The sequence below is a fragment of the Thiocystis minor genome, assembly GCF_016653465.1.
Lineage (GTDB): Bacteria > Pseudomonadota > Gammaproteobacteria > Chromatiales > Chromatiaceae > Chromatium > Chromatium minus.
In genome coordinates, this window is sequence record NZ_NHSQ01000110.1 from 1 (window position 1) to 82,456 (window position 82,456).

Consider the following 82,456-nt stretch of genomic DNA (forward strand, 5'->3'; position numbering starts at 1 on the left):
CCCGGCTTGAAGACGATCTGGCTGGGCATGCAGCGCATCATGGATTTCGCGGCTGGAATCAAATATGCCAAATATGCCAAATATGCCAGGGAGATGCCGGACACGTAAAGTTGTGTGTAATGGGATGGTCTCAATGCCGCGCCACATCTGTCCGCTCGACCAGGCGTCGACGACCTTGCCATCCTTGATATCGCAATCGATGCGCAAATGACCCTCGATGCGGGTGACTGGATCCACACAAATACGTTTGCTCGACATCTTACCCGCGCTCCTGTCATCTATTGAAACCACGCCCCGCGACCGCTTGCCTGCAAGAGGTTCGTCTGGGGAGCAGTTAAAACAAAACCATCATTCATAAAACTGAAATCGCGTCTGGCGAAACGACGGTTGACTCGGACAGGGCCGAGCCAACCCGACCACCGCGCCCGTCATGCCGGATGCGGTCGATGCATCGCCAGAATCGGTGTCTTCTTGACGAAGAAGAGATAGGCCATGACCTCGATCGCCACGATGCCCAGGGTGATCAGCATCTCGCCCACGCCGGGGAAATAATGCCAACCCGCCCCAGGGTTATAGGCGATCATGAAGGCGTCGAAGCGATAGAGCGCCCCGGCCAGCACCACGGCGAGCGCGCTCCAGAACAGGACCGTGGGACGCTCGCGCAGCTTCCGGTTGAGCAGCGTGACGATGGCAAAGAGAAAGAGCGCCATTTCGGCCGCGAACAGGAAGGGCTCCGGCCCCGGCCGAGTCAGTGCCACGAGATTTCCCGTCATCGCGAGATCGCCGATCCGTAGAACCAGATAGAGGATCAACAGCCAGGGAATGACGGCGCCAATTCGGGACAGCATGTCGGTTTCGAGTTCGCGCTTGAGATTGACCGAGGCATAGAGCGACTCGAAGACCACCATGCCATAGCCCATGGCGATGGCCGTGATTAGGAACAACAGCGGAATGATGTTGGTCAGCCAGAGCGGATGAACTTTATAGCCCGCGATGATCAAGAGCGAGCCGAGAGACGACTGGTGCATCGTCGGCAGCAGAATGCCCAATCCAATGAAAAAGAAGAGGACATGGCGCAGTTGACGTAGCAGCCGATTGGCTTTCATTGCCTCCAGGATCGCTGGTGAGAATTCGATCCAGAGCACGAGCGTATAGAGCGTCACGCAGAGGGCGACTTCGAGCATCACGGAATTAAGGTTCGCGTATTGCGGCAGAAAAACGTTGTAGAGCTGCCAGTAGCGACCGACATCAATGACGATCGAGATGCCCGCGAGCGTATAGCCAAAGACGCTGGTCAGTAGCGCGACGCGGATGATCGGATGGAACTGACCGCGATTGAACACATAAACCAGCAGGGCCATCGCGTAACCGCCGCAGGCAATGGCCGTTCCCGTCACCACGTCATAGGTGATCCACATACCCCAGGGATAGCCATCGCTGAGGTGGGAGACATCGCCGATGCCAAAGATGAACCGGCGGATGATGAAGTAACCGGCAATCAGCGCCAGAAAGCCCATGAAATAGAACTGTCTGGTCAAGAGCCGGCCGCCGACGGGCCGATAAACCTCAGTCATGGCCGCGCCCCTCCCCATCTTGCGGGCGATCCTGGTCCCCGGACGTTTCTTCCCGATCCTCATGGGTATGGCGATAGGCGGCATAGACCAGTCCGCCCAAGAGGACGGTTGGCGCCATCATGCCGTGATAGAGCGTGTGCTGGATGGTCTCCGAGAGTTGGGCGCGCGATTCGTCGCCCAGCGCCGGGAGGCCCAGTTTCTCGAAGGGCACCGCTGCCATTAGCAGGGATTGAGTCCCGCCGGTTTCGGTTTCGCCATAAATTTTCGGGTAATAGGTGGCGACCTCGGCGGTCCGGGTCTCGCCGCCGTCCAGTCGGCGGACCGGATATTCCTGCCGTTCGCTCGGCTGGAAGGTCAGGCGGCGATGGCCTTCGTTCAACAGGTCGGACACGCGCCCGAAGAGACTGGCGCCGGTCGGACAGGCATCGCAGCAGGCCGGAATATCCCCTTCGGCCAGGCGCTCGGAACACATCTCGCATTTGACGATCTTCGGAAATGCCTTGTCATATTCGAACTTCGGAATGTTGAACGGACAGGCAAGCTGACAGTAACGGCAGCCGATACAAGCTTCGGGGTTGTAGGTCACCGCGCCGGTGACCGGATCCTTGGTCAGTGCGCTGACCGGACAGGCCGAGACGCAATTGGGATCGACGCAATGCATGCAGTTGCGCTTGACGAAGCTGTAGCCATCCAGTTCGCGATCCTTCACCTCGGCCGTGCCGTTGGCGTAGATCTTGATCTTATTCAGGTTTTGGCTGTTGAGATCGTTACCGGAATCCCAGAGACCGCTGACGCCATGCGCCTGTTCGAGCGGGGTGTCATGGGACATCGGCATCGCGTTGGCCGCCTTGCACTCGACTTCGCACACCTTGCAACCGATGCAGAGCGTCGCGTCATAGAGAATCCCGACGGCATCGGGCGACAGTTCCTTGGGCGGTCGCGCCTGGGCCGTTGGAGCGGTCAATGCCGTCGCGGCACCAGCGAACACGACCTTGAAAAAATCACGACGATCGATGTTCATTGGTTTACCTCCTCTTCCGTCTTCGAAGCGGCCGAGGTTGCGGTCTCGGCCTCAAGCTGTTTGAGCTGTTTGTGCGCGCCCACGGCGTACACCACGGCCCCGCCGCCAATGGCGCCAGCGACCGCCGCCGCGCCGACAGTGACGCCACCCGCGTGCTCGGTGAAGATCTCCGGGAACAGCGAGGACGGGGTGACCGACTCGACATCCGACTGTTCGTGCAATGCCTTGTGGAAACCGACGCCCTGCTCGGCGCAGCCGAAACAGGGGTGGCCGATCCCGACCGGCCAGGTATTGGCGCCGACATCGCCGAACTCGATGGCGGGACAATTAGCATAGGTCTCTGGCCCCTTGCACCCGAGCTTGTAGAGACACCAGCCCTGACGATGGCCCTCGTCGCCGAACTGTTCGGCAAACCGGGCGGCGTCGAAATGCGGCCGGCGTTCGCAGTTGTCGTGGATCAGGCGCCCATAGGCGAAGGTCGGGCGACCCTTGGCGTCGACCTCGGGCAGTTTCTTAAGGGTCAGGTAATAGAGCACCGTCGACAGCAGGTTGTAGGGCGAGGCGGGACAGCCGGGCAGATTGATGACGGGCAGCGCGGTGCCGTCGGCCTTGACGATGCCTTCGCGCGTCAGGGCTTCCTGCAGGCCGACCGCCTCGGTGGGATTCGGCGCCGCGCTCTGGACCCCGCCCCAGGAGGCGCAGGAACCAATCGCGACCGCCGCCGCGGCGTGCGGCGCGATTTCGTGCAACAACTGCTGCGGCGTCTTGCGCCCAATCTTGCAGTAGATGCCGCCGTCACGCATGGGCACCGAACCCTCGACGACCAGGATGAACTGGCCCTTGTTCTTTTCCAGCGACTCGTGTAGCGCCTGTTCGGCCTGATGGCCGGCGGCAGCCATCAGGGTTTCCGAATAATCCAGCGAAATCAGATCGAGGATCAACGTCTCGACGGCGGGATGCGTGGCGCGCAGCAGGGATTCGGTACAGCCCGTGCACTCCTGAAAATGTAGCCAAATCACTGTGGGACGCGCCTGGCTCTGCTCCAGGGCCGCCAGCACTTGACCGGACATGCCGAATGGCAGCCCCATGGCCGCGGTGATCCCAAGGGTGAATTTGAGGAATCCGCGCCGACTGATCCCCCGGATATCCAGTTGATCCGCCAGATAAGGGCCCATCGCCGTTTCATTCGGAAAAGTGTCAACGTCTTTCATGGATACCGCCTTGCCGCCAGGAGCGCCGTCTGGATTCCGAGGGTCAATCCACTGCGGATCGACACCGTGCCTATTCTCAAAGTTCGTAATAATATTCTTATGTACTAGAATAGTTATAAGCCCAATTTCTTAAATTGTCTAATCGGAGACGATTCAATGTGTGAGCTTGGTCAATGGAGTGGCTTGACGGGCGGGGATGGACGAAAACCGAATGAAATACTGCGGATAAAGACCGAATAAAACGCTGATCTATTTAACCAGATTTATTGATCGACCCTGATTGACATCGATTGACATTGATTTCTTGATGGTCCATCAATGATGATTGTCACTGCATCCCTTGGGTCTCCGTGCTGAATTGAGCGGCGAACCGAGAGCAACGAGCCTGACACGTTTGATTGACGGGGCCTTGCGATGCGGTTGGTCCGGCTGCCAGACTGACCGGGACGCCAACCGACCGGGCTTTCCGCGGTCGTGAACCCGATGTACAACTTGCGGTGACTAACCTGCGATGACGAACCTGTCCGCGAATCCAACCAACCCGCGCGATCCCCACCGCCACCCCAGAGCGGGATCGTTTCCGACCATCATGGCTTTGAGCGGAACGCTGTTACTGACGCTCATGACTATGGCGCCTCCCGCCACGCCCGCGGCGCCGGCGACAGACAACAAATCCTGTCTGCGTTGTCACGCCATGGCGACACTGGCCTATCGCGATCCCGGCACGGGCGAGATTGTCGATCTGGCGATCGAGCCGCATGCGCTGTCGCATTCGGTTCACGGAGAACTCGACTGCATCGATTGCCATGAGGGTGAGTTTGACCGCTATCCGCACCCGTCGGACGCCGCGAACGAGACACTCTCCTGTCTCGGCTGTCATGAGAAAGACGATACGGAGGACAATATCGCGCGGTACCAGTCGATCGATGCCGAATATGCCGAGAGCGTCCACGCCACCTCGGATGCACCCGAGGTCGAGGGGTTCAGTTGCCATTCCTGTCACGATCCGCATGGCTTCCGCGCCTCGCAGGTCGGCGAGAAGATCGCCGCCATCGTCCGCGACGGCAACCAGGTCTGTTTGTCCTGCCACGAAAAGCTACGCGACCCCTTCAGCCCCCATCACGCCTGGCTGCCTAACCGGGAAAAACATTGGGACGCGGTGCGTTGCCTCGACTGTCACACCCCGCTATCTGACACTGAACAGAAGGTCTCCCACCGGATTCTGCCACCGGAAGAGAGCAACCGGGATTGCGTCAACTGTCACTCCAAGGAACCCAGTCTGTTGAACAGACTCTATCAATATCGGTCGGAAGAAGATCTGGCGACCAAGGGCTGGCTCAACAAGGCGGTCTTCAACGACGCCTATGTGGTCGGCATGAGCCGGAACGCCACGCTCGACCTCCTTGGCCTGATCGTCATCGGTCTAACGCTGCTGGTGCTTGCCGCGCATGGCTACGGGCGTTACAAAGCCTACCAACGGACCAAAGGGGATCCGAAATGAACGCGCTTTATCTCTACTCAGGTTGGGTGCGCGCCTGGCATTGGCTCAATGCGCTGCTGTTTCTGGTGCTGATCCTGTCCGGAGCCAGCATGCATTTTGCCGGAACCGGATGGCTGCTGAATTTCGAGATCGCACGCCCGATCCATAATGTCGCCGGCATTCTTGTGACCATCGGCTGGATCGGCTTTGTCATCGGCAACCTGGTCACCGACAACGGCCGCCATTATCGGGTGCACTTGCGCGGCTTTTTCCAGCGATTGTTCTCGCAGATGCGCTACTACGGCTACGGGATCTTTCAAAACGAACCGCATCCCTTTCATCCGAGCGCCGAGATGAAGCTCAACACGCTGCAACAACTCAGCTATCTGGGCGTCATGTATCTGCTGATGCCCGTGCTGATCCTGAGCGGCTGGGCCTTCCTGTTTTCGATCTATCTCCCGGAGACGCTGTTCGGTCTCGGGAGCGTCTGGGTCGTGGCCATGACGCATCTGACGGTCGCCTATTTCCTGGCGCTGTTCGTTCTGGTGCATCTCTATATCATCACCACGGGCGATACCCTGTCCTCGAACCTGCGCGCGATGATCACGGGCTGGCACCGGGAGACGCACCCAGAGTCACAGGGATAAGGCGATTTCCGGAAATGAGTCTCCCAACTCCGAATGGCTGCAAGTCTTGTAGGGGCGATTTAAATTGCCCCTACACCCCGCGTATCCGCGCACCCAACGCGGCGAATAAATTCGCCCCTTGTACTTCCTTTTTTGGATAACCCCAAGGGTTACGACTGACTATGAATCCCATCGCTCTGAAACCGCTCTCCCCGACCGCTAAACGTCGGCTCATCGTCACCGCGCTCGTCCTGATCGGACTGACGCTCGCCTACAAGGTGCTCTATCCGCTCGCCTTCGAGTCCTATGTCGGCAAGACCAACGCCCCGCTGACCTATGCCAGCAGCACGCAATTGACCAAGACGGAATTCGAGGCGCTGGCCCAGGAACTCAGCACGGACGCGCGCCAGCGCAAGGCGGCGGCCATCGTCGACACCGATCAGGAGCCGTTCGCGCGTCAGGTCAAGATCGAGATGCTGATGAACACGGAGTCCTTCATCCGCGACACCGAGCCATCGCATATCAAGTATTTTCGCGAAGCCGGCATCCATCATTACGAAGGCCCGCAAACCTGTCTGCATTGTCATGCCACGATCCAGGTCACGCACGGCGACGGAACCGTCAAAACGGTCGACACGCTCGGCGACATCGTCAATTCGGTGCATTTCAAGTTTCAAAGCGAATCGGGCGGTTTTTCCACCTATGGCTATGACGGGCGCCAGGTCAACAGCGGCGCGCACAAGATACCGGTCGGCAAGATCAACCGCGCCTGCGGCATTCCGGGGAGTTTCACCTGGACGGGCTGGGCCGCGCTGGTCGAGAGCCGCCCGGAGCATGGCGAAGGCGAAGTGACGATGCGCAGCGAGGGCTGCGGTCAATGTCATATCGGCGGCAACTATCAGCCCGCGACCGAAAAGATGATGCCGATCGGCGATGTCCCTTCCGAAGCCAAGGACGGCATCGACTGCCTGATCTGCCATTCCACCGCTTACGACATGAATCAGCGTCATGTGATCCAGGACGCGAAGGGGCTGCGCTGGAATCAGGATCGCAGTCTGCGCGCCGCGCTGACCGTCGGGCCGATCAACTCCGAGACCTGTCTGCGTTGCCATCAGCACAACATGGGCGGCGACGCCTACCGGCACAATGCCGCCGCGCAGGCGCTGGGGCATGTCAATCAGCGCATCCTCCATCGAGGCGCGAAACGCGGCAATCCGTTCAGCCCGCACGATGACACCCATGCAGCATCGGGTATCCAGTGTACCGACTGCCACGTCCCCGAAGGCCACAAGATCCCCCGCGGACGCAAGGGCGTGGATCTGGTCGCCAACGACATCCCAACCAAGGACGTCACCTGCGAGAGCTGCCACACCCAGGCGCCGCACAACCAGTCCGAGCACAAGGCGCTGCTCAACGGCCATATCGCGCGGCTGGCCTGCGAAACCTGCCACATCAAGGAACTGGAAGCCGAGAACGTCGTGCTGCGCGATTGGGTGCATCCGACCTGGGATCCCGAGGAAGGCCTGTTCGAGCCGACCGACATCTATCGGTCGGGCAAACCCGGCAAGGGTTTCACCTTCCTCTGGTTCAACGGCAACGGGACGTTTCTGGCCAACGCGCTCGGCAACAATCCGAACGGCTCGGAGGTTTACAATCCGCTGATGCAGCAGGTGGCGCGACTCGACGACCCCGAGATCATCGAAGCAGTGAGAGCGAAGGCCATCGAACTTAAACAGCAGTACCCGGACATCGATGTCGATGCCTATGTCCGGATGGCGACCGATCCACTCTCCCAGTTGTCCCCGGACATGCTCGCCAAGCGCGAGGCCATGATCCAGAAGAACCTGCGCGCCGCGATGAACCAGGGCGAAAGCCGGATCTATCCGTTCAAACTCTTCAACGCCATGATGTTCGAGGACATGACGAACCAAGGGCCGTTTGGGGCCATGATCCTGCCGTTCGACTACGCCAGCTATTACGAAACCGGCGACACGCCAGCATCCGTCAAGAAAGCCATTTCCGATCCTATCGTACAGCGCATGTATCAGGAGCCGTTCAAGCTCTACATGATGGACGAGTTCATGTCCTATTTCGGCATCACCGAGGGCTGGAAAACGGTCTATCCGCTGGTCGACGGGCGGCTGGAGAATGTCGAACCGCACTGGATGCGACAGATGGGCACGCTGATGGTCAACCACGGCATCCAGGGCAAGGGCCGCGATTGCATCGAGTGTCACTCGCCGGATGGCATCATGGACTTCAGACAACTCGGGTATACGCCGGAGCGCGTGGCCGAACTGCAGGATCTCGACATCATCGAAAAACTTGAGGAACGGCCTGCCAGCGCGGAGGCTCGGGAAAAAACCGTCCAGCAATGATGTCCCGAATCGCTGAAACCGACGGCCAAGTCGCCCGCAACCGGGATCCTACGGGGCGCGTAGGAGCCCGGTTGCGGGCGACGCCGATCAGGGGGAGGTTGTTGATGAACGGCTCCTAAGGCGCGTGGCGCCGATCGTCATCGAGTCGCCGCAAGGCCACGGCGACTCGATGACGATCACTCTGGACGCGGTTTCGGCAGAACGATCATCCGTTCCACGTCCGCGAGACGAATCTCCCGCCCATCGATGGTTTGGAAACGCCGCCCCTCCACACTCCCCCTTCGCACCTCGAAAGCTGTGATCTGACCGGTATTGGCGTTGACGACCTGGACCAGAACCACCTCGCGCGCATGGCGCCATCCCGTATACAGATGCAAAGCGCTGCCAAGGACCATCAAGGCCAGAACCGCCGACACGGCGAGCTGCATCAACCCGGGCGGCAACAGCGGCGGCCTTGGCGGCTCCAGACCTCGGGCAACCCGGTCGGACCGGATACGCGCGCGGATGACGCCATAGGCACCGAGGATCACGGCGGCGGTCAAGAGTAGTTTCCAGATCATGGCATGTACGATAACACGGCAAATCGACAGAAGCAGGCGACTTGGCGATGCGCATCCCGATCAGTTGCAACTGACCGACGCACGGCCTTAACATCAGACTTGTTGCCAAGGTCAGCCGCGAACGCAATCATCCGAACATGTATCGCCTAATGCCTGCCGCGCTCCTGTTGATGGCCTTGGCGCTTGCCGGTTGCCAGGAACCAAGCCGCCCCACCATGAGCATGGATCGCGCCGTGAGCAGCAGCGATCTGGATCAGCTCAAGCGGCATCTGTATTGGAAATCGAATGTCAATCTCGCGGACATCAACGGCGATTTTCCGCTCCATGTCGCGGCGCGAAATGGCCGCGTGACGATCGCCCGCGAACTCGTCACCCATGGCGCGGATCCCGGCGTGTTGAACCGCCATGGCAAAACGCCGCTTGAGGTCGCGCTGGCGAACGGCAAGACCCAAGTCGCGCAGATGCTGATTGAGCACGGTGCGCCCTTGAATCCGCAAGACATGCTCCCGCGGCTGACGCGCGAAGGGATCGCGGATCGGGATGTCTTTGAATTTCTGTTGCGGCGCGGCGCGGATATCGATTTACCCGATGCACGAGGCGAGACGCCGCTGCATACCGCCATCTCTGAGGGTCACCTTGGAACTGTTTCGCGATTGATCGGATACGGTGCCAATGTCAACCAGGCGGATGCCAAAGGCCGTTTACCCTTGGAAATCGCCCAGTCGCAGGGCAAGGGACCGAACTCAACCAATATCGTCGACATCTTGATCCGTAACGGCGCCCGCGCCACCACCCGCACCGGAATCACTCCCGGCCCAAACCAGTCACTCAAGACCCAGGGGCAGCAAGAATGAGCGAGAAGCTCGAAGACCTGACCGTCAGCTATTCGGAGGACGGCATCGAGACCACCAAGGAACTGGGGAAGGTGATTCTCTCCAAGGGTAGCTGGACCACCATCATCTTCCGCTATCAGGATTGGGATCGGGCCAAGGAGGATTACGGTCCCGAGAAATACACCATTCGACGTTATCAAAAACGCAATGGCGAGTATCGACAGCAATCGAAGTTTAATATTTCCAGCCGCGCGCAGGCTAAATCACTGATCGACGCACTGCAAGGCTGGCTGGTGGAAGAGTGAACCTGAATAGAGCGGTCAGCAGCCAGCTTTTGGAAATTACCCAATTAGCCATTGGGCAAGACCTACCGAGGTTCACCCATTGGATGAACGTCTCAATCAGCGAAAACTTCGACAAATCAACGGCTGGAGGCTGGTTGCTGGCGGCTGACTGCTCTTTCTAGTGCAACTGTGCGAAAGTCTCAAGACCGTCTCAGGTCGTTGTCGTTGTCGTTGTCGTTGTCGTTGTCGATTATTCGCCATGTCGAGGCCACGACATCGACATCGACATCGGACGCCAAGTCGCTGATTCTCAAAAGCTGGCGACTGGCGGTTGGAAGCTGACCGCTCTTTTTAGGGTTATGCATCCTGGCTGGGTGTCCCTTGATAGACAACCCGATCCCGACCCTGCGCCTTGGCGGCATAGAGCCGCTCATCGGCTTGCATGATGAGTGTGTCGATGCCCCCGTCCGGCGCGAGATCGCAGCTATTGGCGACACCCGCGCTGAAGGTGACGCTCAATGGCGTTCCATGGAAGTCGAACACCTGATGCTTCAGGCTCTCCCGCAGTCTGGCGAGCATGGTTTCGATCTTGCGCTGGTGGCTGTCGGTGACCACGACGATGAATTCCTCGCCGCCATAGCGTCCCACCAGATCATAAGGGCGGACGCTCTTGCCAAGCAGGGCCGCGAATTCCCTGAGCACCAGATCCCCGGCCGGATGGCCATGGGTATCGTTGATCTTTTTGAAATAATCCAGATCGATGAGGGCAATGGCGAAGCAATGCGCTTCGCGGGTGAATTCAGTCATGAGCGCACCGAGCCGCTCAAGCATGTAGCGTCGATTGTAGAGACCGGTCAGTTCGTCATGGATGGACACCCGGTACAGTTCGGCCTCGGCGCGTTTGCGGGCGGTGATGTCAATGATGAGCCCCTCGATCATCCAGACATGGCGCTTGCCATGATCATGGACAAAGACGCCCTGTTCGAAGACCCACTTTTCCTGCTGATCAGCGGTGATGATCCGGTACTCCAGCGCGGCGGGTCGGTCGGCGTCCCTGGCCTCCTGCCAGATCGTCCAGACCCGCTCGCGGTCCTGCGGGGCGATCAGATCATTATAGGCAATGACGCGATTGTGCAGCAGATCCTCACTGCGGTAGCCGGTTAGTTGCAGACAGCCCGCGGAGATGAATTCCATTGTCCAGTCATGGTCATAGCGGCAGCGATAGGCGACCCCCGGCAGGTTGGCGATCAGCACGGACTTACTGCGCTCGCTCTCGCTCAAGGCGTCATTGATTTTCCTGAGCCGCAGATTCCAGTAGAAGGAGACGCCGATCAGCGCGGCCAGCGTCCCGGCGATCCGCAGAATGAATCCGTAATCCATCGGTTTGACGATGGTGATATTGACGTGCCGGTTGACGATCTCCTCGCGCTCGCGCGCACTGATGGTGGCGATTCCCTGATTGAGGATGTCGCGCAGCAGGGGTTCGCTTTTCAGCACGCCCATACGCAGTCGATTCACATATTGCTCGGGCGCCTGTCCGGCGATTTTGAGGTTGAACAGACCTTCCTTGCGAATGGTGTAGGCGGCGACGGTCAGCGAGCGCAGCGTGAGATCCGCCGCACGGTTCGAGACAGCCTGGAAGGCGTCGTTTTCGGTCGGCACCAGGAGGATGGTCAGATTGGGGAAGTCGCGACGGATGCGTTCCTCTATCGAAGTGCCGCTTGGCAGAACGATGATGGCATCGCTCAACTGAGTGGCGTCCGCGATGAAGGGATGTTCTTCGCGGGTAATGAAGACGCTGGGATCGATGAGCAGCGACTCGGTGAAGGTCAGCCATTCCTCGCGCGCGGGGGTTCGATTCAAAAAAGGGAGAATCAGAACGTTTCCAGCCTTGGACAGTTCGACCGCCGCATCCCAGTCCCGCGCAATGATCGGGGTGGTATCGATCCCCAGCCGTCGGGCGACGAGATCGACCAGATCGATGGCGATGCCGGCGATGTTGCCGCTTTCGTCCAGGTGCTCGAACGGCGCCCAGTCCGGATCCGGAGCCAGTGTGATGGGGCCGAGTCCCCGCAGATAGGCCGTTTCTTCCGCAGTGAGTGCGACCGACGGCCCCATTGCTTGAGCGATCGGCGCGACGAGGAGCAGTAACAGCAGCAGGTGCGCGTGGCTCAAGGCGACCACCATCCAAGGCGCGCGTAGCAACGATGCCGTCAGAGGAATCAATGGACGCAAGCGTCACATCCTGGTCGATACCCTGGTGTCGCGGATCTCATCGCATCCGGACACCAACGACCGTTCACGAGAAGAGCCTTAACGCATCTGCTCCTGCATCAGCGTGAGAATCCGCCGACCGCTTTCGGATTGATCTGGCTTCCCGGTCGAGTCAAGCACAGTGACTCGCGATTCGGTGTCGTTGCCGACTACCTGAATCCGATACTGCTTGACGGGATCGATTTCGTTCTTGCGCCAGAACGCGAGACGCGAGCCAAAGCCTGGTTTCTTTCCGTCCGCCTGCTCCGCAGCGTCCTTGCCCGCATAACGCACATAGAAGAGACCGCCACTCTGGTCGCGGTCCTCGACCGCAAAGCCCGCTCGATCCAGGGTGGATCCGGTCAGACGCCATGCCCGACGGAACTCTTCCGGAATCAGCAGGACTTGAGCACCGCCTTCGGTCACCAGCCGCGACCTTGGTCCCTGGACTGGAGCGCCGGAAGGATCCGCGGTCACGGTCGCGCTTTCTTTTGCCGCGCCCATGAAGACCATCAGACGACGAAGCATCTCGGCTTCCTTAGCCGAATCGGTGCCGCTCGGCTCCCAGATGGTCCGGCTTCCATCGCCAATGGCGTTGGTCACCAGTTTTTCTTCCATCCCCCGGTGGGTCAGATGAATATCCGTGGTTCCCGCGCTCGCCCCCTCTTCGATGCGCAAACTGTATTGATCGCGGGTTGAAGTCGCGTAGACGCCTTCAATCAACTTTCCCGCCATTCGCGTCAAAAAGTCCTGCCGGATTTCCGCACGATTATCGAGCCAGTCGGTTCGCATCACACCCACGGCGGGATTCTGTTCCGCCAGCAGAATGCCCTGCTCGCGCCAGAAGTCGATCACTTTGGGCCAAACCTGCTGAGGGGGCGCTTGGACCGCTAGCCAGCGCTCATTGCCGGTGCGCTTGAGTTCGATGTTCGATACCGCGGGCAGGACTTCGCCATTCGAGGCGACCTGCTGACGTTGCGCGCGACTTCCGGTGTACTCCGAGAACGTCGCGGCTCCGCCACCGGAAGGGATATCCAATGCGTCGTCGAAGTGACTGCTCGTGAGATCCGGCGGAATCTCAAGATTCAGGCCCGCATCGCGCTGCTTCTTGTAGACAAGCCGCTGATCCGGGATCGCCTCGTCGAGACCGAGCGAGCTACAGCCAATCAGTTGGGAAAGTACGATCGACAGGGTAATCGCACCGACAAGCTTAAAACCTGATCTCAATGTCTGGAACTCTCGGTCAGTGTGGTCATCCTGTGACGACGCGGTGTGAAGACGCTGGACTGTGGATGCCTCAAACGAGGCCGGCCAGTTCCATGGCATGGCGGACACGCGCATGATATTCCTCGGAAAGCCAGGTGAGTGGCAGACGAATCCCCCGCGCGCAAAGCCCCATTTCGGCGGCCGCCCATTTGACGGGGATTGGATTGGACTGCACGAACAACTCATGATGCAACGCATCGAGCGGCTGGTTGAGTGCATGCGCCCCTTCGCGATCGCCGCTCAAGGCGGCCTCGCACATGGATTGCATCTGGCGGGGCGCCAGGTTGGAGGTAACCGAGATGACGCCATCTCCGCCCAGCAGCATAAATTCGCAGCCGCTCGCGTCATCGCCGCTGTAAAGCAAAAAATCGTCCCCGCAATCCTGACGCAACCGGGCGATCCGCGCGAGATCCCCGGTGGCTTCCTTCACGCCGATGATGTTCTCGATCGGCGCCAGCCGGGCAACCGTCTCGGGGAGCATGTCGCAGGCGGTGCGCCCCGGCACGTTGTAGAGAATCTGCGGAAGATCCACCGCCTCGGCCACGGCCTTGTAATGCAGGTAAAGACCTTCCTGGGTCGGCTTGTTGTAATACGGCGTGACCAGCAGAGCGGCGGCTGCGCCAACATCCCGAGCGCAGCGGGTCAGGGTGATGGCCTCGCGGGTCGAATTCGCGCCGGTGCCCGCGATCACTGGAATTCGGCCGGCCGCGAAGTCCACCGTGCGACGGATCACCTCGCAATGTTCGTCTTCGTCCAGGGTTGCCGACTCGCCGGTCGTGCCGACCGCGACGATGGCCGTGGTTCCGCCAGCGACATGGAAATCGACCAGACGTTTCAGACTGGCATCATCGATCCCGCCATCCGAATGCATGGGCGTTATAAGCGCAACGATGCTGCCGCGAAACATGCTTCAACTCCACTCGACCAGACCATGAGATGCAGGCTGGCATGGTAGCTTGCGCGACCCTGTCGAGACAACCGCCGAACGCCATCGGTCGTCAGACAAAGGCGGCCTGGCAGAGCGACAGCAGCGCCGCGGGGAACAGACCGAGCGCGAGCAAGGACAGGCCGTTGAGCGTCATGGCCGCCCGCACGCCACCCGTCGTGACCAGTACGGGGGCGTTTGGCGCCGGACGGTCGAAATAGATGAACTTGACCACGCGCAGATAGTAGAAGGCGCCGATGATGGAAAAGGCCACGGCCACCAGGGCCAGCCAGACCAGATCGAGGCGGATCACGGACTCCAGCACCAGCAGTTTGGCCATGAAGCCGACTGTCGGCGGAACCCCGGCCATGGAAAACATGACGATCGCCATCATGGCCGCGTACCAGGGATCCCGATCATTGAGCCCCTTGAGGTCGTCCAGATTCTCGGCATCGAAACCCTCGCGGCTCAGAATGAGCAAAATCCCGAAGGCGCCGGCGGCCATGACCGCGTAGACGATGGCGTAGAACATGGCGGACGCATAGCCTTGGGCGGAGCCGGCGAGCAGACCGAGAAAGATGAAGCCAACATGCGAGATGGTCGAATAGGCCAGCATGCGCTTGATGTTCGTTTGCGCGATGGCGACTAGATTGCCCAGTCCCATCGAGAGGACGGCCAGGATGATCAGCATCCCCTGCCAATCGGCCAACAGACCCTGCAGGCCATCCGCCAGCATACGGATCGCCAGCGCGAAGGCGGCAATCTTCGGGGCGCTGCCAAGAATCAGCACGGCGGGCGTCGGCGCGCCCTCGTAGATATCCGGCACCCACATGTGGAACGGCACGGCGCCGAATTTGAAGCCGATGCCGATCACCAGAAAGGCGATCCCAAACACCAGTACCTTGTTCGACATGCCCTGCTCGGCGACGGCTTGTGCCACCGGGCCGAATTCGATGGATCCGGTCGCGCCATAGATCATCGAGATGCCGTAGAGCAGCATGCCGGAGCCCAAAGCGCCCAGCACGAAATACTTCATGGCGGCCTCGGCGCCCGTCTTCGAGTCGCGGTCGAAGGCGACCAGCGCGTAGAGACAGAGTGCCTGAAGTTCGAGCCCGAGATAGATGGTCAGGAAACTGTTGGCTGACACCATGATCAGCATCCCGAGGACCGCCAGCAGACCGAGGACATAGAATTCCCCGACCAGCATGCCGCGATCCTTGAGCCAGGGGCGCGCATAGATAAAAGCAAAGAGACTGACCAGCAGGATCGCCCCCTTGAGCAGGTCGCTCATGGCGTCCCGGACCAGATTCCCGTCGAAAAAGATCTCGCGTTCGCCGCCGCCGACGGCGCCGGTGAGCGCGATCGCGACCACCAAACCGAGCAAGCTCAGGGTGTGATTGAAACCCTTGTCCTTTTCCTTCAGATAGAGATCGACCACGAGCACCACGCAGGCGGTGATCAGGAGGGCGATCTCCGGCAGGATGGGCAGCAGATTGGCGGCGTCAAATGGCATGTGGTTATTCCAATTCTAATGTGTCATCAGTCGGTGCCGGGGTTAGTGCGTCGCCGCCACGGGTCTGCCGTTCAGTTCGGCGATCGGCTCGGGCCGCGCCAGGACGCAATCGGCGCTCTCGGCGGCAGGCAGCTTGCAGACGCTGACCTGAGTGACCAGATTCTCGACCGTCGCATGCATGACGTTCATCAGCGGCGCGGGCCACAGACCCAGCGCCAGCACGGCGGCGGCAAGCGCGCCCAGGTTGAAGGTCTCGCGGGCGTTCAGATCCTGCAGGACCGCCACTTTCTCGTTCTTGACCTCGCCGAAGACCACCCGCTTGACCATCCAGAGGGTAAAGGCCGCCGCCAGGATCAGCGTGGTCGCGGCCAGCACCGCCCACCAGAAGTCGGCGCGGAAGGTGGCCAGGATGACCATGAACTCGCCGACAAACCCGGAGGTGCCCGGCAGACCGGCGTTGGACATGGCGAAAAAGACCATGAAGGCGCCGAACCAGGGCATGGTGTTGACCACGCCGCCGTAGTCCGCGATCTCGCGCGAATGGACCCGGTCATAGAGCACGCCCACGCAGAGGAAGAGCGCGCCGGAGATGAAGCCGTGCGAGATCATCTGCACCATGCCGCCCTCGATCCCCATCACCGAGCCAGAGGACAGCGCCGGGTTCTGGATGATGCTGAAGACGATGAAGAAACCGAGCGTCACGAAGCCCATGTGCGCAATCGACGAATAGGCGATCAGCTTCTTCATGTCCTGCTGTACCAGGGCGACAAAGCCGATGTAGAGGATGGCGATCAGCGACAGCGCAATGATCAACCAGGCCAGCGAGGCGCTGGCGTCCGGCGTGATCGGCATGGAGAAGCGCAGGAAACCGTAGCCGCCGATCTTCAGCATGATCGCCGCCAGGATCACCGAGCCGCCGGTCGGCGCCTCGACATGAGCGTCCGGCAGCCAAGTATGGACCGGGAACATCGGCACCTTGACCGCGAAGGCGAGCAGGAAGGCGATGAAAATCAGAATCTGCGCGGTCATGCCGAGTTGCAGTCCCTGGAAGTCCAGGATGCTGAAACTGCCGGACTGGAAATACATGTAGATCAGCGCGACCAGCATGAAGACCGAGCCGAAGAAGGTATAGAGGAAGAACTTGATGGTCGCGTAGACCCGATTCGGTCCGCCCCAGACCCCGATGATGAGGAACATCGGGATCAGCATCGCCTCCCAGAAGACATAGAAGAGGATGGCGTCCAGCGCCGCGAAGACACCGACCATGATGCCGTTCATGATCAGGAAGGCCGCCATGTACTGCGACGGCTTGTAGGTGATGACCTCCCAGCCCGCGACGATCACAAAGATGGTGATGAAGGTCGTGAGGATGATCAGGGGCATGGAGATGCCGTCGACGCCCAGGAAATACTCGATGTTGAAGGTCGGAATCCAGGCCGAGCGTTCGACGAACTGCATCTGGGCCGTGCTCGAATCGAAACCGATCCAGAGTCCGAGGCTGACCAGAAAGGTCAGCACGGCGAAGGTCAGCGCGATCCATTTGGAGAGATTCGCGGATTTGTCGCCGCTCGCCAGTACCGCCACGCCGCCGATGATCGGCAGCCAGATGACCAGTGTCAGCAGGGGGAACTCATTCATTCAGGGTGTCTCCCTTGCGCGTCAGAGCGTCACGAAAAGCGTCAGAAGGCCAACCAGCCCGACGATCATCGCAATGGCGTAATGGTAGAGGAAGCCGGTTTGCAGATGGCGCGCCGACTGGGCCATCCGGGCGACCCACTGGGCCGAACCGTTGACGATCGCCCCGTCGATCACCGCGCGATCCCCCGTCATCCAGAGCGCCCGGCCCAGGTTGCGACTCCCTCCGGCGAAGACCCGCTGATTGAAGTCGTCGAAGCCGTATTTGTCCTGCAGGATTCGGGTGACAGGTCCGCCCAACGCCTGCAACTGCTCGTCGATCCGTGGTTTGAACGCAAAGACACCCCACCAGATGACGGCCGCCAGCCCCAGCCCGGTCATGGCCAGGAAGAAGGGCAGCGCGGTGAGACCATGCTGGACGAAGGCCGCCTGACCGTGCCAGTGCTCGCGCAGATGGTGAAGCGTATCGTGCTCGTGAGCGACCACGATGGGGCTCCAGTCGCCAGAGGTGAACCAATCGGCGACCAGCAGCGGCTCGACGGTGTACCAGCCGATAAAGACCGACGGGATCGCGAGCAGCACCAGCGGGACCGTCACCACCCAGGGCGTTTCATGCACATGATGCTTGGTGTGTTCGTCCATGCGCTCCTTGCCATGAAAGACCAGGAAGTACATACGGAAGCTGTAGAGCGCGGTGATCAGCACGCCGACGGTGAGCAGGACCGAGGCATAGCCGGCGCCGAAGAGTTGCGAGGCGCCCACGGCCTCGATGATCGCATCCTTGGAAAAAAAGCCCGAAAAGCCGGGAAAGCCGATCAACGCCAACGAACCCAGCAGCGCCGTCACCCAGGTGATCGGCATGTATTTGCTTAAGCCCCCCATGTGACGGATATCCTGCTTGTGGTGCAGCGCGATGATCACCGAACCCGCTGCCAGGAACAGCAGCGCCTTGAAAAAGGCATGAGTCATCAGGTGGAAGATACCCGCCGCGTAGGCAGAGGCGCCGAGCGCCGTGACCATGTAACCGAGCTGGGACAGGGTCGAATAGGCGACTACCCGCTTGATGTCGTTCTGGACCAGTCCGATCAGGCCCATGAAGAAGGCCGTGGTCGCGCCGATGATCAGCACGAAGCTCAGCGCTGCCTCGGAGAGTTCGTAGAGCGGCGACATGCGCGCCACCATGAAAACGCCGGCGGTGACCATGGTTGCGGCATGGATCAGGGCCGAGATCGGGGTCGGGCCTTCCATCGAGTCCGGCAGCCAGACATGCAGCGGAACCTGGGCCGACTTGCCCATGGCGCCGATGAACAGCAGCACGCAGATCAAGGTCATGAGCGACACGCCGCCGAAGAGCGCGACCTGCGTGTCGGCAAATTCCGGTGCCCGCGCGAAAACTTCCGCGTAATCCATCGAATTGAAATACATCCCGACCGCGGCGATGCCGAGAATGAACCCAAAGTCACCCACCCGATTGACCAGAAACGCCTTCAGGTTGGCGAAGATGGCGCTTTCGCGGGTCGACCAGAAGCCGATCAGCAGATAGGAGACCAGACCCACCGCTTCCCAGCCGAAGAACAACTGCATGAAGTTGTTCGACATCACCAGCATCAGCATCGAGAAGGTGAAGAGCGAGATATAGCTGAAGAAACGCTGATAGCTGTTCTTGCCGGTCAGTGCGCCATGGGGCCAGTTGTGCTCGTCATCGGCCATGTAGCCGATGGTGTAGATGTGTACCATCAGCGAGACGAAGCTCACCGTGGCCATCATCAGAACCGTGAGCTTGTCGACCAAGAAGCCCACCTCGAAGCGGATACCGTCCGAGACCATCCAGGTATAGACGGTGTCGTTGAACACCGGCTGATCGTTCCAGATGAAGCGCGACAGCACCCAGAGCGAGAGTCCGGTGGAGATGCCCACGCCGGCGATCGTCACCGAATGCGAGGCGCGCCGCCCGATCTTACCGCCGAGGAAACCGGCAACGATGGCGCCCAGGAGTGGCGCGAGCACAATGGTCAGGTAGACGTTTTCCATCTCTTCATCACCCCTTCAGCGAATCCAGATCCTCGACATTGATGGTCTGTCGATTGCGGAATAAAACGACCAGAATCGCCAAGCCGATGGCGGCCTCGGCCGCGGCAACGGTCAGGATGAAGAAGACGAAGACCTGTCCGGTCATGTCGCCGAGAAAATGCGCGAAGGCGACGAAGTTCATGTTGACCGCCAGCAGCATCAGCTCGATGCACATCAGGAGCAGGATGACGTTCTTACGATTCAGAAAAATCCCGGCGACGGCGATGGAGAAGAGAAAGCCGCCGAGGATCAGATAGTCGGAGAGTGCGATCATTCGGTCTCTTCCTTATCCTGAGAGTGGCCGCCCGCCAAGGCTGGCATCGGAACCCGGTCTTCCGTGGCCATCTTGACGATTCGAATCCGGTCCGGTCCCTTCCTGACGCTGACCTGGCGGGACGGGTCGATATATTTGGTGTCGGGCCGATGACGGAGCGTGAGCCGGATGGCGGCGACAATGGCGACCAGTAGAATCACCGAGGCGATCTCGACCGGATAGAGATACACCGTGTAGAGCAGCAGTCCGAGTTCGCGGGTATTGCTGACATCCGCGCTCAGTGGCGCGGGCGCTGGGAAGGCCTCCAGGCCGAAATTCGCCGGCCCCACGACCAGAAACATCTCGATGGCCATCACCACGGTCACCAGGGCGCCCAGCGGCAGATAGCGGATGAACCCCGCCCGCAGGGTCGCGATGTCCACATCGAGCATCATGACGACGAACAGGAACAGCACCATGACCGCGCCGACATAGACCAGGATCAGCACGATGCCCAGGAATTCGGCCTCCAGCAGTACCCAGAGCGCCGCGCTTGTGACAAAGGCCAATACCAGAAAGAGCACCGCATGGACCGGGTTGCGCCGGGTGATCACCATCCCCGCGGCCCATAGGGTGATGAGCGCGAAGACATAAAAGAGAAATTTTTCAAAGCCCATAATTAAACCGCGTCCAGAGCAATATGCTAAGTGATGAGTGAGAACAAACTCACCTGAACCAATGAACGTCACCGCTGACGCGGTTTAAGATTTTGAATGCTTTCCTATTCATCTTTAAACCGCGTCCAGCGGCAACGTCTGGAGTCGTTGCGGAGGTGGAATTCGCTGCATGCATTGCGTTTCGCTCCTGGACGCGGTTTAGCGGTAGGGCGCATCGGCCGCGCGGGCCGCGGCAATCTCGGCCTCGTATTGATCGCCGATGGCGAGCAGTTTGTCCTTGGTCATGATGTGCTCGCCGCGATTCTCGAAGTGATATTCATAGATGCTGGTCTCGACGATGGAGTCGACCGGGCAGGACTCCTCGCAGAATCCGCAGTAAATGCACTTGAAGAGATCGATCTCATAGCGCGTGGTGCGACGCGAACCATCCTCGCGCGGCTCGCACTCGATGGTAATGGCCAGCGCCGGACAGACCGCCTCGCACAGCTTGCAAGCAATGCAGCGTTCTTCGCCGTTCGGATAGCGACGCAGCGCGTGCAGCCCGCGGAAGCGCGGCGAGAGCGGCGCCTTCTCCTCCGGATACTGAACGGTGAATTTGCGCTTGAACAGATAGCCGCCGGTCAGGGAAAGCCCCTTGAACAGCTCGATCATGAACAGGCTCTGGAGATAGTCGCGCGCGGCTTTCAGCATCGGTTGTCTCCGGTTCAAGCGGACCACCAGGGCGGCAGTCGGTAAATCACCGCCAGCGCCACGACTAGGATCCAGACGATCGTGATCGGAATGAACACCTTCCAGCCCAAGCGCATGATCTGATCATAACGGTACCGAGGAAAGGTCGCCCGGAACCACAGAAAGAGGAACATGAAGAAGAAGGTCTTCAGCAGCAGCCAGTGAAAGCCGTCATCCAGCAGAAAGACGCCATCCACCCAGGACTGCGGCAACGGCGACAGCCAGCCGCCCGTAAACAGCAGGGCCGCCAGGGCCGAGACCAGGATCATGTTGGCGTATTCGGCCAGGAAGAAGACCGCAAAGGCCATGCCCGAATATTCCACGTGGAAACCGGCGACGATTTCCGACTCGCCTTCCGCCACGTCGAATGGTGCGCGATTGGTTTCGGCGACTCCGGAGATCAGATAGACCCCAAACAGCGGCAGCAGCGGCAGCCAGAACCAAGTGAGGATATTGCCCGACTGGGCGTTGACGATGTCGCCCAGATTCAGGCTCCCGGCCGCGACCAGTACCCCGACCAGCGCGAACCCCATGGCGATCTCGTAGGCCACGATCTGGGCGGCGGAACGCATGGCGCCGAGCAGCGCGTATTTGGAGTTGGAGGACCAGCCGGCGATGATGATGCCGTACACGCCGAGCGAGGTGAGCGCCAGGATATAGAGCAAACCGGCGTTGATATCCGCCAGCACCAGCCCTTCGTCGAAGGGGAACACCGCCCAAGCGGCCAGCGCCGGAGCGATGGCGATCATGGGCGCCATCAGAAACAGGACTTTATCGGCCTTGGTCGGGATGATGATCTCTTTCATCATCAGCTTGACGGCATCCGCGATCGGTTGCAGCCAGCCACGCCAGCCGACGCGGTTCGGTCCGATACGGACCTGGATGTAGCCGATGACCTTGCGCTCGGCATAGGTGTAATAGGCCACCAGCCCCAGCAGGGGCAGGACGATGGCAGTGATCTTGAGCAGGATCTGGATCACCAGCGGGAGTGCGTTCCAAAGTTCGATCATCGTTGCCTCGTCGCTGCTCGCTAGTGGTCGCCAGTGGTCGGCGGTTCGGTCATGCGCACAAGGCTGACCGCGCCGATCTGATCGCCCAGCCCCGCGCTCCCCTCGACACCGGCGGGAATGCAGGCGCAACCCGGCGGCACCCGCTCGTCGATGAACACGCGCGCCAGCACCTCACGCTCGCTCACGTCGACATCGCTTGGCGCGGGCTGTTTCACCAAGACCAGATCCATGGCGGAGAGCCCCTCGCAGGCGGCCTGATCGGGGTGTAGATAGACACCAAAGGCCGATCCCGGCAGTCGAGTCTGTTGAAGGGCGGGTGCGCGCCGGACCAGCGAGTCGGTAGCATAGATGGGCACGCCGCCGATGCGCGTCAGATCCGCTTGGGCAGGTTGACCGGCCACCTCGAAGTTGCCGCGTGGGGCATTGTCGAACTGGCTGTCGCCACAGAGCGCGGCGAGTTCATCGTGGACCTGAGCGCCGTCACGGTAATCGAAGCCTTTCAGGTCCAGCAGATTGCCGAGCACCCGCAGCACCTTCCAGCCCGGACGCGCCTCGCCCGGCGGCGGCACGACACCCTGAAAGCGCTGCCAGGTTCCGCTGGCATTCACATAGGTTCCCGAGGTTTCGGCGAAGGCACCAATGGGCAGCAGCATATCGGCCGCCGTCTCCAGCGACGGCGAGCGGAAGGCCGAGCAGGCGACCACGAAATCGGCCCTGGCGCAGGCATCCATGGCGCCGGCCGGGTTGCCGAGGTCGAGATCCGGCTCCAAGCCCCAAAGGACCAAGGTCTTGAGCGGAGCGGCCAACATTCCGGCAACGGACAAGCCTGGCTGATCGGTTGGTTTAGCACCCGGCAGGCGATCCGGATGCACTCCAGCTAGATAGGCGCCAACGCTGTTGGCGGAGGCTGGCAGATAGCCCAATCGGCAATGCGCGGCATCGGCGATCGCATGGGCCAGCGCCTTGAGTAGCGAGTAATCCGGATGTGCTGCAGCGAGTGCGCCGAGCAGAATCAGACCTACCCCTTGTTGACCCGCCTGACTCAGGCAGGTCGCGGCGACGGTCTGTTCGTCGGTCGGTTCGCTCGCCGAGATGACATCTCTCAGCACTCCCGAGCCGGACACCCCCAACGCGTTGGCAATTGCGGCCAGATCCGCGATCATCGCCGATGGCGTGCCGACGAACTGACGCGCCGGATGGTTCAGATCCAACCGAACCGGATTGACGCAAACTACTTCAGCGTCAGCCAGAACCGCCTTGCGGACGCGGTGCGCCAGCAGCGGCTGTTCCTGACGAAGATCGCTGCCGATCAGCAGAATGCCCTGCTGAACCTCCAGTTCCGCGATCGGCACGCCCAACCAGGGCAAGAGCGGATCGGCGGCGTCGCCGCTAAAATCCTGCTGACGCAGCCGGTGATCGAGATTCGGGCAACCCAGATCGCGCGCGATACGCTGGGCCAGATAGAATTCTTCCAGGGTCGCATTGGGGGCCATGAGCCAGCCCATGTCGGCGGCCCCGGCGGATTTGAGCCGCTCGGCGACCAGGGTCAGCGCATCCGACCAATCGACCTCGCGCCAGACCCCATCCTGTTTGAGCATGGGGGCCGTCAGCCGGTCGTCGCCATTGAGTCCGGCATAGCTGTAACGGTCACGATCCGAGATCCAGGTCTCGTTGACCGCCTCGTTCTCGTTCGGGTGCACGCGCATGACCCGCTGGCCGCGCACATGCAGACGCAGATTCGAGCCGACGCCATCGTGCGGCGCGATACTGTTGGCGCCGGTCAACTCCCAGGCGCGGGCGGTGAATCGATAGGGCTTCGAGGTCAGCGCGCCCACCGGGCACAGATCGATGACATTACCCGAGAGTTCGTGACTGACGGCGTGGGCAATGAAGGTGCCGATCCGCATGTCCTCGCCCCGACCGGTCGCGCCCAGTTCGCGGACACCGGCAATCTCGGCGCAAAAGCGCACGCAGCGCGTGCATTGAATGCAGCGCGTCATGTCGGTCGCGATCAGCGGCCCCAGATCCTCGTCCTTGACCACCCGCTTGCACTCGGTGAACCGGGAGACATCGTCGCCATAACCCATGGCGACATCCTGCAACTCGCACTCCCCGCCCTGATCGCAGATCGGGCAATCCAACGGGTGATTGATCAGCAGGAACTCCATCGTGCCCTGTTGGGCCTCGATCGCCTTGGGCGAGCGCGTCCAGACCTTCATGCCATTGCCGACTGGCGTCGCGCAGGCGGGCACCGGCTTGGGGAAAGGTCGACCGCCCTGCTCCGCCTCGACCAGACACATCCGGCAATTCGCGGCGATGGACAGCTTTTTGTGATAACAGAACCGGGGAATGGAGACGCCCACGCGGTCGGCGACCGCGATGATCATCTCGCCCGGCGCCGCTTCGCAGGCGCGACCGTCGATCTCGATGGTGATCTTATCCGTCATGAGAGTGTCTTTCCTAAGCCGCCAGCGCGCGGCCATGCTCGATCAGATAGGCAAACTCGTGCCGATAGTGCTTGAGAAAGCTCTGCACCGGCATCGCCGCCGCATCGCCCAGGGCACAGATGGTGCGTCCGCCGATCCGGCCCGCGACGCTTTCGAGCAGATCCAGATCCTCGGGGCGGCCCTTGCCGTCCAGAATCCGGCCCAGCACCCGCGCGAGCCAACCGGTTCCCTCACGGCAGGGCGTGCACTGACCGCAGGATTCATGCATATAGAAGTGCGCCAGGTTGTGCAGCAGCTTGACCATGCAGGTGCCCTCGGCGATCACGATGACCGCGCCCGAGCCCAGCATGGAACCCGCCTTGGCGATGCAGTCGTAATCCATGTCGACGCCCATCATCATCTCGCCCGGCACCACCGGCACCGAGGATCCGCCCGGAATCACCGCCTTCAGCGTCCGGCCATCCAGGACACCGCCCGCCAGTTCCAGCAGATCCTTGAACGGGGTTCCCAGGGGAATCTCGAAATTGCCGGGGCTGTTGACATGACCGCTGACCGAAAACAGCTTGGGACCGCCGTTATTGGGACGCCCCTGCTCCAGGAACCACTGGCCGCCCTTCTCCAGGATGACTGGGACCGAGGCGAGCGTTTCGGTATTGTTGATGGTCGTGGGCCGGCCATAGAGTCCGTATTGCGCCGGGAACGGCGGTTTGAAGCGCGGCTGACCCTTCTTGCCCTCGATGGATTCGAGCAGTGCCGTCTCCTCGCCGCAGATATAGGCGCCGGCGCCCATGTGCGTGTAAAGATCGAAATCGACCCCGGAACCTTGGATGTCCTTACCGAGCAGACCCGCCGCGTAAGCCTCTTGGATAGCGGCCTCGAAGCGTTCGATGGGCTCGTAAAATTCGCCGCGAATGTAGTTATAGCCGACGGTCGCGCCAATGCAGTAGCCCGCGATCGCCATGCCCTCGATCAACTGATGCGGGTTGTAGCGCAGGATGTCGCGATCCTTGCAGGTGCCCGGCTCGCCCTCGTCGGAGTTGCAGACGATGTATTTCTGACCGGGCGCGGTGCGCGGCATGAAACTCCACTTGAGCCCGGTCGGGAAACCCGCGCCGCCGCGCCCGCGCAGATTGGATTTCTTGACTTCATCGATCAGTTGATTCGGATCGATCTTGTCGCGCAGGATCTTTTCCCACTGCGCATAGCCGCCAAGGCTCCGATAGGCGTCCAGGGTGTGACGGACATCCGCATCGAGATGCAGGTTGCGAAAGCAGACCGTATTCTGATTCTGGACCATGATCTCACTCCAACCCGTCGATCAACTTGTCCAGCGACTCGGGGGACAGATTTTCGTGGTAGGTCTTGTCCACCAGCACCGCCGGCGCATCGCGGCAGGCGCCCAGACACTCGACCTCCTTGAAGGTGAAGCGGCCGTCCGCCGTGGTCTCGCCAGGATGCACGCCATACTTGGATTCGACGTGATGGATCAAGTCCTCGGAGCCACGCAGCAGACAGGAAATGCTGTTGCAGACACAGACCTTGTGTTTCCCCTGAGGCTCCAGATCGTACATGCCGTAAAAGGTCGCGACCTCATAGACCGAAACCTCAGGCATGTCGAGATAGACCGCCACCTCGTCCATCAACTCGCGCGTCAGCCAGCCGCCATTGGCATCCTGCACGAGGCTCAACGCGGGCATGACCGCCGATTGTTGCCATTCGGACGGATATTTCGCGATCAGGGCGTCGATGGCCGCGCGAATCTCCGCGGTGAAGAGCGTCGACTTGTCGCGATCATGGATGACGGCGAGGGGTACATTACGAAAACTCATCAGCGGTCGATCTCCCCGAACACGATATCCAACGTGCCAATGATTGCCACGACATCGGCCAGCATGTGTCCCCTGGACATCTCGTCCAGCGCGGCCAGGTGTGGGAAGCCGGGCGCGCGCACCTTCAGCCGATAGGGCTTGTTGGCGCCATCGGACACGATATAACAACCGAACTCGCCCTTGGGCGCCTCGACGGCGGCGTAGACCTCGCCGGGCGGCGTGCAATATCCTTCGGTAAAAAGTTTGAAGTGATGGATCAGGCTTTCCATGTCGTCCTTCACGGCCGCGCGTTTAGGCGGCATGACCTTGTGGTCATCGATCGCGACCGGTCCCGAATTGTCGCGCAGCCACTGCACGCACTGTTTAATGATCCGGTTGGACTGACGCATCTCTTCCATACGCACCAGATAACGATCGTAGCAATCGCCATTGACGCCGACCGGGATATCGAAATCGACCTCGCCATAGGCGGCATAGGGCTGTTTTTTGCGCAGATCCCATTCGACCCCGGAGCCGCGCAGCATGGGGCCGGTAAAGCCCAACTGGAGCGCGCGCTCGGGAGACACCACGCCAATTCCGACGGTCCGCTGTTTCCAGATTCGGTTGTCGGTCAGCAGGGTTTCGTATTCGTCGACATGCGCGGGAAAACGGTCGGCGAAGTCATCGATGAAATCGAGCAACGAGCCTTGCCGGGCGTCGTTACGCTGGGCAATCGTCTTCGCGCTATGCCATTTGGAGCTGCCCTGATACTGGGGCATGCGATCCGGCAGATCGCGATAGACGCCGCCCGGACGATAATAGGTCGCATGCAGTCGCGCGCCCGAGACCGCCTCGTAGCAGTCGAGCAGATCCTCGCGCTCGCGGAAGCAGTAAAGGAAGATACTCATGGCGCCGATATCGAGCCCATGCGCGCCGAGCCACATGAGGTGATTCAGGATGCGCGTGATCTCGTCGAACAGGGTGCGGATGTATTGCGCGCGCACCGGCGCCTCGACCCCGAGCAATTTTTCGATAGCGCGCACATAGCCGTGTTCATTGCACATCATGGACACGTAGTCCAGCCGATCCATGTACCCGATACTCTGGTTATAGGGCTTGGACTCGGCCAGCTTCTCGGTGCCCCGATGCAGCAGTCCGATATGCGGATCGGCGCGCTCGATGACCTCGCCATCCATCTCCAGCACCAGACGCAGCACGCCATGGGCGGACGGATGCTGAGGGCCGAAATTCAGGGTGTAATTGCGGATTTCAGGCATTGGCCGACTCCTTTCCATCCTCGGCCTTGACGTAGCGGCTATCCTCGCGAATCACCTTGGGTACCAGCACGCGAGGCGGAATGGACACCGGTTGATAGACGACACGGCGCTGCTCGGGGTCATAGCGCATCTCGACCTGGCCGCTCAGCGGAAAATCCTTGCGGAAGGGATAACCGATAAAGCCATAGTCGGTCAGAATGCGCCGCAGATCCGGATGACCACGGAAGAGAATCCCGTAGAGGTCGAATGCCTCGCGCTCGAACCAATTGGCCGTGGCCCACACGGCAATCACCGAGTCCACCATGGGCTGATCGCCACCGGCATAGACGCGCAGACGCAGACGACGATTGTGCGCCAGCGAGAGGAAATGGTAGACCACGGCAAAGCGCTTCGGATCGTCGACCGCCAGGTCAAGATCCCGGTCCACGCCCCGCCCGAAGCCGGTATTCGACGCCTCCTCGGTCTCCCACTCGGACTGACCGAAGGCCGCGTAATCCACGCCGCACAGGTCGATCAATTGTTCGAAGCGAAAATCCGCGTGATCGCGCAGAATCCAAGCGACCTCAAGCAGGCGATCCACCGGAACGATCAGGGTCAACTCGCCAAACTCGTCGAGCAGATCGCAGCCGAATTCCGCGAAACGTTCACGAACGGCAGTGGCAAGCGTATCAAGCCTGGCATTGCGGGTCAGGGAATATGTAGCCATGTGATCTGAAATACTCAGCGAGCGATGGTATTCGTGCGGCGAATTTTATTCTGAAGTTGCAGAATGCCGTAGAGCAGCGCCTCCGCCGTCGGCGGACAGCCCGGCACATAGACATCGACCGGCACGATCCGGTCACAGCCGCGCACGACCGCATAGGAATAGTGGTAATAGCCGCCACCGTTGGCGCAGGAACCCATCGAGATCACCCAACGGGGTTCAGCCATCTGGTCGTAGACTTTGCGCAGCGCCGGAGCCATTTTATTGACCAGTGTCCCGGCGACGATCATCACGTCCGACTGACGCGGACTCGGGCGAAACACGATGCCAAAGCGGTCCAGGTCATAACGCGCGGCGCCAGCGTGCATCATCTCGACGGCGCAACAGGCCAGACCGAAGGTCATGGGCCAGAGCGAACCGGTGCGCGCCCAGTTGATCAGCTTGTCGGCGGTCGTGGTGACGACGCCTTCTTCAAGGATGCCTTCTATTCCCATTCCAGCGCCCCCTTCTTCCATTCGTAGAGAAAGCCAACGACCAGGATGCCGAGGAAGACCGTCATCACCCAGAAGGCAAGGATTCCGAGATCGCCGATCACGACGGCCCAGGGAAAGAGAAAGGCGATTTCCAGATCGAACACGATGAACAGGATCGCCACCAGATAGAAACGCACGTCGAACTTGAGACGGGCGGTCTCAAATGCTTCAAAGCCACATTCGTAAGGGGCGTCTTTGTCTTTGTCCGGTCGGCGTGGACCAAGCAGGTAACCGAGTACGAGCGGACCGACGCCTACCAGGATCCCGACGAGGATGAAGAGCAGGATCGGAAGATAGTTATCAAGCACTGTCCCCTCACTGTTATTTTTTTCATGCGTCTAGGCGATGAGGGAGTCTAGTGCAGCCGTTGCTTATATGTCAACCCAAAGATCAATCCAAAATATTAAGTTTTTCAAGCCTTTGGGCTGCTTTATTACCAAAAAAAACGGCATACCGCGTAGGCGGCATGCCGTGTTTTTTGCGATTGGTGCCGACGGCCAGACTCGAACTGGCACGGCTTACGCCACTACCCCCTCAAGATAGCGTGTCTACCAATTTCACCACGTCGGCGGGATAAATCATTTACTCGTCTCTTCATTCGGAGCCGGAATCACGTCCGTTGTCGGCGTTGAATCAGCCCCGTCATTTACTCTCTCTAATGGCGCATCGCCCCGAACCTCGGGAGCTGCCTCAACCGCGCCGGGCAACGCGGGTACATCGGTCGCGGTATCGCCCTTGATCGATCCCGGCTCATCGGGAATCGCCGGGATGTCAGAGACCGGAGCCGGCTTCGGCTCGGTCGCCTTGGGAGACTCATCGATGATCACGGTATCGCCAAGGTCGTCCATCAAGCCGGCGGGTTCGTTCCCCTGAGTGGCATAATACGCCAGCGCCATACTCGTCAGGAAGAACAGGGTTGCTACGATAGCAGTGATTCGCGTCAAAAACGAGCCCGAGCCCTGAGATCCGAAAACCGTCTGAGAAGCGCCGCTCCCGAAGGCAGCGCCGGCATCCGCCCCTTTGCCATGCTGAATCAGCACCAGGCCGATCAGCCCGAGCGACAAAAAGACTTGGGCAACTGTCAAAATGGTTTGCATGCGCTACTCTTCAGTTGGAAACACAGCGGACGAGTCTCAGCCCGCCACCAGATCGCCAGCCTGACAGATCGCCAGAAAATCGCCGGCGACCAGGGATGCTCCGCCAATCAGGCCCCCATCGATATCCGCCTGCGACAGAAGATCGCGGGCATTCGCGGCTTTCATGCTGCCGCCATAGAGAATCCGAATCTTCTCGGCAATCGTTTGACTGCGCTCCGCGATCCGCTGACGAATGAAGGCGTGAACGTCCTGAGCCTGCTCGGGCGTCGCCGTCATCCCCGTGCCGATCGCCCAGACCGGCTCATAGGCAATCTCGGCCTGATTGAACGCATCGATTCCAATCTGGCTGATGACACCTTCGAGTTGACCGGCAATCACGTCTTCCGTCAGTCCCTGTTCACGCTGTTGCAGCGTTTCGCCTACGCAGAGAATGGGAATCATACCCTGACTCGCGCAGGCAGTCAGCTTTTCCGCGATGATCGCATCCGTTTCGCCATAATACTCGCGACGCTCGGAATGACCGCAGATGACATAGCAACAGCCGAATTCAGCCAGCATGGCGGCGGAGACTTCGCCCGTGTAGGCACCGACATCTTTGGTGCAGACATTCTGTGCGCCGAGCTTCACCGAAGTACCCGCAAGTAACCGCTCGCCGAGAGACAGCAATGGAAACGGCGGGCAAACCACGATTTCCGTTATGGAGATCGTCGACGCACCAGCGAGCACACCGGACAACAGCGCTTCGGCGCTCGCCCTGGTGCCGTTCATTTTCCAGTTTCCCGCGATCAATGGCTGACGCATAACGGAACTCCATAAAGTGAGCCAGCGATCATAGCCATTTTTTTGCAGAATTCAAGTGCAAGTTTGGCGGCGGGCCAAGAATCGACTCAACATTCAGCCAAGGGAACCATTTATACCCCCGGCCTCTTTCCTTTAAACTGACGACATGACAAAAGATAAAAAAAGCAAGACCCCCGGCACCGCGACCATCGCCCTCAACAAGAAGGCGGGCCACGATTTTTTCATCGAGCAGCGCATCGAGACCGGCATGGTCCTTGAGGGTTGGGAGGTCAAGAGCCTGCGCGCGGGTCGGATCCAACTCAAGGAGAGCTACGTCAAAATCCTGCATGGCGAAGCATTCCTCATCGGCTCCCACATCTCGGCGCTGGCCGCCGCCTCCACCCATGTCAATCCGGACCCCACGCGCAGTCGCAAGCTGCTGCTCAAGCGCCCCGAACTGAACCGACTGATCGGCTTGATCGAACGCGCCGGATACACCCTGGTGCCAACCGCGATGTACTGGAAACGCGGTCGGGCCAAGCTCGAAATCGGCCTCGCCAAGGGCAAGAAACAGCACGACAAGCGCTCGACCGAAAAGGATCGCGACTGGCAGCGCGACAAGGAACGCCTGTTCAAGACCGGCTAAGCTTGCCGGGGAACCAAAGCGCGTCTATAGTGACCAATCGATCACCTGGGGGCGACATGGCTTCGACGTGGGTCGCAAAACCTAAGGTGCATGCCGAGGCGCGGTTACCTCGTAAATCCATCCGCAAACTTATAGTTGCCAACGACGACAACTACGCTCTCGCTGCTTAACCCAGCGAGCCTCTGACCGTTTCTCGCCTGTGGGCGACGGGTTCCAGGGGTAAAATTACACAGGATCGTGGAGACGGGCGTCCGGACCTGATCCACTAAAACTAACGGAATCGCCGACTCATCGCCCTGCCCCTCGGGCGTGGGAAGGTTAAAAACAATAGAACGGGCTAAGCATGTAGAACCAAGGGCAGAGGGCTTGCGGACGCGGGTTCGATTCCCGCCGCCTCCACCAATTAAGCATTTAAGACCATCCTGCAAGATCCACAGACCCGCCTAAGTGCGGGTTTTTTATTGCCTTGTTTGTCCGTACAAGGGTAGCATCATCCCCGAGCATCCACTAATAGGCAGGGGTAACTTTCGGGGGTAACCCAGATACCCCCATCAGAAATTACCCCATGCCGCTGACAGATACCGCCATCCGCAACGCCAAGCCCGGCGACAAGCCTTTCAAGCTGTTTGATGAGCGCGGGCTATTCCTGCTGGTGACACCGAGCGGGGGTAAGTGGTGGAGAGTGAAATATCGGTTTGGGGGTAAGGTCCGGAATCTCCTTTTTTCCATTGCCCGACATACACCGGATGCACACCGTGCTCCTGGCCAATTTCGTTGACGATTTTCCCCGCAGATAGCTTCCGACCCGACCTTGGCCGTGAACGCCGCCGCATCGGTCTTACGCTTTCTTCACCCATGATGACCAACACTTTCGTGCCGACTTGACAGATTAAATGACTGTCCTATTTTTGGGATCTACTACAGCGGGTCGAGAAGCACGCTCAAAACAGGCAGGAGGCTGAACGCCGATGATCGATCGCGTTAATCGGCATCCCGGAAATTCTTTGATAAATTTGATGCAGGCACCGACCAAGAGTGCCGCTGCTTACTGAAATTTTCTGGTGATTTGGCAGATAAACCGGCCGAAAATTTTTTCACTCGGTATTATTGGAGAATCGTCGATGATTTGGCGTAACAGCATAAAACCATCCCATCTCAATGTTCGATATAAGCCGACGGCTTTAATCGTCACACTTTCCATTCTCTTTATATTTTATTCAGGCGACAGCCCCTATGCATCGGATCGTCCAAACATTATCCTTGTGCTCGCGGATGATGTAGGCTGGGGAGATGTTGCCTCTTTTAATCCGAATAGCTTGGTTCCTCTCCCATCCATCGAACGTCTTGCTTCCGAGGGTGTTCGTTTCACCGATGCTCATACTTCGGCATCTAAATGTGCCCCGTCGCGCTATAGCATCATCACGGGAAACTATCAGTGGCGAGGGAAAAAGAGTTGGGGTCAATGGAATTATAAAGGAGGATCCCAGATTCTTTCCGGGCAAAAAACATTGGGAGATATTCTCTCTCAAGCCGGCTACGTCACCGCGATTTTTGGAAAGTATCACCTTGGCGGGGACTTTTACCTGAAAGGGAGCAATGGACTCGCTTCCGCAGGCGTGGCGGATGAACAAGTCGACTTTTCTCGTCCAATGGTCTCGGGCGCTTCAAAACACGGATTCGATTACTCCTTTCTGGCGCTTCGAGGCATTCAGCAAAGTCCTTACGCATTCTTTGAGAATGATCGTCTTGCAGGGTCGGCTCAAGATCTGATCAATTGGACGGTCGGTGATTATGGCGACACCGCCATTCCACTAGACGGCATTGGATCCATGGACTGGAATACACGCGATGTCGGACCGACGTTGCTGTCGAAAGCGTTGAATTTTATTGACGATCATGCCTCAGGCAAGAACGCGGATTCGCCGTTTTTCATCTATTTCAACACCGAGGCAGTGCACGATCCATGGAAGCCACCAGCCAGACTTCACGATCGCAAAATACTCGGGGCAACGGGTCTGGGCAACCGGGCCGATATGTTAGTAGAAGCCGATGTCGTCGTTGAGCAGCTATTGGAATCTCTGACCAACCATGGTCTCGCCGACAATACCATTGTCATCTTCACGAGCGATAACGGAGGTATCAAGCAAACTTCAGAGGTGATGGCGGGGCACGATACCAGCGGAGGTTTACGAAGCTATAAAGGGCGCATTTATGAAGGAGGCCATCGCGTACCACTGATCATCAAATGGGGTGCGCAGGTTTTCCAGGACTCGTCTATTCGTAAAGGGGCCAGAATCGAGAGTTTAGTGGGCATACAGGATCTTTTCGCGACATTTGCGGAATTGGTCGGCGTTGATCCTCCCGCGAATCAGGGTCGAGACAGCGTTAGCATTCTACCCTTGTTACTTGGCTCAACCGATCAGTCTCCCCGTGATCATATGATTCAGCAAAGCGATACCACCGAGAGCGGAAGTAAAGCGGTACATTTCGCGTATCGCTCCGGAAGCTGGAAGCTCGTGCTCAATGCGCAACACAACCCCATTGAGCTTTACAATCTGTCGACGGACATCAAAGAGAAATTCGATTTAATCGACTCGAGTCAGTATTCTGATTTGGTGGATACGTTGACAGAGGATTTCCGCGCTGCATTGATCGCCGAGCGCACGACCCCTCCGGCCGGTGGAAGCAATCCCAATAGCCCTCCCTTGATCCTTCAAGCCGTCGCCGATTCTTATACCCTAAATTCAGCCAAGACGGCAGACTCGAACTATGGCCAAGTACCCCAGATGAAAGTTCACCGGAAAGGAGAAAAAACCAGCTTCATCCGATTCGATCTGGCGAGTCTCTCCGGTTCGGTGAACTCGGCCACGTTGAAGTTGAGTGTCAAGGCGGTCGGGGCGGCGGGAGTCATCCGTGTCTATCGGGTGCGCGACGCCTGGTCAGAGCGGGAGATTACGGCCAACCACTTGCCTGCCATTGAGGACATACCGTCCGCAACCTTTTCGGTCGCGGCGTCCGACCTCAATGGAATCGTGAACGTCAACATTACCGAACTTGCTCGCGCATGGAAAACCGGCACCGCCGCTAACTGGGGCGTGGCGCTCAAGCATCAAGGCTCGACCACCGTCGACTTTCGCACCCGAGAGACCGCCAATGGGCCAAGCCTGACGGTCACCGGGCTTCAGTAGACGTCAATGCGCTTGTATGACCGAGGCAAAAACGCATGGGCAATCACCCAATCTGTCTGATGGTTTGACGACGCTGAGCAGTGCCCAGGAAATGACTCCGCCTCGTACAAACCAACAAGGCTCCAGGATCGCCGACAGGATTTCAGCGCTCCCAACCAACGCCAGGATGCAGGCGTTCCAAGCCTGCAAACTCCAATGCAGCCCACTTCGTTAGAATTGGCTCTGAAGCATGCTCTCACTTGAACAAGCCTGGCGCGGCATCCTGACGATCCTGCTGATAACGCCACTCCAGACAACCCTGGCGGCGGACATCCCGAGCGCCGCCGATGCCTGCGTCGGCGGCATGGCGGAAACCGCCCCGTCCACGGAATTCGTCGCCATCGAGGACGGCAGCGTGATTCGCCATGCGCGCACCACGCTCGAATGGCAGCGCTGCGTGCGGGGTCAGACCTGGAATGGCACGACCAACCTCTGCGATGGCCAACCCACGGCCTATACCTGGGAGAAGGCGAGCAAACTGGCGACGGCCCTGGAGGGCGGCTGGCGTCTTCCGACCGGTGAGGAACTGCTCAGCATCGTCGAAAAATGCCATGTCTCGCCCGCGATCAATCCGCAGGTCTTTCCGAATACCCCGGCGTCCCTTTTCTGGTCCTCCTCCTCCGACACGGGTGGCTTGAACCGTGCTTGGAGCGTGAGCTTCTTCACCGGCAGCCCCTACCGCCCGGGCAAGATCCAAAGCAGTCGAATCCGCCTGGTGCGCGGCACGATGCAGGAAACGCCCCCGGCCGCACCCTGATTCACCAAGGGCGGTATTCCAGCCCGGGAATGTCCTGACGGTCGAAGACCGCCGGCAACCCCAACAGCAGCTCCCGCATTTGATCGAGATCCACGTATCGTCCATAGGACGCCTTGGCCGCGTCGAGCGGCAACTCGACCCAATAACGATTGGCTTCGAGTTCGCACAGGATCTGCATGATGTTCTCCTCGGCGTCGATGATTCCGAGATAATCATCCTCGCATTGCAGACGGGGCAGCAGTTGCTCGCAGATCGCACGGGCACTCATCTCCACGGCGCTAGCCGACGAGACGGACTCTCCGGACCGATCAAAAAGATAAAAGACTCGATAGTGCATGATCGACAGTCATCGCTCCCTGTCATCTCGAAGAGGCGGATTTGCCTCATGATAAACATCGGTCGTCGCCATAGTGCAAAGCGACCGCGTGCTATGATCCCGTTCGCCCCGTGTTGGCGAATTGCTCCCAATATACCCCTGATCCCGTGCCCGATCATCGTCGCATTCGGCGCATCCCACGGCCTGGATCAAGGGTCTTTCTCCAGATCACTCGAATCGAGCCCATCGACCCGTGTCAGTCCAGTCGCCGCCCGCTGAAGCCGAATCCACCGCCAGGCTCTTTCGCTCGCTCGTCTTCAAGCCGGCGGAGGGGGTGTTTCTCTTCCATCCCCGCGCCATGGAAAGACTGATTGCGGAACACCTGGAATCGCAGGATCACGAGGGGCCGATTCCGGATCTCGGCTATTACCTGATGCCCTCCCCCGCCTTCCTGACCGGTCTGGAATCGGAAAACCCGGAGGCGCTGGCCGTCATCGAGGGTCTAACGCTGCCCGATCATGTCATCCTGCTGCCGATGCCCGTGGAACAACGTCGAGACGCCGACGGCTTTACCCGTCTGCTGCGCGATTACTGGGCGCGACGCTTCGAGGGCGAGATCGCGCGCGCCTGGCAGTCGGCCCGCGACGCGCGGCAGGATCGCGACGCCTTCGGCCCGGAGGCGCTGCGGGATCTGATCGGCGCGCCCGCCTGCGCCGAGATCCGCGATCTTCTAACCCGCGATGGGGTGATTCCGTCCGGACTTGAGGATGCGCTCGTCTGCCGAGGGTTTGTCGCCTTCGTCACCCGCCTGCGCTATTTTTGTCCCGGTGCGCGCGGTTTCTTCTTCCCGTCCGTCCACGATTGGGCGGAGTTGGATCGCTGGATGGCGGCGAGCGGGCTCGACCTGCCGGCGGCGCGGCCCGGTCACCCGCTCTCCGCGTTGCTGGAACGAACCTGTCCCGATCCGCGCTGCGGTCATCCCTCCCAGGTACCGCTCCTACCGAGCGACCTGCCCTATGCGCGCTCGGATCCCGATTTCGTGCCCAATCGACCCGCTGTCGAAGGATTGCCCGCGGCAAGCGTCGCGGAGGATCTCGAATCCCCGCGAGAGATCGACCTGAACCTGCCCGATCCGGATTTGCCCAAACGGCCTCCGGGCGTGCCGCCACCGCTTGAAGCACGCTGTCTGGCCGCGCTGCGCCAAGGTCTGCAACTGCCGCGACATGACTGGCGGATTCATCTTCGCGACGCGCTCCTGGGGTTTCTCGCCCCCCTGCTGGATCTGCTGCTGGCCTTTCCGACCCTGTTTCGACGACGCGGCTCGCCCACTCTGATCGCCAGTGGTATCCGGCTGGAGCTGTACCTGATCCTGTTCCGCCATGCCGTGCGCACCGCCCAGCGCGCCGAACTCAGCGACCGCTATGGCGCCGCCATCGACCAACTGGCCGCGGCGCAGTTACGTTTTCAAGCCATGGGCGAGCCCTGCGCCCCGGAGGCCGAGCAGGTCAGACGGACCTTGACCCAGCGTCGACTCGGCGCCGAAGAGGCGCTCTCCGATCAGTTGGCGGCCAAATGGAAGCTCGCGCCGGACAGCGCGCATGAATTGCGCGTGCTCACGCGGCGGCTGGGCGCCGATCTGCTCGATTCGCCCCGCGCCTGGCCCGCGCGCAGCCTGCTGCTGACGCTGGAGCGGGTGCTGCTGGAAAGCCGCACGACCTATTACCAATTTCGTCCCTTCCACTGGCTGTTGAGCGCCGGAAGGCTCCGGTTTCGCCAGATTCTCCCGTTCCAGGCGAATCTCAAGGCGCTGCGCGCGCTCGACACTGGACTCAACCGGCTGGAACAACTCGGCTGGCCGACGGCAGACGCCGAACGCTTCAACCAGCCGCTGCACGCGCTCTCCAAGCGGCTCACCGTCCACCTGGAGAAGCCTCTCAAACCGCTGTTGAAGCGTGCGCTCCAGGACGCCGGCTTCAACCCCGGCAACCACCGCGAGGAGGTCGCCGCGCACAAACTGCTGCGCGAACTCCTGGATGTCATCGAACACCGGCGGCATCTGAAATTCACCGACGTGCGCGACATCCTCGCCCGCAATGTCCTGCGACTCCCGGATTTCACCCCCGAGGAACTGCTGCGCGGCGACCGGCTCGCGCGCTTCGATCGTCTGGCCGCCCGCGCGCTGCCCGGCGTCTACCAACCGGGCGAATTTTATCTCAAGGGATTGCAGCAACTGGGCGCGCCGCTGTTCGGAACTCCGGTAGGCCGGCTGCTCCTACGCCATCTGATCCTGCCCTTCGGTCTCGCCTTTCTGGGACTCAAAACCCTGCATGTGCTGATTGGCCTGATCTCTCACCATCCATCCGACCTCGACTTAACGACACTCTGGCTGATCGGCGGCATTGGTCTGCTGATCAACGCCATCGCTTACACGCGAGTAATGCGACACGGCGCGCTGGCCCTGCTGCGCGGACTCTGGTGGGGGCTGCGCCTGCTGTTTTACGACGGTCTGCGGCGCTTCCTGCGCTGGCAGCCGATCGTCGCGCTACTCGAAACCAGTCTGATTCGGGGACTGGACCGCAACCTGCTGCGACCCTTTGTGATCGGAGCCCTGCTGGTGCTGCCCTTCCTCGGCATCGCCAGCCTGCTCGAAGGCTCACTGGTGGAACCGGGCATCTCGCTGTTCGCACTCGCCCTGGCCTTGGGTACTTTGGTACGCAACACCCCCGCCGGGCGTCACCTGCTGGACGATGCCATCAGCACCGTCGGCCGCTTCCTGCGACTGGCGAATCAGACCCTGATTCTGGGGCTGGTGCGCGAACTCATGCAGTTCTTCAAGGACATCACTCGGCGTTTCCAGCAGGGCCTGCACTGGATCGAGGAACTGCTCAGCCATCGGCTGGGCGAATCGCGGCTGAAACTCGCGCTTAAGGCCGTGCTGATTCCCGTCTGGCGCTTTCTGGAAGCCTTGATTCAATTCTATGTCACGGTCCTGGTCGAACCCCAGGTCAACCCCATCAAGCACTTTCCGCTGGTCACCATCGGTCACAAGGTGATGCTCCCCTTCTTTCCGGTCATCACCAGCTTTCTGTTTACCGTGACTGAAACCCTACTGCCCAAGTGGATCGCCTATCCCTTCGTCACGCTCACCGTCCTCCTCCTGCCCGGTCTGGTCGGATTCCTGGTCTGGGAACTCAAGGAAAACTGGAAGCTCTACGCCGCCAATCATCCCGCCCTGGGGCCGGTCGGCGGCGCCCGACCGGGGCTGCAGGCGATGCGCCGCGCCGATCTTCCGGACGCCCCCATCGAACCCGCCATCATCGGCGGACATGGCGAGACCATGCGCGGACTCCTGCGCCGAGGCTTTCACAGCGGCACGCTGCCAAAAGCCTTCGACCGGCTCCGGCGCGTGCTGCGCCAGCAATTGCGCGACGGCAGCGAAACCCCGCAACGCCTGCGCGAGGCGCGGCGCCATCTGGCCGAGATCGAACAGGCCATCTGCGTCTTCTGCGACCGCGAGCTGGGTTACGCGCTCCGGCGACGCTGCAAGCATCCGCATTGCGCGCTGGCGCGGATCGAGACCCTGCGCCCGCGTCTGGCCACCGCCTCGTTCGAGCTCACCCTGGATCTGTATACACAGACACCGGAAACCCCCGACCCGATCGAACTGCGTCTGTGCTTCTGTCTGCTGGAACCCGACCTCTACCTGAAGGTCGTGATTGGCGGCCCCCGCGCCAACCTCGACGACGCCTGCTGGCGACTCGTCCAGGAAGACATCCGGATCTTCGGCGGACGCGCCGGCGCCAGGATCCTGCTGGACCTGAACGAGTCCAGCGTCCGGGATTAAGGGACAGGCAATGGAATGGAGAAACCGCGCCAGATTCTGGACTTAATCCCCGCGCATGGCCGCGCCATCGAGTCCACCTTGAAATCAGACTACGGCGAATTGGAGGCGGCTTAAAACTCCTCCCATTGATCGTCGTCGCCAACTTGAGAACCGACCTTGAGGATCGGATTGATTGCGCGGACTGGCTTGCCCTGGATCGACGGCGTCATGCCATCGCGTGTCAACGAGGCACGACCCGACGATCCGACCGCGATCAACGACTTGGCGCGTGCGCTCTGATTGGGGTAGAGATCCGTCGGAACCTTCTCTTTTCCCAATGCCTTGGAGACGGCGTAGCGTGCGCAGGCGGTTTTGTCGCCTCGGCAGTATCGTTGCTTCATCATAGCAACGGTCGCCACGTTTCCCTTCATTTTGCCGTTGAAAAAGGGACAGGCCGCCAGACTCTCGCAATCCCCTCCCGTCGCCTCTCCCCGACCCGACGGCGCGTCCGAAGACGGCAGCGGCACAGCAAGAGAGCGAGGTTCCCCGTCCTCCCTGCCGCGCCGATGCAGAGGTCGAGCCGATTCTGTCTCCAGTCGGAACATCGCTACCGCCTGTGACAGCGCGCGCGTTTGATCCTCCAAGCTCTCGGCGGCGGCGGCGGCTTCTTCCACGAGCGCCGCGTTCTGCTGGGTCACTTCGTCCATCTGGGCGACCGCCTGGGTGACCTGCTCGATGCCGGTGCTCTGCTCGCGCGAGGCGTGGGTGATCTCGTCGACCAGGGTGACGACCTGCCGGAAACCGCTGACGATCTCGTCCATGGTGTCGCCGGCCTGGCCAGCGAGTTGCGCGCCGTTTTCGACCTTGGCGACCGAGTCGGTGATCAGCCCCTTGATCTCCTTGGCCGCCTGGGCGCTGCGTCCGGCCAGATTGCGGACCTCGGCGGCGACCACGGCAAAACCACGCCCCTGCTCGCCGGCGCGCGCCGCCTCGACGGCGGCGTTGAGCGCGAGGATGTTGGTCTGAAAGGCGATGCCGTCGATCACGCTGATGATGTCGGCGATCTTCTTACTGGAGTCCTGGATCGCCCCCATGGTGCCCACGACCTGGTGCACCATCTCGCCGCCGCGCGTGGTGACCGCGTTGGCGGTCTGCGCCAGTTGGTTGGCCTGAGTGGCGTTCTGGGCGTTCTGCCGGACCGTGGCGTTGAGCTGCTCCATGGAACTGGCGGTCTCTTCCAGGCTGGCCGCTTGTTCCTCGGTGCGCCTTGAAAGATCGGCGTTGCCGGCGGCAATCTCGCTGGCGGCGCTGCCGATCGCCTCAGAGGCGTCCAGGATGCTCCCGATGACCTCATGCAGGCGCGCGACCGTCGCATTGGTGTCGTCCTTAAGCCGTCCAAAGACGCCCGCATAGTCACTCTCGATCCGCTCGGTCAGATCCCCACGCGAGATCGCATTCAACACGCGCCCGACATCCGCCAATCCGCTGGAGACAATCTCCAGCAGCGCATTCATCTTCTCGGCAACGTCGAGGAAGAAACCTTGTTTGTCATGGAGGCCGAGCCGTCGCGCAAAATCGCCGGCAACCGCGGCATCGACGACGGTATTGAGTTCTTTCTGCGCGGCGAGTTCCTCGGTGCGATCCGCCCACTCGCCAACGGTCCCAAGCCGCTGGCCATCGTTATCGATGACTGGATTGGTGATGATGTCATAGTCGCGATCACCGATGACTAAACGTGTTCTCGTGGTGTCCTTAATCGCGGCAAGACGTTGCAGCGCCGCTTGAGGATCACTGTAAAAAGCCCCGATATTACTGCCGATAAAACCATCCACGGAAAAACCAGGGATCTGACGCGCGATCCCCGCCTCATTCTTTTTCAAGGTCGCCAGCAGCGAGCGATTGGCAAAGACCACCTTGCCATCGGCTCCGGCAATCCGGATATTGTTATCCACGCAATCGAGCGCGATCCGCACCCGCAGATTCTCCGCGGCTGTCGCGCGATCAATTTCGAGACGCGTCTTGAGCGCCTGTTGCATGGTTTTCATTGCCGCCAGCACGCTGCCCTTCGCGCTGACCGACTCCTTGATCTCCAGATCAAGTTGATCGTTCGCGATCTGGTGTGCGATGTGCGCCGCATAGGACGGCTCTCCGCCAAGCTGACGCAGCAGGTCACGCAGAACGAGGAAGGAAAGCAGAGAAGAGGCCAAGAGCCCAAAGACCACAAAGATCAGAAATTGAAAGCGGGCTTCCTCGGCAATCGCCCCGATGCTTTCCGTCTCGTCCGTAATGCGCTGCGAGAAGCGGGCTTCAATCACTCCCACCAGTTTTTCCATGCCCTCCGATGCTGGGCGATCAATGCCCTTGATCAGCTTGTCGACCAACTTACCGGCATTGGGATCCTGCGCGTCGAATTGCTTCAATGCCTCGCCGTATTTCACACTCAAGTCGAGATGATTTTGCTTGAGCAACTCCGTGTCATCGGTGCTCAAGCCAAGTTTGCGCATGAGTCGAATCGCGGTGTCCAAAGACGTCTGAACGACTTGGTTTTCTTGATTGAACTGGGAAAGGTATTTTTCGAAGCTCTTCTGATCATTCCCCCTGATCAGAATATTCTTCCATTCCTGGACCTGTATCTTGAAATGCGCGTGGGCATTTTCGATTGCGATCATCAATTCGTTTTCAGCCTTGACGGACTGAAATCCGGTCAGACTCACCGCCGACATCCGCTGAATATTGTTCATTCCAACCAAAGCCAGCAGCATCAAGAGCATGACTGTCAGCAAAAAGAACAGAACTAATTTCGTTCGCATTGTCAATCAATACTCCATGGTTTTCAGGACGTGCTCTTGACACAAGGCATCAATCGACAGGCGTTCTCGGCTTGTCGAGCAAGAATTCGCCTTAGAACGCCTCCCACTGATCCTCGTCGTCGGCCATGGCGGCGACAGGCTGGCGTGGCGCGTGGCGCGTGTTGACCGAGGTCGCCAGAAACGCGCCCCGGGAAGCCTCATGCTTGGCGGGTTTGGCCGCGCGCGCGGCCGGCGGCGGCGCGTATTGTCCGGCTAACTTGAACATCGCCACCGCCTGCGAAAGCCCACGCGTCTGATCCTCCAGACTCTCGGCGGCAGCGGCGGCCTCTTCCACCAGCGCGGCGTTCTGCTGGGTCACTTCGTCCATCTGGGTGACCGCCTGGGTCACCTGCTCGATGCCGGTACTCTGCTCGTGCGATGCCTGGGTGATCTCGTCGACCAGGGTGACGACCTGCCGGAAGCCGGTGACGATCTCGTGCATGGTGGCGCCGGACTGCGTGGCGAGTTGCGCCCCACCCTCGACTTGAGCGACCGAGTCGGTGATCAGACCCTTGATCTCCTTGGCGGCCTGGGCGCTGCGCTGCGCGAGGTTGCGCACCTCGGCGGCCACCACCGCGAAGCCCCGGCCCTGCTCGCCGGCGCGCGCCGCTTCGACCGCGGCGTTGAGCGCGAGGATGTTGGTCTGGAAGGCGATGCCGTCGATCACGCTGATGATGTCGGCGATCTTCTTGCTGGACTCCTGGATCGCGCCCATGGTGCCGACGACCTGATGCACCATCTCGCCGCCACGCGTGGCGACCGCATTGGCGTTCTGCACCAGTTGGTTGGCCTGATTGGCGTTTAGGGCATTCTGCCGGACCGTGGCGTTGAGCTGCTCCATGGAACTGGCGGTCTCTTCCAGACTGGCGGCCTGTTCCTCGGTGCGTCCGGACAGGTCGGCATTGCCGGCGGCAATCTCGCTGGCGGCGCTGCCGATCGCCTCGGAGGCGTCCAGGATGCGACCGATGACTTCTCGCAAGTGCTCCACTGTGGTGTTGGTGTCGTCCTTGAGTTGCCCGAAGGTGCCGGCGTAGTCGGCATCGATCATCTGGGTGAGGTCACCCTGAGCAATAGCATTGAGCACATGCGCCACCTCCGCCAGTCCGCCCGCGACAATGTCCATCAGGCGGTTCAGACCCTCGGCCAGCGGCAAAAAGAAGCCGTCCTTGCCCGCGAGCGCGATCCGCCGGGATAAGTCCCCCGCGCCCGCTGCCTCGACGAGGCCAGCGATCTCGCGCTCGGCCGTCACCTCGGCGGTTCGATCCTGCCACTGGGTGACACGCCCGTGGTAGGCGCCGGAGTCCTCCAGCACCGGGCTCGCCGTGACACGCAGATGCCGTCCGCCCAGGATCGTATCGAGCGTGCGTGAGCCGGATAGTTCGACGCGATAGGCGGCGCGCGTTTCCTCGTCCTCGAAGTAGTCGGACAGGCGGCCGCCGAGCAATTGGTTGGCGTCGAAGCCAGGACGTTTGCGTGCAATTTCAGGCGCCATGCCGTGCCAGAGCGCCTGGCCCGTCTGATTGAGATAAACCAGTGCGTTGCGTTCGTCCGAAACCGTCACCGGGATGGTGACATTGTCCAGGGCATGACGGATACGCAGATTAGTGCGCGCCGCCTCCCGCTCGTTCTCGATGCTGTCTCGCAGCATGGCCCGCATCTGGTTGAGCCTGCGCGCGATTGCACCGAACTCATCATTGGTGTCGCAACGCACCTCCGAGGCCAGATCGCCGGCGGCGATGCGCTGCGCACCGTCCGAGATCGCCGTCGCGGCGCGCGAGACCGCGCCGCGAAGCGCAATGAACAGATACGCGACGACGATCAGGGCGGCGCCAACCAAACCGCAGACCGTCCACAGTCGGCGCTCCATGCCCTTGACGCGGTGGGCGATCGTCTCGTCGAGTTCCTCCATGCCGATGCCCCAAAGCCGGTGACCCGCCTCGACCAGGCGGGTTCCGCTTGCGAAAACGGTCTCGCCATCCAGTCCCGCGATCGTCCCGTTCACAAAATGGCGATCCAACATCTCGGAAAAAACCTTGGCGTGATGCTCCACCTCGTTGCGCTGATCCTGCAAGCGCGCGGCCGCGGCGGGATTCGCTTCGGTAATCTTGGCAAGCCCCGCGGCAAGCGCCTTGGCATGCCACCGCAGTAACGTCATGCGTCCCGCCAGTTGGATCCGTTCGTCGACGGAAACGGTCTGACGAACCGCGATCCCGGCGGCAAGACCACGGAGAATGGCGCTTATTTCCACCATGTTGGGGAGTTGGACAACCGCGGCATCCATCAGGTAGAAGGAATCGATGTCCGGATCGAGGGTGAGATTGGACTGATCGGCAACGCGCGACACATAGGCCAACATCGCTTCGAGCAATTCGCTGTGCGTCCGAAACGAATCCGCGGTCATCGCCGTTGCATGCGTTCCTTTGATCGTGTTCCAGCGTTCTTTCAGCGCATTCCAATCCGACGCGACGCCGAGTTCCAATCCTTGCGTCGCCATCAACGGCGCCGCCATCTCAAACGCGGCATCGGCCTTCGCCTGCGCGTCCGCCAGCGCCCCGCGCACCGAGTCGTCGCCACTGCCAAGACGGGCCATCAGTCCCCGGTGGCGCTGCACCTGAAGCATGACCTCGGGTACTGGACGCAGCAGCGCGACACCGTCGCGCTCAAGCGACGAGAAGCGAATCGTGTCGCGTTGAGCCTGGATGAACAGAACGGACAAGAGCGCGATCACGGCCAGGAAGGCTGCGCCCATCAGGGCAATTTTCCCGGACAGTCGCAAACGGGCCAGCAGATGTTCGGCGGGGCTGGTCAGGAACGATCCCACGGTCATGGCGGATAAACTCCATTTTGAACATCGTGTCATAGGGAAATCGCGTCTCTGTAAGGCGCGGCGCGAAAGACAAAATACCATACAAAAATTGGCAGTATGGGATCGGCGTTGCGCTCAAGACTTGCGGTTCGCTGTCATTCGTTCATGGCTCGCTCCTTCGGCTCCGCTCTTCATGCTGAGCGAGTGCTCCTGAACGAAGTCGAAGGGAGTCGGAGCAAGGGCAGGCCCTTCGACGGGCTCAGGGCTCACCATGAACGACTTAACTTAATGGCAGAGGATGCCAAAACCGGCGATGCCTCGCCTCAAAACTCCTCCCACTGATCGTCATTGCCCATGTCGACGGGGAGCGGCTTGACCGACGTTGTCGACGCGCGCCCCGGCCGGGCCATGGGGCGTCTGCTGGCGGTCGCCGGTACAGGTCGCACCAGCGCAACGCCTACCTGCCCACGGGATTCGGCATGGGCCGCGCCCTGCCCGGCTAACTTGAACATCGCCACCGCCTGGGACAGCGCGCGGGTCTGATCCTCCAGACTCTCGGCGGCAGCGGCGGCCTCTTCCACCAGCGCGGCGTTCTGCTGCGTGACCTCGTCCATCTGGGCGACTGCCTGGGTCACCTGTTCGATGCCGGTGCTCTGCTCGCGCGAGGCGTGGGTGATCTCGTCGACCAGGGTGACAACCTGCCGGAAACCGCTGACGATCTCGTCCATGGTGCCGCCGGCCTGGCCAGCGAGTTGCGCGCCGTTTTCGACCTTGGCGACCGAGTCGGTGATCAGCCCCTTGATCTCCTTGGCCGCTTGGGCGCTGCGTCCGGCCAGATTGCGGACCTCGGCGGCGACCACGGCAAAACCACGCCCCTGCTCGCCGGCGCGCGCCGCCTCGACTGCGGCGTTGAGCGCGAGGATGTTGGTCTGAAAGGCGATGCCGTCGATCACGCTGATGATGTCGGCGATCTTCTTGCTGGACTCCTGGATCGCGCCCATGGTGCCCACGACCTGGTGCACCATCTCGCCGCCGCGCGTGGCGACCGCGTTGGCGGTCTGCGCCAGTTGGTTGGCCTGATTGGCATTCTGGGCGTTCTGCCGAACCGTGGCGTTGAGCTGTTCCATGGAACTAGCGGTTTCTTCCAGACTGGCCGCTTGCTCCTCGGTGCGCCCCGAGAGGTCGGAATTGCCGGCGGCAATCTCGCTGGCGGCGCTGCCGATCGCCTCGGAGGCGTCCAGGATGCGACCGATGACTTCGCGCAAGTGATCCACCGTGGTGTTGGTGTCGTCCTTGAGTTGCCCGAAGGTGCCGGCGTAGTCGGCCGCGATGGTCTGGGTGAGGTCGCCCTGGGCGATGGCGTTGAGCACGCGCGCGACATCCGCCAGCCCGCCCGCGACAATCGCCATCAGGCGGTTGAGGCCCTCGGCGAGCGGCAGGAAGAAGCCGTCTTTACCCGCGAGCGCAATCCGCTGCGTGAAGTCGCCGTTGGCGGCGGCAGCGACAATGGCGGCGATTTCGTGCTCCACGGCCACTTCGGTTGTGCGATCGAGCCATTGGGTAACCCGGCCCTGATAGATTCCCTCGCGGTCGAGCACCGGGCTGGCGGTGACACGCAGTTGCCGACCGCCCACCGAGGTATCGATGACACAGGAACGGGATAATTCGCTGCGATAGGTCGCCTGTACTTCCGCGTCCTCGAAATAGTCGGCAAGATTGCTCCCGAAGAGTCGCGCGACCTCGAAGCCAGGCCGGCGGTGCGCGATCTGAGGCGCCATACCTTCCCACAGCGAACGCCCTGCCTGGTTGAGATAGACCAGTGCATTGCGATCGTTCGAGACCGAGACCGGAATGGTCACATGGTCGAGCCCGGAGCGGATGCGCAGATTCTCCTGCGCTATCCGCCGGGTTTCCTGGATGTCATAGTCCAGCCGGGCTTGAACCGACTTGACGGCCAGCAGCATCCCGCCCAGTTCGTCCTGATGAATGGCCTCGATGTGAGAGGAGTAATCGCCGTTGGAAATGGTTTCCAGATGGCCCAGGGTCATCTTCAATGGGCGCGTGATCTTGCGCACCAGCCAGAAACCGAGCATCACGCTGACCACGAGGGCCATCAGCGAGAACCCGATCGCCGCACGCTCGGCCTGGGCGGCTGATGCCATGAAGGTGTCCCGCTCGTTGCGAGCTTCCTGCCGGACCTGCTTGAGGCCATCCATGATCGGAACGCGATAACGGCGCCAGATGATGTTGTCCTCGGTGTTATAGAGCTGCTTGGCGCCCGCTAGATCCCCGGCATCCAGACGCGCGAGAACCCGCCTCTGGGATTCGACATGACGCTGACGTTCCTCGGTGATCGTCTCCAGCGGTTTGAGGGCCGCGGCGTCGCCGGCCGAGACGCGCCGCGCCGCCTCCAGCGCCTTGGCGAAGACGCCCCCCGATTTGTCGACGTTGTCGCGCGCCTGTTTATCCGTGGGTTCGATCAGGAGATAGCGCATGGCAGCGGCCATCTGCAGGCCGTAGCCATACATGTCGTTATAGGCCTCCTCCAGCACCTGGGTCTTCTCCGAGATCCGCCGCACCTGATCGGTCGCCTGACGCAAACCAAACAGCGAAACCCCAGCCGCCAAGATGAAAAGCAACGAAATCAGGACGAGACCGCTCGGCAACGCCCGAGTAATACGGATATCGTTAAAACGACTCACGACCCTGGACAACCAGGGATGCGCCGGCTTGCCTGCCCGCAGGCGCTCGTAGATGATCTCCGCCGCCGCGATCTGCTCGCGCGTGGGCTTGCGCCGTACCGAGATATAGCCGGTCATGGAGCCGTTTTCGCGCAACGGCGAGATATTGGCCTCGACCCAGTAGAAATCGCCATTCTTGCAGCGATTCTTGACCAGCCCGGTCCAGGGACGTCCGGCCTGGACGGTCTTCCAGAGATCCGCAAACGCCGCTGCCGGCATGTCGGGATGGCGGATCAGGTTGTGCGGCGCGCCGAGCAACTCCTCCTCGCTGAAACCGCTGATCTCCAGAAAGTCGCGATTGAAATGAGTGATCCGACCCTTCAGGTCGGTGCTGGAGACGATCAGTTGATCATCCCGCATCAGGTGTTCGGTATCGGTGACGGGCAGATTGGTGCGCATGGTCTCTGAGCCTTCTCGGTAGGGTCGTCCTGAACGGAGCGAGAGTGTTGCCTGCATCGCGAGCGCACTATGATATATCCATGCTACTTTCCATGGTTCAGGGATTGATCTTGAGCAGAGTGATCTTCGTCACAGGGGGCAAGGGGCAAGAAAGTTTATTCCTGGCCCCTACAACCGCCCTGGCAGAGCCAGCAGAAACCGCCCCGCATTGGCGAGTTGGCGGCGCAGCAGCATCCAGTTTTCCTTGCGGCGGCGCTCGTCCTGACAGCGCAACAGCCGCGCACGCTGCGCGCGTTCCATCTGGTCGAGCAGCGCGGCCCAGAGCGTATCCTCGACGTTGTAGACCCGTCCCTCGGCCAAACAGACCGGGATCACGCTGGCGATCGGCACTTCAAGATCGGTCGCGAGCGCGGTCACCGCGGCCTGGATGCTCATCGCCTTCAGGTTGCGCGTATCGGTGAGGTCATAGGGCGGCTGCCATTCGCGCAGGGGGCGCAGACGGTCGATGTGGGTGACCGCCACCAGCAGCGGCGGCGGGCGGCGTCCGACCCGCGCGGATTGCGCCGTGCGTAGCGCGTCCAGGGTCTGGCGCTCGGACTGCCGGTCGGGACGGTGCGCGGCACTGACCCAGAGGATCAGGTCGGCCGCGTTCGCCGCCTCGTGCAGACTCTTGTACGCGAGCCGTTCCACGCCGGGCGCGTCGAGGATCAGGGCGATCTCCAGCCCTTCGCGTTCTAGACGGTAGGGCGTCAGCGCCCGCGTGGTCTCGGGCGCCAGATCGGTGGCCGCGCGCAGTTGTCCGAAGAGTGCGTTGACGAGGCTCGACTTGCCGGCATTGGCGCGGCCCAGCACCAGAATCCGCAGCGGCTCGCCTGCTGGACCCTGAGCATCCTTGATCTCGGTCTCGGCGGCGACGGCCAAATCTTTGACCGAGCTTTCGGTCGCCCGACTCACGGGATCCTCGTCGGTCAACAACAGGCGTCCGCTGTAGAGGTCGATGGCGTAGCGTCCGACCTTGCGCACAGCTTCCTGCAACAGCCAGCGCGCGAGGTCTTTTTGCGCCATCGCATACCCGCGCCCGCGCAGATGAGTCCATGCCTCGTTCAGCACGGCGTTGGCCGGATTGATGACCCAGCGTCCGGCGCGATAGAGTCCGAGTAGCCGATCCGCGAAGGGCTTCCAGCGATAGGCGCGGACGAGCGACCCGACCGTGAGACGATGACTGTAGGGGATATTTTCGGTGATCGTGTCGCGCAGGTCGCGACTGGCCCGCTCGACGATCAGCAGCGCATGGGGCAGGGTCAGTTCCAGCAGCGGGCGGTCCACGTCGGGATGGTAATGGCCAGCGACCTTCTCCAGGGTCCGCTGGGCGAGCATTCCTAACTGCTGACCGTCACCTAGCGGCCAGTCGTCCGGTTCGAGGCTCCCGGCGAATGCCTCGACCAGCGCCCAGGCCGCGTCTGCGTCCGGGGGCCAGTCCGGGTTGGGCTGGGTTTGCCCGACCGCTACACCAACCTGCCCGCGTCGTCTCAGCCAAAACTGTACGCCATAGCCCGTCGCGCTGAAGACCACCAGCGCGGTGAGCCAGACCAGCAGCACGCCTTCCTGACGGAGCCAGAGCATCCCGAGCGGCAACAGCGCCACGAAGGGCACCGTCCAGAGCAACAGGGCCGCCAGCCACCAGCGATCGATCCGTTCGAAGAGTGCGTTCATGTTCGTCCCGCGCGGATTCTGTCCCGTAAAATTTCCGAACCTCTCGACAGTTGCTCGGCGAAGACCCGGCGCAATGCCCGCGCCTCGGTCGCCAGACCCCGATTCCGATGATCGAAATAGAAACCGGCTGCCTTGCCCAGCGCATAGGTCGTTGCCCCGCTGGCGCTCGCCCCCCAGACCGCGCCGACTGTCTGTCCGACGCCGGGCACGAGTTTGACCAGCGCCCGCCCCGCGACCCGCGCGCCATAAGCGACCCCGATGCCGGTCCCCAACAGACCCAGGAATTCAGCGATTGCCCGGCGATCCCACACCTGTTCATAGATGGCCGCCAGACTGTGCAGCAGTTTGGCCTGGATCGCCGGCACGCCGATCAGATCGACCACCGGCAAGGCGCCGATTCCGGCCGCCGTCAGCGCATAGCCGACGATGTGCGGATGCGCCGCCCGCGCATAGACATCGCGAACCGCGGCGTCGCCGAGCAGGAGCGTCCGCAGACGCAGCGTCGAGACCGTCTCGATCGCCTGCCACAGCGCCTCCAGACCATAGTCCGGAGGTTCGTAGCCATCCTCCGGCAAGGTCAAATCCACCGGCACCCAGGACACCGGCGCCGCACCCGGCAGCTTGCCCGCCAGATCCCGCTGAATCCGCAGGGCGCGGGCGAGATCGAGCGGAACCGACGCCGGCCAGGGCTCGCGCGCGAACGGATAGGGCCACGGATGGTCCACCCCGCCATTGGAGTCGAGGGGATAGGCCTCATGCAACCCGGTCTGGGCGACGATCAGCGGCCATTCGGGATGCCGCCGGCGCACCGCGCGCAGCACCTCGAAGACCGCCTCCTGATGGCTGTCGGTCGCCTTCATCACACTGAGCAGCAGATGCGCCCGGGACTCGCCGAAACGCAGATCCTCCGCCGGATCGTAGTCCACCTCGCCCAGCCCGCGAGTGTCGAGAAAGCGCACCACTGGCGCCTCGGTCGGGAAGTCATAGAGACGCAGGGTTGGGGTACAGGGCTGAAAACCGTTGCCGATCTCGGCCTGAGCGCTGCCCGTGAGCGCGCGAACGATCGATGTCTTGCCGGATTGGGTCTTGCCGATCAGCCAGATCACCGGCAGGGGATGGCGCAGACGGGCCTCGTCCAGCGCAAGCCGGAGCCTTGCGTCGTCCACGCGCGGATCCGCCAGCGCCTGACGCAGATCGCGCCAGCGATTCGGCCAGTTTTTCCCGTGGGAAGCGGACATGAAGCGGACCTCGAAGGAGTGCGGCATCCCGCCGATTGTATCGGGAGATGGACCATCGGCCAGCAATTGAGAATGAACAAACAAAACCCAGGGCGCGCGCGTCCATGGGGCTATGCGATAATCAACCCTTATTTTTATCGAGCCAAACTAAAAGAGAGGCCGCCGTCATGTCCAGGTTGCGCGTGTTGCGATCCCTGCCCCAAGCCCTTGCTGGAGACTGGCCCGGTGGCATGGTCCGGATACTCCTGACGGCAATGCTCCTGGGTCCACTGGTTCTGAGCGGCGGCGCCTGCGCTGCGCCCGAACGCAGCGAACCCGAGATCGTCTCGCGGACCTACTCTTCACCCGAGTCACGCAATCGAACCAGCATCGACGATCGCGATCCCTCGGAAATCCTGTCCATGGCGCGCGAACTGTACCGCCAAGACAGCCTATCCCATCGGAATCCCCCCGGACTTCATCTTCAGTCCGCCAGCGCGCTGGTGGTCGACGAGCGCGGCAATCGCATCTACGCCAAAAATGCGCAGCAGATCAAACCCATCGCCTCGGTCACGAAATTGATGACGGCCATGGTGGTGCTGGACGCCGGCGTCCCGCTGAGTACCCGGATCGGCATCATCGAGGACGACCGTGACCGTTTGCGCAACAGCAGTTCCCGACTCATGATCGGCAAGGCCAACCTGACGCGCGGCGAACTCCTGATGGTGGCCCTGATGTCCTCGGACAATCGCGCCGCCCACGCCCTGGGACGCACCACCTTCCGTGGCGGCACGCCGGCCTTCGTCAAGGCCATGAACCGCAAGGCAAAATCGCTCGGGATGTACGACACCTATTTTGCCGACTCCAGCGGACTCAACGGACAGAATCGTTCCTCTGCGGAGGATCTGGTCAAGATGGTCCGGGCGGCCGCCACCTATCCCTTTATTCGCAAGACCACCTCCACCGGCGAAATGACGCTCCATCCCTTCGCCGATGGCCGAGCGCTGCTGTACCGCAATACCAATTCGCTGGTCCGCAACCCCGACTGGAACGTGGAAATCAGTAAGACGGGCTTCATCAACGAGGCTGGCCGCTGTCTCGTCATGCAGACCCGCATCGCCGACCGGCGGCTCTATATCGTACTGCTGAACGGCTCGGGAAAACTCACCCCATTGGGCGATTCCAATCGGGTACGGGACTGGCTCCTGAACGGGCAAAAGACCGCCGCGAGGTAATTCGAAGTGTACGACGGCGAACGCTTCAACAGCATTTCGCATCTTGTCGGCGCCGTTCTAGCGCTGATCGGCGCGACCGTCCTGGTGACCCTCGCGAGCGCGGAAGGGAGCGCGCCGCGGATCGTCAGCTTCAGCATCTATGGGGTCACGCTGTTCCTGCTCTATCTCTTTTCGACCCTCTACCACAGCCTGCGCGGGCGCGCGAAACGGATCTTCCGCACGCTCGATCACCATGCCATCTATCTGCTGATCGCCGGCACCTATACCCCCTTCACCCTGCTGGCCCTGCAAGGCGCCACGGGCTGGTGGATGTTCGGCGCCGTCTGGGGCCTGGCGCTGATCGGCATCGTCCTGGATTCGCTGCCCCGCAAGGGTCCGCGGATCCTTGCGATTTTCATCTATGTCGGCATGGGCTGGCTGGTGCTCTTCGCCCTGGATCCGCTGATCGCCGCACTCCCCCCCGGCGGATTCTGGTGGCTGCTGGCGGGCGGACTCTTCTACACCGTCGGCATCGTCTTTTATGTCCTGGACGACCGCTACCCCTGGTGTCATGGCATCTGGCACCTATTCGTGTTAGCCGGCAGTATCAGTCATTACGTCACGATTCTCTTTTTTCTCTGATGTCGCCGAAGATGACAGAGCCAACCGATGCCGCAAGCCCCATCCTCGCGGCCATCGCCGATCTGCAGATGCGTCTGACCTATCAGGACGACGACATCAAGCAACTCAATCTCATCGTCACACGTCAGCAGGGAGAACTTTCGCGGCTCCAACAAGAGATGAATCAACTGCGCGCGCGCATCGCCGCCCTGCCAGACATGCACTCGGAGACCGCGCGGGCGGAACCGCCACCGCCTCATTATTAAACCGCGTCGACTCCGACGCTTGTTGGCTCGGGCGAGGCATGCCGAACGCAGTTTAACGGACTCTGTGGCATGCGGCGGAAGGATTGAGTATCTTGGATGTCACTGAATCGACCGCAGGCATTCCACCTCCTCATGGATACATTCACCGCCTTACAGAATCAACTCGCCGATGCCGACAGCCAGTTTCTGGACTGCAATGGGTTCCGGGTTCATTACAAACGCGCCGGAACCGGTCCGACACTGATCCTGCTGCTACATGGCAGTTTCCTGAGTCTGCGCTCCTGGAGACGAGTCATGGAACCGCTAGCCGAGCAGGCGACGGTGGTCGCGTTCGACCGCCCGGTTTTCGGCCTGACCTCACGCCCGCTCCCGCAAGACGGCGGCGGCGCACGTTATAGCGCGGAAGCGCAAAGCGATCTGGTCGCCGCGCTGATCGGACAACTGGGATTCGAGCGCGCGATCCTGATCGGTAACTCCACCGGCGGCACGATTGCGCTCCTGACTGCGCTGCGTCATCCCGCGAAGATCCAGGGTCTGGTGCTGGTCGGCGCCATGATCTACAGCGGCTATGCGACCAGCGAGGTGCCTGGCCCTATGCTGGCCGTCATGAAGGCAGCGCGGCCGATGTTTTCGCGTCTGATGAAATTCATGATCGGCAAGCTCTATGACAAGGCACTGCGCAAATTCTGGTTCCGACAGGAGCGTTTTTCGGACGAGGAACTGGCCGCCTATAAAGCCGAGTTCATGATTGGACACTGGGACCAGGCCTTCTTCGAGTTGTTTCTGGCCACACGGCATCTCGGACTGGAGGCACGCCTGCCATTCTTGGCTGTCCCTTCCCTCGTGGTGACCGGCGAACATGATCGGGCGGTTAAGCCCGAAGAAAGCCGGCGCTTGGCAGCAGAATTGCCCGAGGCTACGCTTGAGATGATTCCCCAATGCGGCCATCTTCCACAAGAAGAGTCCCCAGAAGCATTCGTTGCCATCGTGACGGAGTTTCTAAAGCGGTTTACTGTCAACTAAACCGCCTCCAGGACGACAAGCAATCTGCGGCTCCTGAGAAAACTCGCTCTCTCATCACAGCGAGTTCCGATGTGCAAGATTCCAAATAAAATGATAAGCGATGTCATCCGCCGTCTCCCCACGATAGGAGTTCACCGGAATACGGCGAAGATAAAAAGGGTCGGAGTTAATTGAATTCACGCCCCCATGGCAGGAGAGACAGCAGCGAAATCCAGCCTCTTTTACAATTGCTCGATTGTCACTGCTCAGGTTGTTCCTGCCCCCATAAGGATAGGCGAAGAGGTCGATGTCTATCCCGAGTTCGGTTTGTAATCGCTGACGAGCCTGGGTAACTTCATCAAGAGCGGATGCCGATGAAATTTGTCCGAGGTCTGCGTGCGTGACAGTATGACAGCCAATCTCAAAGCCCCGTGTGCGCAGTGATCGAACCTGATTCCAATCCATCCAACCTGGAGTTTTAGGCAAGGCCTCATCCCACCAAGCGACATCATTGGTTCCGATAAATCCAGAAGCGACAAAAAAGGTTGCCGGAAGCCCGAAACGCTCAAGGATGGGGGCCGCATTTTCGAAGTTATCGCGATAACCATCGTCAAATGTAATCGAGAGCGTCCCACCCGATGACTTGCGGCCAAGCTCATCAAGTTGCTGGGACAGAGGAACAACTCGAAACGCATGCGCAAAAAATTTGCAATAATCAGCGAACGCTTCGATTCCACAGGTTAGTTGATCGGGATATTCGAGATTATCCACGCGGTGAAATGCAGCAATCCAAACGTGATTCGAGGTTACGATTCGCTTTATGGGTACGCCTAGTAATACCCTACCAATCATCCGCTTAATCTGATGAGTGGCTCGATTGTTTTTTTTACTCTTCTTGTCGCCTGAGTTTGTATTCATTTTAGTTTGATTCACCCTGACGCAATGCCTGTTTCTCATGCAAATGATGTAATGTCTATTTAGACTGCTATCATTATATAAAAATTAGCCTATTCTATCTGTTAGATGTTGCGACCTTAAATACAAGAAGGATTTTAAAATGTACGAATCTTTTTTTGACCTTCGCGAAAAACCTTTCTCGCTTCTGCCAGATCCTAGTTTTTTGTTTATGAGCGATCAGCATCAGCAGGCGCTGACACTGCTTGAGTACGGACTATTAAACCAAGCCGGCTTCATCATTCTCACTGGTGAAATCGGTTCGGGCAAAACCACGCTGATGCGCTACTTGTTGACGAAGCTCGACGCCAGCTACACCGTAGGGCTGATTTCAAACACCCATCAATCGCTTGGCGACCTAATGGATTGGGTTTGTATGGCACTCGATATTCATATGAGTAATGCAACAAAGCTCGAAAAATATCAGGCGCTAGTCGACTTTATTATCGACAAGTATGCAAAAGGCAAACGCGTACTTCTGATCGTTGATGAAGCTCAGAATCTCGGTATCGAGACGCTTGAAGAACTGCGTTTACTATCGAATATCAATTCTGACAAAGATCTTGTCCTGCAATTGATGCTGCTAGGTCAACCACAATTACGCGATCTTCTTCGTCATCCCGATCTCGAACAGTTCGCTCAGAGAGTTGCTTCTTCATACCACCTCGGACGAATTGGTTCAAAGGAAACAGAAAGCTATATCCGACACCGCATCTTAATCGCAGGCGGAACACACGAGATATTTAGTCACGATGCCTGCGAAGCCATTCATCACTACAGCAAAGGCATACCAAGGGTTATCAATCTTATTTGCGATACAGCCCTTGTTTACGCATATGGATCCGGCGAGGAATTTATTACAAGTCAATCAATTGATGAACTTATTCGGATTCATATGCCGAACCTCATCATCAAGATCGACAACAAACGAAGCGATCATAAAAAGCCCGAAATAGACAAGCCTACGATCGGCAGCGCGGCAGCAACGTCGATAGATGCGAACTCTAACGCGGTCGCGATTACACCATCGGTTGCCAGTCATGCTTCCAGTGATAGAAACCCTGCACACGATCAGAATACACAGATGGAAACGCCCGAGCGTTCAACCTCTGATCATGCGTCAAAAGAAAGCGAAAAGGAATCGAACCCACCATTAATCCTGGGGATAGCACCGCCCGCCCCTCTCATTCCTACCCGGAAAAGCCTTAGTACCTCTACGCAGGATCCAATACCAATTGGAATACCGCCTCAAGAAAAAGCGGTGGCATCACTATCCGGCATTCATGGCGGCATCGTATCTTTGAATCGAAAACAGAGCGCCATAAATGCGAAATTTCCGCAGCAGCGAGACCACGAATCACAATCGGCATCTTACAAGAAATTTCTGGAAACTGATCGGCGTACTCAGCAACCAACCAATTCATCGTCTAACCGACTGCTACCGATCATGAGTGTAATTTTAACGGTGACTTCCCTCGGATTCGCAGCAATCTGGTTCGGCGATTCGCCGATTAACGAAAATATTAGAATAAGAATTTCCACTTTGTTAAAGCCGTACATTGAAAGCACAACAGAGACTACGAATATTACTCAAAATATTAAAAATCCAACAATCGAAGCAGACTCTACTGCACGCAACGATATCGACCGCAAGCAAACGTATTTGGAATCTCCTTCCATGATAATGACCAAACAACAATATACGCTTGGGACGCTATCAACTTCGGAATTGAAGACTCAACAAGACTTATCGACGCATTCCGCAACCGAGAATCAGGGAAAAATATCTCCCGATCTCTTGACTAAAAATGAGCTCAATGAAACCTTGCCGATAGACAATCTGGAAAACCAATTGCGTCAGTTAGCTGAATCGGTTCAGAGACATGCTCCGGAACATCTATCCGCCAACTTAGGCAGTCTTGTCCAATTCCAAGACGGAAGCACCCAGCTAGAACCAGCAGCTAAAAAAACGCTTTCCCAGATCGCAAACATCCTAAAGAATTTTCATAAAATACAGGTAAAAATCATTGCTCACACAGACAGTTCTGGAAGCATTGCGCTGAATCAGTCAATATCTGGCAAGCGTGCAAAAGCCGTTGCTGATTACTTTTCGGAACTCGGAATCCCAATCGAACAGTTGGAATACGAGGGTCGGGGAAAAAGTGAAATGAAAGTTGAACCTAATCAAGAAAGCAGCATAGGAACATGGGTAAATCGGCGTATAGAAATCGAACTCATAGATAAAAGCAAGATCAGGTAACTTCGTCATGGATTTAAGATGCATGAAAAGATACGAATAACCTAAAACGCTTCATCTTGTATCAGTATCACTACAGCACACGGGCGTAGATCTGCCAGCGGCAACGCGCCTGAGTAGATCAGCTATTGCTGTTACCATTTGATCCTCACGAAACTGACTGACGACGAGCTTTCGTCCATTTTTACCCATCTCCTGTAAAAAAGACTGATCAAACGCGAGAGCGTTAATTTTGCTGGCTAGATTTTCAATATCTCCTAACCGAAATAAGCTTCCTGTTTTTCCCTCGATGACCGCCTCAGACATTCCTCCTATATTAGATGCTAATACAGGAGTCTCCATGGCAAGTGCCTCCAGCATAGCCATGGAAAAAGTCTCTACAGCAGTAGAAGGCAATATCAATAAATCGGTGCCGGCCAATACAGGTCGCACATCGGTTATTTCACCCATAAAACGAAATTGATCTCCGATGCCATAGGCATGTACTTGATCTTGGATTTTGTCTCTAGTTTGTCCATCGCCGGCAAAAACAATAAAGATATTCGTATTCCCGATTAATGCATAGGCATCGACAAGAAGGTGCTGACCCTTTTCGGGGCGAAAACCGGCTATACAAGTGAGGACAGTTGCATAAGAGGGAATCCCATACCTTTGTCTGAATAATCGTCCGTCATCAGTGAATGCATTAGGTTCGAAACAATCAGTGTCGACACCATTGTAAATTACATCAGAGATACTCTCTAAAAAATGATATCTTTCACGCCAATATTCCATTTGCTGCTTACAAACGAATACTATTGAGTCACACCGACGAAGTATCCATTGATAAACAATCCTATTTTGCAACTCCTCTTTTAAACCACGACTGATAGTTGTATGTATTGCAACAATTACTGGGGGCTTACGTACTGAAAGCTTGCTCGCCAGCCACCCCCAAAAAGCAGAAAATGGTGAACTGCAATGTAGAACATCAATGTTTTCGACATTGATAACACGCGATATCATTAAGACGAGATTCCAATCAAACCACCTCCGAGTACGCAAGACATGATGAAATCTCACATAATCCCGATTTAGCCGGTCTATCAGATCTAATTCCTTTTCAAAAACCAAGAGATGCTTCTCGAATTGGTTTACATCGAGTCGGTTAACAAGATTAACGACCTGAGTTTCTGCACCGGCACGACGTAGAGATGGCACGATAAAAAGAACTTTAATCGGCATCTGCGAGGTCATTTTAATATCTAATGGAATTAATTTTGATTAAACTTAATGAGTGATTAATTCAGGGATATGATCGTTAGTCTCGCTAGGCACCAAAAAATTCTTACTCGCCAACGCAACAAGCGCGCCCCAAATCATAAAGATGAAATGTTGATACTCAGTCGACTCCGACCTAAGAAACTCGACCTTAATTTGATCGATTAGAAATACAGTCATCACGATAATCGCAAGTCTAGCGAAACCGTCCTCAACTAGACTACCCCTAGGGGTTCTACTCATCCCCTCGTGGAAACTCCAGGCGATACGCATTAAAAAAGCCAAGTATGCGATTAATCCAATAAAGCCTAGCGTATAGGCGAGGAAAAGATAAAGATTGTGAGGCCACATGACAGGCTTAGGTGCACCTGGTTGTAAGTAGGTTTTATCCGAGAGTTTTAATTGTGGTCCATGACCAACAATAGGCTTTTTCTGTATATTTTCTAAAGTTTGTGGCCATGCTTTACTTCGCGAATCTGGAACGCCTTCCTCAATTTTCGTTTGCGCCAAGCGATCAAACAACTTATTAAAATCGGTATAATTAATGATTACAATAGATGAAAGAGCAAACGCAACCCCGGCTCCACCAAGACTTAAAAGCACACCACGACCGCCCATCTCTTTCCGAAACAAGAAAAGAAACAATATACTACCGCAAACTAAAGTAAATATACCCCCTCTATTACCAGTCGCGATCATCATTGAAAAATTTCCCATGATCATAAAAAATAACATCAGCCTAAGAAGCGGACTGAATTTCAGCGTCCATAGCGCATACCCCGTTATAAATACCGCGATTACCATATATTCGGCAGTTAACCCAACAGTTCCAAACGGGCCACTGAGACGTCCATCTTCCCGCGCAGGGCGCAAACCTATCTCACCACTAACCAATGGAGAGTTTTCATCAAGCCCCACAACGAGTTGCGCAACGCTATAAAGCAATACCAAGCCATTCGTAATCAGGAACAGGTATAGAAAATGTCGAACATCCATGTTTTTCCGAAAATAATTATACACAATATAAAAAATCAAAAAATCCGATCCTATTAAAAAAAGATAAAACAAATGATCTTTTAATGTTATCGACGATACCTGACTAAGTGAAAGCGCATACGCAAAAAATATAAATCCGACATATCCTATGAATGGAAATTCTCGAAACTGATTACGCAAAACCCAGACAAACGCTACCAAATAAATCAAATAAATTGTAAGCGAACCATACCTTGAACCAATAATCTGGAATGGTATGATTAATATCAATGTAACGACTACAAACTTGGCAGGCAAAAAATAAATAAATATAAAAGACAATACAGCAATGACCGCTGCTGCATTCATTTGAATCCACTGCGCAGAAGACAGATCCATGCTTTTATTTTTTGAGATTCGGAAATCAGCGTAGCGATAGAGAATTAGTAGTCATAACAAATTCCCCCTTCATTCGACTTCGTAAGCACGGTTCCGAGTATCGGTTTATCCTTGAGCATCTCGTATGTTCTACGTATATCTTCTGCTGTCGTTCGACCTTCCTCAATAACGAGGAGCACTGTGTCCCAGTATTGCGAAAAAGCAACAACATCATCAACCGGAAGTACTGGCGGCATATCAAGAACCAGAATCCCCTCGGCATACCTTCGCCTGAGATCGCTCATCAAATTCAGCATCTTTGGAAGTAATAGCGCTTCGGAAGAATGCGAAAAAGCTTCTCGACCTGGAAGAACCAATAAGCCTTCAATATTAGGACTGAAGATAATATCTGTTATTGGCACATCACCGACCAGATAATCGCTAATACCCGGAATAGGGTCATCAGTGAAACACGTCCGAATCGATGGATGTCGCAGATCCAAATCCACTAATAACACAGACTGGTGCGCTTGTCTGGCGAGATTGATTGCCAAATTGATTGCCGTTACAGTCTTTCCGTTGCCTGAATTAGGACTCGTCACCAGCAAGGTTGACCAGCCGCTAGTCTTCATTTTTTGCAAAACCTGAGTGCGCAACATTTTAAAGGCACCTTCCACATTGCCATTCCCCCCACCCTCAAGGAATATGCGGTGGGCTTCAAGCCGAGCGCTTTCGACTGCAATATTCTTATGCTTCAATAATGATGAATTGATAGAACCGGTATTCGGCTCTATCATGGTCGCAGGTTGGCTCTTCGAGCTATATGGTTCAAGCGAAAAACGGGCTTCGCGCGCTTTTTCCAGTGCTTTCTTTATACGATCCATGAATACAAACCCTAGTTATGAAATGGATAATATTTTTTATCAGGCTACCACAGGGGAAATAGAAATATATGCATAAATAGCAATCCTAGAATCGCGGTGCCAGCCAGAACAATAATGAATTGCTTGCGTTTCTGACCATGATGCTCACGATCCGCGGCCGTCTCAATAAAAGGAATGACTGCAAGAGGCGCAGTACCAGTAAGAGTTTCTAATCGACGGCTTCCGTAAATTCCTTTATCAAATGCTTCACGTAGTGTCATATTTCCGATCCCTGCCCCAAAAGCCAAAACCATGCCAAGAAAGATCATTGCAGGCCGATTTGGCTTGAAAGGTTCACTCGAAACAACAGGTGCTTCAATCAGCGTAAATCGCTCCCCCTTACTTTCTGTTTCCAATGCTTCAGCGAGTTTTGCCTCGCTTAATTTTGTTTTAATATCTCGATATCTAGCCAAGGCAGACTCATAATCGCGCGTTATTGAAAGATATTCTCGTTCAATCGATGGCGATGCAGCTATTCTTCTTTCATACAAGGCAATTTGTTCGAGCAACTCAGCACGTGTTTTTTTTCGTGAGTTAAGCTCTGCCTCGTTCGCCGTGAGTCTCGTTCGAATCTGTATATAAATTGGATTGTCTGCATCTTTGATCAAAGCTGATCCTAATGAGCCGGCATCGTCACGTGAGCCATTTGAACGCAGCACATCCTGCCGCAGCGCGCGAATTTCACGGTCTAATTTTTTTAAATCTGGATGTTCCGCGGAATACCGCGAGGAAAGTGCAAGATATTTTGACTCTAGCGCAGCTAGCTGTTCACTTGCTGTCAAGATACGTTCGCCGCTTGCCGAGACTTGTCTGCTGTATGGATCCGTTCGAGCCAATTCTCCTTGCAGAAGAATAGAACTCTCCGTCAATGAAACGATCGATTGCTCTACTTCACGAAGTCTTTCTTTGGTTCGCTGCAAAGACTCCTGGTTGAAATCCATCATCTCAGGGAGACTATCTCCAGAATTCGCTTTAAATGCAGCCAACTTCTCTTCAAGATTTCCAATCTCATCGGCCAGTCTTGTAGCTTCCTGCTGAACGAAAAGTTTTGCGTCTTGAGTAACCTTCTGACGGATCTTCTGATTTTCCTCAAGGTAAAGGGCAATAAGATCGGAAGCAACAGACTGTGCAATCTGAGGGGACTCGGCATCAAACGAAATAGTAAAAGCGATCGTTGCTTCTGCTGCACGACCAGTTCGAGAATCGACGACTTTCGAACTAATAAGCTCCATGTTGACTGCGTTTTTCATGAGCGTTAATGCCGCAGAGTCCCCCTGTTCCCGGCGTACTTGCTCATAAAGTTTATGCTTATCCATAATCTGGATCAGGTTTGATCCCGTCATTACGCGTTGCTGTACTAAGGAGATTCGATTGTCCGCGTAACTGGTGATGTTCGAGCTGACCAGATCAGTCGGGATTTCCTGCTGCTCAATTAATATTTTACCTGTTGATCGATAAACAGGAGGCAGGGTGTATGCAAACCCAACGCTAAAAACCAAGAATAAAAAAAAGGGAATAAAAAAATACCACTTGCGTCGCTTAAGCATTGCAAATATTTCACTGCGGGACTTTGATTGCTCGTCCATTACATGCACCATTTAGTTTATATTTTCAACTGTATCCAACACTATCGATTAGTGATAGAGGGACACAAGGGAAAAGTCTCATACAAGAATGGCGGTTTGGATTATTTTCGTCCCCAATCATACCCGTAGCCGAAATACACTGCATTCGAATCCGCAATTCCATTCACGACATCGCGATCCTGCCAGCGATATTGATAGCTTAAATCCAACCAGGATGATTCACTTAACTTCCATCGTAATGCTGGAGACAAAAATAAATAATCTCGATTGTTTACATTGACTTCACCGCCTGGATTCCTGTTACGAACACCTCGCGCGGTGAGACTTGAGGTAAGTCGCTCGGTAATCGGGCTGGAGACGCTTACTGTAGCCCTCGTTGTATCTAACAACGAACCTCGACCACTTGGTAACAGGGATCGTTCCACAGAGACCCGAAGTGATCCACCACGTTCGTAGCGCCGATCAAGGTCGACCTGAAGCAGCGGACCACTACTGCTCTCATCTTCAGTACCGCTTTGTCCTGTTCCATTACTTCTTATTTCGGCGAAACGTGCACCTCCAAGTGCACTCAGCATTGTGCGCTCTGATAATTGGAATCGGATACCTGCTTGGATTCCATAGCTATCAGAACTTTCGCTTACCTCTTCCGATTCATATTTCTCATAGCTCATTTGGCCAAGTAAATGACTCCGTTCGCTCAGATCATACTCTGTGTTGAGACCAAGTCGTGAATTTTGGAAATTCGAGAGCAGTATGTTCTCAGCATCCTCGTAGGAGACATCCTGGAACGTATAGATTGCATCTACCCTTGCGCGCTCAGAAAGGTCGTACCCCAATGAAGGTGTGACTTCGATACTGCTACGCCGCTTATTCGCTTGCACTAAGCCGGTGGTATCTGCCTCATCTTCGCTTGTCAGCGTAGAGTCATAGCGAAATCTGGATCCCAAACCGAACCTCACTCGACTCATACGGTAACCATAGACAAGATCGAGCGCACCATCCGTTGTGTTAAGCTCACTGCTCCCGTCGTAATACCTTGAATCAACCGTTGCTCTTAATTCTAGGTTGCTCTTCTCGGTTCGTTTTGCTAAAGATCCATAGATCACAGCTAATCCACCAAGTGAAGCCTCTGGATCATCCACGCTTAGGCGGACATTATCATCGTAGAATAGATTCAGACGAGCGCCAGGCTCAAATGTCCAAGGATGTTGAAGGATGTCGTCGCTGATAGCGGGGGAATTGACCGCCATCACACCAAGCACCAAAAAGGCTGAGGCGCCTGGATGAGACCGGATAAAGGCATTCTTTGTAGAATTCATGTCCATTGCAAATTAAGGCACAACGACAACATCACCGGGTTGGAGCCTGATATTTTGTGACAGCCCTTCGCCACGAATAGCCTGCTTGTAATCGAAAGGAAATGACTGCTCCTTACCATCGATTTGCCGTAGAATTCTAATCTTTTTTTCTTTCGCGAATGGCGATAACCCACCTGCGATGGAGATTGCCTGCATCACAGTTAAATCACGCGAAATAATTGGGAAATCGCCTGGCTTATTGACGCGCCCAACCACATAGACACGATTTCCCGGAATCTCCTGAAGCGTGACCGTGACGACAGGATCTGGTATATATCGCGTCAACTTAGACTTAAGGCTTTTCCCTAACTCATCGACGGTCAAACCTTCAGCCTTCAAATCGCCAGCAAGGGGAAACGATATCCCTCCATCCGGCCGTACAAGCACCAATTGCTCAAGGCCAGGTTCCTGCCAAACCGATACATTAACGATATCGCCGGCGCGAAGTTTGTATCCGGCATCGACAGCGCTTACTTCCGCAGCTTGCAGATCTGTTATTGCCATGCCTGTTAGCATGGCCAAAAAGGCAAACCTGATTCCCGTTTTCTTATAAGTGGCTAACACAGATACCCCCCGCAATTCCTGAGTTTTTGCTTTGATGCGCTTGCATGCAAGTTAGATGATTTGCTTGCCCGCACGATAAAACGCATTGACCGACATTCCTTCTGAAGCACAAAATATTTGCGTTCAGTTAGGCCATTTATAGTTCTAAAAATCTTTAAAACAGTCAACTCCTGTTCTTTGTAGATTCAAGATAGCGCAGATATAGCGGTTTGACTCTCTGTTTTAGCCTCTCTATGAGAAAGGCAACCCCGCCCTTCACTGTTGGCTTGTACAGATAGTGATCAAATACGGCCTGTTTAGAGGGATCCCAGTCATCGTTCCAGCGAGCCCCGGTTACAAAACTGATTCGTCTTATCGTAGGATGCCCAGAATATTCGCGCAAGGCCCAATCCAGCAGCAGAACTCCAGGGCTTTGCGCACTAAAAGTACTATCATAGCCAATTTTTAATAGATTGTAAGTGGTGCCAGAAATAATCGCGAACTGGGCAGCAATGGGCCTCCCATTGAGAGTCAAGACATCAATCGCACATTGACCTGTCACCCCGAACCTAGCGAGTAACTCTTCGTAAAATCTTCGTCGCTCATCGTCATATCGAAGCGCGGTTCCAGCATGGCCTTTCCAGCTTGAAGCTTCTATATTTACAAAGTCGTCAAATGCGGATTTCAAATCTGCGAGGTTGCGAGCAGATGTGAATTTGACAGTGCCTAATTGCTGCAGATTTTTTAATTTTCTTCGGTTGTTACGTCGGTACTTCGCCGTAAGACCGGAAGTTGATTCATCGTAGCTATTTTTACATCGAATATATTTACTGTCATGATGGTAAACACTAACGCACCATGCAGGACTGCGAAAATGCATTGAATATGCGATCGCACTGTCTTCCGCCACGTTTTGCAGGAGCATGAGATCGAAGGATCTCGGGCTAGTCGCTCGCAGGAAATCAGTAACCAAATCCAATAAAACCTGATTCTGCGGCTTCTGAGCAAATACAAAATCACTTAACCCCATATCGTTATTCGACCAGAATACGCGCCAAACGCCCAGATTCAGACCGAACCTTTTTTGCTTCAAATACTCGAGGGGGAAAACGCCAACTGGTGCATTTTTATTTGTGATTAATATGGCGACAAAATTTTCCGACGCACTTGGATCGCTCTTGAGGAATGAGCCTAACCAATCTGGCGACTGAATAAAGGACGCATCATCGATGCCAGCCACAATTTCACGCCACGCATCAAACAGGGAAGCAAGATCGTCCGTACCTTTGTAAAGGGTGAGTTTGTAGTCAGTCTGCGAAGAGGGGCTGATGCCCAGGACAAACATAGGTTTTGACAATGAAGATCCCTCTACGGAAAGTAAATTATTGAACGCTCTCTAGAGATTCAAGTCGACGGACGATTATTAGGCAAGGGACTATAGGCATCGTAGTTCGTCACGCCAGTCATTTTCAGTATCTCGTCGACTTCACGCAAATCCTGTGGAGCAATTCGATCAAGCCATTTACTGTGTAAATTTACGGGCAACGACGTGTTCCGCCAATCCGGCGACGCCTGCTGCGACGGACTTAAAATTAATCTCCTGTCCCATTCGACATGCTGCAAATCAAAAAACCGAGTCATCCGATCCCACTCTGGAACACCTGTCTCTACAAGATGTTCATAATAGACGACCAGGTAGCCATTATTTTCTGAATCGGAGAGCGGTAATTGGTTCTCGATACACCATATCAATGTGTGTGCCTGAGCTTTCGTAAGATCCTGACTCAACAACTCAGTATATTGTCCATTATTTAAATGACGCAGGTTCTCATCGTTTCGATATGTGCTTAATATTCTGGACGGATCCCATGATACCCCCCCTAGACGCAGCTTCGACTCCACCACGGCACCTGGATGCCTTACGAGCAACAACACTTTCGCGTTAAACCTACTCACCAACCAGCCCAGCAATAAATTTGCCCGAATACACTTTACAATAACGTGGTTTCTTGACCGCCAAGTTCGACAAGTTCTATATTGAGCGATGGCGCGCTGCCACTCTCTAAACAACTTTTTGAACGCATCCACTCGATCGAGCGTAGAAAGCCTAGGAAATATATCGCACGGCGGCACACGAAAATCTGTCCACAAGCTCGACAGATCTCCCGAAAAAATGCGGAGAAAAAATTCCTCCATTCCTGGGATATCGGAATCCCGAGGCACGTACTTCCAAGCATAGTGTCTCGCCGCCTTCACCGCGCCGGGATGCAGTGGCTCGAAGATCGGCCGCAACTCATAAGTGGTTGCGAGAACGTCAAGCACCCATGTAGTACCGCTGCGACTCGACCCGGCAATCAGAAGCGGTGGACCGAAAGGAAGACTTCCATTGACAAGCTTGGACATCGCAACGTCATCCTCTTCGGCTCACTAAAATTGACTCGTGATCTGGCCTCGGATATCCGAAAAAGTCTAGCACACTTGCACTTTTCTTCATTGGGAGAGTCCCGATGACGTTGATGATGCTCGCGGAAATTCCGTCCGGAAGCAATGTCTCAAAATAGCCCATTAGACGATCCAGAATCGTTGAAATTCCAACTGCGTTAGCAATGAGTTTAGGGACCAGCAGATGTCGAATCTCGACCAACTAACCGCTCTTTTACAAGATAAACCAAGCGTTGACCTGGCTGTTAAATTGCGTGGAGCAACCGCCGATGCGCATGCCGCGATCGAACGATTGCCAATCATGCTCCGCCTGACCTCTCGGGAGGTAACCCAAGACGACTACAGGCGCTATCTCCATGTCATCTCTGGCATCTATATCGTCGTGGAAACGGCTTTGTTCAAGGGTCTTGACGATGCCCTGCGCGAGCATTTAGGGGTGCGTCCTAAGTTGCCCATGTTGCTTCGCGACCTGGAAGAACAAGCCGGCCAGGCGCCTGCAATGATCGCCGAACGGGATCCGCGGTACTTCGAGACTCGCGGCACCAGTGCCATCGTTGGCGGTCTCTATGTCTTGGAAGGTGCGACCCTGGGCGGACGGACGATTGCCAGACACTTGCGTCGAATCCTGGGAGCCAAACTTGGTTCTGCATCCTTTCTGGACTTCCATGGCGAGCAAACGTCCACGCACTGGAAGCGTTTTTCCACCGCGCTGGAGACTTTCAGCACCGATGGGACACTGCTGCCGGACGAGGTGATCGCTGGCGCACTCGTTACCTTCGATACCATTTACCGCTGGCTGGAACAAGCGGATTCCACGCACCGAAACATCTGAGGGATAGACCTTCTATCAAAGCTGTTTTAGCGCATCGTCAGAGAGAACGAAACGACCATGAACACCAAAGAGACCGATGCTCCAGATGCGCTGCTGAATCCGGCAGAGGCGCGCATCATTGGTTGCCTGATGGAGAAACAACGCACAACGCCGGATCAGTATCCACTGACACTGAACAGCCTGGTGAGCGCCTGCAACCAGAAAAGCGCCCGTCATCCCGTGATGAATCTGACTCCGGGCGAAGTCGGGCATGCCGTCAACCGGTTACGCGATCGAGGTCTGATCCATGCCAGCCTCTCGGGGCGTTCAGAACGCTTCGATCATAAGATGGTCGGAACCTTCTTCCTCAGTCGCCAGGAACAGGCATTACTGTGTATTCTGATACTGCGTGGACCGCAAACGCTCGGCGAATTGCGCACCAACACGGCACGCATGGCTGATTTCGCGGACTTGGATCAGGTCTCGGCAATCCTGCAGGGCATGGCAGCGCGAGACCATGCGCTCGTCGTCGAATTGCCGAGATCGCCCGGCAAGCGCGAGGAACGCTACGCGCATCTGCTGTGCGGTCAGCCACAGGCAGAGGAATTCGCCAGCGTTGAACCAAGAACGGAATCGCCGGCGGTCCTTGCGGCTCAAGACAGCCGGATCGAAGCGCTTGAGGAAGAAGTCGCATCCCTGCGCGCAGATCTGAGTCGGCTCTGGAAACTCACTGGGCTAGCCGATCAAAGCGGCGATTGATAGCAACGCGAAAATCAACAAACGTTGCGACTGATGCGCTTTAAGTCATTTTTGGTTAAATTTCGGCCAGATCGCCTTTTTCCTGCAACCATCCGCGGCGGTCGGCGGCGCGCTTTTTGGCCAGCAGCATGTCGAGTAGATTGTCGCTGTCGTCATCGGCTTCAATCGTGAGTTGCACCAGGCGTCGGGTATCCGGATGGATGGTGGTTTCGCGCAGTTGGGACGGATTCATCTCGCCCAACCCCTTGAAGCGCTGGACATTGACCTTGCCTTTGACCTTCTCGGCCGCGATACGGTCGAGCACTCCACGTTTTTCGTCGTCGTCCAGGGCATAGTACACCTGCTTGCCCACGTCGATCCTGTACAGCGGCGGCATCGCGACATAGACATGCCCCTCGGCCACCAGGCGCCGGAAATGACGCAGAAACAGCGCACACAACAGAGTTGCGATATGGGCGCCGTCAGAATCCGCGTCGGCCAGGATGCAGACCTTGCCGAAGCGCAGCCGCCCGAGATCGTCGCTGCCCGGATCGACGCCGATGGCGACCGCGATATCGTGGACTTCCTGCGAGCCCAGTACCTCGTTGGCATCGACCTCCCAGGTGTTCAGGATCTTGCCCCGCAGCGGCAGGATCGCCTGAAACTCGCGGTCGCGCGCCTGCTTGGCCGAACCGCCGGCCGAATCGCCCTCGACCAGAAAGAGTTCGCCGCGCTCGGGATCGGTCGCGGTGCAATCCGCCAGCTTGCCGGGCAGGGCCGGCCCCTGGGTGATCTTCTTGCGGGTCACGGTGCGCCCGGCGCGCAACCGCGTCTGGGCCGCGCCGATAGCCAGTTCGGCGATCCGCTCCCCCTCCCCCACATGCTGATTCAGCCAGAGACTGAAGGCATCCTTGACCACGCCGGAGACGAAGGCCGCGCACTCGCGCGAGGACAGCCGCTCCTTGGTCTGACCGGAAAACTGCGGTTCGATCAGCTTCACCGACAGGATATAGCTGACACGTCCCCACACATCCTCCGGCGCCAGTTTGACCCCGCGCGGCAGCAGGTTGCGGAACTCGCAGAACTCACGCACCGCCTCGGTCAGCCCACTGCGCAGACCGTTGACATGGGTGCCGCCCTGCACGGTCGGGATTAGATTGACATAGCTCTCGGCAATCGGTTCGCCGGCGCCTGGCAGCCAGGCCAATGCCCAACTCGCCGCTTCGTTCGTGCCCGCCAGATCGCCGACAAAGGGTTCGGCGGGGATCGTCTCGGCCCCATTCAGCTCCTGCGTCAGATAATCCCTGAGACCGTCGCGGTAACACCAGACCTGCTCCTCCCCGCTCGCCGCATCGAGAAAGCGCACCTCCAGCCCCGGACACAACACCGCCTTGGCCCGCAGCAGATGGACTAGCGGACGGATGGCGAATTTAGGGGTATCGAAATATTTAGGGTCGGGCCAGAAACGCAGTCGGGTGCCGCTTTTACCCCGTGGAGCCGTACCGATTTGACTCAGATCGCTGGTCTTGACCCCACCCGCAAAGGCCATGCGATATTCGTGACCGCCGCGCTTGACCCAGACCTCCAGCGTTTGCGAAAGCGCGTTGACCACCGAAACGCCCACGCCATGCAGACCGCCCGAGAAACGGTAGTTGTCGGTGTTGAATTTCCCGCCCGCGTGCAGCTTGGTCAGAATCACCTCGACCCCCGGCAGACCCTCCTGCGGGTGCATGTCGACCGGCATGCCGCGCCCGTCGTCGCTGACCTCCAGCGAGCCGTCGGCATGCAGCACCACCGAGATCGCGCGGGCATGGCCGGCCAGCGCCTCATCGACGCTATTATCGATCACCTCCTGAGCCAGATGATTGGGACGAGTCGTATCGGTATACATCCCGGGGCGCTTGCGCACCGGATCGAGGCCCATCAGAACCTCGATGGCAGAGGCATCGTAATTGCCGGTCATGGAGAGAGCATTCCTTCTATAACGTTTCGGATTGACAACCGTACCTCCCGCCCGCGCTGGCCTACTGAGGTTCCCTCGGTTTTTCGTCTTCCAAGGAAGGGGGCTCATGCTACCTGCTTTTCTCCCTGCTGGGTGCTGATCCAGTCTTTCAGGAACTGGACCGGGGCGGTATCGCCGAGCGTTGAGTGCAGACGTTTGCGGTTGTCGAACACCTTGATGGACTCGAACGCCATGGTCGTCATCGCCGCGCGCGTCGCGAAGCGCTCGCCAAAGACCCGCTCGTGCTTGAAGCGATTAAACCCGCTCTCGGTGGGGGCATTGTCCCAGCCGTTTCCCTTGCGGCTCATGGAGCAGACCATGGCGTCTTCGCTCAGCTTGTCCTGGAACAGGTGGCTGGCGGACTGGCGACCCCGGTCGGAGTGGTGAATCAGCCCCGGCGCCGGCTTGCGCCGGAACCCGGCCATGGTCAGCGCATCGGTCACGAGCTCCGCTGTCATGCGCGGTTTTCATGACCAGCCGACCACCTCGCGGTTGACTCGATCCAGCACCATGGCCAGGTAGAGCCAGCCTTCATCGGTCCACAGGTCGGTGATGTCGGCCGTCCACACCGGATTCGGTGCGACGGGGGCGAAATCGCGCTTCAGCCGGTTGTCGGCCACCGGCAACGGGTGTTTGGAATCGGTCGTGACCTTGTCACGGCGCTGGTGGCGGGCACGGATACCGTGCTCGCGCATGAGGCGCTCCAGCGCCTTGCTGGCTGGAAAGCCCCGTGCGCGCCGCTCGCGCACCCTGCGCGGGCTGCCGTCGGCACCCTGGAATGCCGTATGGATGGATTGAATCAGAACGCTCATCTGTGGAGCCGTGAGCCATCGGCGTTCCGGGTGACCACCACGTTTCCAGGCGCGATCGCCGCTGATGCTGACGGCCAGCACCGCACACATCGCAGCGAGGTCGAACGCCTGGCGTTGCGCGTCAATCCAGGCAGACTTCACAGCGCCTCCTTCGCGCAGTCTGCCGTCGCTTTTTTTAAGCTGTCGACCTCGCGCTTGAGGCGGATCACCTCCGCGCGCAGACGCGACAGCTCCATCTCCTCCGGCGTGACCTTCCGGGTACCCGCGCCATCGAGCATGCCAGCATCGGACGCCTTGACCCAGTTGCGCAAGGTCTGCTCGACCAAACCCATCTCCTTGGCCACGGTGCCAACGGTTTTGCCATCCTTGACGCGCTTGACCGCCTGAGCCTTGAACGCGGCGGTGCACTCCTGCTTCGGGATCTTCTGCATCATCGTCTCCAGTGTGAACGTTAGTTGACGTCACCCTTGGAAGACGAAATTTCGGGGGAACCTCAGATCGGTCGTCCTCCGCAAAACGAAACCTTACAGCCGCTAAACAGGCAGAATGTCTGGATTGGACCGTGTTGGTTTGACCGCTCAACCCAGCTAGGCTACCGTACCGCCTAAAGCCCGATCCAGAAGCCAATGAAAAAACCAGCCACCCCGCCCCCGCCATCCTTCGAGCAGGCCCTGAACGAGTTGGAAAGCGTTGTCGATGCCCTGGAAAAGGGTGAGATGACACTCGAGGACTCGCTGGCGGCCTTCGAGCGCGGCATCGGTCTCACCCGCGTCTGCCAGCAGGCATTGGACACGGCCGAGCAGCGGGTGCGCATTCTCACCGATGCCCGGCCCGAGGCCGAGCCAGAACCTTTCGAGCCCCATGACCCATAACCAACTGGACACCTACCGGACACGCTGTCAGGCGCGTCTCGAAACCGCGCTCGACGAACTTCTGCCGCGCGCCAGCGTACCGCCTCTGCGCCTGCACGAGGCCATGCGTTATTCGGTGCTGGGCGGCGGCAAGCGCATCCGTCCGCTGCTGACCTACGCGACCGGCGAGGCGCTCGGCATCGATCCCGCCCGGCTCGACCGTCCCGCCTGCGCGGTGGAATTCATCCACGCCTACTCGCTGATCCACGACGATCTCCCGGCGATGGACGACGATGACCTGCGCCGCGGACGCCCCACCTGTCACCGCGCCTTCGACGACGCAACCGCCATCCTCGCCGGCGATGCGCTGCAAACCCTGGCCTTCCAGGCGCTTGCAGAGGCCACCGGACTGGATGCCCGAATCCGGATCGCGATGGTGGAGCATCTGGCCCGCGCCAGCGGCTCGCGCGGCATGGTCGGCGGTCAGGCGCTGGATCTGGAGGCCGAGGGCAAGGCGCTCGATGTCGCCAGGCTCGAACATATCCACATCCACAAGACCGGCGCGCTGATTCGCGCCTCCGTGCAGATGGGCATCCTGGCCCACGGCTCGCTCGATGCGGACCACGCCGAGCGTCTGGACCGGTACGCCAAGTGTCTCGGACTGGCGTTCCAGATCCAGGACGACGTGCTCGACGTGGAAGGCGAAACTGCGCAGATCGGCAAGACCGCCGGGCGCGATCAGGCGCTCGACAAGGCCACCTACCCGGCCCTGGTCGGACTGGCCGAGGCGAAGGAGATGGCGGCCGATCTGATCGGCGAGGCGCTGACGGCCATCGAGATCCTGCCGGACGGCGCCGATCCGTTGCGCTGGATCGCGAGCGCATTGCTCGGTCGCAGGAACTGACTCCTAACGACCTGGAAGACGTCTCTTGAAGGGGTCAATTTAGGATTCAGCCAATCCCGCCGCCTTGACCACCCGATCAAGCTCAACCAGCGTCGTCAGCAACTCCCGCATCCGCCCCAGCGGCCAGGCATTCGGCCCATCGCTCAGCGCCTCGTCGGGGCGCGGGTGGGTCTCCATGAACAGTCCGGCGACTCCGGCGGCGACGGCGGCCCGCGCCAGCACGGGGACGAATTCGCGCTGTCCGCCCGAACGATCCCCCTGCCCTCCCGGCAATTGCACCGAATGGGTGGCGTCGAAGACCACCGGACAGCCGGTCTCGCGCATGACGGCCAGCGCGCGCATGTCCGAAATCAGATTGTTATAGCCGAAGGAAACCCCCCGCTCGCAGACCATGATCTGCCGATTGCCCGTCGAACGCGCCTTGTCGACCACATGGCGCATGTCCCAGGGCGCGAGAAACTGGCCTTTTTTGAGGTTGACCGGCTTGCCCTGACTGGCGACCGCGCGGATGAAATTGGTCTGTCGGCAGAGAAAGGCCGGGGTCTGGAGCACGTCGACAACGGCGGCGACTTCATTGAGCGGCGTGTCCTCGTGGACATCGGTCAACACCGGGACGCCGATGCGTTCGCGCACGGCTTCCAGAATCCGCAGACCCTCCTCAAGACCCGGACCGCGAAAGCTGCCAGCCGAGGAACGGTTGGCCTTGTCGAAGGAGGATTTGTAGATGAAGGGGATGCCGAGCGCGTCGGTCATCTCCTTGAGCGCGCCGGCCGTTTCTTCCGCCAGCGTCTCGCTCTCGATTACGCAGGGTCCGGCGATCAGGAAGAGCGGGCGGTCGATGCCTGCCTCAAAATGGGCGAGCCGCATCATTCGGCCTGGTCTCCAGCCAATTCGTGTTGAGTTAGGGCCGCGCGGATGAAGCCGCAAAACAGCGGGTGGCCGTCACGCGGGGTCGAGGTGAACTCGGGATGGAACTGGCAGGCGATGAACCAGGGGTGATCCGGGATCTCGATGATCTCGACCAGCTTGTTGTCAAGCGACCAGCCAGAAAAGCGCATCCCGGCGTCCTTCATAGCATTGAGATAACGGTTATTGAACTCATAGCGATGACGGTGGCGCTCGCGGGCCTGGGGGGTGCCATAGACGGCGCGCGCCAGACTGCCGGGTTCGAGACGGCAGTTCTGACCGCCGAGGCGCATGGAACCGCCCAGATCCTGACCTTCGGCGCGCGTCTCGATCTTGCCTTTTTCGTCGCGCCATTCGGTGATCATGGCGATCACCGGATGCGGGGTCTCGCGGTCGAATTCGGTGCTGTGCGCGCCCTCCAAACCGGCGAGATGACGGGCGTATTCGATCACGGCGATCTGCATTCCGAGACAGATGCCGAGATAGGGGATGCGCTGTTCGCGGGCATACCGGGCGGCGGCGATCTTGCCTTCGATGCCCCGTTCGCCAAACCCGCCGGGAACCAGAATGGCATCCAGTCCGTCGAGACAGGCGGTGCCCTGCTGCTCGATCTCCTCGGCGTCCAGATAGAGAATCTCGACCTTGGTGCCGGTATGCACGCCGGCATGGGCGAGCGCCTCGGACAGCGATTTATAGGCTTCGGTGAGGTGCATGTACTTGCCGACCATGCCGACGCGGACCTGATGCGTGGGATGATCGAAACCGTCCAGCACCCGGTCCCACTCGCTGAGATCCGCCTCGGGCACATCGAGCTGGAACTGGCGCACCGCCAGTTCGTCGAGCTTCTGGGCGTGCAGCAGACGCGGGATGCGATAGATGTTGTCGGCATCGACGGCGGAGATGACGGCATTCTCCGGGACGTTGGTGAAGAGCGCGATCTTGCGCCGCTCGTCGTTCGGCAGATCCTGTTCGGCGCGACACAGCAGAATGTCGGGCTGGATACCGATCGAGCGCAGTTCCTTGACCGAGTGCTGGGTCGGCTTGGTTTTGATCTCGCCGGCGGTACGGATGTAGGGCACCAGGGTCAGATGCATGAAGAGCGCGTTTTCGCGTCCCTCTTCCACCCGCATCTGGCGAATCGCCTCCAGGAAAGGCAAGGACTCGATGTCGCCCACGGTGCCGCCGATCTCGACCATGGCGATGTCGGCGCCCTCGGCCCCAAGCCGGATGCTTTGCTTGATCTCGTCGGTGATGTGGGGGATCACCTGCACGGTACGGCCCAGATAATCGCCGCGGCGTTCCTGGCGGATCACGCTCTCGTAGATCTGGCCGGTGGTGAAGTTGTTGTTGCGGCCCATGCGGGTGCGCAGGAAGCGCTCGTAGTGGCCCAGATCCAGGTCGGTCTCGGCGCCGTCGTCGGTCACGTAGACCTCGCCGTGCTGAAACGGGCTCATGGTGCCCGGATCGACGTTGATGTAGGGGTCGAGCTTGATCATCGTCACGCGCAGACCGCGGGCTTCGAGCAGCGCTCCGAGCGATGCGGATGCAATGCCTTTGCCCAGCGACGAGACGACACCGCCGGTGATAAAAATAAACTTAGTCATAGGAAGCAGGAACAGAAAAAGGAGGGTCGAGGGCGGTGGCCCGATAACCGCGACAAACTACCAAAATCGCGGCGTCGGCTCAATCGGATCGCTGCCGCCTGCAAAGTCAGCAGGGTAGGGTAATACGTACACGAACCCTTGCCCTTGTAATTTGTCACCGATACAGTTACAAATCACGCATTCTTGATCCAGATCAAATGGCAGACCAAAATCGAGCTGCCGATGGTGAGGGGGCGCTGCCATGAGTCAATTCAAAGTCATTTCATTGGAATCCATTCGAGTCGCGTGCAAGAACTGTACGCTGACCTCGCTGTGTTTGCCCATGGGCCTGTCTCCGGAAGACGTGGAGCGTCTCGACGAAATCGTCAAACGCGCCCGACCCTTGCATCGCGGCGATTATCTGTTTCGCGAGGGCGACCGGTTCCGGGCGCTCTATGTCGTCAAGACCGGATCGGTCAAGACCTTCGCGCCCAGTTCCGAGGGCGGCGAGCAGGTTCTGGGATTCCATCTCCCCGGCGAGATCATCGGCCTGGACGCCATCGACAAGGATGTACACGCCTGTTCCGCCAAGATCCTTGAAACCTCCGCGATCTGCGAAATCCCCTTCACCAGACTCGAAGACCTGACCGCGACCACCCCCAGCCTTCAGCATCAGATGTACCGACTGCTCAGCAAGGAGATCGGTCAGGATACCGACATGCTGCTGCTGCTCGGCAAGAAGAACGCGGAGGAACGTCTGGCCGCGTTTCTGTTGAGTCTCTCGCAACGTCTGCACAAGCGCGGTCTCTCGCCGTCCGATTTCTATCTCAGCATGTCGCGCCACGAGATCGGCAACTATCTGGGGCTCGCGGTCGAAACCGTCAGCCGACTGTTCACGCGCTTCCAGGAAGACGGTCTGATGTGCGTGGACCGCAAGCATATCCAGTTGCTCAATCTGCCCGCGCTGGAATCCCTGGTAGGCGGCTCCGGGCAGGGCCGGCGCCAGCAGCAACAGCAGACCTAATCCGCCTTCAGCCATAGACAGCCGTCCGCGCTTGCCGCCTGAATGGCCGCCAGACGCGCCGCATGCGCGGCACAACTGATGTCATCGGCATGGACCACGCGCAGACGCGCGCGCCCAGGATCAATCCGACCGCGATGCCGGGTGCGCGGATCGCGTCCTCCCGCTTCGGAGAGCTCATCCCCCAGGTGGAGCGCGACTTGCCCACCGGTCATCGCGAGATAGACGTCCGCCAGAATCTCGGCGTCGAGCAAGGCGCCATGCAGATCCCGGTGCGAGTTGTCGACGGCATAGCGCTTGCAGAGCGCGTCCAGTCCGTTGCGTTGCCCCGGATGCAGCCGCCGCGCCATCGCAAGCGTATCGGTCACCTCGCACCGGTCTTGAATCCTGGGCGTCCCGTCCCGCCAACGCTGCAATTCGTGATCCAGGAACCCGACATCGAACGGGGCGTTGTGGATGATCAACTCCGCGCCCTCGACATAGCGCAGAAAATCCTCCGCGACCTCGGCAAAACGCGGCTTGTCGGCGAGGAAGGCGTTGGTGATGCCGTGGACATTCGCCGCCCCGGCGTCGATCTCGCGATCCGGCTGGAGATATTGGTGGAAAGCGTTGCGTGTAAGCCGGCGGTCGATCAACTCGACGCAGCCAATCTCGATAATCCGGTGCCCTTCCCTGGGATCCAGCCCCGTGGTCTCGGTATCAAGAACGACCTGACGCATTCCGCCCTCCCGAACCGGGCACGCCCTGATTGGCCAGTCGGTCGGCACGCTCGTTCTCGGGGTGTCCCGTATGACCCCTGACCCACCGCCAGAGCACCTCGTGACCGCCGAGCGCGGCATCGAGCCGCTCCCAGAGATCCCGGTTCTTGACCGGTTGGCGGTTGGCGGTGCGCCAGCCGTTGCGCTTCCAATTGGACATCCACTCGCCGACCCCGCGCTTGACGTACTGCGAGTCGGTGGTGATCTCGATTCGGCTGGGCCGTTTCAGCGATTCCAGCGCGACGATGACCGCCATCAGCTCCATGCGGTTATTGGTCGTCTCGCGCTCGCCGCCGCACAGTTCCTTTTCGGCCTCGCCCCAACGCAGCAGCACGCCCCAGCCGCCCGGCCCTGGGTTCCCCTTGCAGGCGCCGTCGGTAAAGGCTTGCACGCTCTCAGACATGACTTCTACCCCGTGTCGTCGGTCGCACGGCATTGCCCGGCAAAAGGGCGTGCCGCCGTTTCCAGGATGGTTTCAGAGGGGTGAGGGTGGCGACCCGCTTGACCGCCCGGATGACGTAGCCGCCACTCAGCGCCGGCCAGAAGCGCCGCCCCAACGACTCGATCGGCGCGCAATGCGCACCCTGCGCGCTCCGCAAGGGCGGGCAGAACAGGATGCGTTCGCAAAACTCGATGGCAAACCCGGCGTCGGTAAGCCACGCCTCGACTTGCGACGGCATTCTGAAGCGACCGCACCAGGGCATCCGCCCAGTGACGCTCAACAGCAATCCCCAGAGACCCCAGGCACTGAACGCATTGAAGCCCACGATGATCACGCGCCCATCGGGGATCAACACCCGCTCGACCTCGCGCAGCACGGCCCGCGGGTCGTCCGTGAAGTCCAGCGTATGCGGCAACAGGATGGCGTCGATACTGTCGGTCGCCAGCGGAAGCTGGCTCTCCAGACCGACGATTTCCAGCCCGCGTTGCCCGGACGGCTGCTCGGGAGGCAGCATGACCCGGTGACGGATGCGGCTGGAGTCCAGCGCCTCGCGAAAAATCTCGGTTGGACCAAGCTGCACCAGATAATAGCCGAAGGTCTGATTGAGCTGACGCCGCACACACTCGCTTTCGGCCCTGGCGACTTTCCGTCCCAGCGGGGAGCGATACCAGTCTTGAAGCCGCTTGAACGGAGATGTCCAGCGTTGGGAAACAGTCATGCGGATGCCTCTCTTTGAGGTGCACATGGTACCCATGATCGCGAACGCTGTCGTGCGACCGAACGAGGAATATCCGCATTCAAGCCTGGAATTATGAGCGTCCTTTGCGTATCATGTGCCCTGAAAAAAATAATATTTCGCTTAAACAAGCAGTTAAAAATTTAAATGGGGTTCCAATGCCTGATGCCAGACTTTTGGGACGCGCCGTTTGTGCGCTCGTCGCCCTTGCCTTGCCGCTGCTGAACGGTTGTGCTAAGCAATCCGATGTCACCGCCTTCAACAATGTCGATGGCGCCTACTCGGGCATGGTCTCCGCCCGCGAATACGGCTTCGTCAGACCCGCCGAGGATGTCCGGGTCGCGGGCAACTCCAGGTCAAGGGTGGCAAACCGTCTCCCGACGGGAGATGTCTGGGGCCGGGTTCGTTCCGGCATGCAACTGAATCTGCACGCCGACTCCCGCATCGATTCCACGCTTGAGCGTTTCCGCCGCGATCCCCGCTATCTGGAAAAAATGTCGCAACAGGCGACGCCCTATCTGCCGACCATCGTCGCCGAGATCGAGCGACGCGGATTCCCCATGGAGTTGGCGCTTCTCCCTCATGTCGAAAGTCGTTACAACCCGGCGGCAACCTCGCCCAAGGCCGCTGGCGGCCTGTGGCAGTTCATGCCCTACACCGCCCGCGAGATGGGGCTGCGCATGGATAACGGATACGACGAGCGGCGCGATGTCGTCGCTTCGACGCGCGCCGCCATGGACTATCTGGATCAGCTCAGCCGGCGCTTCGATGGCGATTGGGAACTCGCCATGGCCGCCTACAATTGCGGTCCCGGCCGGGTCGAGGCCGCTCTTGAGGCCAACCGTCGCAATGGCAAACCCACCGATTTCTGGTCCTTGAATCTACCGAACGAGACCAAGCAATACGTCCCGCAGATCCTCGCCACGGCTCGACTAGTCGCCGATTCGCGCAAATACGGGCAGCGACTCCCAGCGATTGCCGATCGCCCCCGCACCGAGATGTTACTGACCAACACGCCCATGAATCTAGTCAAGGTCGCGACCGCCGCCGGCGTGGACTTCGCCGAGATCCAGCGACTGAATCCCGAGATTACATCGAAATGGGCAGGGAACAAGGACATCGCCCAACTCATGGTACCCGCCGGAACGGGCGCCAAACTCAGCCCCGCCGCGGCGAAATCGGTCAGGGTCATGTCGATGACGGTCGGGGCCGACGCCTCGCGAACCGCCGTCCGTCTCCATCAGAGGCAGCCCACCGTCGCGAACGTCAATCTCGTGGACGACAAGGTCCACCAGGTCAAAAACGGCGAGACCCTGACATCGATCGCGCTGCGACATGGGATTGCGCGAGACAATCTTGCCGAATGGAATGGTCTTTCGCCTCGCGACCCCCTGCTGCCGGGTCAGACACTGCGGATCCCCAAACAGGAAGCGCAGAACCTTGTCACCCACTGGGTGCGCAAGGGCGACTCCATCGAGACCATCGCCCGCCGCTATGGCGTGACCGTCACGGAAATCCGACGCTGGAACAGAATCACCGACAATCGTCTGAAACAGGGCGAAAAACTGCGCATCTATCGGAGCTGAACGAGGGTCTCCTCCTAACCGACCCCAAACGCAATGGCCATCGCCCGGATCGCCTTCAATCTGCAGTGGAGAAGTTGCCATGCCCTCCACAACGACGCGCTCCTGCTCGCCCGGCTGAATCCTTGGCGGGATGTTCTCCCGCCTGAACTCGAAGCAGGCATCAGTGGCGGATCCCGTGGCGATCGGAGCAGTCATGCATTCGCCCCCGGCGTTCTGACGTCTCCTTTTCAAGAAGATCGGCTGATCTCGCTCGAACCCCGTCATTTCGACCACCCCCATTTGACGCCGGAAGACGCCGAGCCACGTCTTGGGCGCTTTTATCCAGGCAAATTCATCAGGCCACCGGCGTCCGGCGCCATCGCGAATCAGCAGCCGATTCGAGTTGTTGACACCAGACCGGAGCAACTCCGAATCGACCTCAACCACCCGCTGGCCGCGTATCCGCTGCGTCTGGATCTCCAGATCGAAGACATCGCAAATCAGGACGTGGAACGCGGCGGGCGCTGCAATGAGGTCGCGGATCTGATCGCCGGCGGCGGTCCGGGGATGCAGGCGCGTTGGCGCGATCTGCCAACCGATTTCTGGTCGGGCCAGCCGTTCCGGCGTCAGAATTCAGGCCCCGATGCGGATTTCTACCAACAGCCACGTTTTGTCGACCATCTCGACCGCACGGCTATCGGTCAAATCAGCGCGCTCCATGGCAGCCTGATCCCCGACGAAGCGAGGATTCTGGATCTGATGTCGAGTTGGCATTCGCACCTTCCCGGCACGCTGAAGACCTGTCAGGTCACCGGACTCGGCATGAACGCCGACGAACTTGCCGCAAACCCGATGCTCCAACAACGCCTAGTCCATGATCTCAACGCGGAGCCGAGGGTTCCCTGCGAGGATCACGCCTTCGATGCCGTCATCTGCACCGCCTCGGTGGAATATCTGACGCAGCCCCTGGCGGTCTTCCGGGACATCGCCCGGGTCTTGCGTCCTGGCGGAATCTTCATCGTCAGTTTCTCAAACCGATGGTTTCCGCCCAAGACCATCCAGCTCTGGCCAGCGCTCCACGAATTCGAGCGACCCGGTCTGGTGCTCGACTATTTTCTGGAATCCGGCCTGTTTCAGGATCTCGAAACCTGGTCGATGCGCGGACTGCCCCGCCCGCCGGACGACAAATATGCCGATCGGCTACCCCACTCGGACCCGGTTCACGCGGTCTGGGGACGGCGAGTCTGAGTCAACGCGAGGATCGCATGAAAAAGCGGTGCGCTCTGTTGACGACGTTGTTGCTCGCCATCCCGCTGGCGCCCGCCGCGCCGGCGATGTCCTTCCTTCCCGCGTTCGACCTTCCGCAATCCACGGAAAACAAACCGCCGGAATTTCGGCCGTTAAATCCCGGCATGGCCGACCGCGTGGTCGTGAAAAAGGCCGAGCGCCGCCTGTATCTCATGCGCGGCGATCAGCCGCTACGCACCTATGCGATCGCACTCGGCGTCCGACCGGAAGGCCCCAAGCGGCTAGAAGGCGATGGCCGTACTCCAGAAGGGCGCTACGTGCTGGACCGACGCAATCCGCGAAGCAGCTACCGCAAATCGGTCCATCTCTCCTATCCCAATGCGCGGGATCGCCTGCGGGCACACGCCAAGGGAGGCCGCCCGGGCGGCATGATCATGATCCACGGACAACCAAATGGTCACCGTGGAGGAGCACCAAGGGAGGGCGACTGGACCTTCGGCTGTATCGCCGTCTCCAACCCGGCGATCGACGAGATTTGGTCATTGACCACCGATGGCACGCCGATCGAAATTCTGCCCTGATTTAGGTGATGCGCTGAAAACAACCCTCGGACAATCTTTGAAGACACAGGATGCGAGAGAATCCTAGCTTCTATGATCTCAACGACAACGATTGCGGCGACGACAGTGGCGACTAAGGTATTCGCTAATGGGCGTGTTTAGCGGATTAATAAAATGAGAAATCCCCCGGCTTTGCCGGGGTGACAGTAGCAGTTTGACATTTCCGGGAGTCCATCGGGACACTCCGCAGCGTGAGCCGCCAAGCACACGACCGAGGAGAGTCCGATGGACGAATATGAAAGC

General features: G+C 58.6%; 67 protein-coding genes, 1 tRNA gene, 1 other RNA gene and 3 pseudogenes. 25 read left to right on the plus strand and 47 right to left on the minus strand.

What is annotated here, in order from left to right; all coding sequences use genetic code 11:
* Positions 1–428: 428 nt before the first annotated feature.
* Genes hybB through CCR95_RS15435 form a run of 3 tightly spaced genes read right to left on the minus strand, consistent with a single transcriptional unit; the run spans position 429 to position 3,806 of the window.
* A complete protein-coding gene (gene hybB / locus CCR95_RS15425) occupies positions 429–1,574 on the minus strand; it encodes a Ni/Fe-hydrogenase cytochrome b subunit (protein ID WP_201096016.1) in 1,146 nt (381 codons plus the stop codon).
* Positions 1,567–2,595, minus strand: a complete 1,029-nt coding sequence (gene hybA / locus CCR95_RS15430; RefSeq protein WP_201096017.1) for a hydrogenase 2 operon protein HybA — start codon at positions 2,593–2,595, stop codon at positions 1,567–1,569. Before hybA ends, hybB begins: the two co-directional genes overlap by 8 nt.
* Positions 2,592–3,806, minus strand: coding sequence for a hydrogenase small subunit (locus CCR95_RS15435; RefSeq protein WP_201096018.1), 1,215 nt, complete (start codon positions 3,804–3,806; stop codon positions 2,592–2,594). Before CCR95_RS15435 ends, hybA begins: the two co-directional genes overlap by 4 nt.
* A 589-nt stretch (positions 3,807–4,395) precedes the next feature.
* Here CCR95_RS15435 and CCR95_RS15440 point away from each other — a divergent pair.
* The 3 genes from CCR95_RS15440 (at position 4,396) to CCR95_RS15450 (ending at position 8,290) form a co-directional block, all read left to right on the plus strand.
* Positions 4,396–5,307 (plus strand): ammonia-forming cytochrome c nitrite reductase subunit c552, encoded by a 912-nt coding sequence (locus tag CCR95_RS15440; protein WP_242523274.1) that lies wholly within the window; start codon positions 4,396–4,398, stop codon positions 5,305–5,307.
* Complete coding sequence (locus CCR95_RS15445) at positions 5,304–5,933, plus strand: cytochrome b/b6 domain-containing protein (RefSeq protein WP_201096020.1); 630 nt, start codon at positions 5,304–5,306, stop codon at positions 5,931–5,933. Before CCR95_RS15440 ends, CCR95_RS15445 begins: the two co-directional genes overlap by 4 nt.
* 161 nt (positions 5,934–6,094) lie before the next feature.
* Positions 6,095–8,290 (plus strand): multiheme c-type cytochrome, encoded by a 2,196-nt coding sequence (locus tag CCR95_RS15450; protein ID WP_201096021.1) that lies wholly within the window; start codon positions 6,095–6,097, stop codon positions 8,288–8,290.
* A gap of 176 nt (positions 8,291–8,466) precedes the next feature.
* On the opposite strand, the gene CCR95_RS15455 is transcribed toward CCR95_RS15450, so the two are convergent.
* Positions 8,467–8,850, minus strand: a complete 384-nt coding sequence (locus tag CCR95_RS15455) for a hypothetical protein (RefSeq protein ID WP_201096022.1) — start codon at positions 8,848–8,850, stop codon at positions 8,467–8,469.
* Positions 8,851–8,999: 149 nt separating this feature from the next.
* Here CCR95_RS15455 and CCR95_RS15460 point away from each other — a divergent pair, with 149 nt between their 5' ends.
* Together CCR95_RS15460 and CCR95_RS15465 are read left to right on the plus strand one after the other, a co-directional pair.
* On the plus strand, positions 9,000–9,704 hold the full coding sequence (locus CCR95_RS15460) for an ankyrin repeat domain-containing protein (RefSeq protein ID WP_242523275.1): 705 nt from the start codon (positions 9,000–9,002) through the stop codon (positions 9,702–9,704).
* Complete coding sequence (locus tag CCR95_RS15465; RefSeq protein WP_201096024.1) at positions 9,701–9,988, plus strand: hypothetical protein; 288 nt, start codon at positions 9,701–9,703, stop codon at positions 9,986–9,988. The genes CCR95_RS15460 and CCR95_RS15465 overlap by 4 nt, the downstream gene beginning before the upstream one ends.
* Positions 9,989–10,324: 336 nt before the next feature.
* On the opposite strand, the gene CCR95_RS15470 is transcribed toward CCR95_RS15465, so the two are convergent.
* From CCR95_RS15470 to tpiA, 20 genes are all read right to left on the minus strand, one after another.
* Positions 10,325–12,202: a diguanylate cyclase gene (locus CCR95_RS15470; protein WP_201096025.1), complete on the minus strand. Its 1,878-nt coding sequence runs from the start codon at positions 12,200–12,202 to the stop codon at positions 10,325–10,327.
* A gap of 78 nt (positions 12,203–12,280) precedes the next feature.
* A complete protein-coding gene (gene bamC / locus CCR95_RS15475; RefSeq protein WP_201096026.1) occupies positions 12,281–13,447 on the minus strand; it encodes an outer membrane protein assembly factor BamC in 1,167 nt (388 codons plus the stop codon).
* 70 nt (positions 13,448–13,517) lie between these two features.
* A complete protein-coding gene (dapA, locus tag CCR95_RS15480) occupies positions 13,518–14,393 on the minus strand; it encodes a 4-hydroxy-tetrahydrodipicolinate synthase (RefSeq protein ID WP_201096027.1) in 876 nt (291 codons plus the stop codon).
* Between the two features lie 91 nt (positions 14,394–14,484).
* On the minus strand, positions 14,485–15,924 hold the full coding sequence (nuoN, locus tag CCR95_RS15485; protein ID WP_201096028.1) for an NADH-quinone oxidoreductase subunit NuoN: 1,440 nt from the start codon (positions 15,922–15,924) through the stop codon (positions 14,485–14,487).
* Between the two features lie 42 nt (positions 15,925–15,966).
* Positions 15,967–17,562 (minus strand): NADH-quinone oxidoreductase subunit M, encoded by a 1,596-nt coding sequence (locus CCR95_RS15490; protein ID WP_201096029.1) that lies wholly within the window; start codon positions 17,560–17,562, stop codon positions 15,967–15,969.
* Positions 17,563–17,583: 21 nt separating this feature from the next.
* The gene (gene nuoL / locus CCR95_RS15495; protein WP_201096030.1) at positions 17,584–19,590 is read right to left on the minus strand and encodes an NADH-quinone oxidoreductase subunit L; all 2,007 of its coding nucleotides are present in this window, start codon (positions 19,588–19,590) and stop codon (positions 17,584–17,586) included.
* A 7-nt stretch (positions 19,591–19,597) separates the two neighbouring features.
* Positions 19,598–19,903 carry an NADH-quinone oxidoreductase subunit NuoK gene (gene nuoK, locus CCR95_RS15500; protein WP_014780145.1) on the minus strand — a complete coding sequence of 102 codons (306 nt, stop codon included), beginning with the start codon at positions 19,901–19,903 and terminating at the stop codon, positions 19,598–19,600.
* Positions 19,900–20,559: an NADH-quinone oxidoreductase subunit J gene (locus tag CCR95_RS15505; protein WP_201096031.1), complete on the minus strand. Its 660-nt coding sequence runs from the start codon at positions 20,557–20,559 to the stop codon at positions 19,900–19,902. The genes nuoK and CCR95_RS15505 overlap by 4 nt, the downstream gene beginning before the upstream one ends.
* Before the next feature lie 198 nt (positions 20,560–20,757).
* Positions 20,758–21,249, minus strand: a complete 492-nt coding sequence (gene nuoI, locus CCR95_RS15510; protein WP_420825664.1) for an NADH-quinone oxidoreductase subunit NuoI — start codon at positions 21,247–21,249, stop codon at positions 20,758–20,760.
* Positions 21,250–21,263: 14 nt separating this feature from the next.
* On the minus strand, positions 21,264–22,298 hold the full coding sequence (nuoH, locus tag CCR95_RS15515; protein ID WP_201096032.1) for an NADH-quinone oxidoreductase subunit NuoH: 1,035 nt from the start codon (positions 22,296–22,298) through the stop codon (positions 21,264–21,266).
* Between the two features lie 20 nt (positions 22,299–22,318).
* A complete protein-coding gene (nuoG, locus tag CCR95_RS15520) occupies positions 22,319–24,745 on the minus strand; it encodes an NADH-quinone oxidoreductase subunit NuoG (RefSeq protein ID WP_201096033.1) in 2,427 nt (808 codons plus the stop codon).
* 13 nt (positions 24,746–24,758) lie between these two features.
* Positions 24,759–26,042, minus strand: a complete 1,284-nt coding sequence (gene nuoF / locus CCR95_RS15525; RefSeq protein WP_201096034.1) for an NADH-quinone oxidoreductase subunit NuoF — start codon at positions 26,040–26,042, stop codon at positions 24,759–24,761.
* A 4-nt stretch (positions 26,043–26,046) separates the two neighbouring features.
* The gene (locus CCR95_RS15530; RefSeq protein WP_014780139.1) at positions 26,047–26,574 is read right to left on the minus strand and encodes an NADH-quinone oxidoreductase subunit NuoE family protein; all 528 of its coding nucleotides are present in this window, start codon (positions 26,572–26,574) and stop codon (positions 26,047–26,049) included.
* Positions 26,574–27,830, minus strand: a complete 1,257-nt coding sequence (locus tag CCR95_RS15535; protein WP_201096035.1) for an NADH-quinone oxidoreductase subunit D — start codon at positions 27,828–27,830, stop codon at positions 26,574–26,576. Before CCR95_RS15535 ends, CCR95_RS15530 begins: the two co-directional genes overlap by 1 nt.
* Entirely contained in the window at positions 27,823–28,536 is a 714-nt protein-coding gene (locus CCR95_RS15540) for an NADH-quinone oxidoreductase subunit C (RefSeq protein ID WP_201096036.1), read from the minus strand. Before CCR95_RS15540 ends, CCR95_RS15535 begins: the two co-directional genes overlap by 8 nt.
* A 14-nt stretch (positions 28,537–28,550) precedes the next feature.
* Positions 28,551–29,027, minus strand: coding sequence for a NuoB/complex I 20 kDa subunit family protein (locus CCR95_RS15545; RefSeq protein WP_201096037.1), 477 nt, complete (start codon positions 29,025–29,027; stop codon positions 28,551–28,553).
* Complete coding sequence (locus tag CCR95_RS15550) at positions 29,018–29,374, minus strand: NADH-quinone oxidoreductase subunit A (protein ID WP_201096038.1); 357 nt, start codon at positions 29,372–29,374, stop codon at positions 29,018–29,020. The genes CCR95_RS15545 and CCR95_RS15550 overlap by 10 nt, the downstream gene beginning before the upstream one ends.
* A gap of 177 nt (positions 29,375–29,551) precedes the next feature.
* Positions 29,552–29,636: transfer RNA gene (locus tag CCR95_RS15555), tRNA-Leu, on the minus strand.
* Positions 29,637–29,644: 8 nt separating this feature from the next.
* Positions 29,645–30,163: a preprotein translocase subunit SecG gene (gene secG / locus CCR95_RS15560; protein WP_201096039.1), complete on the minus strand. Its 519-nt coding sequence runs from the start codon at positions 30,161–30,163 to the stop codon at positions 29,645–29,647.
* Between the two features lie 36 nt (positions 30,164–30,199).
* Positions 30,200–30,964: a triose-phosphate isomerase gene (gene tpiA, locus CCR95_RS15565; RefSeq protein WP_201096040.1), complete on the minus strand. Its 765-nt coding sequence runs from the start codon at positions 30,962–30,964 to the stop codon at positions 30,200–30,202.
* 145 nt (positions 30,965–31,109) lie between these two features.
* Here tpiA and smpB point away from each other — a divergent pair, with 145 nt between their 5' ends.
* The 3 genes and pseudogenes from smpB to CCR95_RS26410 all read left to right on the plus strand — a co-directional run.
* Entirely contained in the window at positions 31,110–31,589 is a 480-nt protein-coding gene (gene smpB / locus CCR95_RS15570; protein WP_201096041.1) for an SsrA-binding protein SmpB, read from the plus strand.
* 47 nt (positions 31,590–31,636) lie between these two features.
* Positions 31,637–31,991, plus strand: a transfer-messenger RNA (tmRNA) gene (gene ssrA / locus CCR95_RS15575).
* Between the two features lie 163 nt (positions 31,992–32,154).
* Positions 32,155–32,244 (plus strand): annotated as a pseudogene (locus CCR95_RS26410) (Arm DNA-binding domain-containing protein); the annotation flags it as partial.
* Between the two features lie 43 nt (positions 32,245–32,287).
* Here CCR95_RS26410 and CCR95_RS15585 read toward each other — a convergent pair.
* A pseudogene (locus tag CCR95_RS15585) lies at positions 32,288–32,435 on the minus strand (IS3-like element ISAfe17 family transposase); the annotation flags it as partial.
* Positions 32,436–32,710: 275 nt separating this feature from the next.
* Between CCR95_RS15585 and CCR95_RS15590 the strand changes: the two are divergent.
* Both CCR95_RS15590 and CCR95_RS15595 read left to right on the plus strand, forming a co-directional pair.
* Positions 32,711–34,777: a sulfatase-like hydrolase/transferase gene (locus tag CCR95_RS15590; protein ID WP_201096043.1), complete on the plus strand. Its 2,067-nt coding sequence runs from the start codon at positions 32,711–32,713 to the stop codon at positions 34,775–34,777.
* A 229-nt stretch (positions 34,778–35,006) separates the two neighbouring features.
* Positions 35,007–35,573 carry an Lcl C-terminal domain-containing protein gene (locus CCR95_RS15595; RefSeq protein ID WP_201096044.1) on the plus strand — a complete coding sequence of 189 codons (567 nt, stop codon included), beginning with the start codon at positions 35,007–35,009 and terminating at the stop codon, positions 35,571–35,573.
* Between the two features lies 1 nt (position 35,574).
* Here CCR95_RS15595 and CCR95_RS15600 read toward each other — a convergent pair whose 3' ends face one another.
* Complete coding sequence (locus CCR95_RS15600; RefSeq protein WP_201096045.1) at positions 35,575–35,910, minus strand: hypothetical protein; 336 nt, start codon at positions 35,908–35,910, stop codon at positions 35,575–35,577.
* 232 nt (positions 35,911–36,142) lie between these two features.
* On the opposite strand from CCR95_RS15600, the gene CCR95_RS15605 reads away from it, so the two are divergent.
* Positions 36,143–39,733, plus strand: a complete 3,591-nt coding sequence (locus tag CCR95_RS15605) for a sulfite exporter TauE/SafE family protein (protein WP_201096046.1) — start codon at positions 36,143–36,145, stop codon at positions 39,731–39,733.
* A 110-nt stretch (positions 39,734–39,843) separates the two neighbouring features.
* Here CCR95_RS15605 and CCR95_RS25915 read toward each other — a convergent pair whose 3' ends face one another.
* Positions 39,844–42,180: a methyl-accepting chemotaxis protein gene (locus CCR95_RS25915; protein ID WP_276570275.1), complete on the minus strand. Its 2,337-nt coding sequence runs from the start codon at positions 42,178–42,180 to the stop codon at positions 39,844–39,846.
* Between CCR95_RS25915 and CCR95_RS15615 the strand changes: the two genes are divergently transcribed.
* Positions 42,169–42,510, plus strand: coding sequence for a hypothetical protein (locus CCR95_RS15615; protein ID WP_201096047.1), 342 nt, complete (start codon positions 42,169–42,171; stop codon positions 42,508–42,510). The genes CCR95_RS25915 and CCR95_RS15615 overlap by 12 nt on opposite strands.
* A 103-nt stretch (positions 42,511–42,613) precedes the next feature.
* Here the strand turns inward: CCR95_RS15615 and CCR95_RS25920 are convergent, their stop codons facing one another.
* The 4 genes from CCR95_RS25920 to CCR95_RS15635 form a co-directional block, all read right to left on the minus strand.
* Entirely contained in the window at positions 42,614–45,388 is a 2,775-nt protein-coding gene (locus tag CCR95_RS25920; protein WP_201096048.1) for a methyl-accepting chemotaxis protein, read from the minus strand.
* Between the two features lie 302 nt (positions 45,389–45,690).
* Positions 45,691–48,507, minus strand: coding sequence for a methyl-accepting chemotaxis protein (locus tag CCR95_RS25925; protein WP_201096049.1), 2,817 nt, complete (start codon positions 48,505–48,507; stop codon positions 45,691–45,693).
* A gap of 168 nt (positions 48,508–48,675) precedes the next feature.
* Positions 48,676–50,220, minus strand: a complete 1,545-nt coding sequence (locus CCR95_RS15630) for a GTPase family protein (RefSeq protein ID WP_201096050.1) — start codon at positions 50,218–50,220, stop codon at positions 48,676–48,678.
* Positions 50,217–51,458 (minus strand): YcjF family protein, encoded by a 1,242-nt coding sequence (locus tag CCR95_RS15635; protein ID WP_201096051.1) that lies wholly within the window; start codon positions 51,456–51,458, stop codon positions 50,217–50,219. Before CCR95_RS15635 ends, CCR95_RS15630 begins: the two co-directional genes overlap by 4 nt.
* Positions 51,459–51,688: 230 nt before the next feature.
* On the opposite strand from CCR95_RS15635, the gene CCR95_RS15640 reads away from it, so the two are divergent.
* The 4 genes from CCR95_RS15640 (at position 51,689) to CCR95_RS15655 (ending at position 54,561) form a co-directional block, all read left to right on the plus strand.
* A complete protein-coding gene (locus tag CCR95_RS15640; RefSeq protein WP_338115409.1) occupies positions 51,689–52,672 on the plus strand; it encodes a serine hydrolase in 984 nt (327 codons plus the stop codon).
* Positions 52,673–52,678: 6 nt separating this feature from the next.
* Positions 52,679–53,293 carry a PAQR family membrane homeostasis protein TrhA gene (trhA, locus tag CCR95_RS15645; RefSeq protein WP_201096053.1) on the plus strand — a complete coding sequence of 205 codons (615 nt, stop codon included), beginning with the start codon at positions 52,679–52,681 and terminating at the stop codon, positions 53,291–53,293.
* A gap of 11 nt (positions 53,294–53,304) precedes the next feature.
* Positions 53,305–53,538, plus strand: coding sequence for a SlyX family protein (locus CCR95_RS15650; protein WP_201096054.1), 234 nt, complete (start codon positions 53,305–53,307; stop codon positions 53,536–53,538).
* 96 nt (positions 53,539–53,634) lie between these two features.
* Positions 53,635–54,561: an alpha/beta fold hydrolase gene (locus CCR95_RS15655; RefSeq protein ID WP_242523276.1), complete on the plus strand. Its 927-nt coding sequence runs from the start codon at positions 53,635–53,637 to the stop codon at positions 54,559–54,561.
* A gap of 54 nt (positions 54,562–54,615) precedes the next feature.
* Here CCR95_RS15655 and CCR95_RS15660 read toward each other — a convergent pair whose 3' ends face one another.
* Positions 54,616–55,473, minus strand: a complete 858-nt coding sequence (locus tag CCR95_RS15660) for a polysaccharide deacetylase family protein (RefSeq protein WP_201096055.1) — start codon at positions 55,471–55,473, stop codon at positions 54,616–54,618.
* Between the two features lie 124 nt (positions 55,474–55,597).
* Here CCR95_RS15660 and CCR95_RS15665 point away from each other — a divergent pair, with 124 nt between their 5' ends.
* Complete coding sequence (locus tag CCR95_RS15665; RefSeq protein ID WP_201096056.1) at positions 55,598–57,754, plus strand: AAA family ATPase; 2,157 nt, start codon at positions 55,598–55,600, stop codon at positions 57,752–57,754.
* 51 nt (positions 57,755–57,805) lie between these two features.
* On the opposite strand, the gene CCR95_RS15670 is transcribed toward CCR95_RS15665, so the two are convergent.
* The 8 genes from CCR95_RS15670 to CCR95_RS15705 all read right to left on the minus strand — a co-directional run bounded on the left by CCR95_RS15670 (position 57,806) and on the right by CCR95_RS15705 (position 67,177).
* Complete coding sequence (locus CCR95_RS15670; RefSeq protein ID WP_201096057.1) at positions 57,806–58,987, minus strand: glycosyltransferase family 4 protein; 1,182 nt, start codon at positions 58,985–58,987, stop codon at positions 57,806–57,808.
* A gap of 33 nt (positions 58,988–59,020) precedes the next feature.
* Positions 59,021–60,385: an O-antigen ligase family protein gene (locus tag CCR95_RS15675; protein WP_201096058.1), complete on the minus strand. Its 1,365-nt coding sequence runs from the start codon at positions 60,383–60,385 to the stop codon at positions 59,021–59,023.
* 44 nt (positions 60,386–60,429) lie between these two features.
* Positions 60,430–61,248, minus strand: a complete 819-nt coding sequence (locus CCR95_RS15680) for a CpsD/CapB family tyrosine-protein kinase (RefSeq protein ID WP_201096059.1) — start codon at positions 61,246–61,248, stop codon at positions 60,430–60,432.
* A gap of 44 nt (positions 61,249–61,292) precedes the next feature.
* Entirely contained in the window at positions 61,293–62,873 is a 1,581-nt protein-coding gene (locus CCR95_RS15685) for a GumC family protein (protein WP_201096060.1), read from the minus strand.
* Positions 62,874–62,974: 101 nt separating this feature from the next.
* Positions 62,975–64,192 carry a DUF481 domain-containing protein gene (locus CCR95_RS15690; RefSeq protein WP_201096061.1) on the minus strand — a complete coding sequence of 406 codons (1,218 nt, stop codon included), beginning with the start codon at positions 64,190–64,192 and terminating at the stop codon, positions 62,975–62,977.
* A gap of 12 nt (positions 64,193–64,204) precedes the next feature.
* Positions 64,205–64,795, minus strand: a complete 591-nt coding sequence (locus CCR95_RS15695; RefSeq protein ID WP_338115410.1) for a polysaccharide biosynthesis/export family protein — start codon at positions 64,793–64,795, stop codon at positions 64,205–64,207.
* A 163-nt stretch (positions 64,796–64,958) separates the two neighbouring features.
* Complete coding sequence (locus tag CCR95_RS15700) at positions 64,959–66,131, minus strand: GNAT family N-acetyltransferase (protein ID WP_201096062.1); 1,173 nt, start codon at positions 66,129–66,131, stop codon at positions 64,959–64,961.
* A 47-nt stretch (positions 66,132–66,178) separates the two neighbouring features.
* Positions 66,179–67,177, minus strand: a complete 999-nt coding sequence (locus CCR95_RS15705) for a sulfotransferase (RefSeq protein ID WP_201096063.1) — start codon at positions 67,175–67,177, stop codon at positions 66,179–66,181.
* A gap of 223 nt (positions 67,178–67,400) precedes the next feature.
* On the opposite strand from CCR95_RS15705, the gene CCR95_RS15710 reads away from it, so the two are divergent.
* Together CCR95_RS15710 and CCR95_RS15715 are read left to right on the plus strand one after the other, a co-directional pair.
* On the plus strand, positions 67,401–68,048 hold the full coding sequence (locus CCR95_RS15710) for a biliverdin-producing heme oxygenase (protein ID WP_201096064.1): 648 nt from the start codon (positions 67,401–67,403) through the stop codon (positions 68,046–68,048).
* A gap of 57 nt (positions 68,049–68,105) precedes the next feature.
* On the plus strand, positions 68,106–68,786 hold the full coding sequence (locus CCR95_RS15715) for a YceH family protein (protein ID WP_201096065.1): 681 nt from the start codon (positions 68,106–68,108) through the stop codon (positions 68,784–68,786).
* 55 nt (positions 68,787–68,841) lie between these two features.
* Here the strand turns inward: CCR95_RS15715 and parE are convergent, their stop codons facing one another.
* Together parE and CCR95_RS15725 are read right to left on the minus strand one after the other, a co-directional pair.
* Complete coding sequence (gene parE, locus CCR95_RS15720) at positions 68,842–70,728, minus strand: DNA topoisomerase IV subunit B (protein ID WP_201096066.1); 1,887 nt, start codon at positions 70,726–70,728, stop codon at positions 68,842–68,844.
* 104 nt (positions 70,729–70,832) lie between these two features.
* A pseudogene (locus tag CCR95_RS15725) lies at positions 70,833–72,010 on the minus strand (IS3 family transposase).
* Between the two features lie 195 nt (positions 72,011–72,205).
* Between CCR95_RS15725 and CCR95_RS15730 the strand changes: the two are divergent.
* Both CCR95_RS15730 and ispA read left to right on the plus strand, forming a co-directional pair.
* Positions 72,206–72,451, plus strand: coding sequence for an exodeoxyribonuclease VII small subunit (locus CCR95_RS15730; RefSeq protein WP_201096067.1), 246 nt, complete (start codon positions 72,206–72,208; stop codon positions 72,449–72,451).
* Positions 72,441–73,334, plus strand: coding sequence for a (2E,6E)-farnesyl diphosphate synthase (gene ispA / locus CCR95_RS15735; RefSeq protein ID WP_201096068.1), 894 nt, complete (start codon positions 72,441–72,443; stop codon positions 73,332–73,334). The genes CCR95_RS15730 and ispA overlap by 11 nt, the downstream gene beginning before the upstream one ends.
* A 39-nt stretch (positions 73,335–73,373) precedes the next feature.
* Here the strand turns inward: ispA and kdsA are convergent, their stop codons facing one another.
* Complete coding sequence (gene kdsA / locus CCR95_RS15740) at positions 73,374–74,204, minus strand: 3-deoxy-8-phosphooctulonate synthase (protein WP_201096069.1); 831 nt, start codon at positions 74,202–74,204, stop codon at positions 73,374–73,376.
* Positions 74,201–75,844, minus strand: a complete 1,644-nt coding sequence (locus tag CCR95_RS15745; protein WP_201096071.1) for a CTP synthase — start codon at positions 75,842–75,844, stop codon at positions 74,201–74,203. The genes kdsA and CCR95_RS15745 overlap by 4 nt, the downstream gene beginning before the upstream one ends.
* 241 nt (positions 75,845–76,085) lie before the next feature.
* On the opposite strand from CCR95_RS15745, the gene fnr reads away from it, so the two are divergent.
* A complete protein-coding gene (fnr, locus tag CCR95_RS15750; protein ID WP_201096072.1) occupies positions 76,086–76,847 on the plus strand; it encodes a fumarate/nitrate reduction transcriptional regulator Fnr in 762 nt (253 codons plus the stop codon).
* Here fnr and dnaQ read toward each other — a convergent pair.
* The 3 genes from dnaQ to CCR95_RS15765 are packed head-to-tail and all read right to left on the minus strand — an operon-like array spanning position 76,844 to position 78,762.
* Complete coding sequence (gene dnaQ / locus CCR95_RS15755; RefSeq protein WP_201096073.1) at positions 76,844–77,563, minus strand: DNA polymerase III subunit epsilon; 720 nt, start codon at positions 77,561–77,563, stop codon at positions 76,844–76,846. The genes fnr and dnaQ overlap by 4 nt on opposite strands.
* Complete coding sequence (rnhA, locus tag CCR95_RS15760; protein WP_201096076.1) at positions 77,544–78,005, minus strand: ribonuclease HI; 462 nt, start codon at positions 78,003–78,005, stop codon at positions 77,544–77,546. Before rnhA ends, dnaQ begins: the two co-directional genes overlap by 20 nt.
* Complete coding sequence (locus CCR95_RS15765) at positions 77,998–78,762, minus strand: class I SAM-dependent methyltransferase (RefSeq protein ID WP_201096078.1); 765 nt, start codon at positions 78,760–78,762, stop codon at positions 77,998–78,000. Before CCR95_RS15765 ends, rnhA begins: the two co-directional genes overlap by 8 nt.
* A gap of 176 nt (positions 78,763–78,938) precedes the next feature.
* Between CCR95_RS15765 and CCR95_RS15770 the strand changes: the two genes are divergently transcribed.
* Genes CCR95_RS15770 through CCR95_RS15780 form a run of 3 tightly spaced genes read left to right on the plus strand, consistent with a single transcriptional unit; the run spans position 78,939 to position 82,174 of the window.
* Positions 78,939–80,366 (plus strand): LysM peptidoglycan-binding domain-containing protein, encoded by a 1,428-nt coding sequence (locus CCR95_RS15770; protein WP_201096084.1) that lies wholly within the window; start codon positions 78,939–78,941, stop codon positions 80,364–80,366.
* Between the two features lie 33 nt (positions 80,367–80,399).
* Positions 80,400–81,593 (plus strand): methyltransferase domain-containing protein, encoded by a 1,194-nt coding sequence (locus CCR95_RS15775; protein WP_201096085.1) that lies wholly within the window; start codon positions 80,400–80,402, stop codon positions 81,591–81,593.
* Positions 81,594–81,610: 17 nt separating this feature from the next.
* Positions 81,611–82,174, plus strand: a complete 564-nt coding sequence (locus CCR95_RS15780) for a L,D-transpeptidase family protein (RefSeq protein WP_201096087.1) — start codon at positions 81,611–81,613, stop codon at positions 82,172–82,174.
* The last annotated feature ends 282 nt before the right edge of the window (positions 82,175–82,456 follow it).

Coding starts and splice junctions, on each gene's coding strand:
- hybB (WP_201096016.1), bottom strand. CDS start 1,574: ATGACTGAGGTTTATCGGCCCGTCGGCGGCCGGCTCTTGACCAGACAG.
- hybA (WP_201096017.1), bottom strand. CDS start 2,595: ATGAACATCGATCGTCGTGATTTTTTCAAGGTCGTGTTCGCTGGTGCC.
- CCR95_RS15435 (WP_201096018.1), bottom strand. CDS start 3,806: ATGAAAGACGTTGACACTTTTCCGAATGAAACGGCGATGGGCCCTTAT.
- CCR95_RS15440 (WP_242523274.1), top strand. CDS start 4,396: ATGGCTTTGAGCGGAACGCTGTTACTGACGCTCATGACTATGGCGCCT.
- CCR95_RS15445 (WP_201096020.1), top strand. CDS start 5,304: ATGAACGCGCTTTATCTCTACTCAGGTTGGGTGCGCGCCTGGCATTGG.
- CCR95_RS15450 (WP_201096021.1), top strand. CDS start 6,095: ATGAATCCCATCGCTCTGAAACCGCTCTCCCCGACCGCTAAACGTCGG.
- CCR95_RS15455 (WP_201096022.1), bottom strand. CDS start 8,850: ATGATCTGGAAACTACTCTTGACCGCCGCCGTGATCCTCGGTGCCTAT.
- CCR95_RS15460 (WP_242523275.1), top strand. CDS start 9,000: ATGCCTGCCGCGCTCCTGTTGATGGCCTTGGCGCTTGCCGGTTGCCAG.
- CCR95_RS15465 (WP_201096024.1), top strand. CDS start 9,701: ATGAGCGAGAAGCTCGAAGACCTGACCGTCAGCTATTCGGAGGACGGC.
- dapA (WP_201096027.1), bottom strand. CDS start 14,393: ATGTTTCGCGGCAGCATCGTTGCGCTTATAACGCCCATGCATTCGGAT.
- nuoN (WP_201096028.1), bottom strand. CDS start 15,924: ATGCCATTTGACGCCGCCAATCTGCTGCCCATCCTGCCGGAGATCGCC.
- CCR95_RS15490 (WP_201096029.1), bottom strand. CDS start 17,562: ATGAATGAGTTCCCCCTGCTGACACTGGTCATCTGGCTGCCGATCATC.
- nuoL (WP_201096030.1), bottom strand. CDS start 19,590: ATGGAAAACGTCTACCTGACCATTGTGCTCGCGCCACTCCTGGGCGCC.
- nuoK (WP_014780145.1), bottom strand. CDS start 19,903: ATGATCGCACTCTCCGACTATCTGATCCTCGGCGGCTTTCTCTTCTCC.
- CCR95_RS15505 (WP_201096031.1), bottom strand. CDS start 20,559: ATGGGCTTTGAAAAATTTCTCTTTTATGTCTTCGCGCTCATCACCCTA.
- nuoI (WP_420825664.1), bottom strand. CDS start 21,249: ATGCTGAAAGCCGCGCGCGACTATCTCCAGAGCCTGTTCATGATCGAG.
- nuoH (WP_201096032.1), bottom strand. CDS start 22,298: ATGATCGAACTTTGGAACGCACTCCCGCTGGTGATCCAGATCCTGCTC.
- nuoG (WP_201096033.1), bottom strand. CDS start 24,745: ATGACGGATAAGATCACCATCGAGATCGACGGTCGCGCCTGCGAAGCG.
- nuoF (WP_201096034.1), bottom strand. CDS start 26,042: ATGGTCCAGAATCAGAATACGGTCTGCTTTCGCAACCTGCATCTCGAT.
- CCR95_RS15530 (WP_014780139.1), bottom strand. CDS start 26,574: ATGAGTTTTCGTAATGTACCCCTCGCCGTCATCCATGATCGCGACAAG.
- CCR95_RS15535 (WP_201096035.1), bottom strand. CDS start 27,830: ATGCCTGAAATCCGCAATTACACCCTGAATTTCGGCCCTCAGCATCCG.
- CCR95_RS15540 (WP_201096036.1), bottom strand. CDS start 28,536: ATGGCTACATATTCCCTGACCCGCAATGCCAGGCTTGATACGCTTGCC.
- CCR95_RS15545 (WP_201096037.1), bottom strand. CDS start 29,027: ATGGGAATAGAAGGCATCCTTGAAGAAGGCGTCGTCACCACGACCGCC.
- secG (WP_201096039.1), bottom strand. CDS start 30,163: ATGCAAACCATTTTGACAGTTGCCCAAGTCTTTTTGTCGCTCGGGCTG.
- tpiA (WP_201096040.1), bottom strand. CDS start 30,964: ATGCGTCAGCCATTGATCGCGGGAAACTGGAAAATGAACGGCACCAGG.
- smpB (WP_201096041.1), top strand. CDS start 31,110: ATGACAAAAGATAAAAAAAGCAAGACCCCCGGCACCGCGACCATCGCC.
- CCR95_RS15590 (WP_201096043.1), top strand. CDS start 32,711: ATGATTTGGCGTAACAGCATAAAACCATCCCATCTCAATGTTCGATAT.
- CCR95_RS15595 (WP_201096044.1), top strand. CDS start 35,007: ATGCTCTCACTTGAACAAGCCTGGCGCGGCATCCTGACGATCCTGCTG.
- CCR95_RS15600 (WP_201096045.1), bottom strand. CDS start 35,910: ATGCACTATCGAGTCTTTTATCTTTTTGATCGGTCCGGAGAGTCCGTC.
- CCR95_RS25920 (WP_201096048.1), bottom strand. CDS start 45,388: ATGACCGTGGGATCGTTCCTGACCAGCCCCGCCGAACATCTGCTGGCC.
- CCR95_RS25925 (WP_201096049.1), bottom strand. CDS start 48,507: ATGCGCACCAATCTGCCCGTCACCGATACCGAACACCTGATGCGGGAT.
- CCR95_RS15630 (WP_201096050.1), bottom strand. CDS start 50,220: ATGAACGCACTCTTCGAACGGATCGATCGCTGGTGGCTGGCGGCCCTG.
- CCR95_RS15635 (WP_201096051.1), bottom strand. CDS start 51,458: ATGTCCGCTTCCCACGGGAAAAACTGGCCGAATCGCTGGCGCGATCTG.
- CCR95_RS15640 (WP_338115409.1), top strand. CDS start 51,689: ATGGTCCGGATACTCCTGACGGCAATGCTCCTGGGTCCACTGGTTCTG.
- CCR95_RS15650 (WP_201096054.1), top strand. CDS start 53,305: ATGACAGAGCCAACCGATGCCGCAAGCCCCATCCTCGCGGCCATCGCC.
- CCR95_RS15655 (WP_242523276.1), top strand. CDS start 53,635: ATGTCACTGAATCGACCGCAGGCATTCCACCTCCTCATGGATACATTC.
- CCR95_RS15665 (WP_201096056.1), top strand. CDS start 55,598: ATGTACGAATCTTTTTTTGACCTTCGCGAAAAACCTTTCTCGCTTCTG.
- CCR95_RS15670 (WP_201096057.1), bottom strand. CDS start 58,987: ATGACCTCGCAGATGCCGATTAAAGTTCTTTTTATCGTGCCATCTCTA.
- CCR95_RS15675 (WP_201096058.1), bottom strand. CDS start 60,385: ATGGATCTGTCTTCTGCGCAGTGGATTCAAATGAATGCAGCAGCGGTC.
- CCR95_RS15680 (WP_201096059.1), bottom strand. CDS start 61,248: ATGGATCGTATAAAGAAAGCACTGGAAAAAGCGCGCGAAGCCCGTTTT.
- CCR95_RS15685 (WP_201096060.1), bottom strand. CDS start 62,873: ATGGACGAGCAATCAAAGTCCCGCAGTGAAATATTTGCAATGCTTAAG.
- CCR95_RS15690 (WP_201096061.1), bottom strand. CDS start 64,192: ATGAATTCTACAAAGAATGCCTTTATCCGGTCTCATCCAGGCGCCTCA.
- CCR95_RS15705 (WP_201096063.1), bottom strand. CDS start 67,177: ATGTCCAAGCTTGTCAATGGAAGTCTTCCTTTCGGTCCACCGCTTCTG.
- CCR95_RS15710 (WP_201096064.1), top strand. CDS start 67,401: ATGTCGAATCTCGACCAACTAACCGCTCTTTTACAAGATAAACCAAGC.
- CCR95_RS15715 (WP_201096065.1), top strand. CDS start 68,106: ATGAACACCAAAGAGACCGATGCTCCAGATGCGCTGCTGAATCCGGCA.
- parE (WP_201096066.1), bottom strand. CDS start 70,728: ATGACCGGCAATTACGATGCCTCTGCCATCGAGGTTCTGATGGGCCTC.
- CCR95_RS15730 (WP_201096067.1), top strand. CDS start 72,206: ATGAAAAAACCAGCCACCCCGCCCCCGCCATCCTTCGAGCAGGCCCTG.
- ispA (WP_201096068.1), top strand. CDS start 72,441: ATGACCCATAACCAACTGGACACCTACCGGACACGCTGTCAGGCGCGT.
- kdsA (WP_201096069.1), bottom strand. CDS start 74,204: ATGATGCGGCTCGCCCATTTTGAGGCAGGCATCGACCGCCCGCTCTTC.
- CCR95_RS15745 (WP_201096071.1), bottom strand. CDS start 75,844: ATGACTAAGTTTATTTTTATCACCGGCGGTGTCGTCTCGTCGCTGGGC.
- fnr (WP_201096072.1), top strand. CDS start 76,086: ATGAGTCAATTCAAAGTCATTTCATTGGAATCCATTCGAGTCGCGTGC.
- dnaQ (WP_201096073.1), bottom strand. CDS start 77,563: ATGCGTCAGGTCGTTCTTGATACCGAGACCACGGGGCTGGATCCCAGG.
- rnhA (WP_201096076.1), bottom strand. CDS start 78,005: ATGTCTGAGAGCGTGCAAGCCTTTACCGACGGCGCCTGCAAGGGGAAC.
- CCR95_RS15765 (WP_201096078.1), bottom strand. CDS start 78,762: ATGACTGTTTCCCAACGCTGGACATCTCCGTTCAAGCGGCTTCAAGAC.
- CCR95_RS15770 (WP_201096084.1), top strand. CDS start 78,939: ATGCCTGATGCCAGACTTTTGGGACGCGCCGTTTGTGCGCTCGTCGCC.
- CCR95_RS15775 (WP_201096085.1), top strand. CDS start 80,400: ATGGCCATCGCCCGGATCGCCTTCAATCTGCAGTGGAGAAGTTGCCAT.
- CCR95_RS15780 (WP_201096087.1), top strand. CDS start 81,611: ATGAAAAAGCGGTGCGCTCTGTTGACGACGTTGTTGCTCGCCATCCCG.